General features: G+C 62.0%; 91 protein-coding genes, 1 tRNA gene and 2 pseudogenes (1 of these 94 cut by a window edge). 50 read left to right on the top strand and 44 right to left on the bottom strand.

Annotation, left to right across the window (positions count from 1 at the left end):
- From NKH28_RS11685 to NKH28_RS11655, 7 genes are all read right to left on the bottom strand, one after another.
- Positions 1-421: ISAs1 family transposase (locus NKH28_RS11685; protein WP_352978927.1), on the bottom strand; the 421-nt coding region annotated here is incomplete at its 3' end.
- Between the two features lie 216 nt (positions 422-637).
- On the bottom strand, positions 638-2,419 hold the full coding sequence (locus NKH28_RS11680; RefSeq protein ID WP_352978925.1) for an NAD(P)-binding domain-containing protein: 1,782 nt from the start codon (positions 2,417-2,419) through the stop codon (positions 638-640).
- A gap of 139 nt (positions 2,420-2,558) precedes the next feature.
- Positions 2,559-4,592, bottom strand: coding sequence for an aldo/keto reductase (locus NKH28_RS11675; protein ID WP_352978923.1), 2,034 nt, complete (start codon positions 4,590-4,592; stop codon positions 2,559-2,561).
- Between the two features lie 56 nt (positions 4,593-4,648).
- Positions 4,649-5,746 carry an ABC transporter ATP-binding protein gene (locus NKH28_RS11670; protein WP_352470902.1) on the bottom strand — a complete coding sequence of 366 codons (1,098 nt, stop codon included), beginning with the start codon at positions 5,744-5,746 and terminating at the stop codon, positions 4,649-4,651.
- A gap of 8 nt (positions 5,747-5,754) precedes the next feature.
- The gene (locus tag NKH28_RS11665) at positions 5,755-6,606 is read right to left on the bottom strand and encodes a carbohydrate ABC transporter permease (protein WP_023675945.1); all 852 of its coding nucleotides are present in this window, start codon (positions 6,604-6,606) and stop codon (positions 5,755-5,757) included.
- Positions 6,603-7,463: a carbohydrate ABC transporter permease gene (locus NKH28_RS11660; protein WP_254817930.1), complete on the bottom strand. Its 861-nt coding sequence runs from the start codon at positions 7,461-7,463 to the stop codon at positions 6,603-6,605. Before NKH28_RS11660 ends, NKH28_RS11665 begins: the two co-directional genes overlap by 4 nt.
- 205 nt (positions 7,464-7,668) lie before the next feature.
- Entirely contained in the window at positions 7,669-8,940 is a 1,272-nt protein-coding gene (locus NKH28_RS11655; protein ID WP_023675947.1) for an extracellular solute-binding protein, read from the bottom strand.
- 106 nt (positions 8,941-9,046) lie between these two features.
- On the opposite strand from NKH28_RS11655, the gene NKH28_RS11650 reads away from it, so the two are divergent.
- Complete coding sequence (locus tag NKH28_RS11650) at positions 9,047-9,919, top strand: helix-turn-helix domain-containing protein (protein WP_352541929.1); 873 nt, start codon at positions 9,047-9,049, stop codon at positions 9,917-9,919.
- A 9-nt stretch (positions 9,920-9,928) separates the two neighbouring features.
- On the opposite strand, the gene NKH28_RS11645 is transcribed toward NKH28_RS11650, so the two are convergent.
- Positions 9,929-11,167, bottom strand: coding sequence for a M24 family metallopeptidase (locus tag NKH28_RS11645; protein WP_352978921.1), 1,239 nt, complete (start codon positions 11,165-11,167; stop codon positions 9,929-9,931).
- 188 nt (positions 11,168-11,355) lie between these two features.
- Entirely contained in the window at positions 11,356-11,694 is a 339-nt protein-coding gene (locus tag NKH28_RS11640) for a hypothetical protein (RefSeq protein ID WP_023675950.1), read from the bottom strand.
- 386 nt (positions 11,695-12,080) lie between these two features.
- Here NKH28_RS11640 and NKH28_RS11635 point away from each other — a divergent pair.
- From NKH28_RS11635 to NKH28_RS11620, 4 genes and pseudogenes are all read left to right on the top strand, one after another.
- Positions 12,081-12,387, top strand: a pseudogene (locus tag NKH28_RS11635) (ferritin-like domain-containing protein); the annotation flags it as partial.
- A 490-nt stretch (positions 12,388-12,877) separates the two neighbouring features.
- A complete protein-coding gene (locus tag NKH28_RS11630; protein WP_352450264.1) occupies positions 12,878-14,092 on the top strand; it encodes a glycosyltransferase family protein in 1,215 nt (404 codons plus the stop codon).
- Between the two features lies 1 nt (position 14,093).
- Complete coding sequence (locus tag NKH28_RS11625; RefSeq protein WP_352978919.1) at positions 14,094-15,338, top strand: glycosyltransferase; 1,245 nt, start codon at positions 14,094-14,096, stop codon at positions 15,336-15,338.
- Complete coding sequence (locus NKH28_RS11620; protein ID WP_352978917.1) at positions 15,335-16,513, top strand: glycosyltransferase family protein; 1,179 nt, start codon at positions 15,335-15,337, stop codon at positions 16,511-16,513. The genes NKH28_RS11625 and NKH28_RS11620 overlap by 4 nt, the downstream gene beginning before the upstream one ends.
- A gap of 211 nt (positions 16,514-16,724) precedes the next feature.
- On the opposite strand, the gene NKH28_RS11615 is transcribed toward NKH28_RS11620, so the two are convergent.
- A complete protein-coding gene (locus NKH28_RS11615; RefSeq protein ID WP_352978948.1) occupies positions 16,725-17,393 on the bottom strand; it encodes a class I SAM-dependent methyltransferase in 669 nt (222 codons plus the stop codon).
- Positions 17,394-17,523: 130 nt separating this feature from the next.
- Between NKH28_RS11615 and NKH28_RS11610 the strand changes: the two genes are divergently transcribed.
- From NKH28_RS11610 to NKH28_RS11595, 4 genes are all read left to right on the top strand, one after another.
- On the top strand, positions 17,524-17,844 hold the full coding sequence (locus tag NKH28_RS11610; protein WP_352491729.1) for a hypothetical protein: 321 nt from the start codon (positions 17,524-17,526) through the stop codon (positions 17,842-17,844).
- Positions 17,845-17,861: 17 nt separating this feature from the next.
- Positions 17,862-20,576: an ABC transporter transmembrane domain-containing protein gene (locus NKH28_RS11605; protein ID WP_352978915.1), complete on the top strand. Its 2,715-nt coding sequence runs from the start codon at positions 17,862-17,864 to the stop codon at positions 20,574-20,576.
- A 157-nt stretch (positions 20,577-20,733) separates the two neighbouring features.
- Positions 20,734-21,183 carry a cyclic nucleotide-binding domain-containing protein gene (locus NKH28_RS11600; RefSeq protein ID WP_023675957.1) on the top strand — a complete coding sequence of 150 codons (450 nt, stop codon included), beginning with the start codon at positions 20,734-20,736 and terminating at the stop codon, positions 21,181-21,183.
- A gap of 126 nt (positions 21,184-21,309) precedes the next feature.
- Positions 21,310-22,164, top strand: coding sequence for an MBL fold metallo-hydrolase (locus tag NKH28_RS11595; RefSeq protein WP_352978913.1), 855 nt, complete (start codon positions 21,310-21,312; stop codon positions 22,162-22,164).
- A 1-nt stretch (position 22,165) separates the two neighbouring features.
- On the opposite strand, the gene NKH28_RS11590 is transcribed toward NKH28_RS11595, so the two are convergent.
- Positions 22,166-22,990: a polysaccharide deacetylase family protein gene (locus tag NKH28_RS11590; RefSeq protein ID WP_352978911.1), complete on the bottom strand. Its 825-nt coding sequence runs from the start codon at positions 22,988-22,990 to the stop codon at positions 22,166-22,168.
- A complete protein-coding gene (locus NKH28_RS11585) occupies positions 22,987-24,075 on the bottom strand; it encodes a glycosyltransferase family 4 protein (protein WP_352820749.1) in 1,089 nt (362 codons plus the stop codon). Before NKH28_RS11585 ends, NKH28_RS11590 begins: the two co-directional genes overlap by 4 nt.
- 74 nt (positions 24,076-24,149) lie before the next feature.
- Between NKH28_RS11585 and NKH28_RS11580 the strand changes: the two genes are divergently transcribed.
- The 8 genes from NKH28_RS11580 to NKH28_RS11545 all read left to right on the top strand — a co-directional run bounded on the left by NKH28_RS11580 (position 24,150) and on the right by NKH28_RS11545 (position 34,976).
- Entirely contained in the window at positions 24,150-25,328 is a 1,179-nt protein-coding gene (locus NKH28_RS11580; protein ID WP_352541934.1) for a DUF3095 domain-containing protein, read from the top strand.
- A 104-nt stretch (positions 25,329-25,432) separates the two neighbouring features.
- Positions 25,433-26,776 carry a nucleotide sugar dehydrogenase gene (locus tag NKH28_RS11575; RefSeq protein WP_352770076.1) on the top strand — a complete coding sequence of 448 codons (1,344 nt, stop codon included), beginning with the start codon at positions 25,433-25,435 and terminating at the stop codon, positions 26,774-26,776.
- Positions 26,777-26,827: 51 nt separating this feature from the next.
- Entirely contained in the window at positions 26,828-28,168 is a 1,341-nt protein-coding gene (locus tag NKH28_RS11570) for an adenylate/guanylate cyclase domain-containing protein (RefSeq protein ID WP_352470889.1), read from the top strand.
- A 149-nt stretch (positions 28,169-28,317) separates the two neighbouring features.
- Positions 28,318-30,213 carry an ABC transporter ATP-binding protein gene (locus NKH28_RS11565; protein WP_352684411.1) on the top strand — a complete coding sequence of 632 codons (1,896 nt, stop codon included), beginning with the start codon at positions 28,318-28,320 and terminating at the stop codon, positions 30,211-30,213.
- A complete protein-coding gene (locus NKH28_RS11560; protein WP_352978908.1) occupies positions 30,210-32,108 on the top strand; it encodes an ABC transporter substrate-binding protein in 1,899 nt (632 codons plus the stop codon). Before NKH28_RS11565 ends, NKH28_RS11560 begins: the two co-directional genes overlap by 4 nt.
- A 2-nt stretch (positions 32,109-32,110) precedes the next feature.
- Positions 32,111-33,109, top strand: coding sequence for an ABC transporter permease (locus NKH28_RS11555; RefSeq protein WP_023675966.1), 999 nt, complete (start codon positions 32,111-32,113; stop codon positions 33,107-33,109).
- Positions 33,106-34,287 carry an ABC transporter permease gene (locus tag NKH28_RS11550; protein WP_352614641.1) on the top strand — a complete coding sequence of 394 codons (1,182 nt, stop codon included), beginning with the start codon at positions 33,106-33,108 and terminating at the stop codon, positions 34,285-34,287. The genes NKH28_RS11555 and NKH28_RS11550 overlap by 4 nt, the downstream gene beginning before the upstream one ends.
- Before the next feature lie 209 nt (positions 34,288-34,496).
- On the top strand, positions 34,497-34,976 hold the full coding sequence (locus NKH28_RS11545) for a class I SAM-dependent methyltransferase (protein WP_352541938.1): 480 nt from the start codon (positions 34,497-34,499) through the stop codon (positions 34,974-34,976).
- Between the two features lie 37 nt (positions 34,977-35,013).
- On the opposite strand, the gene NKH28_RS11540 is transcribed toward NKH28_RS11545, so the two are convergent.
- Complete coding sequence (locus tag NKH28_RS11540; RefSeq protein WP_352978906.1) at positions 35,014-36,429, bottom strand: adenylate/guanylate cyclase domain-containing protein; 1,416 nt, start codon at positions 36,427-36,429, stop codon at positions 35,014-35,016.
- Positions 36,430-36,633: 204 nt separating this feature from the next.
- On the opposite strand from NKH28_RS11540, the gene NKH28_RS11535 reads away from it, so the two are divergent.
- The 3 genes from NKH28_RS11535 to NKH28_RS11525 all read left to right on the top strand — a co-directional run bounded on the left by NKH28_RS11535 (position 36,634) and on the right by NKH28_RS11525 (position 39,646).
- Positions 36,634-37,440, top strand: coding sequence for a hypothetical protein (locus NKH28_RS11535; protein ID WP_352978904.1), 807 nt, complete (start codon positions 36,634-36,636; stop codon positions 37,438-37,440).
- 91 nt (positions 37,441-37,531) lie between these two features.
- Positions 37,532-38,056, top strand: a complete 525-nt coding sequence (locus NKH28_RS11530) for a GNAT family N-acetyltransferase (RefSeq protein ID WP_352470882.1) — start codon at positions 37,532-37,534, stop codon at positions 38,054-38,056.
- Positions 38,057-38,260: 204 nt separating this feature from the next.
- A complete protein-coding gene (locus NKH28_RS11525) occupies positions 38,261-39,646 on the top strand; it encodes a hypothetical protein (protein WP_352978902.1) in 1,386 nt (461 codons plus the stop codon).
- A gap of 78 nt (positions 39,647-39,724) precedes the next feature.
- On the opposite strand, the pseudogene NKH28_RS11520 reads toward NKH28_RS11525, so the two are convergent.
- Positions 39,725-39,935 (bottom strand): annotated as a pseudogene (locus tag NKH28_RS11520) (adenylate/guanylate cyclase domain-containing protein); the annotation flags it as partial.
- Between the two features lie 171 nt (positions 39,936-40,106).
- Between NKH28_RS11520 and NKH28_RS11515 the strand changes: the two are divergent.
- Together NKH28_RS11515 and NKH28_RS11510 are read left to right on the top strand one after the other, a co-directional pair.
- Positions 40,107-43,406: an adenylate/guanylate cyclase domain-containing protein gene (locus tag NKH28_RS11515; protein WP_352978900.1), complete on the top strand. Its 3,300-nt coding sequence runs from the start codon at positions 40,107-40,109 to the stop codon at positions 43,404-43,406.
- Between the two features lie 19 nt (positions 43,407-43,425).
- Positions 43,426-44,106 (top strand): peroxiredoxin-like family protein, encoded by a 681-nt coding sequence (locus tag NKH28_RS11510; RefSeq protein ID WP_352470916.1) that lies wholly within the window; start codon positions 43,426-43,428, stop codon positions 44,104-44,106.
- A gap of 86 nt (positions 44,107-44,192) precedes the next feature.
- Here the strand turns inward: NKH28_RS11510 and NKH28_RS11505 are convergent, their stop codons facing one another.
- Entirely contained in the window at positions 44,193-47,165 is a 2,973-nt protein-coding gene (locus NKH28_RS11505; RefSeq protein ID WP_352978898.1) for a trifunctional glycosyltransferase/class I SAM-dependent methyltransferase/polysaccharide deacetylase, read from the bottom strand.
- Positions 47,166-47,245: 80 nt separating this feature from the next.
- Positions 47,246-47,377, bottom strand: a complete 132-nt coding sequence (locus NKH28_RS11500; protein ID WP_352684428.1) for a glycosyltransferase — start codon at positions 47,375-47,377, stop codon at positions 47,246-47,248.
- Positions 47,378-47,784: 407 nt separating this feature from the next.
- On the opposite strand from NKH28_RS11500, the gene NKH28_RS11495 reads away from it, so the two are divergent.
- The 5 genes from NKH28_RS11495 to NKH28_RS11475 all read left to right on the top strand — a co-directional run bounded on the left by NKH28_RS11495 (position 47,785) and on the right by NKH28_RS11475 (position 55,361).
- Positions 47,785-48,450 (top strand): DUF3450 domain-containing protein, encoded by a 666-nt coding sequence (locus NKH28_RS11495; RefSeq protein ID WP_352470876.1) that lies wholly within the window; start codon positions 47,785-47,787, stop codon positions 48,448-48,450.
- A 7-nt stretch (positions 48,451-48,457) separates the two neighbouring features.
- The gene (locus tag NKH28_RS11490) at positions 48,458-51,115 is read left to right on the top strand and encodes an OmpA family protein (protein ID WP_352978896.1); all 2,658 of its coding nucleotides are present in this window, start codon (positions 48,458-48,460) and stop codon (positions 51,113-51,115) included.
- A 15-nt stretch (positions 51,116-51,130) separates the two neighbouring features.
- Positions 51,131-51,622 (top strand): Rab family GTPase, encoded by a 492-nt coding sequence (locus tag NKH28_RS11485; RefSeq protein WP_254818889.1) that lies wholly within the window; start codon positions 51,131-51,133, stop codon positions 51,620-51,622.
- A 3-nt stretch (positions 51,623-51,625) separates the two neighbouring features.
- The gene (locus tag NKH28_RS11480) at positions 51,626-52,696 is read left to right on the top strand and encodes an adenylate/guanylate cyclase domain-containing protein (protein WP_352470874.1); all 1,071 of its coding nucleotides are present in this window, start codon (positions 51,626-51,628) and stop codon (positions 52,694-52,696) included.
- A gap of 439 nt (positions 52,697-53,135) precedes the next feature.
- Positions 53,136-55,361: a mechanosensitive ion channel family protein gene (locus NKH28_RS11475; protein ID WP_352458337.1), complete on the top strand. Its 2,226-nt coding sequence runs from the start codon at positions 53,136-53,138 to the stop codon at positions 55,359-55,361.
- 131 nt (positions 55,362-55,492) lie between these two features.
- On the opposite strand, the gene NKH28_RS11470 is transcribed toward NKH28_RS11475, so the two are convergent.
- Positions 55,493-55,567 (bottom strand) — tRNA-Gly (locus NKH28_RS11470).
- A gap of 230 nt (positions 55,568-55,797) precedes the next feature.
- Here NKH28_RS11470 and NKH28_RS11465 point away from each other — a divergent pair.
- The 4 genes from NKH28_RS11465 (at position 55,798) to NKH28_RS11450 (ending at position 58,654) form a co-directional block, all read left to right on the top strand.
- The gene (locus NKH28_RS11465) at positions 55,798-56,295 is read left to right on the top strand and encodes a prolyl-tRNA synthetase associated domain-containing protein (protein ID WP_352458336.1); all 498 of its coding nucleotides are present in this window, start codon (positions 55,798-55,800) and stop codon (positions 56,293-56,295) included.
- A gap of 85 nt (positions 56,296-56,380) precedes the next feature.
- On the top strand, positions 56,381-57,373 hold the full coding sequence (trxA, locus tag NKH28_RS11460; protein ID WP_352458335.1) for a thioredoxin: 993 nt from the start codon (positions 56,381-56,383) through the stop codon (positions 57,371-57,373).
- A gap of 163 nt (positions 57,374-57,536) precedes the next feature.
- On the top strand, positions 57,537-58,208 hold the full coding sequence (locus tag NKH28_RS11455; protein WP_352470870.1) for an LON peptidase substrate-binding domain-containing protein: 672 nt from the start codon (positions 57,537-57,539) through the stop codon (positions 58,206-58,208).
- 206 nt (positions 58,209-58,414) lie between these two features.
- Entirely contained in the window at positions 58,415-58,654 is a 240-nt protein-coding gene (locus NKH28_RS11450) for a Trm112 family protein (RefSeq protein ID WP_023675986.1), read from the top strand.
- 42 nt (positions 58,655-58,696) lie between these two features.
- On the opposite strand, the gene NKH28_RS11445 is transcribed toward NKH28_RS11450, so the two are convergent.
- From NKH28_RS11445 to NKH28_RS11435, 3 genes are read right to left on the bottom strand one after another with little or no spacing between them, the layout of a single operon-like run.
- Complete coding sequence (locus tag NKH28_RS11445) at positions 58,697-61,993, bottom strand: error-prone DNA polymerase (RefSeq protein WP_352978894.1); 3,297 nt, start codon at positions 61,991-61,993, stop codon at positions 58,697-58,699.
- Positions 61,990-63,468, bottom strand: a complete 1,479-nt coding sequence (locus NKH28_RS11440; RefSeq protein WP_352978892.1) for a DUF6504 family protein — start codon at positions 63,466-63,468, stop codon at positions 61,990-61,992. Before NKH28_RS11440 ends, NKH28_RS11445 begins: the two co-directional genes overlap by 4 nt.
- Positions 63,401-64,483, bottom strand: coding sequence for an ImuA family protein (locus tag NKH28_RS11435; RefSeq protein WP_352978890.1), 1,083 nt, complete (start codon positions 64,481-64,483; stop codon positions 63,401-63,403). Before NKH28_RS11435 ends, NKH28_RS11440 begins: the two co-directional genes overlap by 68 nt.
- An 80-nt stretch (positions 64,484-64,563) precedes the next feature.
- Between NKH28_RS11435 and NKH28_RS11430 the strand changes: the two genes are divergently transcribed.
- Positions 64,564-64,851 carry a hypothetical protein gene (locus tag NKH28_RS11430; RefSeq protein WP_352978888.1) on the top strand — a complete coding sequence of 96 codons (288 nt, stop codon included), beginning with the start codon at positions 64,564-64,566 and terminating at the stop codon, positions 64,849-64,851.
- Between the two features lie 157 nt (positions 64,852-65,008).
- Positions 65,009-65,431: a metallopeptidase family protein gene (locus tag NKH28_RS11425; protein ID WP_023680515.1), complete on the top strand. Its 423-nt coding sequence runs from the start codon at positions 65,009-65,011 to the stop codon at positions 65,429-65,431.
- Between the two features lie 289 nt (positions 65,432-65,720).
- Here NKH28_RS11425 and NKH28_RS11420 read toward each other — a convergent pair whose 3' ends face one another.
- Entirely contained in the window at positions 65,721-65,927 is a 207-nt protein-coding gene (locus NKH28_RS11420; RefSeq protein WP_352470863.1) for a DUF1737 domain-containing protein, read from the bottom strand.
- Positions 65,928-65,955: 28 nt separating this feature from the next.
- The gene (locus NKH28_RS11415; protein WP_352684440.1) at positions 65,956-66,837 is read right to left on the bottom strand and encodes an HpcH/HpaI aldolase/citrate lyase family protein; all 882 of its coding nucleotides are present in this window, start codon (positions 66,835-66,837) and stop codon (positions 65,956-65,958) included.
- Positions 66,838-67,115: 278 nt separating this feature from the next.
- Here NKH28_RS11415 and NKH28_RS11410 point away from each other — a divergent pair, with 278 nt between their 5' ends.
- The 4 genes from NKH28_RS11410 to NKH28_RS11395 are packed head-to-tail and all read left to right on the top strand — an operon-like array spanning position 67,116 to position 72,134.
- Positions 67,116-68,666 carry a DUF4153 domain-containing protein gene (locus NKH28_RS11410; protein WP_352770347.1) on the top strand — a complete coding sequence of 517 codons (1,551 nt, stop codon included), beginning with the start codon at positions 67,116-67,118 and terminating at the stop codon, positions 68,664-68,666.
- 4 nt (positions 68,667-68,670) lie between these two features.
- On the top strand, positions 68,671-69,363 hold the full coding sequence (locus NKH28_RS11405) for a response regulator transcription factor (protein ID WP_352594351.1): 693 nt from the start codon (positions 68,671-68,673) through the stop codon (positions 69,361-69,363).
- Positions 69,351-70,937 (top strand): ATP-binding protein, encoded by a 1,587-nt coding sequence (locus tag NKH28_RS11400; RefSeq protein ID WP_352770341.1) that lies wholly within the window; start codon positions 69,351-69,353, stop codon positions 70,935-70,937. The genes NKH28_RS11405 and NKH28_RS11400 overlap by 13 nt, the downstream gene beginning before the upstream one ends.
- Before the next feature lie 30 nt (positions 70,938-70,967).
- Positions 70,968-72,134 carry an NAD(P)/FAD-dependent oxidoreductase gene (locus NKH28_RS11395; RefSeq protein ID WP_352770338.1) on the top strand — a complete coding sequence of 389 codons (1,167 nt, stop codon included), beginning with the start codon at positions 70,968-70,970 and terminating at the stop codon, positions 72,132-72,134.
- A gap of 18 nt (positions 72,135-72,152) precedes the next feature.
- On the opposite strand, the gene NKH28_RS11390 is transcribed toward NKH28_RS11395, so the two are convergent.
- The 4 genes from NKH28_RS11390 to NKH28_RS11375 all read right to left on the bottom strand — a co-directional run bounded on the left by NKH28_RS11390 (position 72,153) and on the right by NKH28_RS11375 (position 73,972).
- The gene (locus NKH28_RS11390; RefSeq protein WP_352819732.1) at positions 72,153-72,659 is read right to left on the bottom strand and encodes an SRPBCC family protein; all 507 of its coding nucleotides are present in this window, start codon (positions 72,657-72,659) and stop codon (positions 72,153-72,155) included.
- Between the two features lie 37 nt (positions 72,660-72,696).
- Positions 72,697-73,143: an SRPBCC domain-containing protein gene (locus NKH28_RS11385; RefSeq protein ID WP_352978885.1), complete on the bottom strand. Its 447-nt coding sequence runs from the start codon at positions 73,141-73,143 to the stop codon at positions 72,697-72,699.
- Positions 73,143-73,454, bottom strand: coding sequence for an ArsR/SmtB family transcription factor (locus NKH28_RS11380; RefSeq protein ID WP_352450226.1), 312 nt, complete (start codon positions 73,452-73,454; stop codon positions 73,143-73,145). Before NKH28_RS11380 ends, NKH28_RS11385 begins: the two co-directional genes overlap by 1 nt.
- A 92-nt stretch (positions 73,455-73,546) precedes the next feature.
- Positions 73,547-73,972, bottom strand: coding sequence for a GNAT family N-acetyltransferase (locus tag NKH28_RS11375; RefSeq protein ID WP_352819734.1), 426 nt, complete (start codon positions 73,970-73,972; stop codon positions 73,547-73,549).
- A 167-nt stretch (positions 73,973-74,139) separates the two neighbouring features.
- Here NKH28_RS11375 and leuD point away from each other — a divergent pair, with 167 nt between their 5' ends.
- The 6 genes from leuD to NKH28_RS11345 all read left to right on the top strand — a co-directional run bounded on the left by leuD (position 74,140) and on the right by NKH28_RS11345 (position 78,379).
- Complete coding sequence (leuD, locus tag NKH28_RS11370; protein WP_023680526.1) at positions 74,140-74,745, top strand: 3-isopropylmalate dehydratase small subunit; 606 nt, start codon at positions 74,140-74,142, stop codon at positions 74,743-74,745.
- A gap of 56 nt (positions 74,746-74,801) precedes the next feature.
- On the top strand, positions 74,802-75,713 hold the full coding sequence (locus tag NKH28_RS11365; protein ID WP_352570054.1) for an Ivy family c-type lysozyme inhibitor: 912 nt from the start codon (positions 74,802-74,804) through the stop codon (positions 75,711-75,713).
- 125 nt (positions 75,714-75,838) lie between these two features.
- Complete coding sequence (locus tag NKH28_RS11360; protein ID WP_352570052.1) at positions 75,839-76,222, top strand: RidA family protein; 384 nt, start codon at positions 75,839-75,841, stop codon at positions 76,220-76,222.
- A gap of 51 nt (positions 76,223-76,273) precedes the next feature.
- Positions 76,274-76,624: a VOC family protein gene (locus NKH28_RS11355; RefSeq protein ID WP_352570210.1), complete on the top strand. Its 351-nt coding sequence runs from the start codon at positions 76,274-76,276 to the stop codon at positions 76,622-76,624.
- A gap of 137 nt (positions 76,625-76,761) precedes the next feature.
- Complete coding sequence (leuB, locus tag NKH28_RS11350; protein ID WP_352819722.1) at positions 76,762-77,865, top strand: 3-isopropylmalate dehydrogenase; 1,104 nt, start codon at positions 76,762-76,764, stop codon at positions 77,863-77,865.
- 4 nt (positions 77,866-77,869) lie between these two features.
- Positions 77,870-78,379 carry a GNAT family N-acetyltransferase gene (locus NKH28_RS11345; protein ID WP_352978882.1) on the top strand — a complete coding sequence of 170 codons (510 nt, stop codon included), beginning with the start codon at positions 77,870-77,872 and terminating at the stop codon, positions 78,377-78,379.
- A gap of 279 nt (positions 78,380-78,658) precedes the next feature.
- On the opposite strand, the gene NKH28_RS11340 is transcribed toward NKH28_RS11345, so the two are convergent.
- Complete coding sequence (locus NKH28_RS11340; protein WP_352978880.1) at positions 78,659-79,372, bottom strand: DUF805 domain-containing protein; 714 nt, start codon at positions 79,370-79,372, stop codon at positions 78,659-78,661.
- Between the two features lie 88 nt (positions 79,373-79,460).
- The gene (locus NKH28_RS11335; RefSeq protein WP_352978878.1) at positions 79,461-81,293 is read right to left on the bottom strand and encodes a DEAD/DEAH box helicase; all 1,833 of its coding nucleotides are present in this window, start codon (positions 81,291-81,293) and stop codon (positions 79,461-79,463) included.
- A 201-nt stretch (positions 81,294-81,494) separates the two neighbouring features.
- On the opposite strand from NKH28_RS11335, the gene NKH28_RS11330 reads away from it, so the two are divergent.
- Positions 81,495-81,644 carry a hypothetical protein gene (locus NKH28_RS11330; protein ID WP_352773158.1) on the top strand — a complete coding sequence of 50 codons (150 nt, stop codon included), beginning with the start codon at positions 81,495-81,497 and terminating at the stop codon, positions 81,642-81,644.
- A 105-nt stretch (positions 81,645-81,749) separates the two neighbouring features.
- The gene (locus NKH28_RS11325; RefSeq protein ID WP_352770324.1) at positions 81,750-82,784 is read left to right on the top strand and encodes an aspartate-semialdehyde dehydrogenase; all 1,035 of its coding nucleotides are present in this window, start codon (positions 81,750-81,752) and stop codon (positions 82,782-82,784) included.
- Between the two features lie 260 nt (positions 82,785-83,044).
- Here NKH28_RS11325 and NKH28_RS11320 read toward each other — a convergent pair whose 3' ends face one another.
- Entirely contained in the window at positions 83,045-83,452 is a 408-nt protein-coding gene (locus tag NKH28_RS11320; RefSeq protein WP_352978876.1) for an ACT domain-containing protein, read from the bottom strand.
- A 256-nt stretch (positions 83,453-83,708) separates the two neighbouring features.
- Between NKH28_RS11320 and NKH28_RS11315 the strand changes: the two genes are divergently transcribed.
- Entirely contained in the window at positions 83,709-84,119 is a 411-nt protein-coding gene (locus NKH28_RS11315) for a DoxX family protein (RefSeq protein ID WP_352978874.1), read from the top strand.
- Positions 84,120-84,310: 191 nt separating this feature from the next.
- The gene (locus NKH28_RS11310) at positions 84,311-84,574 is read left to right on the top strand and encodes a YMGG-like glycine zipper-containing protein (protein ID WP_023680734.1); all 264 of its coding nucleotides are present in this window, start codon (positions 84,311-84,313) and stop codon (positions 84,572-84,574) included.
- A 72-nt stretch (positions 84,575-84,646) separates the two neighbouring features.
- Here the strand turns inward: NKH28_RS11310 and rpsP are convergent, their stop codons facing one another.
- From rpsP to NKH28_RS11275, 7 genes are all read right to left on the bottom strand, one after another.
- Entirely contained in the window at positions 84,647-85,048 is a 402-nt protein-coding gene (gene rpsP / locus NKH28_RS11305; protein ID WP_254817891.1) for a 30S ribosomal protein S16, read from the bottom strand.
- 50 nt (positions 85,049-85,098) lie between these two features.
- Positions 85,099-85,425 (bottom strand): chorismate mutase, encoded by a 327-nt coding sequence (locus NKH28_RS11300; protein WP_352450211.1) that lies wholly within the window; start codon positions 85,423-85,425, stop codon positions 85,099-85,101.
- Between the two features lie 7 nt (positions 85,426-85,432).
- Positions 85,433-87,061: a signal recognition particle protein gene (gene ffh / locus NKH28_RS11295; protein WP_352541973.1), complete on the bottom strand. Its 1,629-nt coding sequence runs from the start codon at positions 87,059-87,061 to the stop codon at positions 85,433-85,435.
- A 309-nt stretch (positions 87,062-87,370) separates the two neighbouring features.
- Entirely contained in the window at positions 87,371-88,339 is a 969-nt protein-coding gene (locus tag NKH28_RS11290) for a CPBP family intramembrane glutamic endopeptidase (RefSeq protein ID WP_352450209.1), read from the bottom strand.
- A 147-nt stretch (positions 88,340-88,486) separates the two neighbouring features.
- On the bottom strand, positions 88,487-89,089 hold the full coding sequence (locus NKH28_RS11285; RefSeq protein ID WP_352470842.1) for a DUF1236 domain-containing protein: 603 nt from the start codon (positions 89,087-89,089) through the stop codon (positions 88,487-88,489).
- 63 nt (positions 89,090-89,152) lie between these two features.
- Entirely contained in the window at positions 89,153-90,247 is a 1,095-nt protein-coding gene (locus NKH28_RS11280) for a zinc-binding metallopeptidase family protein (protein ID WP_352978872.1), read from the bottom strand.
- A gap of 90 nt (positions 90,248-90,337) precedes the next feature.
- A complete protein-coding gene (locus NKH28_RS11275; protein ID WP_352773137.1) occupies positions 90,338-90,571 on the bottom strand; it encodes a hypothetical protein in 234 nt (77 codons plus the stop codon).
- A gap of 185 nt (positions 90,572-90,756) precedes the next feature.
- On the opposite strand from NKH28_RS11275, the gene NKH28_RS11270 reads away from it, so the two are divergent.
- Entirely contained in the window at positions 90,757-91,557 is an 801-nt protein-coding gene (locus NKH28_RS11270) for a lytic murein transglycosylase (protein WP_352470839.1), read from the top strand.
- A 108-nt stretch (positions 91,558-91,665) separates the two neighbouring features.
- On the opposite strand, the gene NKH28_RS11265 is transcribed toward NKH28_RS11270, so the two are convergent.
- Together NKH28_RS11265 and NKH28_RS11260 are read right to left on the bottom strand one after the other, a co-directional pair.
- On the bottom strand, positions 91,666-91,866 hold the full coding sequence (locus NKH28_RS11265) for a hypothetical protein (RefSeq protein ID WP_352470838.1): 201 nt from the start codon (positions 91,864-91,866) through the stop codon (positions 91,666-91,668).
- Positions 91,867-92,602: 736 nt separating this feature from the next.
- Positions 92,603-93,826, bottom strand: a complete 1,224-nt coding sequence (locus tag NKH28_RS11260) for an argininosuccinate synthase (RefSeq protein ID WP_352685353.1) — start codon at positions 93,824-93,826, stop codon at positions 92,603-92,605.
- 168 nt (positions 93,827-93,994) lie between these two features.
- Between NKH28_RS11260 and NKH28_RS11255 the strand changes: the two genes are divergently transcribed.
- A complete protein-coding gene (locus NKH28_RS11255) occupies positions 93,995-94,636 on the top strand; it encodes a LysE family translocator (protein WP_352470836.1) in 642 nt (213 codons plus the stop codon).
- Here NKH28_RS11255 and NKH28_RS11250 read toward each other — a convergent pair.
- The 4 genes from NKH28_RS11250 to NKH28_RS11235 all read right to left on the bottom strand — a co-directional run bounded on the left by NKH28_RS11250 (position 94,608) and on the right by NKH28_RS11235 (position 97,389).
- On the bottom strand, positions 94,608-95,087 hold the full coding sequence (locus NKH28_RS11250) for a hypothetical protein (RefSeq protein WP_352470835.1): 480 nt from the start codon (positions 95,085-95,087) through the stop codon (positions 94,608-94,610). The genes NKH28_RS11255 and NKH28_RS11250 overlap by 29 nt on opposite strands.
- Positions 95,084-95,509 (bottom strand): hypothetical protein, encoded by a 426-nt coding sequence (locus tag NKH28_RS11245; protein ID WP_352470834.1) that lies wholly within the window; start codon positions 95,507-95,509, stop codon positions 95,084-95,086. Before NKH28_RS11245 ends, NKH28_RS11250 begins: the two co-directional genes overlap by 4 nt.
- Positions 95,506-96,738: a dual-specificity RNA methyltransferase RlmN gene (gene rlmN, locus NKH28_RS11240; RefSeq protein ID WP_352748284.1), complete on the bottom strand. Its 1,233-nt coding sequence runs from the start codon at positions 96,736-96,738 to the stop codon at positions 95,506-95,508. Before rlmN ends, NKH28_RS11245 begins: the two co-directional genes overlap by 4 nt.
- Positions 96,739-96,882: 144 nt before the next feature.
- The gene (locus NKH28_RS11235) at positions 96,883-97,389 is read right to left on the bottom strand and encodes an invasion associated locus B family protein (protein ID WP_023721899.1); all 507 of its coding nucleotides are present in this window, start codon (positions 97,387-97,389) and stop codon (positions 96,883-96,885) included.
- 360 nt (positions 97,390-97,749) lie between these two features.
- Here NKH28_RS11235 and NKH28_RS11230 point away from each other — a divergent pair, with 360 nt between their 5' ends.
- Positions 97,750-98,358 carry a methyltransferase family protein gene (locus NKH28_RS11230; RefSeq protein WP_352456357.1) on the top strand — a complete coding sequence of 203 codons (609 nt, stop codon included), beginning with the start codon at positions 97,750-97,752 and terminating at the stop codon, positions 98,356-98,358.
- Between the two features lie 40 nt (positions 98,359-98,398).
- On the opposite strand, the gene NKH28_RS11225 is transcribed toward NKH28_RS11230, so the two are convergent.
- Both NKH28_RS11225 and NKH28_RS11220 read right to left on the bottom strand, forming a co-directional pair.
- Positions 98,399-98,761 carry a YkvA family protein gene (locus NKH28_RS11225; RefSeq protein WP_031212728.1) on the bottom strand — a complete coding sequence of 121 codons (363 nt, stop codon included), beginning with the start codon at positions 98,759-98,761 and terminating at the stop codon, positions 98,399-98,401.
- A gap of 92 nt (positions 98,762-98,853) precedes the next feature.
- Positions 98,854-98,998 carry the 3' portion of a 4a-hydroxytetrahydrobiopterin dehydratase gene (locus NKH28_RS11220; RefSeq protein WP_023679826.1) on the bottom strand. 152 nt of this gene lie beyond the right edge of the window, so only the last 145 of its 297 coding nucleotides appear in the window; its start codon lies beyond the right edge, outside the window; its stop codon occupies positions 98,854-98,856.

Genomic DNA, 98,998 nt, shown 5'->3' with positions numbered 1-98,998 from the left:
TCTCGGCGGCGAAGGCCGACACCGTCAACGGCGGACTGGCTGCCAAGCCCTTCTCGTAGGCTCGCCGCAAAGCCTTGCCGTCAAGCGACACCACCTCGGGCGTTTCTCGGCTGGCTCGGGCGAAAGCTGCGGCAAAGGCAGCAAAGGCGCGACCAAAGGCCTCCGGGTCGAGCAGACGCAGCAGCCGCGAGAAGGTGTCGTGGCTGGGAGCTGCGTCATAGTCGATCAGCCGCGACAGCGCCTGCTTGCGCTCCTGCGCGAACAGGGCAAATTCCGTCGCATTGCTGGCGCCGCACAGGCTTGCTGCGATCATCATCACGATCAGGTCGCCAAGCCGGTGCGTGGCGTTGGGCGCGCGTGGATCAGGCACCGCGCCAAAGTAGCTCTCAAGGCAGGAAATGGCAGTCGCTCCTTCGCTCAACTGCCTCTCCAAAGAATCCTTTCTCAGCCTAAACTCAACCCCAAAATCGCCATATGCGATTCCCCTGCCCTTGAGGGGGAGATGTCGCCGAAGGCGACAGAGGGGGTCGGTTCGACCGGGCTCGTCTTCCTGCAACGGATGGAGGCTGGCGCTCGACGCGCGGCGACCCCCTCTGGCCTGCCGGCCATCTCCTCCTCAAGGGGGGAGATCACAGCTTCACCGCCCCGCCGCTCCATAAACCGGCGTCGCAATGCCTTCCATCCTCGCCTTGATCTGCAGCGCGACGTACTTCGAATAGAAGCGCGACAGCGCCAGATTGCCGCCGTGGAACCACAGCGCTTCCTGTGCCGTCGGCTTCCACATGTTGCGCAATTCGCCTTGCCACGGACCCGGGTCGCCTTTCACGCCCGAGCCAATCCCCCAGCACGGGCCGACCTTGTCGGCGACTTCGCGCGAGACGATCGCCGCCACGGTTTCGTTCATCGAGAGATAGCCGGTGCAGGCGATGATTGCGTCGGCCGCCAGTTCGGTGCCGTCGTCGAAGAGGATGCCTGTCGGCGTCAGCGACTTGATCCCGACGCCGCTGCGGATGCCGATCTCGCCATCGATGATCAGGTCGCAAGCGCCGACATCGATGTAGAAGCCCGAGCCGGTGCGGTAGGCCTTCATCAGGAGCCCGGTCTCGTCGTCGCCGAAATCGATGGCGAAGCCGGCGCCGCGCAAGCGATCGTAGAAGGCCGCGTCGCGCGCCTTGATGATGTCGTAAAGCGCGCGCTGGCCTTGCGGCAGCAGCGCGAACGGCGTCGAGGCGACGATCATGTCGGCCTTCTCGGTGGTGATGCCGCGGGCCAGCGCCTTTTCCGAAAAGATCTCGAAACCGATCTCCATCAGCGTGTCCGACTTGACCACCGTCGTCGGCGAGCGCTGGACCATGGTCACCTCAGCGCCGCTCTCCCAGAGGTCGACGCTGACGTCATGGCCGGAACTTGCCGCGCCGATGACGGCGACCTTTTTGCCGCGGAATTTCTCGCCGCTGGAATACTGGCTGGAATGCAAGATTTCGCCGTCGAAGACCTCGGCGCCCGGCAGGTCGATGCGCCTGGGCGGGCCATAAGCACCGGTTGCAAAGACGATGTGCCTGGGCTTCAGCGTGATGCGCTCGCCGGCGCGATCGAGCTCGACCGTCCAGATTTTTTCGGCGTCGTCGTAGGACGCGCTGACGCATGTCGTGGAGGTCCAGTAGTTGAGCTCCATGACGCGCGTATACATTTCCAGCCAGTCGCCCATCTTGTCCTTGGGCGTGAACACCGGCCAGTTCTCGGGAAACGGGATGTAGGGCAGATGGTCGTACCAGACCGGGTCGTGCAGCACGAGCGAGTGATAGCGATTGCGCCAGGAATCGCCGGCCTGCGCATTCTTCTCAATGACGATGGCCGGCACGCCCAATTGCCTGAGCCGCGCCCCCAGCATGATGCCGCCGTGGCCGCCGCCGATAACCAGGCAGTAGGGCTGCTGGCTAACGCCGAGATCACGCGCCTCGCGGCGCCTCGCCTCCAGCCAGGTCTCGCGTTCCGGATCCGCCTTGTGGCGGACGCCCAGCGGCCGCGCCGGGCCCTTGCGCTCCTCCAACCCCTTGAGATCGCTCATCGCGGTAAACAGCGTCCGGCATTTGCCGTCCCTGAGGCGCATGATGCCATGGCCCCACGCCGATGACGTCTCGAAAGAAAACCAGGCCTCGATCGTGCCCTCGTCCGAAGTCGCTTCGCCGCTGAGCTGCCACTGGGCAGGCCTAGTCATTGCCAGCGTCGCCGCCAGCATGTCGCGGATCGCGGCGCGGCCTTCCATCGTCTTGATGTTCCAGGTGAAGGTCAGCAGATCGCGCCAGTAGCAGTCCTCGACGAACAAATTGGTTGCGGCCTCGACGTCGCCGGCCTCGAGCGCCCGGGCAAAGGAATCGAGCCAGGTGGCCGCCTGTTTCGTCGGTGCGATGTCGAGCATCTGTCTTCCCTAACTTCCAGTGACGTTTGCGCTGCCCTCATTCTTACCGTTTCCGGGTTCTTTGCGGGAGAGGGTGAGGGCAGCGCAAACAGTCCGGAAGCTAAGGGGCCAACGTAGGCCGAAGCGATCGCCGCTGCCGTCAGGCCCGCGCGCGGGCCTGATCCGAACCGCTATCCAGCCATGCAAGATCGTCCGGCGAAAGTGAAATGTCGAGCGCCTGGAGGCTGTCTTCCAATTCGTCGAGCGTGCGCGGCCCGATCAGCGGGACGGACGGAAAGGGCTGCGCCAGGACATAGGCGAGCGCGACGTGGATCGGGCTTTTGCCCAGCCGTCTGGCGAGCTCGATGGCGCGGTCGCGACGGCCGAAATTCCTCTCCGAATACCAGACCCGGACCAGCTCCTCATTGTCGCGCCGGTCGCGGCCGGCGCGGTCGGTGAAGAAGCCGCGGCCCTGGCTCGACCAGGCGAAATTCGGCATCTGCCGGGCGGCGAGCCAGGCCTTCCATTCGTCGCTGGAGGAGGTGACGCAGCCTGCCCAGATCGGCTCCAGCATTTCGGCCAGCGAGAAATTGTTGGAAAGCGCACCGGGCTTCTGCTTGCCGGTGCGCTCGGCATAGGCAATCGCCTCATCCATGCGTTCCATCGTCCAGTTCGAGCCGCCGAACGGACCGCGAATGCGGCCGGCCTTGACCTCGCGGTCCATCGCATCGACGAACTCGTCGACCGGCACATCCGGATTGTCGCGGTGCATGAAATAGACGTCGATATGGTCGGTCTGCAGCCGTTCGAGCGACTGGGTAAGCTGTTTGCCGATGACGTCGGGATAGCAGAGCGGCGAGTGCGCGCCCTTGCCGATGACCACCGACTGCTCGCGCACGCCGCGGTTCTTCAGCCACTGGCCGAGCAGCGTCTCGGTATAGCCGGAACCGTAGACGAAGGCGGTGTCGAACAGATTGCCGCCGGCCTCGAAATAGGCATCGAGCAGGATGGCGCCCGACGAAAAGGTGCGGAAATCCTCGAAGCCGAGCGCCAGGCGCGAGGCCGGCCGCGGCAGGCCCGGAATGCTGCGCTTGGGGATGGCGGTTCCGCCGGAGCGCAGCTTCCGTCCGGAGATCGTGTTGACGCGCTTTGCCGGTTTCTCGATGTCGTATTCGAGCCCGATTGCGGCCCGCCATTTGTCGAGCACGCGCAGATTGCCGAGACTGTCGGCCCAGCCCATGCCGGGCCAGGCGAACTCCTGCTTTCCGCCGAGAATGGCCTCGCCGGCGGCGTCGACCTCAAATGCGTACAGCCAGCCGTCCTCCGTGACCTCGACCACCTCGGTGTCACCCGGACGGATGATGCGGATTTCGCCGGTGCCGCCTTGCTGGCCGCCGGCATACCAGAAATCCGCCACCTCGATGCGGCCTTTGCTGCCGACAATACGCAAGACATTGTCCTGAGCGAGCGAGATGCTGCAGGACACTTCCGCGACGATGCCGCCCGGAAAATGCAACAGCGCCGACGCCCATTCGTCGACGCCGGATTGGCCGAGATGCGCAGCGCCGACGACTTTGTCCGGCTCGGCGAAGGGCTTTCCCACTGCTGCGCCGGCAATCAGCCGCGCCATCGAGACGGGATAACCGCCGACATCGAGAATGCCGCCGCCGGCGAGATCCTTGGCGTAAAGCCGGTGCTCCGGCATGAAGCCCGGCATGGCGAAGCCGAAGCTGGATTTGATCATCTTGATGTCGCCGATCGCGCCGGCCCTGATCAGCTCGACCAGCCTGGCCGTCTGCGGATGCAGCCGGTACATGAAGGCTTCGCCGAGAAAGGTGCCGGCCTTGCGCGCGGCATGGATCATGGCGTCGGCTTCGAATGCGGTCAGGCCAAGCGGCTTTTCGCAAAGCACGTGCTTTCCGGCCTCGGCCGCCTTGATCGCCCATTCGGCATGGCTCGGATGCGGCGTCGAAATATAGATCGCGTCGACATCCGGATCGCCAACCAAAGCCTCGTAGCCGTCCAGGATGCGGGCGCCGGGGAAAGCCTCGGTGAGCCCCGCCTTGCCGGGATTGCGCGCCCCTAAGGCGACCAATGTGCCGGTGCGCGAATGGGCGACGCCCCCGGCAAAAGCCTTGGCGATGTTGCCGGGCCCGAGAATGCCCCAGCGAACTTTTTCTGGTTTGGACGTCATGTCAAATCTCCGTGGGGTGGCCGCGAGCAATCGCGATCGGACAAAAGAAAGATGGGTTAGCGAATGCGTGCGCCGGTGGCGTCGAAGAGAAGCGAGCGGTCGGCTTTGATCGACACCACCAGGTCGTCGCCGTTCGCGCGATGCCGCGAGGCCTCGCGCTCGATGATCAGTTCCTCGCGTCCGCCCCCGGTACCGGAATTGGCATAGACATAGCTCACCGATCCCAAGTGCTCGGCGACGTCGGCCTTGAGGGTAAGGTCGCAATCGCCCTGGCCGGCGTCGAAGAAATGCTCCGGCCGCACGCCAAGCACAACATCGCCGCCTGTTGCAGGCAAGGCATCCGAAAGCGGCTTGCGCAGTCGCGCGCCGCGATGATTGACCAGTTCGACGACCGCCGCACCGTTGTCGGCCCCGACCATTTTTGCCGCCAGGAAGTTCATTTTCGGCGAGCCGACGAAGCCGGCAACGAAGCGGTTGGCGGGGTCGTCGTAGAGATCGAGCGGCGCGCCGATCTGCTCGATATTGCCGGCGTTGAGCACGACGATCCTGTCGGCCAGCGTCATTGCCTCGGTCTGGTCGTGCGTCACATAGACCATGGTAACGCCGAGCTCCTTATGAAGGCGCGATATCTCGACGCGCATCTGCACCCGGAGCTCGGCATCGAGATTGCTGAGCGGTTCGTCGAACAGGAACACTTGCGGCTCACGCACGATGGCGCGGCCGATGGCGACGCGCTGGCGCTGGCCGCCCGACAATTGCCGCGGCCGCCGCTTCATCAGCTCGGCGATGCGCAGGATTTCGGAAGCCCGCTTCACCCGCCGCTCGGTATCTCCCTTGGGGTTGCCGGTCATTCTCAGGCCGAAGCTCAGATTCTGCTCGACCGTCATGTGCGGATAGAGCGCGTAGGACTGGAACACCATGGCGATGCCGCGATCGGCCGCCTCGACGTCGTTCACCACCTTGCCGCCAATGGCGATCTCGCCGTCGCTGATGTCCTCGAGCCCGGCGATCATCCGAAGCAGCGTGGACTTGCCGCAGCCGGAAGGGCCGACGAAGACGACGAATTCGCCGTCATCGATGTCGATATTGGCACCGTGGACGATCTCGAAGACGCCGAAGCGCTTGATGACGTTTTTGAGTGTGACTGCCGCCATGCTGATCCTTACTTGATGGCGCCGGCGGCGATGCCGGCAACGAAATGGCGCTGCAGAAGCACGAACACGACGAGCATTGGCGCCGTCAGCATCACCGCGCCCGCCATGATGCCGCCCCAGGACACCTTGGTGAGACCGATCAGCGTGCCGAGCGCCACGGGCGCGGTCATCGCGCCCGGCTTGGAATTGATCAGCAGCGGCCAGAGATAGTTGTTCCAGGAGGCAAGGAAGAGGATGATGGCGAGCGCCGCCAGCATCGGCCGCGCCAGAGGCAGTGCGACGAACAGGAATATCCGCCATTCCTTGACGCCCTCGACCTTGGCGGCGTCGAACAGCTCGTGCGGCATCATCGAAAAACTCTGCCGCATGAAGAGCACGCCCAGCGAATTGAACAGCGGCGGCACGATCAGCGCCACCCAGGTGTTGGCGAGCTTGAAGTCGCGCGCCACCATGATGAATTGCGGGATCAGCACGACCGCATAGGGCAGCGTGATGGTGCCGAAGATGATGGCGACGACCATGCCCTTGCCGAAGAAGTTGTAACGCGCCAGCGCCCAGCCGGCCATCGAGGTCAGCATCACCGACAGGAAGGTATAGGTCACCGCCACCGAGACGGAGATGCCGATGGCGCCGATGAAATTGGTGCCGCGCTGCAGATTGCTGACATTGTCGAGGAAATTGCCATGCGGCAAAAGCTCGATATCGGGGCTGAAGATGCCGTTGTCGGGCATCGTCGAAAAAACCACCATCATCCACAGCGGAAACAGCCAGACCAGTGCCAGCGGCGTCAGGAACAGATGCAGCGCGATGCTGCGTCCCAATCTGGCCTGGGAGCGGCTGACTCTTGAGTGCGAGGTCATTTCGGTTCCCTCGTCAGCCATATCTGCACCAGCGAAATGGCAATCGCCAGCCCGGCCATGGTGTAGGCGACGGCCGAAGCGTAGCCGAAATTGAGCGACCGGAAGCCCTGGCGGTAAAGCAGCAGCCCGAGCGTTTCGGTGCCGCCGCCCGGCCCGCCGCGCTCGGTGATCAGGAAGGGCTCGGTGAACAGCTGCATGGTGCCAATGATCGACAGCACGGCGCAGAACACGATGATCGGCTTGAGCAGCGGCAGCGTGATGTAGAAGAACTGTTTGACCTTGCTGACCCGGTCCAGGGTCGCCGCCTCGTAGACATCCTCGGGAATCGACTGCAGGCCGGCGAGCAGGATGATGGCGTTGTAGCCGGCCCAGCGCCACGTCACCGCCATCATGATCACCGCCATCGCCGGGGTGACATTGGTAAACCAGTCGACACTGGGCAGGCCGATGCTGTTCAGCAATTTGTTGATGATGCCGTAGTCGAGATTGAACATCAGCCGGAAAACCGCCGAATAGGCGACCTCGCCGACCACGACCGGCGCGAAGAAGGCAAAGCGGAACAGGCCACGGGCCTTGAGCAGTGGCGAATTCAAAAGCACCGCCATCACAATCGCCAGCGAAATCATCACCGGGACCTGGATGACAAGGATCAGCAATGTGTTCTTCAAGGCATTGAAGAAGGCCGGATCGCCGATCAGCCGGCCCCAGTTGAAGGTCGGCGCGAAGCGCCACGGCACGGTGCGCGTCGCCTGGAACGAGATCAGGAAGGAATCGATGATCGGCCACAGCCAGAAGATCGAAAAAATCAGCAGATACGGCGCGAGAAAGCGATACGCCGTGGCGTTCTGGTAGCGCATCGTTTTCCTCCTTTCTGCTTTCAAGTTCTTGCCTTCTCCCCTTGTGGGAGAAGGTGGATCGGCGCGTAGCGCAGAGACGGTTGAGGGGTGATGGCCGGAGTGCCGCCGGCGCCAAGCTGGAGCACCCCTCATCCGTCGCCTTCGGCGATACCTTCTCCCACAAGGGGAGAAGGGGAGCCGCGCGCTCGGAGCCGCCTCGTCTAGATCACGACTTGACCGGCAGGCCGGTCGCCGCGGCGATCTGGCTTGCGGCATCGTCGAGCGCTGCCTTGGCGTCGGGATAGCCGCCGGCCAGATATTTGGTCTGCACCGCGCGGATGATGATTTCGGCGTCGCTCTGGAACGGCGTGCCGCGGCTGGGGACGACCTTGGGCAAGGTGCCGAGGATGTCCTTCCACACGGCTTGGCCACCCCAATAGGGCAGGCCTTCGGAGACATAAGGGTCGTTGAGCGCCGAGATCAGCGACGGCACCAGGCCGAAGCCTTTCAGCATGGTGATCTGGCCCTCATTCGTCGCAAGCGTGTATTTCAGATAGGCGTAGGCGGCTTCCTTGTTCTTCGACACCGAGGTGATGGCGAGCGAGGAGCCGCCGAGATTGGCGGCGCGCGGACCGTCGGCGGTCAGGCTCGGCATCAGATAGACGCCCCATTTGCCTGCCCCATCGGGCGATTCGGTGCGCACGGTGCCTTCATACCAGCCGCCATACATCTGCGTGGCGACCTTGCCGGCGGTGTTGTTGGTGATCTTGGTGCTCCAGTCGGCAGAGGAAATGATGCCGGCATCCTTCATCTCCTTGATCTTGGTCATGGCATCGACGCATTTGGGCTGGTTGACCGTGATCGATTGCCCGTCGGCGGAGAAGTAGGCGCAACCCTGCTCGTTGGAGATCATGCGGAAGAATTCGGAATCGCCGTTGAAATCGGCGTTGGTCATCGTGACGCCGGGATTGGCGGCCTGGATTTTCTTGGCGGCGGCGATGAAGTCGTCCCAGGTCTTGATCGAGGACGGATCGACGCCAGCCTTCTCGTAGAAGTCGCGGCGGTAGAACATCGCCACTGGACCGGAATCCCAGGGCATCGCATAGGCCTTGTCGTCAACCTCGAGCTCGGTACGCTTGAAGTCGGGGAATTTTGCCTGGTCTTCCGCGGTGTAGCCGAGCGTATGCAGGTCGACGAAGCAATCCGGGAACTGGCTCCAGTAGTTTTCGGCTTCGCCGTTCTCGATCGTAACGATGTCAGGCAGCCCCTCGCCGCCGGCGGCACAGCCGGCGATTGATTTGTCGTAGGTCGGCTGGTTGCCAAGGTCCTCGACCGTCACCTTGATGTCGGGATACTGCTTGTTGAAGCCCGCTATGGTGGCCTTCAGCGACGAAGCGGCGATATTCCAGCTCCAGATCGTGATTTCACCGGACTGCGCAAAGGCCGGGCTGGAGCCCAAGGCAAGCGCGAGCGCGGCGCAGGTCAATTTTATGCGCATTGAAATCCTCCCATTTCAGTTGCTCTCTGTTTGCGAGCGTGGCTAGACTAGGCCTCGGGAAAGCCTTGTCCGCGACAAAGGGAATAAGAAATGAGCGGAAAGTAAGATGCCGGAAAGGCCGTTTTACCAGCCTGGCGCCAGCAGCGTGGAGGGCCTGCCGCTGCTGCTGCAGATGTTCCACACCCAGCCCCTGGTGATGCTAAAGCCGCATTGGCACGCCCAGGTCGAGGTGAATTTCATCGTGCGTGGCGCCGTGCATTACCGCATGGATGGGCACGGGCTTTCACTTTCTGCGGGTGACATGTGCCTGTTCTGGGGCGGCCTGCCGCACCAGATGGACGAAGCGTCCGATGATGCCATCTATGCCGGCGCGCATTTGCCGCTGGTGCATTTCTTCCGGCTGCATTTGCCCGTCGATGTCCGCAACAGGCTGATGACCGGCGCGACGCTGGTGACCGACGCCACCGACCGGTCGGACGACCACAATTTCGAGCGCTGGAATCGCTATGCCCGCTCCGGCGACCCGGTCAAGGCCGAGCATGCCGTCAACGAGCTTTTGCTGCGGCTGGAGCGGGTGCGCTTCGAGCCTTACCGGCTGGTGCCCGAAACCCCGGTCGAACAGGAGATAGGCAGTCCCTTCGATCAGCAATCGCTGCGCAATGTCGGGCGCATGTGCGACTTCATCGCCGAGAATTTCCTCTACGAGATCGATTGCGTCGACATCGCCGCGGCGGCCGATATCCATCCCAAATACGCCATGAGCATATTCAAGAAATCGACCGGCATGACGCTCAATGAATATGTGAACTTGCTGCGCCTCAGCTACGCGCAGGCGCTGCTGATGCATCAGGATGCCAATGTGCTGCGCGTCGCCATGGAATCGGGCTTCGGCTCGCTCAGTGCCTTCAACAAGTCGTTCCGCAAGCTTTCCGGCATGTCGCCGTCGGATTTCCGCAGGGGCGTGGCCGGCGCCAGATAACGGCTGGATTCAAGCGATAATATCCAGGCGCCTCGGCAGGCGGTTCATCGGCGACGGCCCGTTGGCGGTGATCAGGAACTGGTCCTCGAGATTGAAGCTGGCGAGACCGTCGATGTAGAGCGGGATCTCGAATGCCAGCACCATGCCGGCCTCGATCACGACATTGCTGTCGGCCGAGATGAACGGCCATTGCTCGGAAAACACGGAATGGCCGACGCCGTGGCCGAAATGGCCGCGGCGATAGGAACGCAGGCCCTGGCGCGCCAGGCTTTCGCTGGCGGCGCGATGCACGGCGGCTAACGGCTTTCCGGGCATAAGCGCGGCAAGCCCGTCGGCGAAGGCGCGTTCGGCTATCGCATGCAATTCGGCCTGTTCGGGCGACGGCGGCCCGAAGGTGAAATTCCGCGACATATCCGAGGCATAGCCGTTCACGCTGCACACCATGTCGGCCTTCAGCGGATCGCGGGCGGCGGCGACGGCGTCGGCGCCTTTTGGGCGAGCGCCCAGCGTGACGTATTCCGCCGTCGAGATTTGCTGCGACGACCCGGCGGCTGCATCCGCGACGCCTTGCCGGTAAAGCGCGACCAGCTCAGACTGACGCATGCCGGTCGTCGCATGCTGCTGCAGCCGCGACAGGCCGGCTTCCGACAGGGCGATGCCCTGCTGCAGAAGGTCGATCTCGCTCTGCGATTTGATTGCCCGCAGCCTGTCGAGAACCGGCGAGCCGTTGACCAGGGCAGTGCCCGGCAATATCGCCTGCATCGCGGAAAAATCGCTGGCCGAGACGAAATCCAGCTCGATGCCGAGCGTCGCACGCTCCAGCCCGAATTCTGCGAGGATCGTTTTCAGCTCGCGGACGGAGCGGGCAAGCTCGAAGGTCGCCGGACGTGAAAAACCGGGGGCGCGGCCAACCAAGCCGGCCTCGATGCGCTGCGCAACAGGCCGGTCGGCCGTCGCCGGCTCGAGCGACGCCGATTCGATCCAGATCGCATGCGTGCGCAGCACGGCGCCGGCCATCGCCGCCCGGAGCTGGGCAGCCTGGAAATCCGCCACCACGACGCCGATCGGCAGGTCGCCTCGCTTGGGAATAACGACGAAACCGGCGCCGGCCCGCCGGAGCAGGCCGGCCGGGCCGATCCAGGCACCGGTGGCATATTGGAACGCCTCGGGCTCGCAAAGCACCAGCGCCTCGATGCCGGCGCGCTGCATCAGGTCAGTTGCGCGCTCGCGGTCGACAAAGCCGGTCATAGGATCTCCTCGAATGCACTCGAATCCGACGCCGATGCGGCGGCGTTTGACCTTAGCGTAGCTTCAGTGCCGCCGTGGAGCAGCTTTTTTCTGGAAGCGCTGTTCACCTTGAGAGTTCGTCGTCTGGAAACGAAAAAAGCCGCGGCGAACCACGGCTTTCAACGCGACAAGTGGTCTGTTTCGAATGCTTACTCGGTTTCGTCAGAGGTGTCGTCGGCAGTGTCTGCCGCGTCTTTCGCGGCCTTTCTATCCAGCGCTGCCTGCAAGGCCAGCGTAGCCTGCGGTGAGGCCGGTGTCGTGGCAACGACCGCCATTGCATGAGCAACGCCGGTCGTCGACTTGTCCTTGGCCGCGGCGGAAGTGGCGGCTCCGTGTCCCTGCGAGCCGGCCCCGGCCGAGTTTCCGCCGTTACCGTTGCTGCCGCCATTGCCGTTGCCATTGCCATTGCCCCCGGGAGCAGCGAGTACCGGAGATGCGACAAGGGTGAGAGCGGCTACAGTCGCGAATAGACAGGTGCGCGTTTTCATAGTTCCTCCTTCGAGTCGCCCTCCCGCCAGGATGGGTTCCAGATGAAAAACGTCAGGACTTTCGAATCCGAAAGTCGGCTGTTACCTAGCTTTGTTCAAATACAGTATTCTACAAGACGGACCTTGGTCCGAAATCGATACGCAAAAGTCCTGGATTTTATCGACAGCGTACTTCGGACGACCGCAGCGGCGGGATTTTTGCTACCGGCAGATCCGGCGCCGCTACAGCGCAGTGTGCGTCGGCTGACATGAGGCTAGGGTCGAGGAAACCTAGCTGCTCGGCTATCGGTGACTGAGGAACATTCCACATTTCGTGAAGTTGGGAGCGCAGGCGTGCTTTTGAGGTGCCAAAATGTTTGATGCCGGCGGGCTTTTGGGAGGAAGCCATGATCCGCGTCACGCCTGCATTTCGTGTTTCGCGCCGCCGCGAATTGCAGTTTGGCCTGGGAGCAACGCTCGCTTCGGCCACCGGGCTTGCCCCGGTTTCCCGCGCCTATGCGCAGGATGAGGTCAAAGACGAAGACATTTTTTCCGGTTCGCCCTCACTCTCGAATATATATGGAAGCCGAATATTACCTGCGCGGTACAACCGGAAAAGGGATCGAAGACTCGGATGCCGGCCCGAAGGCCGGCGCTGTCGTTGGCGGCAAACAGGTCAGCTTTGACAAGCCTGCAATCGGCGAGTTCATGCGCCCATGGCGTCCAAAAAGCTAGTGAGTTCAATTGGCTCGCCCGAAAAGAGTCGAACTCCTGACCCCCAGATTCTGGTCTGAGAAGTCAAGATCTAGGCGGTTCGAACGTGTCCCCTACTCCGTCAACGCTCCTGCTTCCCACCGCCAAGGCACATCATGGTTTAGGAGCTTGGCTTAGACGCTCGGAGTGAAGTACCCAGCCCATACCTTATTCCATTCTGGAGTTTCCACGTTTTTCGCAGCGGTCAAGGCCGCCGAGAATCCGAGATGGTCAATACCAGTGAAATGATGCAGGTTCTTCTGGACCACGTGGCAAGCAGGCCGCTGAGCAGACGTAGCTTCCTGGTTTCAGCATATGGACCCTCTTTGTAATACGAATTGAAAATTGCGCCCTCATGTTTCAGAACAGGTCGGTAGACCCGCGAGGATGGTTTCGAATCCTGCGGGTCGCTCACGGTCCTCAAGGCGAGAATTCTAAGAGACGTTCAACAATGACCCAGCACGCAGAAAACGCTCGAATTCTCATGTACAGCCACGACACGTTCGGGCTCGGCCATTTGCAGCGCTGCCGGACTATCGCGCATTCGCTGGTCGAGGATTTCCGCGGACTTCAGGTGCTCATCATTTCGGGTGCGACTATCGCTGGCGCCTTCGATTACCGCGCCCGTGTCGACTTCGTGAAGATCCCCAGCGTCATCAAGCTGCGCAACGGCGAATACACCTCGCTGGAAAAGGACATCGATCTGCATGAGACGCTAAGGATGCGCCAGTCGATCATCCGCCATACAGCTGAGACCTTCCGGCCCGATATCTTCATCGTCGACAAGGAACCGCTCGGCCTGCGCGGTGAGATTGAGGACACGCTGTCCTACCTCAAGACGCGGGGCACCACGCTGGTGCTTGGCCTGCGCGAGGTGATGGATGCGCCGCATCTGCTCGAAGCAGAGTGGGCACGCAGAGACGTGATGCGCAAGATAGGCGTCTTCTATGACAAGGTCTGGGCCTATGGTCCGCCGGATTTCTACGATCCGTTGACGGGCTTGGATGTGCCCCCGGCTGTCAGGGCAAAGATGAGGTTCGTCGGGTTCCTGCAACGGAGCCTGCAGCGGAACGAGTTGCCCGGCCACCGGCCCGAGGGCGACTATATCCTCGTTACTACCGGTGGCGGCGGTGACGGCGCCGATCTGATCCACGACGTCATCGATGCCTATCAGCAGGATCCGCAATTGCAGCATAGAGCCCTGATCGTGCTTGGGCCTTACATGCCGGCGCGCAAACGCAACAAGCTGCTCAAGAAGGGGTCCAAGATCCCCTACATCAAGATCATCGAGTTCGACAACCGCATGGAAGACCTGATTGCCGGCGCCAAGGCGGTAGTGGCGATGGGCGGCTACAACACCTATTGCGAGATACTGTCTTTCGACAAGCCGGCGCTGATCGTGCCGCGCGTCGAGCCCCGCCGGGAACAACTGATCCGCGCACGGCGCGCAGCCGAACTCGGCCTTATCGAGATGCTTTTGCCGGAAGAAGCCGAGGATTCCCGGCGGTTTGCCGATGCACTGAAGGTGCTGCCGGACCGGCCCCGCCCATCGCAGAGCAATCCGCATCTGACGCTGGAAGGGCTGCCTCATATTTCCGAAATCGTCGCGGAACTGCTCGACCGGCGGGCCGGCCATCACCTTTCGGTCATTGAAGGAATGACCTGAGTTGCAACATCGCAAGATCGTCGTGGTTCTGAAGGGTTATCCGCGGCTGTCTGAAACCTTCATCGCGCAGGAACTGCTCGGTCTTGAGCGTGCGGGGTTCGACCTGATACTCGTCGCGCTCAGGCGGCCGACCGACGAAAAACGCCACCCCGTGCATGACGAGATCAAAGCCCCCGTCCATTATTTGCCGGAATATCTGCATGAAGAGCCGCTCCGCGTGCTTCGCTCGCTGTTTACCTGTCTGCTGCGTCCGGGCTTCTGGCGCGCGCTCGGATCGCTGGCTGCCGATATGCCCCGCGACTTTACGCGCAATCGCGCACGGCGCTTCGGGCAAGCGCTCGTGCTGGCGGCCGAATGGCCGGAAAACGCGGGCTGGCTGCATGCACATTTCGCGCACACGCCTGCATCGGTGACGCGCTATGCCAGCCAGCTTCGTGGCCAGCCCTGGACCTGCTCTGCCCATGCCAAGGACATCTGGACTTCGGCGGACTGGGATCTGGCCGGCAAGCTTTCCTCGGCGCGCTGGACGGTCACCTGCACGAAAACCGGCTTCGACCGTCTGAAAAAACTCGCTAACGGCAACTCGTCTGTGCATCTGAGCTATCATGGGCTCGACCTTGATCGCTTCGGCAGTTTCGGCGAGGCGCGAAAGCAGCATGACGGCTCGGCCCCGGACGAACCGGTTGTCGTTCTGAGTGTCGGGCGCGCCGTTGAAAAGAAAGGTTACGACACGTTGCTGGAGGCCCTTGCCCTGCTGCCCGGCGATTTGGCGTGGCGTTTCGAGCATATCGGCGGCGGCGAAGAACTGGAACGGTTCAAGGCGCTGGCGCAAAAGCTCGGCCTGGATGGTCGCGTTTCTTGGAAAGGCGCGCTTGCGCAGGAGGAGGTGCTTGAGCACTACCGCCGCGCCGACATCTTCGCCCTGGCCTGCAGGATCACCGCAAATGGCGACCGCGACGGTCTGCCGAATGTTCTGGTGGAGGCGGCTAGCCAGCGGCTTGCCTGCGTGTCGACCGATATTTCCAGCGTGCCGGAGCTTTTATCGCCGGATGAAACCGGGTTGCTGGTTCCGACGGAAAACCCGATTGCCCTGGCACAGGCGCTGGAGCGCCTGATCCGAGATCCCGTGCTCCGCGACCGCCTCGGCGACGCCGCAGAGCGGCGCGTGCGCGCCAATTTCGATCACATGGCAAGCATTGGACAGCTCAAGGAACTGTTCGAGCGGGAGTGGCGGGCCGCCGAATGAAGCGGCTGCGCGCTTTCTTCTATGTCCAGCACTTGCTCGGCATCGGCCATCTCGCGCGCGCCAGCCGCATTGCGGCGGCTCTGGTCGATGACGGGTTTGACGTTACCGTCGTGACCGGCGGAGCGCCGATCGCCGGGTTTCCGGGACTGGGTGTACAATCTGTAGCCCTGCCACCTGTCACCTCCGGTGATGAAGGATTTTCGGGACTTGTCGACCTGCAAGGCAACCCGATCGACGATGATTTCAAGAAATGGCGTTCAGAGATGCTGCTGCAGGCATTCCGGGATTGCAGGCCTGATATCGTCATTGTCGAGGCGTTTCCATTTGGACGCCGGCAGATGCGTTTCGAACTCTTGCCGCTGATCGAGGCGATCGACGCGACGTCGCCCAGACCGCTGCTGGCGACGTCCGTCCGTGATATCCTCCAGGAGCGCGTCAAGCTGGGCCGAAACCAGGAAACGGTCGATCTCATCAACAGGCATTTCGATCTTGTTATGGTCCACGGCGATCCGGCTTTCGCAACCATCGACAAGACATTTCCACTGGCTGGGGCGATCAGGGCCGAGGTCACCTACACGGGGCTCGTTGCCGCGCCGCCGTCGCCCGCGGCCTCCGAGCGCTTCGACGTTCTGGTGTCGGTTGGCGGCGGGGCTGCCGGAAAGAGCCTTGTCAGATCCACCATCGCAGCGGCGCGGAATACCAACAACGCTTGGAAATGGTGCTTGATCACCGGCCCAAACCTGCCGAAAGACGAGTTTGACGCGATCGCACGCGATGCCACGCCAGGCCTGTCCATCTTCCGGTTCCGCGAGGATTTCGCCAGCCTGCTGACCGGCGCCCGCCTGTCAGTCTCGCAGGCGGGTTACAACACGGTCTGCGATGTCCTGGGCGCGGGTTGTCGCTCCCTGCTCGTCCCATTTGCAGCCGGCGGGGAAACCGAACAGACGGTTCGCGCCCTGATGCTCGAAGAACTCGGTCTTGCAACGGTGCTGATGGAAAAGGACCTGACGCCTGAAGGTTTGGCGCAAGCGATCGAACAAGCGCTTGTGGAACCGACGCCATCCGCGCATCGTCTCGATCTGGAAGGCGCGCGTCGCTCCGCGCAAATCCTGCGCGAGCGGCATCGAACATGGTCCCTAAATGTGGGGCCCGGTTTCGGAAAAGTTCATGATTGAACAGACGATAGATCCTAGAGCGGTTCATCGTTTCACGCAGAACCGCTCTGTCTCTTTGTTTTGACGCAATTCCGGACGGAAAGCCGTTTCCACACTTTCCTGCAAATGCTCTAACGCGCGCCGCGCCTGGTGAGATTCGTGCGACGCGCTTCAAGTCCTGTTTTTATGCGTGTCGTTGGCCCAAACCGCTACGGCTTTTGGGCGAAATGCATTAAACAGTTCCAATCAGCATGAAGCGCGTATAATTTTTTGTCGGCAGTTCGCCGGAGAACCGCACCTCCCGTAGCGCCGCCATTTCCTCGAAGGCTGCAAGCGAAGCCACGCAGTTGACGTGCGTCGGCTCGCTGAAATAATCGTTCGATTGCAGCAGTACATTCGTGCCCGGCGGAAGCAGAGCAAGCCAGGCGCGCAGATCGGCTATGTGTTCGCAGCTCGTATTGATCATCAGATCGGGCCGCCCGGCCGCATAGTCGAGTGCGTACATATCTGCCGTCAGCGCCCGGAACCGGTCGCCGGCTTCCCGGTTGAGGGTCCGGGCGACCGGCGCGACTTCGGGATCGATGTCGATACTATCGACCGCCGCGATGTCGAAGCGGGCGTCGTTGAAAAGCATTGCCGGCAATACGCCGTACCATCCACCCAGAACCCATATGCGTCCGAAGCGGCCGCCGCCGCTTTCGAACAGCCTGTCGAGCGCCCACATCTTGCAGGCGACCTGCTTGTGGTTGAAGGCGTTGGCGATATCGGCCTTCGGATGCTTGGCGACGACCCGCGCCAGCCCTGCCACGAGAGGGCAGTTGACATAAGCAGCAATTCCCCGCGTGAGGTCCAAGGCTTGCTCGTGCCAGTCCATGGCATTGCGTGGTTGCGTGACATCCATCATAATTCGTCTTGTATGTTGGGATTTTGGGCGACACAACGCAATCTTGCCTCCCGCAAGACTGTTTGATTCCGCGGACGTGATCATGCTGCAAGCCGCTTGGCTATTGCCCGGTGCCGGAGAGAGCCTGTTGCATCTGTCCGGATCATCGGCGTCCATCCGCCAGCACCAGCCGCGCAGCTGCGGCCTCGTGCCGCTCGGCTGTTCGCCAAAGCCCTACGAAAGCCGCGGACCGTTTGGCCAGCCGCTGTCTTCGCCGATCAACAATGCCCATGTCGATGCCATCGACCATGCGTCGGAACTGGATCGCGCCGCCTCGCAGGTTTCTTGCATCGTTGAGCGCAGGACAATGTCCGTGCACAGCAGCTTCGAGCTTGTCGTTGGCGATGAAGAAATTGCCGATACGCCATTCGCCAGCAGGTGCTTTTACATCCTGCATCCTTCCAACTGAAGGGTCCACAGTCGCATATGGAAGCCAGCCTAGCCCGCTATATCTGGACGCACACCAAGAAGCAGCAACTCTGGATATTGATGATCGTCGTGCTTTCGATGATCCCGTATTTCATGTCCTTCGACCTGCCGAAGCTGATCGTCAACGGACCGATCCAAGGTCGCGGCTTCGAGCAACCGGGCGCGACCCAGCCATTCATGAGGCTACACTATAACCTGCCGTTCGTTGGAGAGGTCCAGTTCTTCTCCGGTTTTCAGCTCGACCGCAAGGAGACCCTGTTTGCCCTGAGCCTTGTGTTCCTCTTGCTAGTCGTCATCAACGGCCTGTTCAAATTCTACATCAACACCTACAAGGGCCGCCTCGGCGAACGCATGCTGCGGCGTATCCGCTTCGATCTGGTCGACCGTGTGCTGCGCTTTCCGCCGGTTTATTTCAAGCGGGTGAAATCCGCCGAAGTGGCGACCATGGTGAAGGACGAGGTGGAGCCGCTGGGCGGCTTCATCGGCGACGCCTTCCTGCAGCCGGTACTGCTCGGCGGCCAAGCGCTGACGGCCATGCTGTTCATCATGATCCAGAACGTCTGGCTCGGAATGATAGCGGTCGTGATCGTGGCGATCCAGATCGTGCTCATCCCGCGAATGCGGCGGCGGCTGATCGTGCTCGGGCGCCAACGGCAGTTGACCGCGCGCGCGCTTTCGGGCCGGGTTGGCGAAATCGTCGACGGCATCGGCGCGGTTCACGTCCACGATACATCAAACTACGAGCGCGCCGACATAGCTGCCCGGCTCGGGCTCATCTTCAAGATCCGCTTCGATCTTTACCAATGGAAATTCATGGTGAAGTTCCTCAACAATTTTCTCGCGCAGCTCACGCCCTTTCTGTTCTACATGATCGGCGGGTATCTGGTCCTCGAGGGGCGGCTGGACGTCGGCCAGCTCGTGGCTGTGATCGGCGCCTACAAGGACCTGCCCGGACCGATGAAGGAACTGATCGACTGGGATCAGGATCGGCAGGATGTCCAGGTCAAATATCAACAGGTCGTTGAACAGTTCACCGTCGAGGGTCTCATCGCGCCGAAAATCGGGGCATTGACGATCGACGATCCCGATCCGATGACCAAGCCGCTGTCGGCGATCAATCTGTCCGTAGCAGACGATGGCGGTGCAATGCTCCTCAACCGTATCTCCCTCCAGGTCAAGCCGGGTGAGACGGTGGCACTGGTCAGTACCGCAACAGGTGGAGCGGAGGCGCTTGCAGAAGCCTTCGCGCGGCTGACCTGGCCGGACAGCGGAAGGGTCGCTTCGGGCACCGACGACCTGCTTGAACTCCCCGAAGCAGTAACCGGCCGGCGCATGTCGTATGCCTCGTCGGATGTTTTCCTGTTCCAGGCAAGCCTCCGCGACAACCTGCTCTACGGGTTGAAGCATGCACCGCTGACATCGGTGCCTTATGACGGTGCTGCGGCAGATCAGCAACGCTGGAACATTCACGAGGCGCGCCGGTCGGGCAATCCGGATCTTGATATCCACAGCGACTGGATCAACTATGCTTCCGCTGGCGCTACCGGCCCGCACGACCTCTTTGAAGCCGTGCGCCGGGTGCTCGACGCGGTTGTTCTGTCGCGTGACATTCTGGATCTCGGCTTGCGCTCTTCGGCCGACCTCACGCGTCACACGGAGCTTGCCAGGCGGATCGTCGAACTGCGTGCGGCGCTGCGGACCCGGCTGGAACAAGAGGGGCTGAGCGGACTGGTGGTTCCTTTTGAACCGGGCGCCTACAACAAGGAAGCAACGATCGGCCAAAACCTGCTCTTCGGCGCTGCCGCCAGTCCCGAACTGGCCGACAGGGCCCTGGCGGCCAATCCCTATTTTGCTTCCGTGCTGAGGCAAGCCGGCCTCGACCGAACGCTCTACGAAATGGGCTTGGAGATCGCCAAACAGGCGATCGAGCTGTTTGCCGACCTGCCGCCCGATCACCAGTTCTTCCAGCAGCTCGCCTTCATGAGCGCGGAGGAGATACCCGCCTACGAAACCTTGCTGCAACGGCTCAAGAACCGTCCCTACGAGGCGGTTTCGGAAAACGATCGCGCCATGATCGTTACCTTGAGCTTTGCCTACATCGAGCCCCGGCACCGCTTCGGCCTGCTGAGCGACGAGCTGATGAGCAAGATCGTCGCTGCACGCAACCGGTTCTATGAAGACCTGCCGCCCGAGCTGCACAATGCGGTCGAACGGTATGATCCTGCCAAATACATTGCCGCGGCCACCGTCATGGATAATGTCCTGTTCGGGCGTGTGGGCAACAATCATCCGGACGCGCCCGACCGCATACGCTCCATCGTCTATGACATTCTTGACGAACTGGGGCTTTATGGCGAACTTCTGGATGTCGGCCTGGACTTCAACGTCGGCTCCGGCGGCAGGCGGCTGACCGGTGGACAGCGACAGAAGCTCGATGTTGCCCGAGCCTTGCTCAAGCGTCCCGATTTTCTCATTCTCAACCGGCCGCTGTCGGCGCTCGATCAGCGCATGCAGGATAAGGTGCTGCGAAATGTGCTCGAGGAAGCCAGGCGCGACGGCCATTCGCCGGCAATTGTGTGGGTCGTGACGAGTCCGGCAATGGCGATGATGTTCGATCGCGTTATCGTCTTCGACTCGGGTCAATTGGCGGAAGACGGAACACACGAGACACTTTTGGCAGGGAACGGTATCTTCAAGGAACTGTTGTCATAGAGCAACGGACATTCAGCTGGGATCATTCTGCCGGTGCACGACATCGGGCTCGCCACCTTTCGCGTGGTTTGTCTCGCCATCCCGGAAAGAGAATTGATTCCATCGGGGCGTCCGTTGCTCTAGTCTGGCAAACGCGAATTTTGGAAGGTTTGCGACAATGCTGCTCAAGGATGAAGTTGGAATGCTGCAACGCGTTCCCTTGTTCTCTGCCATCGAGCCGACAAAGCTCAAGCTGCTTGCGTTCACATCCGATCGTGTGAGCTACAGCGCCGGCCAGATCCTTTTCCGGCAGGGCGACGAGGGAGACGCCGCCTATGTCATCCTTTCAGGCAGAGCGGATATTCTTGTCGATTCCGACAGCGGACCGATAAAAGTTGCCGAACTGGAGCCAAATTCGATCGTTGGCGAGATCGCCATATTGTGCAACAGCTCCCGCACTGCCACCGTCAGAGCGGCAAGTCCGCTGGAAGCCCTGAGAATCCGCAAGGATCATTTCCTGAGGCTTATGAGGGAGTTCCCGGAAATGACCATCGAGATATTGCGGGTTCTTGCCGATCGCCTAAGCCATACGACCGCGGATCTGATCGACGCACGAAGCGCCAAATAACGAAGGACGTGCGCTCGATCCTCGCCGTCGTGACGGCACTGTCCTCTCGCTGAGAAGATCACCCGGAGAAAGCCTGTCTGTCTCGCCTAGCAGCAGTTGTTTGGATATGATGGGCGAAGGGGTAGCATGGACGACAACGTTTTCCTGGTCAGGTTTTGGGGTGTCCGCGGCAGCATTTCGGTATCAGGCCCAGAATTCTCTCGCTATGGCGGCAACTCAATCTGCGTCGAGATGCGATGCGGTAAGCACACGCTTCTGTTCGACGCAGGCTCTGGCCTACGGCCTGCCGGCGCGGCGCTTCAGGCGTTGGGCGTGACCGATTTCGACCTGCTTTTCACCCATTGCCATTACGATCACATCATCGGGCTGCCGTCTTTTGCGCCGATCTATGATCGGGGCGCCAAGGTTACGCTTTGGTCCGGGCATCTTGCAGGACACATGACGACCCGGCAGATGGTCGATGAGTTCATGCGGCCGCCGTGGTTTCCGGTGAAACTGGAGGCCTGCAAGGCAAGCCTCGACTATCGCGATTTCGTATCCGGAGACGTGCTTCGCCCGCGCGAAGGGGTGGTGGTCCGAACCGGCAGTCTTATGCATCCGGGCGGCTGCATAGGCTACCGGGTCGAATGGGGTGGCGGCGTCGTGGCGGTGATCACAGACACTGAGCACGACCCGGACAAACTCGATCAGACGGTGCTCGGCCTGATCGAAGATGCCGACCTTGTCATCTACGATTGCACCTACACCGAGGAGGAAATGGAACGCCGCCGCGGTTACGGGCACTCGACGTGGCAACAGGGCGTCAAACTCTGTGAGGCGGCAGGTGCGCGGAGGCTTGCGCTGTTTCACCACGATCCGACACGCACCGACAAGGAACTGGACAAGATCCAGAAACTGGCCAAGTACAGGTTTACCGGCGCTTTTGCCGCGCGGGATGGCCAGACGCTCAACATTCCAGTCTCATTGCGCAAAAAGCGCTGAGCTATTTTCCTCTATCTCTTTGTCTTGACGCAATTCCGGACGGAAACCGTTCACACTTTCCTGGAATTGTTCCACCGGCGCTGTGCCCGATCAATGTCCTGATCGGAAGCCATGCGCAGGCTTCAGTCTTTGCGGTGACTGTGAACAGCCGTTCGAGGAAGAGCCAGGCCGATTCATCATGTACGAGATGGTGGGTGAGCAGGCCCACCGGTTCGCCCCCATCGAATGCATGCTGCAATTGCGCGATGATAGCCTGAACCAATAGGCCATGATCGCGGCAGCCGCGCGTGCCATGCCAATCCATGATGTCGACATTGCTGTTGATGACCGCAAGTGAAGCCGGCGTTGGCGGCCCATAGACCGACAATGCCGAAAATCCTATCGATCCAAGGTCGGATACCAAGCCGGCGTCGATCCTGTTCCAGGGTGGCACCAGCATCGGAACGGCACGTGCGCCGTGCAGGCCGGTTACGTGCGCCAGCCCGCGAGCCACATCATCGAGCACCGCCTCGCGTGGCCGATGCGCGCCGAGCTCCTGCTTCTTCTGGCCCTCGGGCGCATGATTTCGGTGCGCCCAGCCATGGATGGCGACCGTGGCATGCGGCGCCTCGTCAAGCCGAACGACAAGCTTCTCGTCAGTCAGGGCGGGAATGACGGCCAGAGTCACCGGAACCGCGAATTCACCGGTGAGGTCGAGCAACCGATCAAGCGCAGGCGTCGGATCCACGGCGTCATCGTCGCGCAGCCAGAACTCTGCCTTACGGTCCGCCCGTTGCCGGCTCGCCAGTTCCTCCACCAGGGGTTGCCAGATCTGATCGGATGTCATGAGACCGGGATCTTTGCAAGAAGTTCGGCCAGACGCGCCGCCGCAGCACCGATAGAACGTTCTTCGAGGATGAAACGTCTGGCTTCTGCGGCCATGATGGATCTTTCGTCGTTACGGGCCAGAAGCCTTTCAATGGCAGAAGCGAACGCCGCCACATCGCCCGGCGGGGTGAGAAACCCGGCCTGGCCATCCCGCACGACCTCCGGCACGCCGGCGATGTCCTGAGCCACAACCGGAAGGCCGGCGGCCTGTGCTTCAAGATAGGCAACGCCATAGGCCTCGCCGAAACCCGGCCAGACGTAAATTCCCCCACTGTAGAGGACATCCGGCACGGCGGCTGGCTCAATCGCGCCAAGCCATTCGATACGGTCGGCGGGCAAGCCGGCGAATTGCGCTTTGATCTCCTCGCGGGCAGGTCCGTCCCCGACGACCGACATCGTCCAGGGCAGGTGACCGATCGAACCGAGCGCCTGCGCCAGCATGCCATAGCTTTCGACTTTGTCGCCCGGGCGCATCATGGCGACGGTAACGAGGCGCGACGGACAACCCCGCGCCGGCGTTTCCCGGAATAGCGATGTGTCGATGAAGGGCGAAAGCATGCCGAAAGCGGCGTCGGGTACCGCATCTGCCAGTCCCTGACGATCCCTTTGCGTGAAGCAGATGTTCAGCGCCGCCTGTTCGACGGCTCGCGCCACCAACGCTTGCGTATCGGCCCACAAACCGGTGTTGCGCCGCCTCGAATAGGAGGCTTCCGCTGTCACATAGGGGACACCAAAGGCCAACGCCAGTTCGGGCCCGATCAGGTCGGGTGCCTTGTAATAGGGATGATAGGTGAACCACAGATCGGGCTTGCCGTCACGATCCCAAAGCCTTGCCAGCCGCGCGGCTTCCTCCCGGGCCTCGATCTTGAGCGCATCGAAACTTTTCGAATCCGGTTCGCGTAGATAGAAGCGCAATTCGGATGCCAATTCGACGCTATGCCTTCCATGCTCCAGTGCCTTGACCAGCATCCGTGCCATCTGGCGGTCGCCGGAGGCAACGGGATGATTGGGCGACTTCAGCGGCGCGTAGAAGGCAATTCGCATCGCCGGACCCTATCATCGGAAAGCCTGCGCAAGTCAATTTCGAAGCATGATCGACTTCACCCTCAAGCACTGGAATGTGCTATTTGATGCTCATGGAAACAGCTGCCGCGTCCGATCCGTTTGTCGCTTCTCTGCCGGTCTTCGCAAAGTTCGAAAGCGTTGCCGATATCGATAACTATCGGCCTCTCCCCGATGGCTGGGCGCTGGCCACCGCAGACATCGTCGGCTCGACCAAGGCGATCGAGGCGGGGCGCTATAAAACCGTCAATATGGCCGGTGCCAGCGTCATTTCGGCGCTGCTCAATGCGCTGGGTAGGCAAGATCTTCCCTTTGTCTTCGGCGGCGACGGTGCGCTCGTGGCGTTTCCCGGCTCGGCGCTGGAGATCACCCGCAACGCGCTGGCGGCTGTCCAGAGATGGGTGGCGGACGAACTGGACCTGACCTTGCGTGCCGCAATCGTGCCGATAAAGGATATAAGAGCGCAAGGCCTCGACGTTCGCGTGGCGAGGTTCCAGGCCTCCGATGCGGTCTTCTATGCCATGTTCGCCGGAGGTGGCGGCAGTTGGGCGGAAGCCGAGATGAAAGCGGGGCGCTACCGCATCGATCCTGCGCCGGCCGGCGCGCGGCCGGACCTGACCGGCCTCTCGTGTCGCTGGAACCCGATCGAAGCCCGGCATGGCGAAATCGTCTCGATCATAGCCATACCGGGGGCGTCGCGCGACTTGCGCGGTTTTCAGTTTCTGGTTTCCGACATCATCGCCCTTGCCGGCAGGCAGGAACGCGATGGCCACCCGGTGCCGGTGAACGGGCCGGACTACAGTTTGCTGCCCGCCGGCCTCGATATCGAGGCGCGGGCCACGGCGCCGGCAGGACGGCGGTGGCTGTCGAAGCTGTGGATAGTGTTCCTGATGACGCTTACGGCTGTTACGGATAGATATGGCTGGACGATCGGCAGATTCGATCCGAAGATCTACAAACGCGAAGTGGCCAGCAATTCGGATTTCCGGAAGTTCGACGATGGCTTGAAGATGACCATCGACGTTGACGCGGATGTGTTGCAACGGATCGAGGACCGGCTGAAACAGGCGGAAGAGGCGGGCATCTGCAACTATGGCCTGCACCGACAGAAATCGGCCTTGATGACATGCCTCGTCGCATCGCCGCTGCAGCGCGATCACGTTCATTTCATCGATGGCGCCGCCGGCGGCTATGCGATGGCTGCCGCAAGCCTTAAGGCGAAGGTGCCGGTCTGACGCTTGCGGACATCGATTTTCCGCAATATGCCTCGGGGCTCTTGTGAGCGGTGAACCTCACCATGGAAGCGGACGGCCTGTCCGAATTAACAGAAAGCAGATTGTTGGACGCCTCACGATCGATATATGACCGTCTTCTGACCCGGATTTCGACGCGCGCCGCGCAAGTCGGCGTGATCGGACTGGGCTATGTCGGGTTGCCGCTGGCGGTTGCGATCGCACGCGCCGGCTTCCCGGTTTCCGGCTTCGACATCGAAGGCCAGAAGGTCGAGAGCCTGAACAACGGCCAATCCTACATCGAGGCGGTGACGTCGACAGCTCTTGCCGGCCAGGTGGCAAGCGGACGGTTCCGCGCCACTGCGGATTTTGCCGAACTGGCCGTCTGCGATGTCATCATCATCTGCGTTCCGACACCACTGACGAAACACCGCGAGCCGGATCTCTCCTTTGTCAGGAACACCGCAGGCACCATCGCGAAGCATCTGCGTCTCGGCCAGCTGATCGTGCTGGAATCGACCACCTATCCCGGCACCACCGACGACGTGATCAAGCCCATCCTGGAAAAAACCGGCTTGCAGTCGAGGATAGATTTCTTCCTCGGCTTCTCGCCCGAACGCGAGGATCCCGGCAACCGCAGCTTTGAAGTCGCGACGATCCCCAAGGTCGTGGCAGGTGACGGCATTGAAGCGGCGACGCTCGTGCAGGCTTTCTACCATGGCGTGGTCAAGACCGTCGTTCCGGTTTCCACCACGGCGACCGCCGAGGCGGTCAAGCTGACGGAAAACATCTTCCGCTCGGTCAACGTCGCCCTCGTCAACGAGTTGAAGATCGTGCTCGGTGCGATGGGAATCGACATCTGGGAGGTGATCGAGGCGGCAAAGACCAAGCCCTTCGGCTACATGCCTTTCTATCCCGGCCCTGGACTTGGCGGGCACTGCGTTCCGATCGATCCCTTCTACCTGACGTGGAAGGCTCGCGAATACGAACTGCCGACCCGCTTCATCGAGCTGGCGGCAGAGATCAACACGGCCATGCCGCGTCATGTGGTCGATGAACTGGCGAAGGCGCTGGACCGGCGCTGCGGCAAGGCGCTCAGCCGCTCGCGCATTCTCATCATCGGGCTCGCCTATAAGAAGAATGTGCCCGACATCCGCGAAAGCCCCTCATTGCGGCTCATTGAACTCATCGAGGAATGGGGCGGCAAGGCGGAATTCCACGATCCGCATGTTGCCGAAATCCCGGCCACACGGGAGCATATGGCGATCAAGGGGCGTCGCTCGGTCGAATTGACCGAGGCGGCCTTGAAGGATTTCGACGCTGTCGTCGTTGCAACCGACCACGACGCGATCGACTATCAGGCGATCGCGGATCACGCTCTACTGATCGTCGACACACGCAATGTTTTTGGCCGCCTCGGGCTAGCCCGAGAGACGGTGGTGAAGGCCTGACGGCGTCCGAGCCGGCGAATTTGTGGCAGATCAGGGAGATTTCGAGATAGCATGAGCACAGCGCAAGCAGAAATTTCTGCCATTCTCATGGATAAGGTTGCCGATTGGCTGACCCAATCGGCGTTGGCGGGCAACGACCTGGAAACATTGGTAAGGGGCTTTTGTGAACGGCTGGCTGCTGCCGGCCTGCCGTTGAAGCGGGTGCATTTGAGCTTTTCGATGCTTCATCCGCTTTATGACGCGCTCGGCTTCACCTGGCTCCGCGGCCAGGGCCTGGAAGTGGAAGGCTTCCGCAAGGAGAACGGCGTTCATTCCGACAGATTCCTGACCAGCCCATACTACCATCTGCTTAGCCACAAGCTGGACCATCTGCGGCGCCGGCTCGACCCGTCGGTGCCGTCGGAATTTCCTGTTTTCGATGACCTCAAGCTGATGGGCGTCACCGATTACATGGCTTTTGTCCATCCCTTCAGCGGCAACACCAGTCAGGGCATGATCGGGTCTTGGTCCACCGACAGTGCTGCAGGCTTCAGCGACAGCATGATTTCGGCGCTGCTGCGCATCCAGAACCATCTCGCCATCGCAACCAAGATGGCGGTGCTCACCAAGCTTGCCGACAACATGATGACCACTTATCTCGGCGGCGACGCCGGCAGGCGCGTGCTCGAAGGCCAGATCAAGCGCGGCGAGGGTGATACAATCCGGGCGGCACTGGTCATGGGCGACATGCGCGGGTCGTCAAGACTTGCCGAAACCTCCGGCCGCGAAGTCTATATCGATACGCTGAACCAGTTTTTCGACGCCGCTGCTGCACCTTTCAATCGCAAGGGTGGGCAGATCATGAGTTTCATAGGTGATGGCTTCATTGCCGTCTACCCTTGCGCAAGGCACCGTTCACAGTCCGAGATCGCCTGCCAGGCTGCTCTTGCAGCAGCGCACAAGGCCACCGCGCGCATGATGGATCTTAATCTGCGCAGAAAGCAGCAGGGATTGAGCGACATAAACTATGGTATCGGGCTGCATGTCGGCAATGTGATGTTCGGCAATGTCGGGCTTACCGACCGGCTCACATTCTCTGTCTTCGGCTCGGCTGTAAACGAGGTCCAGCGCCTCCAGACCCTGACCAAGAAATATCCGCACAGCGTTCTCGCCAGCAAAGACTTCGCCAGCTATTGCGGCGCCAACAACTGGCTGGCGCTCGGCATGGAGGAACTGGCGGGCATCAGGCAGAAGCTAACGGTGCTTTCACCCGATTTGTCGGGTGCTCTGTCGCTCGACGAAGATGGTGCGCTGGAGCCGATTTACGACCGCATATCGGACGCCGAGCAGGTCATGCTGCTTCATCGCAATGCCGCGCGGCCGTCCGCGGGCGACCCGAGGAAGCTCCAGTAACCGCCACGATCTGATCCGAACGCGTTTGGTATGCAGTTCGGTCGCCGGTTCCGCCAGGGAACTGGCGACTGTTCGAATCCAAGTTGCTCTAGGCTGGCAATGCGTTAGTCTCGCCTTCTGGACCTGCCAGAGTGGGGGCTGGTGTGAGAATGAATTTGGGCGTTGATCTGCTGCGGATCGAGGATGTTGGCATCTCTTTTGCCATTATAGGGGGACCGTTGCATGCTGTCAGGCGTGCAAATCTTCGCGTCCTGCCCGGCAAGGTTACCGCGCTTGTGGGCGAGTCCGGTTCCGGAAAATCGGTTCTCAGCCAGGCAGTGATGGGCATTCTGCCGAACACAGCCCATGTTCGCGGCCGTATCCTGTTCTCCGATCCAAAAAAGCCCGGTACGACGCAGGATATACTGCAGATGCCGCGTGACGGAACCGAAATCCGGGCGTTGAGAGGCAGCCGCATCGGCAAGATATTTCAGGAGCCGATGACATCGCTGTCGCCGCTGCATACGATCGGCAATCAGGTCAGCGAATCCCTGCAGATTCATACGCCCATGGCTCGGGTGGAGCGCAAGGCGCGGACCGAGGAAATGCTCGGCCTTGTCGGCTTTCCCAACCCCAAGCGCGCCTATGACATGTATCCCTTTGAACTTTCGGGAGGATTGCGTCAACGCGCCATGATCGCCATGGCGCTTATCTGCCGGCCCGCCCTGTTGATCGCCGACGAGCCGACGACGGCGTTGGACGTGACCATCCAGGCGCAAATCCTGCAATTGCTGCGCGAGCTCCAGACGAAGCTGAACATGGCGATGCTGCTGATCACGCACGACCTTGGCGTAGTCGCCAATGTCGCCGACGAGGTGGTGGTCATGTACCATGGCGAGATCATGGAAGCGGGACCCGTGGAGGCGATATTCCGCCGGCCGGGCCACCCTTACCTGAAGGGCCTGATGGCAGCCGTTCCGCATTTCGACCTGAAGCCCGGCGAAAGGCTAAAGGCGCTCCGCGAGGTGCCGGTGAATGTCGGGAACCTGCTCGGCAAGCAGACGGCGCCGGCATCGAAGGGGCCGAACGACCTCCTGCTATCGGTCAGCGATCTGACAAAGACCTTCACGATCCGCAAGTCCGGATGGTTCGGCGGAGATCATCAAACCTCTGTTCGCGCCGTGGACGGCGTGAGCTTTGATATCAGGCGGGGTGAGTGCCTGGGTCTTGTCGGCGAAAGCGGCTCCGGCAAAACCACCGTCAGCAAGATCCTCATGCGGGCTGTCACCCCTACCGGCGGCTCTGTGATCTTCAATGGCCGCGATGGTCCGATCGACGTCTTGGAAGCCGAGGGAGACGCCCTGCGCATGCTGCGCGCGAAAATCCAGATGGTATTCCAGGATCCGGTTTCGTCGCTTTCACCCCGCATGACGGTGGAGAACATTTTGAGCGAGCCGCTGGAAATCCATCGACGTGGCAATGCCGCGTCCCGACTCGCCACGGTCAAGAGCCTGATGCAGGCAATCGGGCTCGACCCGCGCTTCATAAAGCGTTATCCGCATAGTTTCTCCGGCGGGCAGCGTCAGCGTATCGGCATCGCGCGCGCGTTGGCGCTGGGACCTGAACTCCTGATCTGCGACGAGCCGGTTTCGGCACTCGACGTCTCTGTCCAGGCGCAGATCCTGAACCTTCTTAAGGACCTGCAGAAGGAACTGGGCCTGACCTACCTGTTCATTTCCCACAACCTGGCGGTGGTGGACTACATGGCAGACCGCATCGCGGTGATGTGCGGCGGGCGTATCGTCGAGCTCGCGCCGCGCGAAATTCTGCTTAGGAAACCTATCCACCCCTACACGCGCTCACTGGTCGCCGCAGTTCCTTTCCCCGATCTCGACAGGCCGATGGATTTCAAGACGCTGAAGCTCAGCGGCGCTTCCGACACCAGCGCATGGGGACCGCAATTCCGCGACGAGGGCGACGAGGATATGCTGTCGCCGCTCGATCTTGGCGGCGGCCACCTGGTGCTGGCCCGACGTTCGGCCGATGTCAGCGAGCTACGCCATTGATCAGCCGGCGCACCGTCCTTGGACTCATGGCTTCGGCATTTCTGCCGGGCGCGTTGCGCGCCGGCGATCTGGAGCCGGAATTTCTTGAGCCGCAGCTGAAGGCCAGAGCGCTGCCGGCACTCGCCGAACGCCTGCCCAAGCGCCCTCGCGCGTTGAATCTCGCCGCGATGGGCCGGCAGCCCGGCCAATATGGCGGCACGCTGCGCACGATCATCGGCAGCCAGAAAGACATCCGGATGATGACAATCTACGGGTACGCTCGCCTGGTCGGCTATGACGAAAAGCTTAACCTGCAAGCCGACATTCTCGAAAGTTTCGATGTAGCGGATGATCGTGTCTTCACTTTCAAGATACGAGAAGGACATAAATGGTCTGACGGTAGCCTGCTGACGTCGGAGGATTTTCGCTATTGCTGGGAAGATGTCTGGCTTAACGATGAGCTTTCGCAAGGCGGGCTCGCCCCGGCCCTGCTGGCGGACGGCAAGCCGCCACGCTTCGAGATCGTCGATCCGTTGACGGTCCGCTATAGTTGGGATGCGCCCAATCCCGACTTCCTGCCCAAGCTCGCCGCTGCTTCGCCCCTATCGCTTGTTCTGCCGGCCGCCTATCTCAAGCAGTTCCACAAGAAATACCAAGATCCATTCCGGCTCGCCGGCCTAATGAAGGAGAACCGGGCCCAGAAATGGACGCTCTTGCATATCCGCATGTCGCGGCAGTATCGCCCGGAGAACCCGGAACTGCCGACGCTCGATCCCTGGCAGAACCGGACCAAGCCGCCGGCTGAGCAGTTCGTCTTCGAGCGGAACCCGTTCTTTCATCGAATAGACGAGAATGGCCGGCAACTGCCTTATGTCGACCGGATTGTCATGAATGTCAGCTCGTCGGCGATCATTTCCGCCAAGACCGGTGCGGGCGAGAGCGACCTGCAAGGCATGGGAATTGACTTCACCGATTACTCCTTCCTGAAGGATGCGGAGAAGCGCTACCCGGTGAAGATGCATCTCTGGAAACGCACACAAGGTTCGCGGCTGGCGCTGCTGCCCAATCTGAATTGTGCCGACCAAGTGTGGCGTGGCCTTTTTCGTGACGTGCGCGTGCGCCGCGCACTTTCGCTCGCTGTGGACAGGCGCGAGATCAATTTGGCTGTGTTCTACGGATTGGCGCAGGAAAGTGCCGATACGGTCCTGCCGGAGAGCCCGCTCTACCGGCCGGAATTCGCGAAAGCCTGGGTCGCCCATGATCCCGACCAGGCCAATGCCCTGCTCGACGAGGTCGGGCTTCAGGCGCGTGACGATGACGGCCTGCGGATACTCCCCGACGGACGCCCGGCGCAGCTCGTAGTGGAAACGGCCGGCGAAAGCACGCTGGAAACCGACGCGCTCGAGCTCATCACCGATCACTGGCGCAAGATCGGCATCGCCCTGTTCATCCGGACTTCGCAGCGCGACATCTTCCGCAGCCGCGCGCTTGGTGGCCAGATCATGATGTCGATGTGGTCGGGCATCGACAATGGCGTGCCGACCGCCGACATGAACCCCTACCAACTCGCCCCCACCGTCGATGACCAGCTGCAATGGCCGCTCTGGGGTGCTCACTACTTGTCCCGTGGCAAGGTCGGCGAAGCGCCCGATCTTCCGCCCGTGGTCGAGTTGATGGCTTTACTCAAGCGCTGGAACGCATCGATCGAAGCCACGGAGCGCGCCGAGATCTGGAATTCAATGCTGTCGATCTATACCGATCAGGTGTTTTCGATCGGCACGGTAAACGGAACGCATCAGCCGATTCTGGCATCCTCGCGGCTGCGCAATCTGCCTGACAAGGCGCTCTACGGCTACGACCCGACCGCCTATTTCGGTGTCTATATGCCGGATACATTCTGGCTTGGAGAGTCCTGAGCGTGCTTCGATATTTTGTCTGGCGTATCGCCGTGATGGTTCCAACGCTGCTGGTCATATCGGCACTGGTGTTCACGATCATCGAACTTCCCCCAGGCGACTATTTCGACAGCTATGTTGCCGAGCTTCGGGCTCAGGGCGAAGCGGTGGATTCCGATCGCATCGAGATGATGCGCAAGGAATATGGTTTCGACAAGCCACCGGTCATTCGCTACTTCTACTGGGTCGGCGGGATGCTGCACGGCGATTTCGGCTATTCCTTCGAATATGAGCTGCCGGTTCGCGACGTCGTCGGGGACCGAATGTGGCTGACGGTGCTGGTTTCCTTCGTCACGATCATCTTTACCTGGCTCATCGCCTTTCCGATCGGCATGTACTCCGCCACGCATCAATACAGCTGGGGCGACTACGGCCTGACTTTCTTTGGCCTTCTCGGCCTTGCGATTCCGAACTTCATGCTGGCGCTGATCCTGATGTATTTCGCCAACATCTGGTTCGGAACGTCTATCGGCCATCTCATGGACCAGCAATATCTCGGCGAGCCGATGAGCTGGGCCAAGGCGAAATCGATCCTCGCCCATCTCTGGATTCCGGTCTTGATCATCGGCACCGGGGGCACGGCAAGCATGATCCGGCGGCTGCGCGCCAATCTGCTCGATGAGCTACATAAGCAATATGTCGTGACCGCGCACGCCAAAGGCCTTCATCCCTTCAGGGCGCTGGTCAAATATCCGCTGCGCATGGCGCTCAATTTCTTCATTTCGGATATCGGCTCTATCCTGCCGGCCATCATCTCCGGTGCCGAAATCACGGCGATCGTGCTGTCTTTGGAAACGACCGGGCCGATGCTGATCAAGGCGCTGCAAAGCCAGGACATGTATCTCGCAGGGTCGTTCCTGATGTTCCTCGCCTTCCTGACGGTCATCGGCGTCCTGATTTCCGACCTGGCGCTGGCGCTACTTGATCCGCGAATTCGTTTGCAAGGCGGCAGCACCAAATGAACACGCAATCGCCGCTGCCCGCTCCGGGTGCCCCACTGCAACACTACGTTTCCATCGAGCCCTTTGACCTGCAGTCGGTCGAGGCGATGACGCCGGAGCAGGAGAAGGTCTTTCAGGCGTCGCAGTTGCGGCTGATGTGGTGGAAATTCCGTCGGCACCGGCTTGCCCTTGTATCCGGCATATTCCTGGCAGCGCTTTATTTCGGGATACTGATCTGCGAGTTCCTGGCGCCCTACGATCTGCACACGCGCAACATGGACTACATCTATTCGCCGCCGCAGCGGGTGCACCTGTTCCACAACGGCGAGTTCGTCGGGCCGTTCGTCTATGGCCGCCAGATGACGCTGGATATGGACACGCTCAAGCGGAACTACATCGAGAAACAGGATGATGTTCAGCGGATCCGTTTCTTCTGCAAGGGCGATAAGTACCGGTTCTGGGGCCTGATCGAAGGTGACAGGCATTTTGTCTGCCCCGCCGAAAACGGCCAGCTCTTTCTGGCCGGCACTGACAGGCTGGGGCGCGATGTGCTCTCGCGCATCATCTATGGCGCCCGCATTTCACTGACAATCGGCCTCGTCGGCATCAGTTTCAGCTTCCTGCTCGGCATTGTCATCGGCGGACTGGCCGGCTATCACGGCGGTATCTTCGACCTGATCGTCCAACGGATAATCGAAGTTCTGCAATCGATCCCCAGCATTCCGCTATGGCTGGCTCTGGCGGCGATCATGCCGATAACCTGGAGTCCGATCCTGATCTATTTCGGCATCACCGTCATCCTCGGGCTGCTCGACTGGACCGGACTGGCGCGGGCCGTGCGTTCAAAGCTTCTAGCTTTGCGCGAGGAGGATTACGTTCTGGCCGCGCAATTGATGGGCGCCAGAAGCAGCCGCATCATCGGGCGGCATCTCATTCCTGGCTTCATGTCGCATCTGATCGCGACGGCGACGATCTCCATACCCGGCATGATCCTGGGCGAGACGGCGCTGAGCTTCCTCGGGCTCGGCCTGAGGGCACCGATAACCAGCTGGGGCATCCTGCTCACCGAGGCGCGCAGCGTCAGCGTGATCGCGTTCTATCCATGGCTGCTTTTGCCGATGCTCCCCGTCGTTCTCGTCATCTTGGCGTTCAACTTCCTGGGCGACGGGCTGCGGGACGCCGCGGACCCCTACAAATGACATCGCTGTTCCGCCGCGTGCTGCGCCGCCGATTCCACCCGGTATGATCCTTGTCGGCAGCCTGTTCGCTTGTTGCAGTGTTCATCGTTCGCCTCTACACGCGGCAAGACTCGATCGGGGTTTAGCACGTCGGCCTGGGGTTTCAGCCGCGAAACGCTCTGGTCGGGGGCAGTTGATTTCGTGAACTGGTTCTGGACATACAATCGCACATGAGTCGCCTTGACAGTTTCATCCGGAGGATGACCGCACAGCGCGACATACTCGATCATGTCTGCGCCGAGGTTGCGAAGATGGAGGGGCCCGTGCTCGAGCTCGGCCTCGGCAATGGCCGGACGTTCCACCATCTGCGCGAGCGCCTGCCCGGACGCCGGATCGTAGCGTTCGATCGCGCACTTGCCGCACACGCCAGCTCAATTCCCGAAGCTGAAAACCTCGTGCTCGGCGAAATACGCGAGACGGCGAGCAGGTTCATTGGCATCGACGCCGCTCTTGTTCATGCCGACATCGGCACCGGCTATGAAGATCGCGATGCAGTGACCTCTACCTGGCTTCCCGATCTGACCGCGCGCCTGCTTCGCGTCGGCGGCATCGCGGTCAGCGGCACGCCGCTCGATCACCCGCAGTTGCAACGCCTCTCGCCGCCACCTTCGATTGCCGCCGATCGTTATTTTATCTGTAGGCGCGTGTGAGGGGCCGGGACGAGCCAACTCTTCAGGGGCCAAGCCTTCAGGGGATCGTGTATACTGCTATCTCCCGGTCAATGCCGCGCAGCGAGACCTCGTGGGGCACGGGCGTCAGCGCGTTCCTGTGTAAGAGATCGGCGGTGAGATTGTCGTCGACCACCGCTCGAGTGGCGAAGATCGCCTGTGCGCTGGCAAGGTTCTGCACCCGCGAAGCAATGTTGACCGTCTGGCCGAAATAGTCCTGTCGCTCATTCATCGACACGGCGATGCAGGGGCCGGCATGGACTCCGATCTTGAGCAGCAGATCCTCGCGTCCGCTCTTGTCGTTGAGCGTACGCATGGCATCGCGCATCCTGAGGGCTGCAGCAATCGCACGATCAGGCGTCGCGAAGGTCGCCATCACCGCATCACCGATCGTCTTCACCACCGCGCCTGCCTCCGCCGTGACGATCTCGTGCAGAACCTGGAAATGCTCGCGCACGAGATCGAAGGCTGAAAGGTCGCCCACCCGCTCGTAAAGCTCGGTCGATCCGCGCAGGTCGGTGAACAGGAACGTCAGGCTGGTGATCTTCAGGCGCTGGTTGATGTCGAGTGTATCCGTGCGATAGAGATCGCGGAACGTCTGGTTGGTGAGCAGGCGCTTGGCGGTCAGGAAGGGCCGGCGTTTGCCCAGGAAATCATGCAATGTCTGGCCGGCGATGAAGACTGTCGGCAGCACGCGGGTGTCGGTCCGGTTTTCCAGCGAAATGCGCAACGGGCCGGGTTGCATCTCCAGCGTCTGGTTCTGGACATGGTCGCGGTCGAAGGCCAAAGAGAGGCTCCGGCGCTCCTTTGTTGGTTCGCCCTTCCCGTCGATGAACTGCGCTGAATGGGTGACCGGCTCGAAGACGATGATGAATTCAGACGGAAGCTGTATGGTCAGAACCGCCTTTTCACCGGGCGCAAGCTCGATATCCTCCAGCGAGAACGCTTCCAGCTTTTTCACGAAATCCTCTTCCGGCAGATCGACGCCAGACGCCCAGTAGATCTGGCGGAAATATTCCGCCACCGGCAGTTCGTGTGGATTGTGTGCGGCAATCCTGCGCACGCGGGGACTGACGGTGAATGTCACCTCGACCATCTCGTCGAGAGTCGGTGAATAGCCCTCGGAGCACAGCGCGCAGGTGTATTCGTCCTTTTGCAGGGTTTTCAGCGTGGCGTTGGTGTCGAGCACGCCGCCGCAGCCGGGACACAGAACATTCCAGGAAATGTCGAAGATGCCCACCCGCGCCGCATGGAGAAAGGCGCCTATTGCGCGCTCCTCGTCGAGGTCATGCTTGCTGGCGAAGGCTGGCGCATTGATGCGGCAAAGTTCGCGGTCCTCGCCCTCCGCGATGGTTCGCTTGATCGCGTCGATCGCCTGCGGATCGACATCGGCCGATTGTCGCAGAAGTGAGAATAGATCCTGAGCTTCGTTCATCGTGCAGGCTCCGGAAAATGCACCTCGAGGCGTTTTGACCGGACCGATCTTTGGTCCGAGTGTTCCATCTTACTTCGAAACGGACCGTACGGCCATTCGAATGGATAAGCCTGGTGACCGTTCAATTTCCATTCGGCGGATTTTAACCGGCCGCAAGCAGCACTATGATGGTCCATGGAGCATTCATCTTTGGGATTTTCTCCCATGCCGACATCAGACAATCCGCCATTTCCCGCGGTCCTGCGCCTTTTTTCTGCGGGGGTCATCGTCGTCCTGATCGTAGGCGCCGGCCTGTTTTTCATGCCTGCGCTGGTGAAACCGGGCTGGCCTTGGGCCGTCACGCCGTTCAATGCGCGCTTCCTCGGTGGCTTCTACACCGCCGAAATGGTCGTGATGGCGGCACTGCTGGTCTGGAATCGCTGGTCGCCCGGCAGGCTCGTGCTCGTCATGGCCTTCATCTTCACCGTCATCGTGTCGGTGGCTTCGTTCATCAATCTCGGCTATTTCAACTTCGAGCGCAAAGCGCCTTGGCTGTGGTTTTTGGTCTATCTTGCTTCGGCCGCGGTATCCGGGCTGTTCCTGTGGCGGGCCAGGGCCCGTCCTTCTGCAAAAGGCGTGACCTTAAATCCCGCATGGCGCGGCTACATGCCGGCGGAATCCGCGATCCTTGGGCTCTATGGCGTCGGCCTGTTGCTGTTTCCCCTGACATTCAGTGGCATCTGGCCATGGCCGATCGATGCCTTCCACGCTCAGGTCTACAGCGCCATCTTCCTCGCCGGTGCGGGCGGTATATATCTCGTCTGGAGAAGCGCGCCGCGCGAGGAACTGCTGGTGCTCGGGTTGGCCCAGTTTCTGGTTGGCCTGCTTGCTATCCTCGGCGTCGTCATCACCGACGCTGCGGTGCACCGGATCGACTGGACGGCGACCGGGACATTGTGCTGGCTCGCCCTTTTCGGCTGCATAGGCATCAGCGGCGTCTTCAAACTCTACGCTGCCTCCCGGTATTTTTAGCCCGCAATCGGTATCATAGGTCAGAGACGGCTGGATTTTCAGGTGGCGTCCGGTGCATCGTACCGGGCCGATTGCCTTCGCCGGGAACGCCATGACCAGCACGACCTCGCCACCCGCCGAGAAAATCCAGCCGCTGCTGCGGTCCGTCCGGTCAAGCGATGCGGAGGCGCTTTGCGCTATCTTCAACATGCCGGGCTTCCGCTGGGGCACGCTCAGGATGCCTTTCGAGATGGTGGAGCAGGTGGCGCGGCGCATTGCCAAGTCCGGCCCGGAAACCACCTGGATCGTTGCCGAGCTGGACGGCAAGGTCGTCGGCCATGGCAGCCTGGTCGTGCAAGGTTCACCGCGCCGTTCGCACATCGGCGAGATCAATATCGGCCTTGACGATGCCTTTGTCGGCAAAGGTATCGGCTCTGCCATACTTGGCGCGCTGCTTGACGTGGCCGACAACTGGCGCGCCCTGAAGCGAGTCGAATTGACCGTCTATGCCGACAACGAAGCGGCCCTCCGTCTCTATAAGAGCCACGGCTTTGAGATCGAAGGCCGGCATGTGAAGGCCGGCTTTACCGACGGGCAGTACCACGACCTCCTGAGCATGGCCCGGCTGCGGTTCTAAGATCCGCTGTTTGCCTTAGCTGTTTGGCCAATCTGACAATTCGTGCCGAGGCAGCGAACAGGGGATTGCTCAAGGAGAATTGCGTAGGATACGGTCATTTCGTCTCACACCACCTTGATCGAATTGACGATCTATGTGGGCCGGCCGCATCCAGCAAGTCTGGTCTCGCTTGGCGTTTACACCGCAAGCGGCTAGACGGGGCCAATGACCGCCGTCTTTGATCCAACCCCTACCCCTCCGCGGGAAATTCTGGCTGTGCTGTCGCTGCTCTGCCCGGAGGTCGTGCGCGACATCGAGCAGAACTGGAATGCACCGGTTTCCGATTACGCCCGCCATCTGTGGCGGCCGGTGGCAAGGCCTGCATCGGGCCCGGCGATCGCTGCCCGCTCGATCCTGCGCGAAGTCCTGCATCAGCGCCTCGGTAGGATCATGCAGCCTGAGGAGATCGGCAAAGCCCTCGACGAGTTCGAGCACAGACCGGTGATTCAGTCCGGCCTGCACTGCTTGCTTCTGATGGACCGGATCACCTTCGATGCCCTTCTGCTTGCCTGGCTCGGCGCGGTCGAAAACGGGCTGTCGGCCTTCGTCGGCTTCATGGGAACGACGATGACCATGGAGACAGTTGGCCGGGAGGGGCCGGGATGGCTCGATGTCGGCGACGACAAGGTCAACCTGTTTGGCATGGGGCGCCACAAACTGTGCCGCAAAAGCGCCTGCGTGGCCGGTCCCGTCTCCATCAACAAGCGCGCGCTCGAAGCGGTGGGCGATGAAACGGATGCCAGCCGCTGGCTGGGCACACTGCTTGCCAGCCGGGACAAGGTGTTTGAAACCGCCGCCGATGCGCTGACTGAACTGAATGAGGATCTGGTCGCCAATTGGGATCGTGCCGGCATGGCCCTGCCGGTTTTCGTCGATGATCGGGTCGCCGCGGCTGCCATGGCGCGGCATCTAGAATATGACGGCAGCCTTCTTTCCAGGCTGCTGATTGAACCCGCAAGACGCCAGCGTCTCGAACATGCCTGGCAAGAGGCCGCATCGAGCCCATTTGGCAGATTCCTGCCCAATGCCACGGACCATTTCTGGGGCATCCGCGAGGAGCGCGTGCGCAAGCTCGTTCTCGAGAACGGGCACCTGATCGAGCCCGACAGGCCGCAAGGTCTTTCCATCCCGTTCGAGCGGCCGTATCTCAGGCAGGCGCTGCTGGACGGCGTGCTGCTGCCGAACTTGTTCCTGACGTTCCTCGTCCTTGCCATATTGCCGCGCGTGCGGGTCGTGGGCGGCCTGAGACAGATTGGCTATGTAGCGCTTTTCCACTCGATCCTTCTGGCCGTGCTGGACGAAAACGTGCCGGAAGAGCGCGATCTGGCCGCGGAACTGCAGGTTCGGGAAAATGCCTGGGGCATGCGGGTCATCGATGAAAAGATCTCAGTCCGCGAGCAGCTTGCCGTCCTGCCGGAAGGAGCGCTCTTCCCGGACCTGCTCCGGCAATACCGATTGAGGACATTTGCCGAGACGACCGACGACCTGAAACTGGTTCGCGAAAACGCCAGATGGCGCAAGATCGGCCAGGCAGAGATCAAGCCGACCTGAGCCTAATTCGCAACCGCAAGCGACGGCGATCCATCGGCGAGCCTCTGGCGTCTGACCCCGCCGCACAGGCCTCACCTGTCATTGCACCACACCGCCCTTGCGGAGCCCATCCACCACGTGTTCGAAATCGACCGGTTCTTGTGGCAGACCAAGACTTTGTAGCGGTATCCAGCGAATAGTCGCGATTGACGCGAAGCACCTCCTGCCATGGCGCGCGGGCCTCGGCGAAGCGGCCCAGATGACCGTAGCTGGCGGCCAGAAACGCGCGCGAGACGTCGGTGACAGCGTTTGCGAGCCAGCCGTTGCATCAGAGGTCATGGGTAGCGCTCTGCCACCGGACCCACACGGATCGCCCGCTGCCGCTTGCCCGCCGACGGCTATCGGTGCATCCTTGTGAATAGCCTGGCCGTGAAGTGCGAGCGAGATCACGCCGTCACGGCCACTAGTGAGGTCTTGTTCGATGGACTGCTCGGGCTGCGGTTTCGAGATTGAGGGCGGTTACGCCTTCTGTCCGAGGTGTGGCAGGCGCCAGCCCGTGCCATGCGCCAGTTGCGGCTACACCTGCGCACCTGATTTCGAGTTCTGTCCGAAATGCGGGGCAAGCGTCGGTGCGCCCGCAAAAGCCGTCGAACGGCCTGCTCCGGCACCAAGCCGGACCATTGTGTCGCCTTCTCGAACTCCGTCGCTGCTTCCGAACATCGAAAGCGAAGAAGGGCTGCATCCCGTCTCTGACGCCGATCGCCGGACGGTAACGGTCCTGTTCGCCGACCTTTGCGGCTTTACGACACTCAGCGAGCAGCTCGACCCCGAGGTCATGCAAGCGCTGCAGAACAAACTGTTCAAGGAATTGACGGCGGCCGTGCGAAACTTTGGTGGGTTCGTCGACAAATTCATCGGCGATGCGCTGCTCGCTTTGTTCGGTGCGCCGGTCGCGCATGAGGACGATCCGGAACGCGCGCTTCGTGCCGCTCTCGACATGATCGCCCGGACGGCGCGGCTCGGCGAAAGCACCCCCCACTCCGGCTCGCCTCTGTTACTCCACATCGGCATAAACACTGGTCCGGTCGTTACTGGCGGATTGGGCATCGGCACCGCCAGATCCTATTCCGTGACCGGCGACACAGTGAATACGGCGCAACGCCTGCAATCGCTGGCCGCACCGGGTGAGGTGCTGGTAGGCGAGCTCACTCACAGGCTGACCCGGCATGCCTTCTCTTATGAGTCGCTGGGTGATGTCGTGTTTCGCGGCAAGGCTGGCAGCGTGCTCGTTCATCGACTGGACGCACCGCTAGCGGTGCCGCGTGCAGCGCGCGGGCTCGAGGCGCTCGGCCTCAGTGCGCCGCTAATAGGTCGTGGTGCGGAGCTCAATAGAATGATGGCGAGCCTTGACCAGGCGTGCGGCGGCTCGGCCCAACTTGTCCGCCTCGTCGGAGAAGCCGGCATCGGGAAATCGCGGCTGGTGAGTGAGTTCGTCGCCCGCGTCGGCGACGACGAGCGTTTTCGCAACGTCGCCGTGCGGCAGGCCACGTGCTCACCGCTGGGTGAACAATCTTTTGGCGCCTTGGGCGCAGTGGTGCGCAGCGCTGCCGGGATGATGCAAAACGACAATGGGGACGAAATGCGGGGGAAGCTCGCAGGCTTGCTTGCCGATCTCGGCCTGCAGGGCGAGGAGGCGAAGCGGCTGATGCCTTTGCTCTACCATGTGCTTGGCCTTGGCGACCCCGATGCCACCTTGCAGCATGTCGAGCCCGAGCAGCTGCGGCGGCAAATTCTCTACGCAGTCCGCACAATCATCGAACGGCGGCTTGCGTTGTCGCCGCTATTGATTGTCGTCGAAGACCTGCACTGGGCGGACGCCGTGTCGCTCGAGGCACTACGTTTCGTGATGGACAGGTTGGAACGCACGCGGTTGATGTTGCTGGTCACGCATCGTCCGGCGCCGGACAACGACCAGCTCGACTCAAGTCGGGTCAGTCACACAGCGCTCAGGCTTCCGCCACTCAACAATGATGACGGACGCAGCCTGCTGGCAGCGCTTTTCGGCGAGAGCTGGGTAAGCTCCGCGGGAGGGCTTCTCGACCAGATCCTCGAGCGCGCGGGCGGCAACCCCCTTTTTGTAGAGGAAATCGTTCGCGGCCTTATCGATCGCGGTGTACTGGTGCGAGAGGGCCAGCGATGGCGGACTTCGGCAGGCGAAGTCGCAACCGGCATCCCCGCCACTATCCAGGCAATGTTGCTTGCCCGCGTCGACCGGCTGCCCCAAGAGGTGCGCCGGTTGGCCCAGGAGGCCGCGGTAATCGGCCCGCGCTTCGATGCCACACTTCTGAAAACCGTGACAGCCGACCCCGGCCGGCTCGAAGCCGGCTGCGAACTGCTTTGCGATGCGGAAATCATCGAGGAAGTTGCCGGATCAGGCTCGGTCTCGTCTCAAAGCTACCGCTTTACGCAAACATTGCTGCAGGACGTGATCTACCAGAATCTGCTCCTGCAACGCCGGACCGAAATCCACGGGCGGATCGGTGCTGCCTTGGAGCAACTGTGCGGCGACGAGCCGGAACGGCTCGAGGATTTGACCGTGCTGGGTCATCATTTTGCACAGAGCGCCGAGCGGGAGAAGGGCGCGCATTACCTGCAGGCGGCAGGCGATCGCGCTCGCATGATATATGCCAACGACGACGCCCTTCGTTTCTACGAGCGAGCACTGACTGCGTTGGGCGCGATCGGGCAAACACCGCTCAAACTGGCAATTGCAGAGCGCATTGCCGATTTGAGCGGCCCGGCAGGCCGCCGTGAGATCGCGCACCACCACTACGAGACGGTGTTGCAGGCATACCGCGAGTCAGCCAATCGCGTCGCCTCGGCGCGAGTTTTGCGTAAGATCGGTCGGCTACTCTGGGATGTCGGCAAGCGGGACAAGGCAGAACCCCGCTATGCCGAGGCGGCAGCGCTCCTCGATGGAGCGGATGCCCCGATCGAACAGGCGCATCTGTGGCAAGAACGTGGCCGACAGGCGTTCCGTAGCGGAGATCACGCTCTCGCGGCAAAATGGGCAGACGCGGCGCTGGATTGCGTAGGCACACTGACAACGGAGCATGTCTCCGAGGTAAGGTGTGATGCCACTCTTGTGACCGCCGAGGCACTCAATACCAAGGCTGTCGCGCTGGCTCGCCTTGGGCGAAACCGTGAGGCCGTGCGTCAGGTTGAGCGTAGCATTGAATTGGCCGAAGCCGCCGGTCTGCTGGGCGCGGCCTGCCGCGGCTACACCAATCTCGGCGTGCTTTACACGACCATCGATCCCGCAAAGGCAATGGAGGTCTGTCGGCGCGGTCTTGAAGTGGCGCGCCGTATTGGTGATTTGGGTTTCCAGGCGCGCCTCCTCGCCAATCTGGCGGTCGCTTGTTGTACTTTCACGGATCGCTGTCCAACGGAGGGCGTACCCGCTGCCGAGAAGGCCATTGAGATCGACCGTGCGCTCGACCAGCGCGAGCACCTGCCGGTGCCTTTGATCGTGCTTGGGCAAATCCACCAGTGCAACGGCCGCCCGGACCTGGCGGTTGGGTTGTTCCACGAAGCACTGGACGTAGCTCGCGAAACGGGCGAACCCCAACTGCTGTTTCCGTGTTATGATGGTCTCGCAACGCTTAATCTCGATCTCGACAATCTGGCCGAGGCCGAACGCTACTTTTCCCTGGCGCAGGGTATATGCGCCCAGCACGGGCTCGACCCGGAAGCGCTTGTGGTGCTGCCTTTTCTCGACTAGCCGGGGTTGGAGGTTGGAAATGTCCGCGCGTAGTGACTTGGTGCCGCTTCAACCGGGCGACCGTGCGCCAAACGTGGTACTCGACGCCATTACCCAGGAAGGCAAGATCGCGCTTGACGATTTTCGCGGCCAAAAACCGGTGCTGGTCGGCCTGTTTCGAGGTCTGCATTGCGCGTTTTGCCGGCGCCATATCGCCGCCCAGGCGCGGCTTGATCCGGAGCTGCGCGAAAGGGGCGTGGAGAGCCTGACGGTGGTCAACACGCCGATCGAACGGGCGCGTCTCTATTTCCGCTACCATCCGATGCCGAATCTGCTTGCGGCCTCCGATCCTGAACGCGCTTCACATCGTGCTTTTGGACTGCCCAATCTCGAATTCACCCAAAACGAGACGAACTGGCCGTACAAGGTCTCGATGGCAGCGGCAAAGGATATGCGGGTCGACATACCAGGCGAGTTGCCCGGTCCTATGGATCCTCTTGCGGCCAGTGAAATGCTCAACAAGAGGGACCATTACGAGCTGACCGAAGCCGACGAGCAGATGCTAGCAACGGGACACGGACAATTGGTCGGTCAGTTCCTGCTGGACCGGCAGGGGATCGTCCGCTGGAGCTTCACGGAGGTTCCAGAGGGTGGGCGATACATGTTTGGGGCGCCAAGCCCGCAGGAGCTGATGTCAGCCGTATCCCAAGTCGCCCAATAGACTTGCGAACGAGGTAAGCGGGCGGGACACGGAACAAAAAAGCGGAACCAATTTGGTACGAATCTAGACACTGACAAGTTCACGGTTCATGCGAGCACGGCCTCGACAACGGCAACAAAGTCATCGAGCGAACGATCCCCACGAATCTCGATGCGCGGAAGGTCGATGGGATCGCAATCGAGGTCCGCCGGTCCGTGTCTGCCGCCGAAGCCGATTCGATAGCCGCACTCCTTGGCCAGCCTGCCAAGCCGTCGGTCGGTGACAGAGAAGGGTGCCGCGAACGCCGCGGTTGGCCGACCGGTCCACCGTTCGATGAACATACGAGAGCGCAGGAGCTCGGCGGCCAAGTCAGAGCTCGACAGACCATCGATCGCGCGATGCGTCGCCAGATGGCTTCCGAAGAACGCACCTTCGCCGGCGAGGCGTCGCACCGTCCCGGCGTCCATAAGCTGCGTCGGCGGGCCGCTGTAGGCGTCCCACTGTGCACTTTCACCCACCAAGTCCGTCACCAGGAACACTTCCGCGGTCAGGTCGTTCGCGCGCAAGGCCGGCCAGGCATGGTCGGCAAAGTTCTGGAAGCCGTCATCGAAGGTGATGAGCACTGGGCGGCCAACGAAAGGCTGACGGTTGGCGATGAACCATTCCAGCTGCTCGGAGCTAATCGCGTGAAAGCCATTGGCGCGCAGCCATGTCATTTGGCTGGCGAATGCGGCGGGCGCGAGCCGAAAACGGGCGAGCGCGGCCGGACCTTCATCGGAGACGCTGTGATACATGAGGACAGGGATACGCTGCCGCCGCTCGCTATGTGCGACGTCGCGGCGCAAGGCCCGCGCCCCGCCCCAGACGATATTTCGTGCGACTCCGATTTCGACGGGTGCGCGGATTGGCACATGATCTATCGTCGGTTCCGTCGCCACGTCGCCTGGTGACAGGCGGCGGAAGCGGTCTATGCGGTAGAGCTCGGTCTGGATCGATTGCTCGAGAACGAGGCCGTGGCCCGCTGCCAGCGTCTCTGAGATCGCTTGTGCACCGAATGTGTTCCAGTCGAAGCCCGTCCTTTCAACATTGTCTCGTAGCACGAATGCGTGTGCGCTGATGAAACTGCCGCCAGGCGCCAACGCCTCAACAAGTTTTTTGGCGATGCGCCGCAACTCGGTGAGATCGTCCAGGTAGTAGAGCACTTCCGAACAGACGATCAGATCCATCTCGCCCGGCAGCGTGTCCGCAGAAAAATCCAGTACGCCGAACTCAACGTTCGGCTGATCACTGCATCGCGCGCGCGCCCGCCCGACGGCTACGGCGGAGATGTCAGTTGCGGTCAAATGGCCCACGCGCGGCGCCAGCTGCCGCGTGAAGTGGCCCTCCGCGCAGGCCAGCTCAAGCGCCCGTCCGATGGGACCGGCAGGCAGAATTTCGAGCTGCCGCTCATATTTTTCCTGCTCATAGAGCGAACCGTAGTTCCAGGGATCCTCGATCGCAAAATGGCGATTCCAGAAAGATGTGCGGTCATTGTCGCGCCCATCCGCGGCCCGTGCACGGCGCGGCGCTGCAAAAGGCTCTTTAGTTTCGGCGCTCGACCGAACCAGCGCCTGCGCTTCCGCGGCCAATCCCGCAAGTTTGCCGAAATGGCTGTCCCGATCAGACCGGCGTCCCGCCATGGACAACAATGCCTCGGCTGCAGACATGTTTGACTTGTCGGCACCGGCGCCCTTTTGCGGTGCATCCACAGGCGATCGCCTCGCAAGTCGCGCGGCACTGTGCATAGGCCGCTCAGAAGGCAGGAAATTCAGGATCAATTCAATCCAATGACGCCTCGTCACTCTCCCGAGTACGCCGAACTGCACGAGAGCCTCGATCTGGCCATCCATCATCAGATGGGCATAGATTTGATCGATTCCTTTCGGTACTTCGATCGAGGCCGGATTTCGCGCGTCGACACGAATTCCAAGTGTCCGCGCCAGCCTGCGCGGCGCGGCAAGATCGTCGACATCGAGCAGCATTTGCTCAAAGTGATACTGCACGCGGCGAGCCGCGTCGGGATTATTCCAGACCTTGCCGAGTTCGAGGATCAACTCGGTGAGGGAAGCGCCGAACCTGTCCCACCTGGCAGCCAATTGCGCTGGCACCGACAGGCTTCCTACCATAAGGCCATCGACGGCCACCTTGGCGATCTCACGCGCCCACTTACGTCCTGCCGGGAGCGCGCGCAGGGACTGCGGGTTGATCGAGCGCGAGCCGCAGCCGCAATCCGATGCGGCGTTCCACAACGCGAACCACGCGAGTGCTTCTGAAGCGGTGTGGCCGTTCGCGTCGGTCGCTCCATTGGCGTGAGCCGATGCCGGGTGTTTGACCCTGGGATCGGCGGAAAAGCCGCGAGCGATCACGACTTCGCCATCTGCCAGCATCTGCGCCGAATTGCGGCTGAGCGCGTTGGGGCTGGCCCGATAGAAAGCGAGCGGCTCGTCGACCATCACCCAATTTTTGCCTAGACGTGCGAGGCGCTGCCACAGATCCCAGTCCTCGCAGGTGCGCAGCGACACGTCGAAACCGCCCAACTCGACAATTATCTCCCGATCGACCAGCAGCGCGTGAGTGCGGACGGCACACCGGCGGGCGAACGTTTCGAAGGGTTGAATCGCAACCTCCGTTGCGATGCTCGACGCCGTGAGTTCGCCATCGGGCATCACGCGTCGGGAACCGCAATAGGCAGCCACTGCATCGGGAGCGGATTTCAGTGCGGCCAGCATTTTGGCAAGGAAGCTGGCATCCACCCAATCGTCCGCATCCAGAAACATGAGCCAGTGGCCGCGCGCCTTCGAAATCCCGCTATTGCGCGCGCCGGCGGGGCTATGCGCGCAAGAGCTCAACATCCGAAATCGGGCATCGTGCTCTACATAACCGGCGATGATCGCAGGGGTGCGGTCCGTGGAGGCGTCGTCGACGATGATCGCCTCCCAATCCATTATTTCCTGATCAAGAAGACAATCGAGTGAGCGCGCCAGCGTTACCTCCGCGTTGTGCGCAGGAACCACGATTGAAACCAAGGGATCATGCGCCACGCCGTCTTACCCGCGCCTGGTTCGAGGTAGAACAAGATGTGTTGAACTTTCTCGGCGTAGGCCGTCACAATCGACGCCGATCAGTCCGTCGACCCATCGTCCATCGCCACTATATCCAGTATCTGGCAGGTCTGCCGGCGGATGCCGGCAAGCATGGCGCCGACGGTTTGCTCGGCATTGAGCATCGGTACCACACCGCGTTGCGGTAGCATCCTGGATCATCGAGCTTTCGTTTTCTTCGGCAAGAGTTGGCAAATGTCAAAACCGGATGACGGCATCGGCTGGCAGCACTGCCCTGTCAAGATAAGGGCGAATTAGAGGCGGGCAAAAAAGACTTGAACACAGGCTGAATGGCAGCGCGAATGCCCGACGGCTTGGAGCTGAGGTCGATGCGCCAGGGCATCTCCGCTCTCGCATTTCATCTGCATAAAGATGATCGCGGGCGAAGACGCGAGCGCGAGCTGATCCGGATCGAGCCGCATGTCGAAATCTACCCGAATGGGGACGTTCGAACCGACTTAAGCCGAGAAGATTCCGGCTTGCGGGTCGACAATTTTACTGGCAAGTTTACCAGTTGCTAAATTAGCGCTGTGGCAATGTTCAAAAGAAGGGGCATGGGATGGCCAAGGAATCTTCGAGTACCGCTTCTTCGGCAAATAAAGCGGACGCAAATCTGATAAGTAATGCAGACGGAAGCGGGCTGACCTTCATGGCGGGCCAGGCTCGCGAGAGTGGGGCCCCCGGCGACGCTGTAGGTGTCGACAAGATACGTGATCTGCTGTTCGGCAACCAGATGCAGGACTATGACCGCCGCTTTTCCAAGCTTGAAGAACGGGTCTTGCAGCGCTTCAAGGATGTCGAATCCGAGGCCAAGCGCAATCTTGAAATGTACGAGTCAAATGCAAAGAAGCAGGTCGACTCGCTTGCGGCGCAATTGCGGAACGAAAAAGACGCGCGAGCCGACGCCGATAAGGAGATTGATCGGAATCTTCGCGAGCAAAATCAGGCGCTCGAAAAGCAGGTGCGCGCGTTGTCGGATCAGTTGAGCGAGCTTGAGCGGGAAGTTGCGGACCGGATAAATCGAAACGATCATTTGCTACGTGAGGAAATCAAGCAAAAGAATGAAAGCATTCAGATGCTGATGGAGAAAATGTTTTCCGATCTTGGCAATGTCAAGACCGACCGAAATCTTTTGGCTGGCCTGTTTGTTGAGGTTGCAAAATGTCTAAATCAGGATCCCGTCGGCAGCAAGAACAACTCGGAGCGTACCTGGAAAGTGAGTTGATCGGAACTTGACGTCGACTGTCGACCCAATCAGCCTCCCTCAAAGAGCAGCTTCGAACGATACAGAGATTGATCGCGAGGCGCTGGCTCGCCTTTTGATCGAAATTGCCCGGAACGTTGATCCGGACTATCGTGCGCGTCTCGACGGAATCCCAACCGCCGACCCTCGCATGGAAACGCTGCGCCAGTTGCTGGTCGGCCGCGAAATTTCGGAGCTTTCACGAGTTACGCACCTGCTCGACGAACCCGAGCAGCTTGCGGCTGCACTGGGGAGCGTTCTCCCCAGTGCAGCCGCACGTGCGCCTCATGCGCAACTCGGAGAGGCCCTTGCGCCAGCTGTCGAGAGGGCCGTGCAACGGTCCATCCAGAAGAGCCCGCGTACGCTGACGGATATATTGTACCCGGTGTTTCTGCCGGCTATTCGCAAGTCGATCGGCGAAAAGATCGACCAGACCTTTCAATCGTTGAATGAAACTTTAAGACATATATTTACCTGGCATGGGCTCAAGTGGAGACTTGAAGCTTGGAGAACAGGAGCAAGCTTCTCAGAAGTTGTTCTTAAGCATTCTCTTGTTTATCGTGTAGAACACGTCTTTCTAATCAATCGCAATTCCGGGCTTTTGATAGCGCATGTAACTGCCGATAATGCAACTAGCGAAGATCCTCAACTCATTTCTTCTATGCTTAGTGCAATTCAAGATTTTGTAAAAGACTCATTTAACGAGAAAGAACAGAGCGGCCTGGATACCATTCGTTTCGGAGAGCTTCGTCTCTGGTCGGAAGTTGGACCGTTTGCGACGCTGGTTGCGGTGATCCGGGGAAATCCGCCGGAGGAATTACATGAAATAATTCGCGATGTATTGCTTCGCATCCATGATGAATGCTCACAGGCTCTACAGCAGTTTGACGGCGACAGTTCGCAGTTGGCCGGCGTAGAGACGCAGTTGCAGACCTGCGTTGAACTGAAGCAGGAGGAATCAAACCAGGGATTTCCGTGGCTGGTCGTGGCTGCAGTCCTGCTGGTTTTGATTCCGGCAGGCGGTTGGTTCTTTCTTTCCTGGCAATCCGTGCAGCGCTGGCAGACCTATGTGTCGCGACTGGGGACCCAGCCGGGCATCATCGTTGCCGAACAAAAGGTGCGTGATGGCCAATTCTATATTGCCGGTCTGAGAGACCCGCTTGCCGCCGACCCGCAGTCGCTGTTGGCCGGAACGCAGGTCGATCCCGCCCGCGTTCATTCACAGTGGCAATTCTATCAGAGTCTTGATCCGGAGTTCGTATTGAAGCGGCTAACGGCGTCGCTGGTTCCGCCGGATTCAGTACGACTTTCGATCGTCAATGGTCGCATCGTTGCCGAGGGTGAGGCTCCCAACACCTGGATAGATCGGGCGCGCGCAGCGGCCCAACAACTTTCGGCAGGCGGACCGGAATTCGACATCTCCAGGGTTCGTGATGTGAGCCCCGAAGCACGCGCGGCGGAGCACTGGCAGACTTATGTGTCGCGACTGGAGGCCCAAGCGGGAATCATCGTCGCCCAACAAAAGGTGCGTGATGGCCAATTCTATATTGCCGGCCTGAGAGACCCGCTTGCCGCCGACCCGCAGGCTCTGCTGTCCGGAACGGAGGTAGATCCCGCCCGCGTTCATTCGCAGTGGCAATTCTATCAGAGCCTTGATCCGAAGTTCGTCCTGAAGCGGCTGATGGTATCGCTGACCCCGCCGGATTCAGTACGGCTTTCGATCGTCAAGGATCGCATCGTTGCCGAGGGTGAGGCTCCCGACATCTGGATAGACCGCGCACGCGCAGCGGCCCGACAGCTCTCGGCAGGCGGACCGGAATTCGACATCTCCAAGGTTCGTGATGTGAGCCCCGAGGCACGCGCGGCGGAGCACTGGCAGACTTATGTGTCGCGACTGGAGGCCCAAGCGGGAATCATCGTCGCCCAACAAACGGCGAGGGGGGGACATTTCTATATTTCCGGCCTGAGAGACCCGCAGGCCGCCGACCCGAAGGCTCTGCTGTCCGGAACAGGGGTCGATCCTGCTCGCGTTCATTCACAGTGGCAATTCTATCAAAGCCTTGATCCGAAGTTCGTGGTGAAGCGGCTGATGGCGTCGCTGACTCCGCCGGATTCAGTACGGCTTTCGATCATCAAGGATCGCATCGTTGCCCAGGGTGAAGCTCCTGCCGCCTGGATAGATCGGGCGCGGGTCGCCGCCCAACAGCTGTCCGCGGACGGACTCTCTCTAGAACTCTCCGAGCTGCGTGAGTTGACCCCTCCGCAACTCACTCATTTGAGGGAGGCTATTCAAGCGGTCAACATTTTCTTCGATTCTGGCAAGGCTGTACCGGGACCAGAGCAACTGCCGGTTCTCGACAAATTGGCGAATCAGTTGAAGGAATTGGCCGAGGACGCCCGCAAGGCAGGCGTAACAGCACAGTTCATGTTGACCGGCCATTCGGACGAGACGGGCCGTGAAACGGCCAAGTTGTCGATCAGCGCCGCGCGCGCGGAGACAGTTCGTGCGCTTCTCAAGAAGCGCGGCGTCGATCCGGAGTTGCTCTTGGTTCGCGGCGCGGGCACCTTTGAGCCAGCGGAGATTGAAAATAGCCGAACCGGGAACTCCGCCAACCGCAGAGTTTCGGTTACGGTAAACTTCCACTAGGCGGAGCCCAGGATATTGCAAAAGAAGATCTGTATGTTGGGCGGGTTCGCTGTCGGAAAGACGAGTCTGGTTCGCAGGTTTGTGCAAAGCATCTTTTCAGAAACCTACTTGACCACGGTGGGAGTGAAAATCGACAAGAAGAGTGTCGCATTCCCGGACAAAACCGTGGATCTGATTTTGTGGGATTTGGCCGGCGAAGACGATATCGGCTCATTCCGCGTCAGCTATGTGCGAGGTGCGAGTGGGCTCGTGCTTGTCGTCGATGGAACACGCGCTGCTACTCTTGCCGTTGCGCTCACGTTGCGCGAGCGGGCCGAGGCTGAATTCGGCGCTATGCCGTTTGTATTGCTGTTCAACAAATCCGATCTGGCCGATCGGTGGGCAATATCGGATAGTGAAATTGACGAACTGAGGCAACTTGGATGGCAAATCTATCTGACAAGTGCGCTTTCGGGCGAACATGTTGATGATGCGTTTCGTCAACTTGCTTCGATGGTCAGCAAATAAACCATGGATGTCTTGCCAAGAGAAGTTAGAAGCTGGATTTACGATTTCTTCTACAAGGAGCGCTCGGTCGCATATCTGAAAATCGACGCCCAGCTTTGCATAGCTGCGAAGGGCGGTAACGTTAACCATTACGGACTCTCGTCAGTTCGCATAGGTAAGCCTGTTGCCGAGCAGCTTGAATTCATGGAAGGTTTGTTGCCCTGCCCGGAGCTTCCATATGATATGGCCATGGTCGAACTGCCCAGCGGGCGTGTCGCGGACCTCCATCTTTTTGCTGACAATGCCTGCGTGTGGCTGCTCTTTCTTGACGCCACTGCCGAACGCGACAATAGGCAGCGGCTTCAACAGAAGGCTTATGAAATGACGCTCCTGCAAGAGAGGGAGCGTCAACTCAACGAGAAACTACAATCGACAAACGAGGCGTTGAGGGCGAGCCAAGAGGGATTGTCGCGTGAATACCAGCGCGCCGAAGCCCTACTCCTCAACATTCTTCCGGCGTCGATCGCGGAGCGGCTAAAAGCGCACGAACAAATTGCAGACAACCATGCGGAGGTGAGTGTGCTTTTTGCCGACATCGTCGGCTTTACGGAAAGAGCGCGGAGCGTCGGAGCCGTGACGACGCTCGCTATTTTAAATTACTTCTTCAAGGCGGCGGATCTGCTCTCGGAGCGATACGGCTGCGAAAAGATCAAGACAATCGGCGATTGTGTGATGGTGGTCGCTGGCCTGCCCACCGCGCGATCCGATCATGCGGAAGCCCTTGCGCACTATGCACTTGAACTGCGGAAGGCGGTTAAGCGCGAACGCTTCGCAGGAGAACCGATAAGACTCAGAATTGGAATTCACTCAGGACCAATCGTGGCGGGCGTCATAGGCAAAAGGCGGTTTGCCTATGACCTATGGGGCGACACCGTTAATCTCGCCGCACGTATCCAAACGTCCGCGGAGCCCGATGAAATCCGTATTTCGGATGCAACTCATCAACTGCTTGGACCAAATTTTGCTTGCGACCCACTCCAGGAAACGGAATTGCGTGGTACAGGTCGTGTGCGAATGTGGCGGCTCCCGGCCTGATTTGCCGCATGGCAGTGCCGACCCGGAAGCGCATTTCATCTCAAGCAACATCATGGTTTCGAATGTCCGCAGCGGTGCGCGAAGCAGTTGACCACCGAGCGACCGCCAAAGGTCTGTCCTGGTCAACTCAGGAAATCAGTTCCTGAGATTTAACGTCGATGCCCAGTCCATAGAACGGCCGGAGGCCTGGGACGAGGTCGGAATGTCCTGCCCCCGCGGCTAAATAAACACCGCCAAGTACCCGGCGCAACGGTCTGGCTCGGAACGATGACGTCTTGCACCGCAACATCGGTTTCTTCAAGGTAGGGCAACAACGGACATAGATGTCGTTGCTCGCCGATCTGACCGGAAGGTTAACAGCACGATGCCACTCATGACTCGACGATTGGGCGCCAGGAACCTGGCGCGCCCGGCACGGCGTCTCGGAGACCTGACTGCGATGTTTGCCCTGATTGCCAGGCCGCTCGTCTTTGGGATCGCCCTTTTGTTGGCTGGTCAGGCGCAGGCGCAGGCGCCGGCGACCGTCCCGCCTGAAAGGGTCAAACAGCTGCTCGAGCTTCTCGACGATCCGTCAGTGAAGGCCTGGGTGGCCGAACAGCGAAATCAGGACGCCGGATCAACGGGAGCGCCCGCCGAGAGAGGGGCTTCGCCGACCGACGCATCGTCCGGCGCTGTGGCCGCACCAGGCCAGATGAATACGATGGCATCCTCGACGCTCGATGGGATCAGGCATCATATCGAAAGAATCGTGCGAACTTTGCCCTTGCTGCCAGGCCAGTTCGCGCGCGTTCGGGCAGAGACGATGGAGGATATGTCCAGCAAGGGGCCTGCCGGCGTATTTGTGCTGATTGCAATGTTCATCGCTGCCGGCCTGGCACTCACTTGGGCAACATTCAAGCTCACCCGTCCATTTCGTCTTTGGATTATCGCGCAACTGAAGGATACGCCTGTTGGGCGAGCCAAGAAGATTGGTGGCCGCCTGCTTTATTCCAGCATGCTGATAGTCTCTTTCGCACTGGGCAGCGCCGGCGCGTTCATGTTGTTCGACTGGCCGATGCTTATCCGCGAGATTGTACTGACATTTCTGATGGCGGCAGTCGTTACATGGGGTGTGCGCATGTACGTCATGGCCATGCTCGTCCCTTCCTTCATGAACGTCGAGAACGCCGTCGAGGTTCGTGCTTTGCCGATCACCAACGAAGCGGCTGACCATTGGTCCTATTGGCTACCCCGGATCGTCGGCGTCTTCGCCTTCTTCGGCGCCGCGTTTATCCTCTTGCCAGGTCTCGGCATCGATCAGGACGGAATGATGGTCCTGTCACTGGGCGCCGATTTCGTGCTGCTGTTGCTCCTGCTGCTCGCCATTTGGCGTCGGCCAAGAACGCAGCGAGACGGTGCGCGCCACATCGGTCACACGGAAGCGACATGGCTATTGACTGCTTATTTCGTCGTCCTGTTCCTGCAGCGTATCGCTGGCCTTTATACATACTTCTGGTTCACCTTCGCCGCATTCTTCCTGCCTTTGGCAATCGTGGTGACGCAGCGCGGGGTTAATTTCGTTCTGCGGCCAGGTTCGGAAGATGTCGGCCGGCCCACGATCCCGGCGGTGACGATCGCTGTCATCGATCGCGGAATCCGAATGATTTTCATCCTGGCGGCGGCTTACCTTCTCGCACGTGTCTGGGGTCTGGACATGCAATCCATGCGGGACAGCGATACGACGACGACGTTCATATTGCGCGGCTTGATCAATGTCGTGGTCATTGCCCTCGCCGCCGACTTCGGCTGGTCGATCATCAAAGCTTTGATCGAACGAAAGCTGGGCATAGAAACACCGCACCCTGTGATCAGCGACGAGGACGTCCCGATCCTCGATCCGCAGCAGGCACGGCTGCACACGCTCTTGCCGATCCTCCAGAATATTCTGCTCGCATCGATCATCGTGATGGCGGTGCTTATGATGCTCGCCTCGCTGGGTATCCAGATCGGCCCATTGATCGCCGGCGCTGGCGTCGTCGGCGTCGCCGTGGGCTTTGGGGCACAAACCATTGTCAAGGACGTCATTTCAGGCGTGTTTTTTCTGCTCGATGATGCGTTCCGTGTTGGCGAATACATTTCATCGGGCAATTACAAGGGTACTGTGGAAAGCTTTTCGCTGCGCTCGGTGAAGCTGCGCCACCATCGTGGTCCGCTGTTCACGATACCTTTCGGTGAACTCGGGGCAGTCCAGAACCAGAGCCGTGACTGGGTTATCGACAAATTCAACATCACCGTTGGTTATGACACCGATATCGACTTCGCTCGCAAGCTGATCAAGCGGATCGGCCTCGAACTGGCGGAAGATCCCGAGTTCAAACACTGGGTGCTCGACCCGATCAAGATGCAGGGCGTACAGGAGTTCGGCGAATACGGCATCGTATTGAGGGTCAAGGCCACAACCAAGCCGGGAGGCGCCTTCGGTATGAAACGCAAATTCTATGTACGCCTCCGCCAGGTCTTCAAGGAGCAGGGCATCGAACTCCCATTTCCGACCGTCCAGGTCCAGGGGCTACAGAACCAACATGGGGCAGAGAATGCACCGTTGGAGATCACGCCCGAGTTGAAAATGGCCGTCGCGCAGTCGCACACTATTCGGCGCAGAAAAAAAGCTAGCACAACGGAATAGAAAAGCTGCGACACCTGCTGGTCACAGCGCGGCTTTCCGCGCATCGCCATGGCAGGGACACTCTTTTCGCCACGTAAGCAAAAGGCGCCCCGAAAGGCGCCTCTTAATCGCTTGATTCCCCTCAAGGAAACTGGAGCGGGTGAAGCGATTCGAACGCTCGACCCCAACCTTGGCAAGGTTGTGCTCTACCCCTGAGCTACACCCGCTCGCGCGGCTTTTGGGCCGCAAGCCGCGCCTATATGGCTGAAGAGCGCGGCGATTGCAACAGGGAATTCGCAGGCTTTTTGCTTCGCCGGCAATGCGGAGAAGCGCTCCTCGGGACGTCGCAAGGCAATCACCCCCGCGTTGCGCGACGGGCTTGTCTTGGCCGCATCATTGGCCGTAAACGGCGTTAGCCGAACAAGCCGTTGAAAGCGGGCCATCAGAAGAAAGACCGATGCCGAAGACCGAAGCCGAACTTTTCGCCTTTCTTGCCGGACTCGGGATCGAGGTATCGACGCGGCGGCATCCGCCGCTGTTCACGGTCGCCGATTCGCAGGCGCTGCGCGGCGAGATTGCCGGCGGCCACACCAAGAACCTGTTCCTCAAGGACAAGAAGGACAATTTCTTCCTGGTCAGCGTCGACGAGGAGGCGGTGGTCGATCTCAAGCAGATCCACCATCTGATCGGCGCTGCGGGGCGCGTGTCTTTCGGCCGGCCGGAGATGCTGATGGAGCTTCTCGGCGTCGTCCCGGGCGCGGTCACGGTGTTCGGGCTGATCAACGACACCGAGCGAAGGGTCAAGGTCGTGTTGGACGAGGAGCTGATGAGCCATGCGGTGGTCAATGCCCACCCGCTGACCAACGAAGCGACGACTTCCATCGCTGCCGCGGACCTGGTCAAATTCGTCGAGGCAACCGGACATGATGCTGTTATCTTGAAAGTCTCGGCATGATCGCCACATGGGTGACTGAAACCGGGTTCTAAAGAAGGATGTTGCGCCCGTCCCTTGGCCGGCGGCGCGACCGAAAGGCGACGAGATGAGTGATAGCAACCCCTTTGGCGGCCCATTTGGCAGCAATGGCGGCCGGTATGCCACCACCGTGCAATATGGCGGCACCGATGCCGCGCGTGAGAAGGTCGCGCTTGCGGAGGCGCCGGCCGACGTCATCAAGGACACAACGACCGCTGGATTTGCCGCTGACGTGATCCAGGAATCGCGTCACCAGCCGGTGCTGGTCGATTTCTGGGCGCCGTGGTGCGGCCCTTGCAAGCAATTGACGCCGCTGCTGGAGAAGGCGGTGAAAGCCGCCGGTGGCAAGGTCAAGCTGGTCAAGATGAATATCGACGACCATCCATCGATCGCCGGCCAGCTTGGCATCCAGTCGATACCGGCGGTCATTGCCTTCAAGGACGGCCAGCCGGTCGACGGCTTCATGGGCGCCATTCCCGAGAGTCAGATCACGCAATTCATCCAAAAGGTCGGCGGCAAGAACGGCGGTGCGCCGCAAGTTGCCGAGGCGCTGGCCGCGGCCGCCGAAGCGCGCGACGCCGGGGACGTGCAGACGGCGGCCGACATTTACGATGCCATCCTGGAACAGGCGCCGGAGACAATCGAGGCGATCGCTGGCTTGGGCGATCTGCTGTTCGAGGCCGGCGATGCCGAAGGTGCCGAGGCGGTGCTGGCGCGGGCGCCGGAAGCAAAGAAGGATGCGCCCCAGCTCGCCGCGCTGCGGGCCAAGATGGCGCTCGCCGCGCAAGCAGCAGTGCTCGGCAATCCGGCGGAACTGGAACGGCGGCTGGCCGAAAATCCCGGGGATCACCAGGCACGGTTCGAGCTTGCCATGATCCAGAACGCCAAGGGTGATCGCATGGCGGCGGCCGACAATCTGCTGGCGATCATCAAGGCCGACCGCTCGTGGAACGACGACGGCGCCAGAACCCAGTTGCTGCAGCTCTTCGAGGCATGGGGCATGACCGACGAAGCAACGCTGTCGGCACGGCGCAAACTGTCGTCGCTGCTGTTTTCCTGAGCCGGCGCAGACTGTTTTGTCGCGCGGGCTTGCGGTAGGCCGCGGCTGCGCCAGATTAGGTTTTCGGACGGCGTTCGATTTCAGGTTTCCGGTGTTGCGCCTTGTGCCGGCCGGGAGGAGACGGATTTTGTGCGCTTCCTGACAAAGCGATCGGAGGATTGAGGTGCAGGCGGGAAACGCGCATTACCGGCTCGCTGCGGACTTACCGTCGACCATGCCGATCTTTCCGCTTGAGGGCGCATTGCTGCTCCCGGGAGGCCGCATGCCGCTCAACATCTTCGAGCCGCGCTATCTGCAGATGGTCGACGAGGCGATCGCCGGGCCGCGGCTGATCGGCATGATCCAGCCCAGCCTTAACGGTGCGCTGCGTCCCGACGGCGAGCCGGAGCTCTGCAATGTCGGCTGCGCCGGGCGCATCATTGCGCTGTCCGAGAGCGGCGACGGCCGTTACCTGATTTCGCTGCAGGGCGTGTGCCGGTTCCGTATTGTCCAGGAGCTCACGGTCAAAACACCGTTCCGGCAGTGCCGGTTGGCACCCTTTCTCGCCGATCTCGACGAGGAGCAGGCAGACGCCGAGATCGACCGGCCGGCGCTGCTCAAAGCGTTTCGCGCCTATCTGCAGGCGAACGATCTGGAGGCCGACTGGGAAAGCGTCAGCCGCGCCGAAAACGCCATGCTGGTCAACGCACTGTCGATGATGGCGCCCTACGGGCCGGCCGAGAAACAGGCGCTGCTCGAAGCGGCCGATCTGAAGACACGCGCCGAGACCCTGATCGCCATCACCGAAATGGCGCTGGCGCGCGACAATGAGGATTTCGGTTCGAGTTTGCAGTAGGCTCTTGCCTTCTCCCCTTGTGGGAGAAGGTGTGTCGGCACGCAGCGCCGAGACGGTTGAGGGGTGTTGGAAGGATCGCCGTCGGTGCCAAGCTGGAACACCCCTGATCCGACCGAGCTTCGCTCGGCCACCTTCTCCAACAAGGGGACAAGGGGAAGTTCGCGCTCGAACCCTTAACCGATTGCCTTGTGGAAAGGATGGATCGAATGGCGGATGGACGTGACGGGAACAGGACTGTCGACCCCAAGCTGCTGGAACTCTTGGCCTGCCCGCTGACCAAGGGGCCGCTTGCCTGGGATCCGGAACGCGGCGAGCTTATCTCGCGGGTGGCAAAGCTTGCCTATCCGGTGCGGGACGGCATTCCGATCATGCTGCCATCGGAAGCGCGTGTCATCACCATAGATGATGCCATGCCACCGCCGCCGCGCCTGGGTGGAACACCCTGAGTGCTGCGGTTCAGAGCCGCTCCGTCGCGATCTTTCGCGCCTCTATTGAAAATTGCGCCCTTTGGGCATGACCTTCTCTGCCTTTCCCAATAGTTCCGTTTGCGCGATGCTGCCAGGCTGAGCCTCGTCTGCACTGTCCGCAGGCCTTGCCTGCTCAAGCAGCACCGACAGCCACGGCGTCAGATCCTCGACCTTCTCGGCGACGATATGGATGACGTCCGATTCCGATTGCAGCTTGCCGGTGACGCGGATGAGACGCGCGCCCATGACGATGGGGCGGAAGCGGTCAAAAGTCCTTTCCCAGAAAATGATGTTGGCGACCGCATTCTCGTCTTCCAGCGTCAGGAAAATCGCCTTGCCATTGCCCGGCCGCTGCCGCACCAGCACGAGGCCGGCGACCGAAACGCGCCGGCCGTCCCGCACCTGGCCGAGCCGCACATTGGGCGTGACGCCGGAACGATCCAGCCTTTGACGCAGGAAGGCGACCGGGTGCGCCTTCAGCGACAGGCCAAGCGAGCGGTAGTCGTGGACGACGTGCTCGCCGAGCGGCATTGTCGGGAGCGTGGTTTGGGGCTCGAGGTCGCGAAAGCGGATCGCCGGCTGGTCGAACAGCGGCAGCTTTTCGGCGGCACTCTTGCCGTCGAGCGCGCGGACCGCCCATAGAGCGTCGCGACGGTTCAATCCAAGCGACCGGAAAGCGTCGGCCTGCGCCAGTTTTTCGATCTCGTCGACGTTGAGGCCCGAGCGCAGCCAGACGTCGCGTACGGATGCATAGCCGGCGCCGCGCCGAGACACAAACGCTTCCATGCGCTCCTTCGACAGGCCCTTGACCTGGCGAAAGCCGAGCCGGACGGCATGGCTGGTCCGGATGACGCCGCGCATCTGGGCATGGCGGTCAAGGATACGATCCGGATCGAAAGGCGATTTCTCCAAGGCGCAATCCCAGCCGGAAAAATTGACATCGACCTCGCGGATCTCGACGCCGTGGTCATGCGCGTCGCGGACAAGCTGGGCCGGCTGGTAAAACCCCATCGGCTGGGAATTCAGGATCGCGGCGCAGAACACGTCGGGATAGAAGGTCTTGAACCAGCAGGAGGCATAGACCAGCAGGGCGAAGGAGGCGGCGTGGCTCTCGGGAAAGCCGTATTCGCCAAAACCCTCGATCTGCTTGAAGCAGCGCTCGGCGAAGTCTTTTTCGTAGCCCTTGGCGACCATGCCGTCGACCATTCTCTTGCGGTAATTGCCGATCGTGCCGGTGCGCTTGAATGTCGCCATGGCGCGGCGCAGTTCATCGGCCTCGCCCGGCCTGAAGCCGCCAGCAACGATGGCGATCTTCATCGCCTGCTCCTGGAACAGCGGCACGCCCAGCGTCCTGCCGAGTATTTTTTCCAGTTCCGGCTTGGGATATTCGGGTTTTTCCTTGCCTTGCCGGCGGCGCAGATAAGGGTGGACCATGTCGCCTTGGATCGGGCCGGGCCGCACGATCGCCACCTCGATGACGAGGTCGTAAAAGCTTTTCGGCCGCAGCCGCGGCAGCATCGACATTTGCGCGCGCGATTCGATCTGGAAGACGCCGATCGTGTCGGCACGGCAGATCATGTCGTAGACATGCCTGTCCTCGGCAGGCAGAGTGGCCAGCACATAGGGCAGGCCGTACGCGTCCCGCGCCTGCGGATAATGATCCTGGAGCAGGGTGAAGGCGCGCTGCAGGCAGGTCAGCATGCCGAGCGCCAGCACGTCCACTTTAAGGATTTTCACCGCGTCGAGATCGTCCTTGTCCCACTCGACCATCTTGCGCTCGTCCATCGCCGTCTTGACGATGGGCACGATCTCGTCGAGCCGGTCCCGGGTGATGACGAAACCGCCGACATGCTGCGACAAATGACGGGGAAAGCCCATGATCTCGTTGGCGCATTCGATCACATGCCTTGTCGATGGATCGGTCTGATCGAGGCCGCCGGCCTTTGTCTCCTTTTCGCCGAGCTCCGAGGTCGACCAGCCCCAGATCGAACTGGACAGCGCGCCCCGGACGTCGTCCGACAGGCCCATCGCCTTGGCCACTTCGCGCATCGCCGAGCGCCCCCGGTAGCTGACGACGGCGGCGGCCAGCGCGGTGCGCTTGGTGCTGTATTTGGAATAGATGTACTGGATGACCTCCTCGCGCTTTTCATGCTCAAAATCGACGTCGATGTCGGGGGGCTCGTTTCTTTCCTCGGAAATGAAGCGCTCGAAAAGCGTTTCGATCCTGTCCGGGCCGACTTCAGTGATGCCAATGCAGAAGCAGACGATCGAGTTGGCGGCAGAGCCGCGCCCCTGGCAGAGAATGTTCTGGCTGCGAGCGAATTTGACGATGTCGTGGACAGTCAGGAAATAGCGCGCGTAGTTCAGGCGCTCGATCAGAGCGAGCTCCTCCTCGATGCGCTGCGTCACAAAAGCGGGCACGCCCGAGGGGTAGCGGATGGCAGCTCCCTCCTTGGCCAGCCTTTCCAGTTCGGCCTGCGGCCCAAGACCCGATTCCGTCGGCTCGTCGGGATAGTTGTATTGCAGGTCACTGAGCGAGAAGGTCAGCTCGCCGGCAAAACGCAGCGTTTCCGCCAGCGCTTGCGGATGCCTGCGGAAAAGCCGTGCCATCTCCAGCGGCGGCTTTAAGTGACGCTCGGCATTGGCCGCCAGCTCCAGCCCCACCTCAGCGACGGGCACATTGAGGCGGATCGCCGTCAGCACGTCCTGCAGCGGGCGTCGTTCCGACGTATGGTAGAGAACATCGTTGGTCGCCATCAACGGGATGCCGGCCAGATCCGCCATCGCCGCCGCCTGCTCGATACGGAAGCGGTCGTTGCCGCGGTAATCCGGCGAAACCGCAAGCCGCAGGTTTTCACCGAAACGATCCTTGAGCCGGCTAAGGAGTGCGAGGCTGGTTTCCGCGTCCGCCGACAGATCCGGCAGTATGGCGAGCGACAGGAGATCGCCCCATTCGAGAAGATCGCTCTGTTTGAGGAGCGTCGCCCCTTTTTCGTTCTCGTCACGCAGATTGGCCTGTGTCAGCATGCGGCAGAGATGCCCCCAGCCCTTGCGGTCCTGCGGGTAGGCGAGGATGTCCGGCGTGCCGTCGCAAAAAACCAGGCGGCAGCCGGGATGATAGGAAACACCCTCCACCTTGGCCTGCTGCCAGGCGCGCACCACGCCCGCCACCGTGTTGCGGTCGGCGAGACCGATCGCCGAAAACCCCAGGAATTTTGCCGCGACCACCAACTCCTCCGGTTTCGAGGCACCGCGCAGAAACGAGAAGTTCGACTGGATGCCGAATTCGGCATAGGGGTTGGCCGTCAGCGCATTCATGCGAAGATCCCATGCATGAACCAGCGCGGCGAGGGCTGCGAGGCGCCGTAAAGGCCCTGGCGATAGAGCCAGTAACGGCGGCCGTCGGCATCCTCGATGCGGAAATAATCCCGGGTCGGGGCATCTTCTCGTCCCGCCGCCCCTCGCCACCATTCCGGCGCGATGCGCTCCGGCCCTTCGGCGCGCGCGACCCGGTAGAGCGCGCGCCGCCAGCGGAAGTTCAAAGGCGGGCCTTCCGGCATTTCGGTGGCCGGCACCTCGATCGGCTCGGGCGAACGGAAAAGCCGGATCGGCCGTTCCGGCTGGAAGACGGTCGTGGGAGCGTCCTTCGCCTTGTCCGGCTGCTTCGGCGGCGAGCTTCTCTGCGGCGCCTCCGTGAAGGGAAGGGTAGCGACGGCGCGCTCCGGCAAATGGCTCTCGACGGCGACCGGCTTCAAGACCGCGCCTTCGCCGAGCCGGGCGCGAATGCGGTCGGCAAAAAGCGCGATATCGGCACCGTCGTCGCTCGTCTCGCCGGCAAGGTCGGCCTGCTGCATGTCGAAGGCGGCGGCGGTCAGCACCGAAAGGCGCACGAGATCGAAGCCATAGCCGGCGTCGATATCCTGTTCGAGCGCGGCAAGCCTTTCGTGGAACAATTTCTGGATCAGCCGCGGCTCGCGCAGAGGCCGCGAGGTGCCGACGGCGATGCGGCTGACGCCGCCATCGACGCGGAAAAGCAGCAGCGCCAGCCGCCTTGCGCCTTCGCCGCGACGCTCGAGGTCGCTCTTCAAGGTGGTCGCCAGCATGCCGGCCAGCCGCTCGATGTCCTCGGTCAGCATGATCGGCTCGGCAAGGTGACGCTCGACCGAAAGCGGTGCCACCGGCAGGCGCGGCGACACGGCCTCCTCGAGGCGGCCAAGCGCCTGGTCGAGGCGCAAGAGCAGCGATGCGCCGAAGCGGCGGGCCAGCGGCGCGCGCGGTGCCGCCATGACGGCGCCCGCCGTGCGCAGGCCGACGCTTTCGAGGCTGGCGCGTACCTCCGGGTCGATGCGCAGCGCCGCCAGCGGCAAGGGCGCGAGAAGCGCTTCCTCCTCACCATCGGGCACGATGCGGTCGCCAGCAAACCGCGCCGCCGCCCAGGCAGCACCAGGCGTGGCGGCAAGCCCGGCGCGGACATCGAAGCCCTGATGGAAAAAACGCGACAGGATATCGTCCAGCATCGAGCGTTCGCCGCCGAAAAGATGGGTGCAGCCGGTGACGTCGAGATAGAGGCCGTCGGTCCCGTCAAGCGCCACCAGCGGGGTATAGCGGTCGCACCAGTCGGCGAGGCCTTCGAGCAGGCGCCGGTCGGCCTCCGGATCGGCCTCCACGATGTCGATCGAGGGATGCATGGCGCGTGCGTCGGCTATGCCCATGCCGCGCTTCAGATTAAGCGCCTCGGCCCGCTCGTCGAGGGCGGCGATGCGCTGGGCATTCCGGTCGCGGTGACTGATCACCAGCGGCAGGTGATCCGACGGCCGGGAACGCCAGGACCGCCCCAGACGCTGCCGCAGGATCCTCTCGGCGGCGAGATGCGGAAACCACAGGGATAGGATTCTTTGGCCGTTCTGGGGTCCATTCCTGAGACCTTCCTTGCTCGCCCCGTCTTTCTTCGAATATGCGTTCATCGGGGTTCCACTCCAGTGTGAATTTTCCGGGCAAGGCCGTGCGGCTCTTGCCGATGGCGACGGTGAAGGCGGGTCGGCCGATCGAGCCGGCGAGCGGCCCGGCAAGCGTCTTACGCGTTGCCGCCGGTGCCGTCGACAGGATGAGGCGGACGGGCGCTGCCGTCGGTTCGGGCTCGCCGGCCTGGCGCAGCAGGAACAGCGGCCGGCCCGCACTCTGCGCGCGGGCGTGCAACCGCCGCGTCGCGGTGAGGTCAAGCCGCTGCGGGCTGCCGCGGATTTCGAGGATGACGGCGGCCAGCGCCGTCATCCGGGCAGCCTCCTCGGCGATCCACAGCGCATCGAGCAGCCTTGGCGCCTCGGAAAACAGCAATTGCTCCGGCTCGATGCCGAAGAAGGCGTGAAGCCCCCTGGCATAGGGAAAGCCGGCCTCGCGGAAAACCTCGGATGTGCCGATCCACAGCACCGGCAATCGCGGCCCCTGGCTGAGGATCAGGCTGACGAGCGACAAGGCAAAACCGGCAACGGCCCCGGCATCGCGGGTCGCGGCGCCATGAAACTCGCTCACCGCCGCCTTCGGCAGGCCGCCGCTCAGCGCAGCATCGAGGCGCTCGGCGCCGGTGCGCAAAAACGCATCGGGCGGCGCCACGACGAGGCCGCGCCGGACAATGGTCAGATTCCGAGCGGGTGTCGGATGCCGAGAGGGTGTCAGACTCTGACGAGGGACATCCGCGTCAAACGACGAACTGGCCGGCGCCTCCAGGCGCTCGGGCAAGGTCCCTTCGATCTTCGCGATCTGGCGGCGCAGGGCAAAAACAGTCTCCCGCGCCACGGCGCTTGTCGCCATGACGGTCAGCTTCCACTCACAATTGTTCCTGTTATGTTCCATATAGATTCCAGAGGGAGGATGAAGAGTCAAGCGGAGTCATGGGGAATTTATTCCTGCCCGATTTTAGCGGGCCGTTCACGAAACAGGAACTGCCCGTGAGTTATCGACCCGGCCGCTTCCGGGCCATCCCTAAAACCAGCCAGACGATCATGACGCCTATGATTGGCGCCGACAAGCATCCGAAGCAGGCTGACCAACTCGGAATTCCTGCCGAGATAACTGGTCAAGACCACCAGCACCAAAAGAAGCAGTGCGCCAAACACTCCACAAATTGCAGCGCTTCTGACGAATTGGTTGCTGAATGGCATTTGAACACTCGACTCTGACAGAACGATGGAGGTTCGGCTTCGGGTATGGCGGCGTCCATCATCTCGCAAAGGCCATCCCTAGACCAGAGCGGATGACAGATTGCGCCCTTGAATCTGCCGCGTCATTTGCCGAGTCCGGCCTGAAAGCCTATATGCCGGGATCAAAGGACAAAGCATGGCTCGCATCTACCAAACACGCATCTGGCACGACCAGCTTTCGCCAACGATGGAGGAAATCGAGCTCCTGGCGCTGGAGGCCTATGCCCATCTGCCGGAGGACTTTCGCAAGTTGACCGGCGAGATCGTCATTCAGATCGCCGAATTCCCGACCGACGAGATCATGGACGACCTTTCGCTGGAAACGCCCTTCGACCTGCTCGGCCTGTTCGAGGGGCGCGGCATCGCCGAGCGCTGGAATCCGCAGACCGGCGAGGGGCCGAACCGCATCACCCTCTATCGTCGCGCCATCCTCGACTACTGGGCCGAGAACGAGGAAACGCTGGGCGACATCGTCACCCATGTGCTGATCCACGAGATCGGCCACCATTTCGGCCTGTCGGACGACGATATGGAGAAGATCGAAGAGGCAGCAGAGTGAGCGACCCCGCTCCTCGTCATCCTGGGGCGGAGCAAGGAGCGAAGCGACGCGGCGCAGACCCCAGGATCCATGCCGTGATAGTGATGCAGTGCGCCGGCGGTGCAGAACCGAACGCTCATCATCCCGTTCTGGGTAACGGGGCTATCCCGATCGGTGGTAGATCACACTAATCCTGATCCGCCGTGCCCTTCGGCAGAGGTAACGGCATGGATCCTAGGGTACTCCGCGACGTCGCTTCGCGACTGCTACGCCCTAGGATGACGAAGGACGAGCGCTTCAGCGAACCTCCCTACCAATCGCTGAGCTTGGTGTCGGGGCCGTATTCCTGGCCCTCGATGTCCTTCACCACGGCCTGGCCGCAGCGCATGGTCTTGGCTTCCTGGTCATAGGCATAGGTCGGCGAGCCGAACAGGTGCCAGCCCTTGTTCAACGCCGCCGTCACCTTGTGGCAGAAGCTGGAATCGTCCGGACCGGACAGAAAACGGTAGAGTTTCATTCTTCAATCCTGTCGTCAGTTGCGTTAGTCATGCGCGAACAGCGGCGGCCTTCGCCAGCAGTTTTTCGGCCTGCGCCAGATGCAGCCGCTCGACCATCTTGCCGTTCAGCGCAACTACCGCCCTACCGGTATTTTGGGCGAGCGCGAAGGCATCCTTGACCGCGCGCGCTTCGGCTATTGCTTCGGGCGACGGTGCAAAGGCGCGGTTCGCGGCTTCGATCTGAGCCGGATGGATCAGCGACTTGCCGTCAAAACCCATGGCGGCCGCTTCCGTGCACTCGCGCGCAAACCCGTCCATATCGCGAAAATCATTGAAGACGCCATCGAGCAGGTCGAGGCCGCCGGCGCGCGCGGCGAGCACCATCTGCATCAGCCATGGAACGAGATAACGCCGGTCGGGCGTGGCGAGAATGCCGGTGTCCTTGACCAGGTCGTTCGTTCCGGCAACGAAACAAACCAGGCGAGAGCCCGGATCGCGGCCGAGCTCGGCAATCGGCCCGATGTTGAGCAGCGCCTTGGGCGTCTCGATCATCGCCCATAGCTTGACTTCGTCGGCGATAAAATTGTCGTCGAGCACGTCGCCGGCCTCGAGAATGTCGCGCGGCGTGTCGACCTTGGGCAGCAGGATGGCGTCGGGCGAGCATTTTGCCGCGGCCAGCAGGTCGGCGCCGCCCCACTCGCTCGACAGCGCATTGATGCGCACGACCATCTCGCAGCGCCGGTTGGAATGGCCGGCGAAAATCGCCACCAGCTTTTCGCGCGCGGAAGGCTTGTCGGCCGGGGCGACGGCGTCCTCGAGATCGATGACGACGGTATCGCAGGCCAGCGATTGGATCTTGGCCAGCGCCTTGTCGTTCGAAGCCGGGACGTAAAGCACCGAGCGGCGCGGGCGGTAGCTTTCGGTGGTCATCTCCGATCTATGCCGTCTGCAGCCGGCCGAGGCAAGCCGTGCATAAAAACTGCACGCAACTTCGGAAAATCTCCTCGTCTCCGCCCCGCTTGCCACCCGACCGGATGCGACAAGGGCGGCATGCAAGAGCAAACGAACTCTCGTTGGTCCCTGCCGTACCGGCTTCGCCGCGAAAGCTGGTGGCTCGTCGATCCGCCCCGGACTTCGGTAAACCTCCTCCCTTTCGTCCGGAAATCCCCGCCCACCGGCCGCATCAAAGCCGCCGAGAAAGCCCGATCATGATAGTATTCCTCCCGGCGGCGCCGAGCTATTGCAACCGCTTCGGCGTTGCCGTCCTGCTCGTCGCGCTGGCCGATTTTTTCTTCTATGGCCAACCGGCGGGCATCACGCTTTTCCTGTTCGGCGTTGCGATTGCCGCGGCGAGCATGGCTCTCCATCCTCTCGGCTCCTTCAACGATGGCAAATTCTGGTTCAAGCCGGTTGCGCTGCTCATGGCGCTGCTGCCGCTTGTGGAAAATGTCAGCGCACTGTCCGTCTCGATCGCGCTGGCGGGGCTGGCCATCTTCGCGCTTTCACTGGCCGGACGGTTGCGGCGCGGCCTTGCCCGTATTGCCGGCCAACTCTCGCTGTTCCTGGTTGCAACGCCATTTCGGCTCGTTCTTGATTTCTTCCGCTGGCGCACGGCGGCGCGGCGGCTTGGCCGGCGGCGCGTGCGCCTTGCGGCGATCGCCGTCTGGGTCATGCCGCTGGGCCTCGGCGCAGTGTTCCTCGCGCTGTTCGGCGCCGCCAATCCCGTCATCGAATACTGGTTTTCGCTGATTGATCTCTTCGCCCTGCTCAACCTCATGCAGTTGCCGCGTCTTGCCTTCTGGCTATTCGCGCTCGCCGGCGTATGGGCCTTTCTGCGGCCGCGCCTGCCGCGGCTTCTCCGGCATATTCCCCGGTTGGGAACGCCTGCCAGCACACCGACGAGGCCAGCCATAAGTCCCACGATCGAAGACATCGTCTTCGGCAAGGCCGCTATCCTCCGCGCGCTCGTCGTCTTCAACATCCTGTTCGCGGTGCAGAGCGCACTCGACGCCACCTATCTGTGGGGCGGCATCGCGCTTCCCGACGGGCTGACCTATGCCGCCTACGCGCATCGCGGCGCCTATCCGCTGATCGTCACGGCGCTGCTGGCCGCCGGCTTCGTGCTGGCGGCGCTGCGGCCGGGAAGCGCGACCTCCGGCGATCCGCTCATCCGCCGGCTGGTTTATGCCTGGGTGGCGCAGAACATCCTCCTGGTGATCTCGTCGATCCTGCGGCTCGATCTCTATATCGGTATCTATGCGCTGACCTATTGGCGTGTCGCTGCGTTCGTCTGGATGGGGCTGGTGGCGGCGGGCCTTGTCCTGATCATGGCCCGCATCGCGCGCGAAAAGTCCAACGAATGGCTGCTTGCCGCCAATCTTCTGACGCTATCGGCGACGCTCTATGCTTGCTCGTTCATCAACTTTGCCGCGCTGATCGCCAACTACAATGTCGACCATTGCTTCGAAATGACCGGCCAAGGCACCCAGCTCGACGTCTGGTACTTGCGCTCGCTCGGACCCGGCGCCTTGCCGGCGCTCGATCGCTTCGTCCAGCACCAGAGCAGGACGGTTTCCGCGGAGGATGCCTCCATCCGCGAACTCGCCGGCTGGTATGCACAGGACGAAGCACGCTTCCGCGCCGGCCAGGAGAACTGGCGGGGCTGGAGCTTTCGTGACTGGCGGCTCAACCGCGCCCTCGACAGGCGTGGCCCGTTCGTGGTTCCTCCGATGTCCGAACCCTTCATGCCGGGCCGCTGATTTGATGCCGCACCACATACTGGTCGCCGACGACGACCCGCACATTCGCGAAATCATCTGCTTCGCGCTGGAAAAGGCCGGCATGAAAACGCTGGCGGTGCCGGACGGCGCGGCTGCCTTGCAGGCGATAGAGCGCCATGCGCCCGATCTCGTCGTGCTCGACATCGGCATGCCGGAAATGGACGGGCTGGAAGTGTGCCGGCGGCTGCGCCACACATCCGACCTGCCGGTGCTGTTCCTGTCCGCGCGGGATGAAGAGATCGACCGCGTGCTCGGGCTGGAGATGGGCGGCGATGATTATGTCACCAAGCCGTTCAGCCCGCGCGAGCTGGTCGCCCGCGTCAACGTCATTCTGCGCCGCGCTCGGCCCACGCCGGAACCAGCCGACGACCGGCAATTCTCGCATGGCAGACTGTTGCTGGTTCCGGCAAGCCATACAGCCAGCTTCGACGGCAAGCCGCTGGCGCTGACGTCGATCGAATTCGCGATCCTGAAAGGCTTTTTGGCGCGGCCGGCGCATGTGCTTGGCCGCGACATGGTGATGGCCAACGCCTATGCGGCCAATATCCATGTCGCAGACCGCACCGTCGACAGCCACATCCGCAATATCCGCGCCAAGCTGGCGGCCGTCGGCTGCGTCGATGCGATCGAGACCGTGCACGGCGTCGGTTTTCGGCTGGGCGGATGCGGCGCGTGAGCGCCCAAGAACTGATTGGCAGCAAATGGCGGCCTCGCCTCGCCACGGTCGTCATCGCCATCCTGATCATGGTGATGGCGCTGCCGCTGGCCGGCCTGTTTTTCTTCCGGCTCTACGAGAACCAGCTGATCCGGCAAACCGAGGCCGAGCTGATCGCCCAAGGCGCCGCCCTTGGCGCGATCTATGCGCAAGAGGTTCGCGAGGCCGGCATTGCCCCGGAAAAGCTAGGCGCACCCGTGCCTTCACCCAACACCAGCGATCGGGCCTCTCCCTACCAGCCGATCGAACCGGGCCTCGATCTTGCGTCCGACGGGATCCTGCCGACCCGGCCCGCGGCCACCGCGGCCAGCGCCGATCCCGCGTTCGCTTCAATCGGCGCACGCCTGTCGGGCATTCTTGCCGAGACGCAGAAGACCACGCTCGCCGGCTTCCGGCTGCTCGATCCCAGAGGCGTGGTCATCGCCGGCCGTGAGGAGGCCGGCCTGTCGCTCGCGGCTGTCGAAGAGGTTCGCGCAGCGCTTGCCGGCCGCTACGCCAGCGCGCTCAGGCTGCGGGTTCCCGACCAGCCGTCGCCGCCGCTCTATTCGGTCAGCCGCGGCACCAAGGTTCGCGTCTTTGTCGCCATGCCGGTTGCGGTCTCCGGCAAGGTCGCCGGCGTCGTCTATCTGTCGCGGACGCCGAACAACATCGTCAAGCATCTCTATGGCGAGCGCGGCAAGGTGGCGCTGGCGGCAATCGCCATCCTCGGCGGCGCGCTGCTGATCGGGCTGGTCTTCCTGCGCGCCGTCAGCCGTCCGATCTATGCGCTGATGGAACGCACGAAACGCATCGCCGCCGGCGACCGCGCGGCGATCAGGCCGCTCGATCACCACGGCACGCGCGAAATGGGTGAACTCTCTGCTGCTTTCCTCGACATGGCCGAAAAGCTGCACGCACGCTCCGACGGCATCCAGACCTTTGCCACCCACGTCTCGCACGAGCTCAAATCGCCGCTGACGGCGATCCAGGGGGCCGCCGAACTGCTGCGCGATTCGGGCAGCGCGATGGACGAGGCCGAGCGGCGGCGTTTTTCGGACAATATCGTCACCGATGCCGGCCGGCTCAACCTTCTGGTGCGCCGCCTGCTCGACCTGGCGCGCGCCGAAAATCTCGAACCGAGCGGCGAAAACACGTCGCTCACTGCTGCACTGGCGCTGCTGCCGGCCGACGACAGGCTGGCGGTGCGCGTCGAGGCGGGCACCGAGATCGGGCTGCGCATATCGGCCGAAAACGCTGCGATCGTGCTGGCCAATCTCATCGACAATTCGGCGCGGCACGGCGCGACGCTGGTATCGGTCACAGCCGCAAAAGCGGACGGCAAGGCCACCATCGTGGTCGCTGACGACGGCGCCGGCATTTCGCCCAGCAACCGAGGCCGCATCTTCGAGCCGTTCTTCACCACGCGCCGCGATTCCGGCGGCACCGGCATGGGCCTCGGCATCGTGCTGGCCCTCCTGAAAGCGCATGATGGCACGATCCGGCTGGTTGACTCGGCGAGCGGCACGCGCTTCGAGATCATCCTGCCGGCGGCGTGACTCGGCGATTCAGACCGGAAGGGCGAAAAGGTGCATTACGACATCGTCATCATCGGCGGAGCCATCGTCGGCTCGTCGGTTGCCTATTACCTGCGCAAGGAAGGGTTTTCGGGCTCGATCGCGCTTGTCGAGCGCGACCCGCAATTTTCCCGCGCCGCGACCACGCTGTCCTGCGCCTCAATCCGCCAGCAGTTCTCGATCCCGGAAAACATCCGGCTGTCGCAATTCACGCTGAAACTGTTCCGGCGGCTCAGGGAAGAGTTTGGCGCGGACGCCGATATCGGCTTTCGCGAAGGCGGCTACCTCATCCTTGCCGGCGAGAACGGGCTGCCGATCCTGCGGGCCAACCACGAGGCGCAGATGGCCGAGGGCGCCGACATCGTGCTCGAGGATGCCGAGGCGCTCGTCCGCCGCTTTCCGTGGCTGTCGGTCGAGGGCATTTCCGCCGGCGCCTATGGCCGCAGCGGCGAAGGCTGGTTCGACGCGCATGCGATGCTGATGCTGTTCCGCAAGGCACTGCGAAGCAAGAACATTGATTTCATCACAGCGTCGGTGACCGGTATCGAGCGGCAGGGGAAGCGCGTCGCCGGTGTGACCCTCGACAATGGCGAGCGGCTCGAGGCCGGCACCGTCGTTAACGCCGCCGGGCCGAATGCCGGCAAGGTGGCAGCAATGGCCGGGCTGGCGCTGCCGGTGGAGCCGCGCAAGCGCAATGTCTTCGTCTTCGAGGCGCGCGAAAAATATGACGACATGCCGCTGCTGGTCGACCCGAGCGGCATCTATGTCCGGCCGGAGGGCTCGGTCTACATCACCGGCGGCGCCGAGCCGGAAGAGGGCGAAGGACCGGCCGACCCCGCCGACTTCGACCCCGACTGGCCGCTGTTCGAAGAGGTGATCTGGCCGGTGCTGGCGACCCGCATTCCGGCCTTCGAGGCGATCAAGCCGACGCGCGCCTGGGTCGGCCATTACGACTACAATACGCTCGACCAGAACGCGGTGATCGGCCCGCACCCGGAGGTCGGCAATTTCCTCTTCGCCAACGGGTTTTCCGGTCACGGCTTGCAGCAGGCTCCGGCGGTCGGCAAGGCGCTGGCCGAACTGATAGTACATGGCGGCTATCGCACGGTGGATTGCTCGGCGTTCGGGTACAGCCGGATCGCCGACGGGCGGCCGTTTCGGGAATTGAATGTAATTTAACGCTGGCGCGAAGGGATGCTACCGTTGCTTGGTGGATTGAGCCGCCACCAAGCCGCCCGTACCAAGATACGCCTGAAGCCAGCCCAGCACCCGGGCCCAGCCTTCGGCATGCTTCGTTGCGGCAGCAGCGAGGCCGGCGAAGCCGCCATGGCAGATGGTGACGCGTGTGCCGCCGGCGATCGGCTCCAGCAGCCAGGCGACTTTGGTTTCGCGGCGGCCAAGCGTCGGATGGTCCCAGTCGTATCTCCGCGTCTGCACGATCCGGCGCGGCTCTTCGATCTCCAGGAATTCGCCGCTGGCGGGCAGGTGTCTGCCGGCCGCCGTCTCGACGGTGACGCTCCAGCGGCCGCCGACGCGGAGGTCGGCCGCCCATCCGGTCATCCGGTAGGTCCTGGCGGACCCCCACCAGCGCTCGACCTCGTGTGTAACGAGCGCGTCAAATATCCGCTCGGGCGGCGCGCGAACATCGGCGCTCGCCATGACGGTCTCGCCATTGGTCATGCTGTGCACCGCGGAACCGTGCATCACCTGTCCTCCAGAAGGTTTCGCTATCGAAACGACCTCAAGCTTTCGACGCCGGGCGCGACAGGCCTTTGCCGGTTTCGAGCAGGCTCTTCAGGCTGGACAGGATGAGCGGCCAGCCGTTCGCCACATGGCCAAGCAGCTTGTGCGGTCCATCGGCTTCGTGTGTGATGGCGAGCTTCATCATCTCGCCCTCCTGCTCGAGGGCGAAGATGCAGCGTGTGTAGCCGTCCGCCTTGACCTCGGGCATGAACTCGTTGCGCCATTTGAGCACGATGCGCTTGGGTGGATCGATCTCGAGGACCTCGCCGCTGTCGGTGACGCGGCCGTCGGTGTAAACCATCTTCCACGCCGAACCTTGTTTCCAGTCGCTTAGCATCTGAGCGCCGAGGAAATATTGCCGCTGGAACTCCGGCTCGGTCAGTGCTTGCCAGAGTTTTTCGGGCGAGGTGCGGATGTAGGTGACATAAACGAAAATGTTGCTCATCAGTCTTCCCTTTCGAGACGTTTCTTCAAATCGCCGAGGGCGCCCAGTCGCCCCCGCTCGAATTTGCCGATCCAGCGTTCGGCGATCTCGTTGATGGGAACGGGATTCAGATAATGTTGCTTCTCGCGTCCCTTGCGGATGGTGGCGACGAGGTTTGCTTCTTCCAGGATCGCCAGATGCTTGGTCACCGCCTGGCGCGTCATGTCCATCTCACCGCACAGCGCGTTCAGCGTCTGTCCGTTCCTGGCATGAAGGCTGTCCAGCAATCGCCGGCGTGTCGGGTCGGCCAAGGCGCGAAAGACGGCATCCATGCTCATGACTCTAATATGCAACCATTTGGTTGCATGTCAAGGGGCAGAACCCTAGCCAAGAATGCGCGGGTTGAGGTCGCTGGGAGTGGATTTCAGCGTTTGCGGCCGAACCAGAATGCGTTAGGCATGCGCTCCATGCCGATACGCTCATAGAAGCCGACGGCGTCGGGCATGGAGATCAGGCTGATGGCAACGGAAGGTCCGAGTTGCCGGCGTGCGTCATCCATCAGGCCCTTTCCGATACCCAGCCCTTGCGCCGATGCAGAAACTGCGAGCTCGGAGATGTAGCAGACCCAGGAAAAGTCGGTGATGCCGCGAGCGACACCAACCAGCGGCTTGCCCGGTGCATCGATCCGCGCGGTGAGCACCAGGTCGGCACTCGTGAGCATCGCCTTCAAACGGGCATGATCATCGACGGGCCGTGTCTCGCCGAGGCCGGATTCCACCAGAACGCGGCGGAACTCGGCGATGCCGAGGCCCGGTTCGCTGGCGTAAAGGATCGTGGATCGCGTTGTCATGTCGACAAAAGTGCACCATGGGCTGGTGGTTTTGAAGCCGTTTTGTACCGATTTTGTGTTTCGATCGACGACGGAAGTCCAAAAACAGCCGCCTTTTATTTGCCCGCGGCATTGTGTAAACCGGGCGCCAGCAATTCCCCGCAACGAGAAGAAGACGGGCAAGAACCATGGAAAAATTCACCAAGCTCACCGGTGTCGCCGCGCCGATGCCGATTGTCAATGTCGACACCGACATGATCATCCCCAAGGATTATCTCAAGACGATCAAGCGCACCGGACTCGGCACCGGCCTGTTCGCCGAAATGCGTTACAAGGACGACGGCTCGGAAAACCCGGACTTCGTGCTCAACAAGCCGGCCTACCGCAAGGCGCAGATCCTGGTCGCCGGCGACAATTTCGGCTGCGGCTCGAGCCGGGAACATGCGCCGTGGGCGCTGCTCGATTTCGGCATCCGCTGCGTCATCTCGACCTCGTTCGCCGACATTTTCTACAATAACTGCTTCAAGAACGGCATCTTGCCGATCACCGTCAGCCCGGAAAACCTGGAGAAGCTGATGGACGATGCCTCGCGCGGTTCCAACGCGACGCTGTCGGTCGATCTCGAAGCCAAGGAAATCCGCGGGCCGGACGGCGGCGTGGTCAAGTTCGACCTCGACGAATTCAAGCGCCACTGCCTCTTGAACGGCCTCGACGATATCGGCCTGACCATGGAGAAGGCCGGCGCCATCGCTTCGTTCGAGAAGAAGAACGCCGAGCTGCGGCCCTGGGCATAGGCTCTAAAGCCGCGCCGACGGTCAGCCTCTACGCCAAGTGTCCGGGGAGGGATGTGATGACACGCTTGCTTGTTGCCGCTGCCTGCGGACTGCCGCTGATGCTGCTGCCCCCGGCGAGCGTCTATGCCCAGACGCAGACGCCCGCCACGGAAGCGCCAGCGGCAGATCAAGGCGCCAGCGACACAGCCGCCGCCGACGATGACAAGCAGGCGCCGATCCCGTTCGAGGGCGGCCAGCTGACCATCACCCAGGAGGAAGAATACGGGGAACGGGTACTCGCCTTCGACGGCAAGGAACTGGCGCGCAATTACGACGTCTTCTTCGACAAGATCGTCGAGGTCGGCGGCGTCAAGGTGGCGCTGGTCGATGTCGGCGACGGCGGCAACCAGTGCGGCCCGGCCAAGGTGATCGTGTGGAAGCCGGAGGGCGGTGCGATCCAGACGACCACGGTCGAGCAGGATGAATGCGGCGCGCCGCCGGCCGCGATCTCCGACAGCGCCGTCTATTTCGTACCCTATCTGCTGCCGGGCGATTCCAAGCCGGCGCTGCAATGGTCGCCGACGGACGGACTGACGACGTCCGGTAATCTGACCTACATGCCGGAGCCGGGCACCGACTGGAAAGACATCGATCCGTCGAAATACGACAACATCATTGATGCCTTTCACAACGAGGCCGTCTACAGGCTAGCCGAGACGCTGCTCGGCAAGGACATGCCCGACATGGCGACCAGCCTGCTGGTCGGCGGCGGCACGGAAAAAACCGCGTCGGGTGCCTTCTTTGCCAGCGGCTGCGTGCCGCATGATTGCGGTGGCAATGACGGCTTCATGGCGGTCGACCCGGTCAAGCACAAGCTGTATTTCGCCCGCCGCGGCGACAAGCCCGAGCCGGACGCGTGGCCGGCGGTGAGTACATGGCCGGCCGACGTCAAGGAAGCGCTGGACAAGGCGCTGGGGTCGCCGAATTAGAAATCGTTCTGCCGCGATCCTTCGCGCGCCCCTCTGTCCTGCCGGACATCTCCCCCACTTGGGGGGAGATCGGCCGTCACCGCCGCTTTCGCCAAACCGCCTACGCTGCAAAAAAGGAGGACACCATGCGAAAACTGATCTCCACCGGTTCGCCCTTCGAGAAGACCGCCGGCTATTCGCGCGCCGTGGTGCAGGGCGACTGGTGTTTCGTGTCCGGAACGACCGGCTACGATTATGCGACCATGTCGATGCCGGAGACCGTGGAGGCACAAACGCGCAATTGCCTGACGACGATCGCCAAGGCGCTCGGGGACGGCGGCTTCGAGACGGCCGATGTGGTGCGGGCGCATTACTATATCACCGATGCGGCTTTCGTGGATGTGGTGTTCCCGATCCTCGGCGAGGCCTTTGGCGAGATCAGGCCGGCGGCAACGATGATCGTGTGCCAGCTCAACAAGCCGGAGATGAAGATCGAGATCGAGGTGACGGCGCTGCGGCGCACAGCCTGATGCCTGTCACGGTTGCGACAACGACACGGTTAGCACGAGGATCGGCCCATGGTGAAGGTCAGGCGCATCGTTGCAAACATAGACACGCAGGATATCGCGGCGGCAAAACCCTTCTATCAGGATGTGCTCGGCCTCGATCTCAAGATGGATATGGGCTGGATCGCTACCTACGGCTCGCAAGAGACGATGTCCGTGCAGGTCAGTTTCATGGCCGAAGGGGGATCAGGAACGCCGGTGCCGGACATCTCTATCGAAGTCGACGACGTCGATGCCGCGCTTGAAAGCATGAGGACGGCCGGCTTTGCCATCGAATACGGTCCGGCGGACGAACCCTGGGGCGTGCGGCGCTTCTTCGTACGCGACCCGTTCGGCAGGCTGGTCAATATCCTTTCGCATCTCTAGGCATTTTGTCTTGAGCATCGGATTTTCCCAAAACCGGTTTCCACTTTTGGGTCCGATGCTCTGAACCGCAGGCTTGCGCGCCGGCCGCTTGGCGTTTAGCAAGGCCGCGGCTCACGACACAATCAGGACGGTTCCCCATGGCTTCGAAAAATCTTCTCCTGCTTGCCGGCGACGGCATCGGCCCCGAGGCGATGGCCGAGGTGAAGAAGCTGATTTCCGCCATGAACGACAGGCTCGGCAGCGATTTCGTCACCGATGAGGGCCTTGTCGGCGGCTGCGCCTACGACGCGCATGGCGCGGCGATTTCCGATGCCGACATGGCCAAGGCAATGGCGTCGGACGCGGTGCTGTTCGGCGCCGTCGGCGGACCGAAATGGGATGCGGTGCCTTACGAGGTGCGCCCGGAGGCGGGTCTGCTGCGGCTGCGCAAGGACATGGAGCTGTTTGCCAATCTCAGGCCGGCAATCTGCTATCCGGCGCTGGCGGCGTCCTCCTCGCTGAAGCAGGAGGTGGTCGAGGGGCTCGATATCCTGATCGTGCGCGAGCTCACCGGCGGCGTCTATTTCGGCGAGCCGAAGCAGATCATCGACCTCGGCAACGGCCAGAAGCGCGGCATCGACACCCAAATATACGATACGTTCGAGATCGAGCGCATTTCGGGCGCTGCCTTCGAATTGGCGCGCACGCGCAAGAATCACGTCACCTCGATGGAAAAGCGCAATGTGATGAAGTCGGGCGTGCTGTGGAACGAGGTCGTCACCCAGACGCACAAGGCCAGGTATGCCGACGTCAAGCTCGATCACATGTTGGCCGATGCTGGCGGCATGCAGCTGGTGCGCTGGCCGAAGCAGTTCGACGTCATCGTCACCGACAATCTGTTCGGCGACATGCTGTCCGACATCGCCGCCATGCTGACCGGCTCGATCGGCATGCTGCCGTCGGCCTCGCTCGGCGCGCCGGATGCGAAGACAAAAAAGCGCAAGGCGCTCTACGAGCCGGTGCACGGCTCGGCGCCCGACATCGCTGGCAAGGGCATCGCCAATCCGATCGCCATGATCGCCTCCTTCGCCATGTGCATGCGCTATTCCTTCGGCATGGTTGAAGAGGCCGACCGGCTGGAAGGCGCGATCGCCGCCGTGCTCGATCAGGGCTTGCGCACCAGGGATATTCATTCACCGGGGATGACCGAGGTCGGCACCGCTGAGATGGGCGACGCGATCATCGCCAAATTTTTGGGGTGATCCCGTGTCGGTCGACGTCCGCTGGGCGACGACCGGGGATGCGGCGGCACTCGCCGCCATGCTTTGCGAAATGGCGGTGCATTACCGGCAGCCGCCACTCGACGCCAGCCAAGCTTTGTCGGCGGCACAGAAATGGCTTGGCGACGAAGGTCCGGCCTATCCGCATTTTGCGCTCGCCTTCGTCGATGGTGAAGTTTGCGAGCTGGCCTCGGTTGCGATCGCGCATCCCGGCATCGATCTCGAGTGGCTGCTGTTCCTCAAGGACCTATTCGTACGCAATGATGCCCGCAATGGCGGTGTCGGTCGAGCACTGATGGCATTCCTCGCCGGCCATTGCCTGCGCGAAGGCATCGGCCGCATCGACCTGACCACGAAGGACTGGAACGAAGGCGCGCTGCGCTTCTATGCCCAATTTGGTGCCGAGCGTCACGAGCAGAAGGTCTTTCTCAGGCTATCCGGCGAGGCGCTGCTGGCGATCGCGGGTGGTTCCTCGACGCGATCTTGGAAGCCCTAAATTTGGAGATTGGCCGAAACATCTCCCCTTTCGTCATCCTGGGGCGAAGCAAGGAGCGAAGCGACGCGGCGCAGACCCCAGGATCCATGCCGTTACCCGGCGGCAGTGCTCGGCCGACCAGAACCGAGCGCTTCTTCGTGGTGGATATGAGCGCCATTCTGAACCGCTGCGTTCCTCGGCTTATGTCGCGTCATGGATCCCAGGGTCTGCACTCCGCTTCGCGTCGCTCCGCCCCAGGATGACGCAGGCGTGGCGGCCGGCGACCCAATCGTGGAGGTACTAAACCCTGACACCTACCGGCACCGGACCCCACTGGTTTTCGCGCGGCTGCGTCGGGATCAGCGCAAAGACCAGGATGATCAGGCTGCCGAAGGTCGGGACCAGGAAAAGCAGAAAGAGCCATCCCGTCAGGCCGGTATCGTGCAGGCGACGCACGTTCAGCCCGAACCATGGCAGGGCTGTCGCCAGCAGGAAGAGACCGGAAAGGCCGACCGTCACTGCCGGCAATTCACTGTTGTCGAGATTGCCCATGGCGTCGTCGATAAAGACGCCGAGTCCCATGACCACGATCAGCGCGATCGTCCAGAACAGACAATAGCCCCAATACTCCTTGCGGCGGGCACGGCCGGCGAAGTTGAAGTAATTCTCGGTCAGACCCCGCCAGAAGTAGTTCCACAGGCCAGCCGATTCGGCCGGACTTTGTTCAGCGGAACGGCCGAAATGTTGCGGCTGACGTGCCGCGGGCGCATTGCCGGCCTGAGTTGGGGCGGCGGTTGCAGTGGAGGCGTCGGCGGGCGCGCTGGCAGGTTGGGAGCGGATCGAAAAAACATCGCGTGCCCGTCCGCCAGCCGGCTGGAATTCGACGGTCGTACCTCCGGCAACCGATGCTTCGCGGCGCAAATCTTCGCGCGCCAAAGTGTAGCGGTTGCCGTCGGCTCCGGTGATGAAGCCGAAACCCTGGTCTTCGTCGTAATGAAGAACTTCGCCGCGCATGTCCTGCCCACCCCCATTTCCCCGCCCCAGACTGTGCAAAGTTCCGGCAGACCGCAAGGGGCGTGCGGAAATGGAGAGTGGTGGCTATTTACCCCGGCCGTTTCTTCGATTTCTTGTGTTTCGCAGGTCCGCCTTCGAACTTCGCCTTGGCCGGTTTCCCGGCCCAGGGCTTCGCCTCGAATGCCGGGCGCTGGTCGGCCGGTGCGCGCTTCTCGAATTTGGGCGTGTTCTGATCGAAGGTGCGCTTGCCGCGGTGCGGCTTCTTGTCGGGTCGTGGTTCCTGGTAGCCGGCCCGCGACAAATCCGGCGTGCCATCCAGCCGCTTGACCGCAATGTTGCCCTGCAGCTTGCGGTCGGGGCCGATCGCAGCGAGGAAACGCTCGGCCCAGTCCGCCGCGATCTGCACGAAGGTTTCCTCCGGCTGCATCTTGATGGCGCCGATCTCGCGCTTGGAAATGCCGCCTGTCCGGCACAGCATCGGGATCAGCCAGCGTGGCTCGGCATTCTGCCGGCGTCCGACCGACAGCGAGAACCAGACGCTGTCGCCGAAATCGTCGCGGCGGCTCGGTGCCTCATCCCGGCGCGCAAATTTTTCGGCCGACGGCGTGAACGGTGCCACGTCGAGAAGATCCTCCGGCGCCGAGTGGCTGGAGCGACACATCCGCACGAAGGCGGCGGCAACCTGTTCGGGCCCGTGCTGATCGAGAAGCACCTCGACGAAGCCGCGCTCCTCATCCTTCATAGGCTCGCTGAAGACCGGATCAGCGAGAATGCGCTCATCGTCGCGCCGCATCACGTCGTCGGCCGACGGCGGGCTTGCCCATGTCGCCGCAAGGCCGGCACTTTGCAGCAGCCGTTCGGTGCGCCGGCGGGCATTGTTGGGCACGATCAGCGCGCTGACGCCCTTGCGTCCCGCACGACCCGTGCGTCCGCTTCGGTGCAGGAGCGTCTCCGGGTTGGTCGGCAGGTCGGCATGGATCACCAGCTCGAGATTGGGCAGGTCGATGCCGCGTGCCGCGACGTCGGTGGCGATGCAGACCTTGGCGCGGCCGTCGCGCATCGCCTGCAGCGCGTGGCTGCGCTCGTTCTGGCTAAGCTCGCCGGACAGCGCCACGACGGAAAAGTTGCGATTGTTGAAGCGCGCCGTCAGATGGTTGACGGCGGCGCGGGTGTTGCAGAACACCAATGCATTCTTGGCCTCGTAGTAGCGAAGCACGTTGATGATGGCGTTTTCGCGGTCCGCCTGGGCGACGCTCAGCGCCCGGTATTCGATGTCGAGATGCTGCTTTTCCTCGCCGGAGGCCGAGATGCGCACAGCATCGCGCTGGTAGCCCTTGGCCAGCGTGGCGATGGAGCGCGGCACGGTCGCGGAAAACATCAGCGTGCGGCGATCGGCGGGTGCGGCATCGAGGATGAATTCCAGATCCTCGCGAAAGCCGAGATCGAGCATCTCGTCGGCCTCGTCGAGCACCACTGCCTTGAGCGCCGACATGTCGAGCGAATTGCGGGTGATGTGATCGCGCAGGCGGCCGGGCGTGCCCACGACGATATGGGCGCCGCGCTCCAGCACGCGCCGTTCGGTGCGCATGTCCATGCCGCCGACGCAGGACGCCACCGTGGCGCCGGTCAGTTCGTAGAGCCATTCCAGCTCGCGCGTTACCTGCAGGGCCAACTCCCGCGTCGGCGCCACGGCCAGCGCCAGGGGTGCCGCCGCGTGGGAAAAGCGCTCCGCGCCATCGAGAAGGGTCGGCGCCAAAGCCAGACCGAAGGCGACGGTCTTGCCGGAGCCGGTCTGGGCCGAAACCAGCGCATCGGCCTGGCCAAGCTCGAGAACGGCGTTCTGCACCGGCGTCAGCTCGACATAGCCGCGTTTTTCCAGCGCCTTTGCTAGCGCGGGAACAATAGCTTCGAAGTTGGACATCTTGCTCTTTCGAAATTCGGATTCTGAATACCCGGCGACGGGTCAAATGTCGGCATGCGCCACAGACGGGCGCCACGAGCCAGACGATGCTCGTTCGTACTTGGTGCCGCCGTCATTGTACAGGGCGGGCGGGTCGGCCTGCTTGCGGTTGACTCTAGACGTAAACCGCGTAAAAGCCGGCACCGAACGGGATAGTTTTCGATGCGCGGCCTTTTGATGGCGCTTTCTGCCTTCGACATCCCCGGCCCCAATGCGAACCATTGGGCCGGGCGCGTCGCTGCGTCTCCTCGTTCCAGCAAAATCACGTTCTTGCCCAAAAAAACCGGCAAAACGACCACCAAAACGGTCTGATTCCCTTGGCCTAACCACCCCTCCCGGGTCCGGCCCGGGGGTTGAAACCCGCATCGGCCGGCGGGTTTTCTCCAGAAACCGAGCGGAGAGGGACAGGAGATTTCGATGAGTTTCAAGGTTGCGATCGTCGGCGCCACGGGCAATGTGGGCCGGGAAATGCTCAACATACTGGAGGAACGCGGCTTTCCGGTGAGCGAGGTGGTGGCGCTGGCCTCGCGGCGCAGCCAGGGCACGGAAGTGTCGTTCGGCGACCGCACGCTGAAGGTCAGGGCGCTCGACCAATATGATTTTTCCGACACCGACATCTGCATCATGTCGGCCGGCGGCAACGTGTCCAAGGAATGGTCGCCGAAGATCGGCAAGCAGGGCTGCGTCGTGATCGACAATTCGTCGGCCTTCCGCTACGATCAGGACGTGCCGCTGATCGTTCCGGAAGTGAACCCGGATGCGATCTCGCTGTTCACGCGCAAGAACATCATTGCCAACCCGAACTGCTCGACGGCGCAGCTGGTCGTGGCGCTGAAGCCGCTGCATGACGCGGCCACCATCAAGCGCGTCGTCGTCGCCACCTACCAGTCGGTCTCCGGCGCCGGCAAGGAAGGCATGGACGAATTGTTCACGCAGACGCGCGCGGTGTTCGTCGCCGACCAGGTCGACGTCAGGAAGTTCACCAAGCGCATCGCCTTCAACGTCATCCCGCATATCGACGTCTTCCTCGACGACGGCTTCACCAAGGAAGAGTGGAAGATGGTGGCCGAGACCAAGAAGATGCTCGACCCGAAGATCAAGCTGACGGCGACCTGCGTGCGGGTGCCGGTGTTCATCGGCCATTCGGAAGCGGTCAACATCGAGTTCGAGAAGCCGATCACCGCCGAAGAGGCGCGCGAGATCCTGCGCGAGGCGCCGGGCTGCCAGGTCATCGACAAGCGCGAGGACGGCGGCTACATCACGCCGCTGGAATCGGCCGGCGAGGACGCCACCTTCATCTCGCGCATCCGCGAGGACTCGACCATCGATAACGGCCTGTCGATGTGGATCGTCTCCGACAATCTGCGCAAGGGCGCGGCACTCAATGCGGTGCAGATCGCCGAACTGCTGGTCGAGCGCGGGCTGATCCAGCCGAAGAAGAAGGCGGCATAGTTCGCTCACGGCCGTATCGCCGCTAGCGCGGCTGGCCTCCGCGGGGGCGCCGGACGACCGGCGGCCTGCGGTCGCAGGCTTGGCCTTCGGCGGTTGTTTCGCTCACGGCCGTATCGCCGCTACGCGGCTGGCCTCCGCGGGGGCGCCGGAAGGCCGGCGGCCCGCAGTCGCGGGCTCGGCCTTCGGCCGTTTGCGCCCTTCTCGCCGTTCACGGGGCGAAGGTTCCGGCAGGCGTATGAGGGGCAGCGCAGGCGCCGGTGTCACAGCCGGTTCTCCTCCGCTGGGTCCAACAGCAACTCCAGCGCCTCCTCCGCCCGGTCGGCGGGCACGAACAGGTGATCGTGGTAGAAGGCCGAGACCGGATTGACGCCGATGCCGGCGGTGGCCAGCCGCGCGGTGATGGCGGCGAGGAAGCCGACCGCTTCCAGCGACGAATGGATGTTCAGCGTCAGCATCCGGCAGCGGAACACGGTTTTCAGTCCAGCGGCCTTGGCATGGTCTTCAAGCACGATCAGCGTCATGCCCTCGCGCTCGCGAAATAGCATCACCGGGTGGAGCCTGTCGGGAACGGGCGCATCGGGTGGCAACGTGGTGAAGACATGAACGCCGGCAAGCAATTCCGGCGTCATTGCCGCCAGCAACTGTTTCAGGTCGGTCTCTCCGGCCATCGGTTGCTTTCGTTGTGCGATCAGGCGGTGGTTGCCGTCGAGCGCTCGGAAGACACCTCTACGGATTTTCAATAACGCCCTCCACCTCACCCCGCAAGGTGGGCCAGGTTCGTTGCTGACTGAACTTGCACATCCAAGGTCGCCGTCCCCCGGAGCTGAAAAAGAGCTGGAGGCGTGTCGGATCGCCGTCATGGGCCGCGTCCTTGGTTCGAGCTGGCGAAGGAGCCAGTGCTCACAACGACCGGAGGGAACATCAATGACCATGTCTCAGGCAGCACCCGTCTCACCGCGTGCCCTGTGGGCCGGCCGCGTGCTCAGCGCCGTCATCGTGCTGTTCATGATCTTCGACGGCGTCATCAAGCTACCGCCGCTCGAAATCGTCACCCAGACCATGGTGCAGCTCGGCTGGCCGGCCGATGCCAAGGTCTCGCGCATGCTCGGCACCATTGGATTGGTCTCGACAGCGCTTTACGCGCTGCCACGCACCTCGGTGCTCGGCGCCATCCTGCTCACCGCCTATCTCGGCGGCGCCGTCGCCACGCATGTGCGTATCGGCAGCCCTTTGTTCTCGCACATACTGTTCGGCGTCTATCTCGGCGCCGTCCTCTGGGGTGGCCTGTATCTGCGCGATCCAAGGGTGCGCGCGTTGTTCCCGTTCAGCCAATAGCGGCGACATCGAAAGCCGTTCGATGGTGGCCACGCCGCCAGAGGGGGCGCGGTCTGCCGCCGCCTTTCTACTCTTTGGATCAAATTGAGCGCCGCCGGGCGGCAGCCGATCTTCTTCTTTGGATCAAATCGCCTGGTTGCGAGTTAGGGGGTGCAGCGGCGAGGACGGCACCCTGTTGGAGAGGAACGACAATGAAAAAGGTGATGATCTTGATGGCCTTGCTGGTCCCGCTCGGTGCCTGCTCCCGTACTGAGCAAGGCGCGGCAGTTGGTGGCCTGGGCGGTGCGGCGGTCGGCGCTGCTGTGGCCGGCAACCCGACCAAGGGCGCGGTGATCGGCGGTGCGGCCGGCGCTTTGGCCGGTGCACTGATCGGCCGTGCCAGCGAAAGCGGCCAATGCCGTTATCGCGATCGTAACGGTCGTGTCTACGTTGCCAGTTGCCCGGAAGGCTATTGATCGGGCCGCATCATATGGATGCAATAGCAAAACGGCGGGCAGGGCCCGCCGTTTCGTGGTTGTGGAGATGATTTATTCGGCGCTGGCGGCTTCCGCCTCGGCCGGCGCGGCTGCGGCGGCGGCAACGGCCGCGGCGGCATCCTCCTGCGCCTTCTTCAGCAAGGCTGCGCGCTCCTGCGCCTTCTTGCCGGGCTCGGCCTTCTTCGGGTTGGAGCGCGCTTCGCGCTTGGCGATGCCGGCTTCATCGAGGAAGCGCAGCACGCGGTCGGTCGGCTGGGCGCCATGCGACAGCCAATGCTTGACGCGCTCGGCGTCGACCTTGACGCGTTCGCCGTCCTTGGGCAGCAGCGGATTCCATGAGCCGAGCGACTCGATGAAACGGCCGTCGCGCGGCGAACGCGCGTCGGCGACGACGACATGGTAATAGGGACGCTTCTTCGAGCCCGCACGGGCCAATCGGATTTTCAGTGGCATTTCTTTTCTCCTAAAAGCTCTGATTTGGTTGATCGGTTGGTGGCTGGTCCTCAGCCGGTTTTCGCTACGCCGTTGGATGCGGCGATCTGCTCGTGATGGCGGATCACTTCGCGGACGACGAAGTTCAGGAATTTCTCCGCGAAATCCGGGTCGAGATGGGCGTCCTTCGCCAGTTGGCGAAGACGGGCGATCTGCTCCTGCTCGCGCGCCGGATCGGCAGGCGGCAGGCCATGTTCCGCCTTCAGCACGCCGACTGCCTTGGTGCAGCGGAAGCGCTCGGCCAGCATGTGGATCAGCGCCGCGTCAATATTGTCGATCGAGGCGCGATAATTGGCCAGCGCCGCACGCGCGTCCGCCATGTCCTTCTCTTCGTTCATGGCGCCCTCACTTCTTCTTGCCGAGGCCATTCTTGCCAAGCATTGGCAGCCCGCCACCGCCCGGCAGGCCGGGAAGTTTCATGCCGCCGGGCAGCCCAGGCAGGCCGCCGCCACCGGGAAGACCACCGGGCAGGCCCTTCATGCCGCCGAGCCCGGCCGCCTGGGCCTGCTTCTGCAAGGCTTCGAGCTGCTTGGGGTCCATCTTTGAGAGGTCCGGCATGCCGCCGCCCATCATGCCGCCTCCGGGACCGCCTGGGCCGCCAGGCATCATGCCGCCGAGCCCCATCTTGGAAGCGAGGCCGCCCATCATGCCGCGCATCAGGCCGCCGCCTTTGCCCTTGCCGCCCATCGCCTTCATCATGTCGGCCATGCCGCGATGCATCTTCAACAGTTTGTTGATTTCGGCCGCGTCGGTACCCGAGCCGGCGGCGATGCGCTTCTTGCGCGAGTGCTTCAGAATATCGGGGTTGGCACGCTCGGCCTTGGTCATCGACGAGATGATGGCGAGCTGGCGACCGAACATCTTGTCGTCGAGCCCGGCGGCGGCCATCTGGTCCTTCATCTTGCCCATGCCGGGCATCATGCCCATGATGCCACCCATGCCACCCATTTTCGACATTTGCTGAAGCTGGCCGGCGAGGTCGTTCAGGTCGAACTTGCCCGACTGCATCTTCCTGGCCATCGCCGCGGCCTGTTCGGCGTCGATGTTCTCGGCCGCCTTTTCGACGAGGCTGACGATGTCGCCCATGCCGAGGATGCGGTCGGCGATGCGCTTGGGGTGGAATTCCTCCAGCGCGTCCATTTTTTCGCCGGTGCCGATCAGCTTGATCGGCTTACCGGTGACGGCGCGCATCGAGAGCGCCGCACCACCGCGGCCGTCGCCGTCCATGCGGGTCAGCACGAGGCCGGTGATGCCGACGCGCTCGTCGAAGCTTTTTGCCAGATTGACGGCGTCCTGGCCGGTCAGCGAATCGGCGACCAGCAGGATCTCGTGCGGCGACGACATCTTCTTGATGTCGGCCATCTCGACCATCAACGGCTCGTCGATATGGGTGCGGCCGGCGGTATCGAGGATGACGACGTCATGGCCGCCGAGCTTGGCCGCCTGCACGGCGCGGCGGGCGATATCGACCGGCGTCTGGCCGGCGACGATCGGCAATGTGGCGACCTTGACCTGCTCGCCGAGCTGGCGGAGCTGCTCTTGCGCGGCGGGACGCCGCGTGTCGAGCGAGGCCATCAAGACTTTCTTGTTTTGACGGTCGGCGAGGCGCCTGGCGATCTTGGCCGAGGTCGTCGTCTTGCCGGAACCCTGCAAGCCGACCATCATGATGACGACCGGAGCCGGTGCATTGAGGTCGATGGCGACGCCCTCGGCGCCGAGCATCTCGACCAGCTCGTCATGGACGATCTTGACGACCATCTGGCCGGGCTTGATCGACTTGACCACGGCGGCGCCGACGGCCTTCTCGCGCACCTTGTCGGTGAAGGAACGCACAACTTCCAGCGCCACGTCGGCCTCGAGCAACGCACGGCGCACCTCGCGCAACGCCGCCGAGACATCAGCCTCCGACAAGGCGCCGCGGCCGGTGAGGCCGTTCAGGATCGAACCAAGACGTTCCTGTAGCGATTCAAACATTCTTCTTCCTTTTCCCTGGCACCCGGATGATGCCCGAGAGGTAATGCGTTCGCGCCAACTGTCCAAGCAAAAGCCGGTCCGGGCAAAGCCCAAAGCCAAAAAGCACCCGGGGGCGCACAGCGCTGCCGGGTGTTGGCCTCCGGGATCGATTTACAGCACTTCACCTCAAGGAGGTTTCGGCGTCCCGGTCGGTTTGCTCGGAGGAATACTCGTCGCGGAATTCGCGGCGTGTAGACAGGAAATCGGCCGCAGAGTCAAGCTTTGGTCAAGCTTTGCGTCAAATAGCTCAGGACGACCAGGCAATGCACATCAGCGCACGCTGCCGGCGCGCGCCATATCCGGCTCGACCTTCAGCGGTGAGCGCGGATGTAAAAGCAGCAGAACGGTCAACAGGCTGCTGACGATGCCGATCGAAGCGATGAGGACGGCGTCTGAAGTCGTCCAGCCCGCGGCTTCGAGCGGCTTGGCGTTGAACAGGGCGAAGGAATTATAGCTTTGCTGGTGCGAAATCAGCAGGAAGCCGGTCAGATTGTTGCCGAGATGGGCGCCAAAGCCGGCACCGAGATTGCCGGTTGCATAGACCAGAAGCGTCAGCAGCAGCGCAAAGGCGGCGATCGAGGCCAGCACGCAGGCATTGATGGCAGCGCTCGAACCTGGGCTCCAGTGCAGGGAGGTGAACAGCAATCCCGGCAGCAGCGCCCAGATGAAAGGGTTCCGGAACCGGCTCGCCAGGCCCCTGAGCAGATAACCGCGAAACAGCATCTCCTCCGACGAGGTCTGCAGAAAGGTCAGGGCGGCGATCGGGATCAGGAACGAAAGCCACGCGGACAGGCCGATCGCGCCGCGCGCGATGTCGGGCTGCAAACCATAAAGCAGGATCTCGGAAAGCAGCGAGGTGATCAGCACCGCGGTCAGTCCTTTCAGGAACCCCGACCAAGAAATGCGCCGGCTGACGCCAATCAGGGCTGTCAGCTTCTCGCGATGGATCCAGCGCATGGCAGCCCAAAGGCCGAGCCAGATTCCGGCAAATGAAGCCAGCGCCGCGAGGATGCCCGCAGGAGAGGCCATGAAATCCTGCACCGCTCCCCCACCTGGCGGGGCGGTGCCAGACGATGCCTGCCAAACGGCAAAGGCATAGGTGCCGCCGAACAGCACGGCGGCAGTGGTTCCGAGCCAGAACAGGATGACGACCACCGCTCCAAGCAGAAGCCGCGGCAAAGTGGTCTTGTTGTTGGCGGTGTGCCGGTACTGTTGGAAGGCGGTTGGGTCGATCGTCACGCTGGCTCGCTGGCTGGTGCTTCGGCTCGCAAGGTCTAGAACATCGGCCCCAATGTGGAAACCGGTATTGCAGCGGCAATACCGGCTTGTGGCAATGTCGGGAGTGCGAGCGGCCGCCATTACAGGGCGACCGCCCTGTTTGTATCGTCAGCGCACGACGTACACGATACGCCGGCTGCCCGGATCGACCAGTGCCGGCTGGCCGTTCACATAGACGTAGCGGTAATCATAGTCCGGAATCTCGCGCAGCTCGACGGTGTCAGGCAACGTCGCGCCCGTCACCACCTCACCCTCGAGATAGACCGGATCGAGCCGATGCGTACGTACATAGGTACGGATCTCGGCCGGCGGTCTCCGGATAGGCTCGATCGCCTCGCCGGCGACGATTGCTCCGGTATAGCTGTCGGAATACTCGACGCTATCGGCGGGCGGCGTCACGACGGCAATGTCGGCGCTGGCCGGACGCTGTGTCAGGACCACACGGCTGCCGCCGAAATCGGCCGTCACATAGTCGGAATAGACCCAGCCCTGGCCGTTGGCCTCGGCGATGGTGCACCATTTGCTGTTGGCGATGCAGCCGTCGAGCGTCGCCGACTGGCCGGCCGCAAGCACGCCGATCACCGGATATTGCGGGCCGGGGCCGGCGCGTACATTGAGATCAGTGATGGCCGAGACGGCGGTGTCGGCCAAGGCAGAGCCCGACATCGCCATGAGCGCTCCGGCCACCGCCGGAAACAATATGCGTTTCATGGTCTTCTCTCCGTTTCACAGTCCCTTGGCACGGAAAACGAAGCAAAGCCGCATGCGTTCCGGCTAAAAGGCTTCGGCCGGCTCACGATTTGTTCCAGTCGTTTTCGGCAGGTCGGTCAAAAGCTCGTGAACAAAAGCAAGTTTTTGCGCCGCCACGTCCGAGATGACGAAGGGATAGAGATCGGGCAGGCCCATGCAGCGGTTGATCGAGTTGGACGCCTCCGACAGCACCAGCCAGCGGTCGAGAATCCTTTCGAAGGGCTCTGGGCTGGCGGCGGGTTCCGATGGTGCCGGCTGCAACTTGCCGCCGGTATCGGCGCGCGGCAGCTCGTTGGCTTCAACGGTTTCCAGCCGGCCGAGCGGGAAATTCAGGGCATGCACCATCTCCAGCGTGTCCGTGATGTGCATGTGATGCGCCCACGTCTCGGCCCAGTCCTCCCATGGGTGCGACGTCGCATAGGTCGAGATATGGCGCTGCTGCCAGTCGGGCGGCGCGCCATCGGCATAATAGGTCTTCAGCGCCTGTTCGTAGCCGGCGCGCTCGTCGCCGAACAAAGCGCGAAAACCGGCAAGCTTTTGCGAATCGTCGCGGATCAGGCGGTCCCAGTAATAATGGCCGAGCTCATGGCGGAAATGGCCGAGCAGCGTGCGGTAGTTCTCGCCCATCTCGACGCGCCGCCGTTCGCGCTCTGCCGAATCCGCCTCGGCGACGTTGAGCGTGATCCGGCCGTTGTCATGACCGGTCAGGATACGCTCGCCGCCCGGACCGCCGCCGATCGGATCGGCAAGAAAATCGAAAGCGAGACCGATCTCGTCGCCAACGTCCTGCTTGGGTGCGACCGGCAGGCCGAAGGCGAGCAGCGAATAGACGGCACGCTTCTTTGCCGCCTCGACACGGATCCAGCGGCGGCGGTTGCCGTCGACCGACAGATCCGGGATCAGCTGGTTCAGCGCACAGGCGCGGCAGAAGGCATGGCCGGGCTCCGCCATCCAGTTGCAGGCGCATTCGTCGGCATTGGTGCAATGGAAGACGTCGGCGCCGGACAGCGCGAAGTGCGCATGCTCGGGATCGTAGAGCACGAGGCTGGCGCAGTTCAGGCATTGCGCGTTCTCGAAATAGAGACGGTGGCCGCACTGCGGGCAGTCGAAAAGCTTCATTGGCGTCTCAAATCATTCGAAATGCGGAGGACGATACGAGCAGGAGAACGCCAAACGCCTGTCAGCTGCCGACGTTCCTGCCGGCCGATGCTATTTTGCCGCAAGCTGGGCGACGACCTCCTTGGCCACTGCCTCGCCCGACAATCTGGCGCCGCCGCAGGTCTGCATCAGCGGACCGGCCAAATGCTCGCCGGCGAAGAAGATCTTTTCCGCCACGGGCTGCATCAGCGTGGCGCGCGCTTGCGAGCGGCCGGGCCGCCGCCGCCGCATAGCACACAAACCGCTCAGCGCCCCGCCGATGATCACGACATCAACGTCTTCCATGCTTATTCTGTCCCCGCCACAATAATTACTTGATCGTAGGCAAATTCCCGGGCGTCCGCCAGTGTGGTGGATTTGAGGTTCCTGCTGTATTGAGTGCATCGGCGTGGCGCCAGGGCAGTGACAAGCAGGTGTTTCGCAGGCAAGTTCGCAATTGGGAACGTGATTCAGGCAACCAGGAGAGCAGCATGGCATTTCTTGCCAAGGGGAAGATGTTTGTAGTGGCCACGGTGGTGGCGGTGCTTGCGCTGGCGACGGGCGCGCAGGCGGCGGCCAGCTGTGGCAAGAGCGGCGCCGGCTTCGAGGCATGGAAACCGGAGTTCGCCGCGGAGGCGAAGGCCGACGGTGTCGGCTCGAAGGGTCTGGCCGCTCTGGCTCGCGCAACCTACGCGACAAAGACGATCTCCGTCGACCGCGCCATCCATAAGGCTTTCAGCGGCTCGGTGGAAGCTTTCATGAAGCGCCGTGGCGCGTCCGCGATCATTGCCAGGGGCCGTGCGCTGAAGAAGGCCAATGCTGCGCTGTTCGACAAGATCGAACGGAATTACGGCGTGTCGCCGGGCGTGTTGCTCGCCATCTGGGGCATGGAGACCGGCTTCGGTTCCGCCATGGGCAACCAGAATACGGTCTCCGCCATTTTAACGCTGGCCTATGACTGTCGCCGTCCGGAGTTCTTCTACCCGCATGCCATTGCGGCCCTGAAGCTGGTTGATCGCGGAGCGTTGAGCGCCTCGTCGGTCGGTGCCGCGCACGGCGAGATTGGCCACACGCAGTTCCTGCCCGGAAATGTTTTGACGTATGGTGTCGGAAACAAAAATCTGCGCGACAAGAGCACTGCGTTGGCTTCCACCGCCAACTTCCTCAAGAGTCATGGTTGGCGGGCCGGCGCGAGCGCGCAGGCGAATATGGGCGCAATCGCTGGCTGGAATTCCGCGAGCGTCTATCAACAGGCCATCGCCCGCATGGCCACGGCGATCGATGCCGACTGACAGGGCCCTCTAGAGCTTTGTTTTAACGCAATTCCGGACGGAAAACCGTTTCACACTTTTCCTGGAATTGCTCTATTCGACAGAAAGCCCTGCCAAGCCTCGGGCTTTCTATTTCACGTTGAGCGCGTAGGAGCAGCCGGCGAGCACGTTCTCACCAAGGAATTTGTCCGGTGGCGCGAGTTCGGGTGCGATGCCGAGTTCGCGGGCAAGGTCCGGTGCGGAAACGCCGTCGAGAACCGGCATCGGCCCGGTCGCGGCAAAGACGACGGACGCCGTTTCGCGCCCGAATACGCGAAGCGGGGCCGGCAATTCATATTGCTTGAGGAAAGGATTGCCGGAAGAAACGTCGTTCCAGCCGAGCTTTGCGGGCGTATCGGGGCGGTCGCTCAGCCAAAGGGCAAAACCACTATAGGTCGGAACGTCAGCCCTGCACTCGACCAGCGCGGGAAGGTCAAGGGAGGGGGGGCATCGTTGGCTTTGGCGACGGCCAAGTTCGCCAGGACAGCCAACGTGGGCAGGAAACCAGCTCCAAGCGTGGCCAAGCGCCTGGGCACATCACGCTCAATAATGCACGTAGCCGCTCAACGGGCATTTCTGGGAAATGGGAATCTGGAAGGGGCCGTCAAAACTTTTGCAGGTACGGAATTTGGAATTCCGCGGCGCCGGGGTAGCCGCTTTTGGCTTGTCCCCGATGACCGTCGGGACTCTGGGACCCTGCGCGTAGCCGCTCAACGGGCATTTCTGGGAAGCGGGAATCTGGAAGGGGCCGTCAAAACTTTTGCAAGTATGGACCTTGGATGTTTGCCCCGCCGGGACTTGCGTGGACTGACCCGCGGTAAAGACGGCCACCGCCGCAAGCAGAAGAAAAAGTCTGTTTTTCACTGTCAAAGCCCTCCGACCCGCACGAGAAGTAAGATCAAATCACGGAAAGGTCAAACAGGAAACGATCTGAAATCGCGGCTTCTATTATATTAGAGACGCCAAATAAAACCCGGTGTCCTCACCGGGTTCCTAACTCATCTAAGCATTGGGCCTGTTGGGAATATCAACCCTTGCGATTGCGCGCCGCCAGTGTCCGCAGCCTCAGCGCGTTGAGGCGGATGAAACCTTCTGCATCCTTCTGGTCGTAGGCGCCGCGGTCGTCCTCGAAGGTGACCAGCGCGTCGGAATAGAGCGTCTTCCTCGACTTGCGGCCGCTGACCATGACGTTGCCCTTGTAGAGCTTCAGCCGCACGGTGCCTTCGACGTCTTCCTGGCTCTTGTCGATCATCGCCTGCAACATCAGCCGCTCGGGCGCGAACCAGAAGCCATTGTAGATGAGCTCGGCATAGCGCGGCATGAACTCGTCCTTGAGATGGGCGGCACCGCGGTCGAGCGTGATCGATTCGATCGCCCGGTGGGCGGCGATCAGGATGGTGCCGCCGGGGGTCTCGTAGACACCGCGCGATTTCATGCCGACGAAACGGTTCTCGACCAGGTCGAGCCGGCCGATGCCATTGTCACGGCCGAGATCGTTCAGCGCCGCCAGCATCGTCGCCGGCGACAGCTTCTTGCCGTTGAGCGCGATCGGATCGCCCTTGAGGAATTCGATCTCGATCTCGGTGACCTTGTCCGGCGCGTCCATCGGCGAGATGGTGCGCTGGTGGACGAATTCCGGCGGTTCCGTCCACGGGTCCTCCAGCACCTTGCCCTCGGAGGAGGAGTGCAGAAGGTTGGCGTCGACGGAAAACGGCGCGTCGCCCTTCTTGTCCTTCGGCACCGGGATCTGGTGCTGCTCGGCGAAGTTGATGAGATCGGTGCGCGACTTGAACGACCAGTCGCGCCACGGCGCGATGACCTTGATGTCGGGGTTCAGCGCATAGGCGGAAAGCTCGAAACGCACCTGATCGTTGCCCTTGCCGGTGGCGCCATGGGCGATGGCATCGGCGCCAGTCTCTTTTGCGATTTCGACAAGATGTTTCGAAATCAGCGGCCGGGCGATCGAGGTGCCGAGCAGATAGGTGCCTTCATAGACGGCGTTGGCGCGGAACATCGGAAAGACGAAATCGGATACGAACTCCTCGCGGACATCGACGATGCGGATGTCCTTGATGCCCATCATCTCGGCCTTGCGCCTGGCCGGCTCCAGTTCGCCACCCTGGCCGAGATCGGCGGTGAAGGTGACGACCTCGGCGCCGAGTTCGGTCTGCAGCCATTTCAGGATGATCGAGGTGTCAAGGCCGCCGGAATAGGCGAGCACGACTTTCTTGACGGCTTTTGCTTTCGACATGGTGGGCAGTTCCGCGACAGGGGTTCTTCGCGGGCGAGGTATCACGGCGTTTTAGGCCAGCGCAAGGGACGAACGATGCCTGGACCAGATGCTTCATCTCCAAGAGGCTGGCGAGCACACGGCTCTTGCGCTATGGCTGCGCCGTCTTTTGCCGCTACGAGACGAGCCATGTCCTTCATCCCCGACAGTACGACGCTTATCCAGTTCTCCATCGCCACCTTCATCCTGGCGATCACGCCCGGGCCTGACATGACGCTGTTCGTCTCGCGCACGCTGAGCCAGGGCCGTGCCACCGGCTTTGCCTCCATGGCCGGCGCCTTGTGCGGCACGCTGATTCACACCACGCTGGTGGTGGTCGGCGTCTCGGCGCTGATCGTCGCCTCGCCGATGGCGTTCTTCGTGCTGAAGATTTTTGGCGCCGGCTATCTGGTCTTCCTGGCATGGCAGGCGATCACAAAAGGGTCGGCGTTTTCACCGGAGAAGAAGAGCGGGCCGCAGATCTCGCTGTTCCGCAGCTGGGCGGCGGGGCTCGGGGTCAATCTGCTCAACCCGAAGATCATCCTGTTCTTCATGACCTTCCTGCCGCAATTCGTCTCCGCGCATGATCCCGACGCGCCGGGAAAGCTGTTCTTCCTCGGCGCGATGTTCGTCGTGCTGGCGATCCCGGTAACGGCGCCGATGGTGCTGGCGGCGGAAAAATTCTCGGCCGTGATGAAATCCAGCCCGCGTGTGACCCGCGTCGTCGACTATCTGTTTGCCGGAGTTTTTTCGGCCTTCGCGCTCAAGATCCTGACGGCCCAGGCGAAATAGGGCGTCCGATCTGACGCCAGCTTCCGGCCGAGCGCCCGGCGCTCAGCCAGTAGAAAATACCGCCGACCATGCCGCAGCCGATCACCGCCAGCATGACGCTGGTATTGGTAACCTCGAAATTGGCATCGGCCGTCTGGTGGACGAAGCCAAGGAAGACCGCCGCCACCGCTGCGCCCGCCAGCGCATAGAACAGCCAGTCACGCCGGCCAAGGATCTCGGAGACGAGGATGGCGATGGCGGCCGGCATGAAGGCGAAATAGGCGACGAACAGCGCGACGAAGGGGATTGAAAACCACAGCGCCGCCTGCGCCGCCGGTTGCGTCTCGTCCGTTATCAGCCCAAGAGACGCCAGGAACATGACGTTAAGGAAGGCGCTTGCCGCCAGCGAAGCAACGCCGTAGCCGACAAGGATGACGGCGAAGCGGATCAGATAGGCGACGAGGCGGTTCACGCGAATTGTCCGGGCATTTGCAGGAACCGGCTCTCGACCAGGCGATAGACGGCTCCTGCCAAGCTTCCCGCAATGATTAGGGCCACCAACACGTCAACGTCCGGTGGCCTCTGTGCCGACGGATGCAGTTTCCAGACCGCAAATACGCACGTCCCAACGAAAGCTCCCCCGACGACAAAAAGAATCCAGCGTCTCGCCTCGAGAACTTGGGAAGCAATGACCATCGGGATTGCCAGCGGTGCGCCAAAGATGCCTGCGATCATCGCTCCAAGCAGCAACAGCGACCAACTATCTCGAGTGGACAGGAAAGCGGGAACACGCCACCACATCAGTGCATCGAGCAGGAAAAAGACCAGAGACATGGTGAAGGCAGCCAGGGCGTAGCAGAGCAAAGTCACTGCCAATCGCCTGAGGTATTTCACGCCTCGCCATGCCCCGCGATCATCATCGCTTCCAGCGCCAGCCGGTCGACCTTGCGCATGCGCTCGGAGTCCGACTTGAGCTGGCCGCAGGCGGCCAGGATGTCGCGGCCGCGCGGCGTGCGGATCGGCGAGGCATAGCCGGCATTGTTGATGTAATCGGCGAATTTCTCGATCGTTTCCCAGTCCGAGCACTGGTAGTTGGTGCCCGGCCACGGGTTGAACGGGATCAGATTGATCTTGGCCGGAATGCCCTTGAGCAGCTTGATCAGCGCCTTGGCGTCGTCGATGGAATCGTTGACGTCCTTCAGCATGACATATTCGAAGGTGATCCGCTTGGCGTTCGACAGGCCTGGATAGGCGCGGCAGGCAGCGATCAGATCCTTCAGCGGATACTTCTTGTTGATGGGCACCAAGAGATCGCGCAAATCGTCATTGGTGGCGTGCAGCGAGATCGCCAGCATGACGCCGATCTCCTCGCCGGTGCGGAAGATTTCGGGCACGACGCCGGAGGTCGACAGCGTGATGCGCCTCTTCGACAGGGAAAGCCCGTCGCCGTCGGATGCGATCAGCAGCGCCTTTTTCACCGCCTCGAAATTGTAGAGCGGCTCGCCCATGCCCATCATGACGACGTTGGACACTCTCCTGCCCTCGGCCGGCACGATGGCGCCGTCGGGCGTATCGCGGTCGGGGAAGTCGCCGAGCCGGTCGCGGGCGGTCAAGAGCTGGGCGAGGATTTCCTCCGCCGTCAGGTTGCGCACCAGCTTCTGCGTGCCGGTGTGGCAGAAGGAGCAGGTCAGCGTGCAGCCGACCTGCGAAGAGATGCACAGCGTGCCGCGGCCTTCTTCGGGAATGTAGACGGTCTCGATCTCGACCGGCCGGCCAGCGCCGCGCGGCGGAAAGCGGAACAGCCATTTGCGCGTTCCGTCGGAGGAAATCTGCTCCTCGACGATCTCGGGCCTGGCAACGGTGAAATGCGTGTCGAGGGCGGCGCGCAGATCCTTGGAGATATTGAACATGCCGGCAAAGTCGGAAACGCCGCGCACATAGATCCAATGCCAGAGCTGTTGGGCGCGCATTTTCGCCTGGCGCTCCGGCACGATGCCGGCGGCGACGAGGGCGGCCCCGAGTTCGGCGCGCGTCAAGCCGATCAGCGACGGCTTTTCAGGCGTCGTGTGGGTGCGCAACGCGTCACGCGCGCCTTCGGCGGTAAGATCGAATGTAAGGGTCATTGTTGCGCCAATATAAGCGATTTGCGGCCGAATACAGCATCGTGCCCGAAATCAAGCGCGGCGCATAGCACAGGTTAGCGGCGGAGTCATGCCGGGGTTCTTCCTTCTCCCCTTGTGGGAGAAGGGAAGACCGCGCCTAACCGCCTACTTGCACTTGGCGATCGAGGCCAGCGCCGCCGAGATGCCCTTCAGCGAGAAGACGTAGGTGGTGGTGTTGCCGCGGCCGGACTTGGCCGACACCTTCATGTCGGTGCCGGTCTTCATCGCGGCTATCAGCACCGGCTCCTCGGCGGCGTTCTCGACCCAGGCCGACTTGCCGCGCGTGAACATCGAAAAAGACTTCTTGTCGATGGTGACGGTGGCCTTGGAACCTTCCTGGAAGGTATAGCCGGCGATGAATTGCGGCTCGTAGGACACTTGCTGCCCAGGCCGCTGGCTGACGAAGAAGAACATGTCGCCGTGATCGAGCGTCGGCGGCTGCTTGTCGGTTGGCACCGTCAGGACATAGCAGACCTTGCCGCCGCCCGACGCCTGATAACTGTAGGTGCCCCAGGCATTATGCTGGCCGATCTTGGTTGCCGACTGCGCCAGCGCAGGCGCCGTCAAGGCCACCAGGGCCAGGCTGGAAACTATAGCAATCAATCCGCGCATCGCTTTTCCCGTATTCCACTGGTGCGGCGGCAGGCCGGCTCGGCGTCCTGCCCGTCGCTTCATTTTGATTTAATCTGGGTTACCAAACGGTGAAATTCCCCTGAGAAAAGGATGTTCACGCCAGGAAACCGCCGCCGTCTTCGCGCTGCCGCTCGAAAAAGCGGCTGGCGCAATGTCCCTGCCGCGACTTGGAGGCCACGAAAACGGCAAGAGTTTGACTTTTCAAGCAGCTAGGTCTTGCCGCGATTCTCGCTTTTTGAGGTGCGTGACGAATTTCCCTGCAGGCGGTACCATGTCTGCGTTCGCCGCTACGGCGCTCGGCCAGGGTGCCCTCCCTGGCGGCTTACGGGAGATTTGGCCATGGCCGTTTCCGAGACAGTCCTGATCCTCGCGGGCGGCACAGCCGTCCTGGCGATTGTGTTCGGCATTCGTGTCGCCATGCGGCGGACGGCCGGTGGCGCGGTGCGCCGGTCGGATGCCGGGGAGACGGCGGGCGGATCGGGCGCGCCCGACGTGGCCGGGGTCATTGCGCTGCCGCCTTTGATCTTCCTTGGCTTCCTGGTGGCGGCAACCGTGCTCGAGGTGCTCGTGCCGCTCCCGGTCATGGCCGGGCAGGCGCTCGCCCGCTATCTGACCGGCGCTGTGCTCGCGGTGTGCGGCTTCGTGTTCATCTTTATGGCGGCGGGCCGCTTTCAGGCCGCTGGCACCAACATACCACCGACCTTGCCGACGACGGCGCTGGTCGTCGACGGTATCTATCGGCGCACCAGGAATCCGTTCTATCTGGGAACGACCCTCGTCTATCTGGGCCTCGGCGTCGCGGCCGGAAGTCTTTGGGCTATCGCGCTCGTCATCCCCCTGCTGTGGGTGATCAATACCGGCGTTATCGCGCCGGAAGAGCGCTATCTCGAGCGGAAGTTCGGAGATGCCTATCGCGCCTACAAGGCGCGGGTGCGGCGGTGGGTTTGACGGCCGGAAAGTCTCGCGCGATTTTTTGCGCCGTACCGGCTCAGCTCTTGTCGGCGATGGCCTGCCTGGCGGCGAGCCGGTGCGCCGGCGTGATGTGGGCGCTGACGGCGGTAATCGCGGCGGTCAGCACGGCGATGTCGTCGGTGAAGCCTAGCCCAAGGATGAAATCGGGGATGACGTCCGTCGGCAGCACGAAATAGCCGAGCGCAGCCAGCAAGGTGCCCTTGGCGCGCAGCGGCGTCTTCTTGTCCATGGCACAGTAATAGGCGGCGACCACCTCTTCCATGAACGGGATCTGCCGGGCGGCCTTCTTCGCCGTACGCCAGAACTTTTCGCGCACTTCGCTCTCGTTGCCCGGCTTGCTGCCGAGGCCGAAGAAATCAAAACCGGATTTTTGCGCCATCAACCTCTCCTTGCGGCCGTCGCGTGACTTCACGCGTGACCGCGACGCAAAATGTGGTGAAAGCCGAACCTCGCTGCAAGGTGCAGATAGGCTCAGCCGCCGAAATAGCGGTTCATTTTCCTGGCCAGATCGAAATCCAGCGCGGTCAGGCCGCCGGCGTCGTGCGTGTTGAGGGTCACGTTTACCGTCTTGTAGACGTTCGACCAGTCGGGATGGTGGTCCATCTTCTCCGCGGCC

It is taken from the genome of Mesorhizobium sp. M1227, from assembly GCF_040318315.1.
In the GTDB taxonomy this organism is placed as follows: Bacteria; Pseudomonadota; Alphaproteobacteria; order Rhizobiales; family Rhizobiaceae; genus Mesorhizobium.
This window is presented reverse-complemented; position numbering and strand designations above follow the sequence as displayed.

Coding starts and splice junctions, on each gene's coding strand:
- NKH28_RS11325 (WP_352770324.1), top strand. CDS start 81,750: ATGAGTTTCAAGGTTGCGATCGTCGGCGCCACGGGCAATGTGGGCCGG.
- NKH28_RS11655 (WP_023675947.1), bottom strand. CDS start 8,940: ATGCGCATAAAATTGACCTGCGCCGCGCTCGCGCTTGCCTTGGGCTCC.
- NKH28_RS11430 (WP_352978888.1), top strand. CDS start 64,564: ATGGGGAATTTATTCCTGCCCGATTTTAGCGGGCCGTTCACGAAACAG.
- NKH28_RS11650 (WP_352541929.1), top strand. CDS start 9,047: ATGCCGGAAAGGCCGTTTTACCAGCCTGGCGCCAGCAGCGTGGAGGGC.
- NKH28_RS11530 (WP_352470882.1), top strand. CDS start 37,532: ATGACCAGCACGACCTCGCCACCCGCCGAGAAAATCCAGCCGCTGCTG.
- NKH28_RS11510 (WP_352470916.1), top strand. CDS start 43,426: ATGTCCGCGCGTAGTGACTTGGTGCCGCTTCAACCGGGCGACCGTGCG.
- rpsP (WP_254817891.1), bottom strand. CDS start 85,048: ATGCCACTGAAAATCCGATTGGCCCGTGCGGGCTCGAAGAAGCGTCCC.
- NKH28_RS11340 (WP_352978880.1), bottom strand. CDS start 79,372: ATGCGCGGCGAAGTTCTTCATTACGACGAAGACCAGGGTTTCGGCTTC.
- NKH28_RS11385 (WP_352978885.1), bottom strand. CDS start 73,143: ATGAGCAACATTTTCGTTTATGTCACCTACATCCGCACCTCGCCCGAA.
- NKH28_RS11335 (WP_352978878.1), bottom strand. CDS start 81,293: ATGTCCAACTTCGAAGCTATTGTTCCCGCGCTAGCAAAGGCGCTGGAA.
- NKH28_RS11585 (WP_352820749.1), bottom strand. CDS start 24,075: ATGCGAATTGCCTTCTACGCGCCGCTGAAGTCGCCCAATCATCCCGTT.
- NKH28_RS11405 (WP_352594351.1), top strand. CDS start 68,671: ATGCCGCACCACATACTGGTCGCCGACGACGACCCGCACATTCGCGAA.
- NKH28_RS11465 (WP_352458336.1), top strand. CDS start 55,798: ATGCCGAAGACCGAAGCCGAACTTTTCGCCTTTCTTGCCGGACTCGGG.
- NKH28_RS11600 (WP_023675957.1), top strand. CDS start 20,734: ATGCTGCTCAAGGATGAAGTTGGAATGCTGCAACGCGTTCCCTTGTTC.
- NKH28_RS11495 (WP_352470876.1), top strand. CDS start 47,785: ATGGCCAAGGAATCTTCGAGTACCGCTTCTTCGGCAAATAAAGCGGAC.
- NKH28_RS11315 (WP_352978874.1), top strand. CDS start 83,709: ATGACCATGTCTCAGGCAGCACCCGTCTCACCGCGTGCCCTGTGGGCC.
- NKH28_RS11580 (WP_352541934.1), top strand. CDS start 24,150: ATGTGCTATTTGATGCTCATGGAAACAGCTGCCGCGTCCGATCCGTTT.
- NKH28_RS11570 (WP_352470889.1), top strand. CDS start 26,828: ATGAGCACAGCGCAAGCAGAAATTTCTGCCATTCTCATGGATAAGGTT.
- NKH28_RS11310 (WP_023680734.1), top strand. CDS start 84,311: ATGAAAAAGGTGATGATCTTGATGGCCTTGCTGGTCCCGCTCGGTGCC.
- NKH28_RS11230 (WP_352456357.1), top strand. CDS start 97,750: ATGGCCGTTTCCGAGACAGTCCTGATCCTCGCGGGCGGCACAGCCGTC.
- ffh (WP_352541973.1), bottom strand. CDS start 87,061: ATGTTTGAATCGCTACAGGAACGTCTTGGTTCGATCCTGAACGGCCTC.
- NKH28_RS11435 (WP_352978890.1), bottom strand. CDS start 64,483: ATGGCGACAAGCGCCGTGGCGCGGGAGACTGTTTTTGCCCTGCGCCGC.
- NKH28_RS11450 (WP_023675986.1), top strand. CDS start 58,415: ATGGCGGATGGACGTGACGGGAACAGGACTGTCGACCCCAAGCTGCTG.
- NKH28_RS11380 (WP_352450226.1), bottom strand. CDS start 73,454: ATGGATGCCGTCTTTCGCGCCTTGGCCGACCCGACACGCCGGCGATTG.
- NKH28_RS11330 (WP_352773158.1), top strand. CDS start 81,495: ATGCGCGGCCTTTTGATGGCGCTTTCTGCCTTCGACATCCCCGGCCCC.
- NKH28_RS11280 (WP_352978872.1), bottom strand. CDS start 90,247: ATGAAGCTTTTCGACTGCCCGCAGTGCGGCCACCGTCTCTATTTCGAG.
- NKH28_RS11320 (WP_352978876.1), bottom strand. CDS start 83,452: ATGGCCGGAGAGACCGACCTGAAACAGTTGCTGGCGGCAATGACGCCG.
- NKH28_RS11545 (WP_352541938.1), top strand. CDS start 34,497: ATGAGTCGCCTTGACAGTTTCATCCGGAGGATGACCGCACAGCGCGAC.
- NKH28_RS11535 (WP_352978904.1), top strand. CDS start 36,634: ATGCCGACATCAGACAATCCGCCATTTCCCGCGGTCCTGCGCCTTTTT.
- NKH28_RS11540 (WP_352978906.1), bottom strand. CDS start 36,429: ATGAACGAAGCTCAGGATCTATTCTCACTTCTGCGACAATCGGCCGAT.
- NKH28_RS11420 (WP_352470863.1), bottom strand. CDS start 65,927: ATGAAACTCTACCGTTTTCTGTCCGGTCCGGACGATTCCAGCTTCTGC.
- NKH28_RS11475 (WP_352458337.1), top strand. CDS start 53,136: ATGTTTGCCCTGATTGCCAGGCCGCTCGTCTTTGGGATCGCCCTTTTG.
- NKH28_RS11615 (WP_352978948.1), bottom strand. CDS start 17,393: ATGGATGTCACGCAACCACGCAATGCCATGGACTGGCACGAGCAAGCC.
- NKH28_RS11300 (WP_352450211.1), bottom strand. CDS start 85,425: ATGAACGAAGAGAAGGACATGGCGGACGCGCGTGCGGCGCTGGCCAAT.
- NKH28_RS11270 (WP_352470839.1), top strand. CDS start 90,757: ATGGCATTTCTTGCCAAGGGGAAGATGTTTGTAGTGGCCACGGTGGTG.
- NKH28_RS11550 (WP_352614641.1), top strand. CDS start 33,106: ATGAACACGCAATCGCCGCTGCCCGCTCCGGGTGCCCCACTGCAACAC.
- NKH28_RS11500 (WP_352684428.1), bottom strand. CDS start 47,377: ATGCTACCGCAACGCGGTGTGGTACCGATGCTCAATGCCGAGCAAACC.
- NKH28_RS11255 (WP_352470836.1), top strand. CDS start 93,995: ATGTCCTTCATCCCCGACAGTACGACGCTTATCCAGTTCTCCATCGCC.
- NKH28_RS11285 (WP_352470842.1), bottom strand. CDS start 89,089: ATGAAACGCATATTGTTTCCGGCGGTGGCCGGAGCGCTCATGGCGATG.
- NKH28_RS11260 (WP_352685353.1), bottom strand. CDS start 93,826: ATGTCGAAAGCAAAAGCCGTCAAGAAAGTCGTGCTCGCCTATTCCGGC.
- NKH28_RS11565 (WP_352684411.1), top strand. CDS start 28,318: ATGAATTTGGGCGTTGATCTGCTGCGGATCGAGGATGTTGGCATCTCT.
- leuB (WP_352819722.1), top strand. CDS start 76,762: ATGGCTTCGAAAAATCTTCTCCTGCTTGCCGGCGACGGCATCGGCCCC.
- leuD (WP_023680526.1), top strand. CDS start 74,140: ATGGAAAAATTCACCAAGCTCACCGGTGTCGCCGCGCCGATGCCGATT.
- NKH28_RS11515 (WP_352978900.1), top strand. CDS start 40,107: ATGGACTGCTCGGGCTGCGGTTTCGAGATTGAGGGCGGTTACGCCTTC.
- NKH28_RS11630 (WP_352450264.1), top strand. CDS start 12,878: ATGACCCAGCACGCAGAAAACGCTCGAATTCTCATGTACAGCCACGAC.
- NKH28_RS11410 (WP_352770347.1), top strand. CDS start 67,116: ATGATAGTATTCCTCCCGGCGGCGCCGAGCTATTGCAACCGCTTCGGC.
- NKH28_RS11665 (WP_023675945.1), bottom strand. CDS start 6,606: ATGACCTCGCACTCAAGAGTCAGCCGCTCCCAGGCCAGATTGGGACGC.
- NKH28_RS11590 (WP_352978911.1), bottom strand. CDS start 22,990: ATGACATCCGATCAGATCTGGCAACCCCTGGTGGAGGAACTGGCGAGC.
- NKH28_RS11365 (WP_352570054.1), top strand. CDS start 74,802: ATGACACGCTTGCTTGTTGCCGCTGCCTGCGGACTGCCGCTGATGCTG.
- NKH28_RS11415 (WP_352684440.1), bottom strand. CDS start 66,837: ATGACCACCGAAAGCTACCGCCCGCGCCGCTCGGTGCTTTACGTCCCG.
- NKH28_RS11660 (WP_254817930.1), bottom strand. CDS start 7,463: ATGCGCTACCAGAACGCCACGGCGTATCGCTTTCTCGCGCCGTATCTG.
- NKH28_RS11640 (WP_023675950.1), bottom strand. CDS start 11,694: ATGAAAACGCGCACCTGTCTATTCGCGACTGTAGCCGCTCTCACCCTT.
- NKH28_RS11390 (WP_352819732.1), bottom strand. CDS start 72,659: ATGCACGGTTCCGCGGTGCACAGCATGACCAATGGCGAGACCGTCATG.
- NKH28_RS11645 (WP_352978921.1), bottom strand. CDS start 11,167: ATGACCGGCTTTGTCGACCGCGAGCGCGCAACTGACCTGATGCAGCGC.
- trxA (WP_352458335.1), top strand. CDS start 56,381: ATGAGTGATAGCAACCCCTTTGGCGGCCCATTTGGCAGCAATGGCGGC.
- NKH28_RS11400 (WP_352770341.1), top strand. CDS start 69,351: ATGCGGCGCGTGAGCGCCCAAGAACTGATTGGCAGCAAATGGCGGCCT.
- NKH28_RS11620 (WP_352978917.1), top strand. CDS start 15,335: ATGAAGCGGCTGCGCGCTTTCTTCTATGTCCAGCACTTGCTCGGCATC.
- rlmN (WP_352748284.1), bottom strand. CDS start 96,738: ATGACCCTTACATTCGATCTTACCGCCGAAGGCGCGCGTGACGCGTTG.
- NKH28_RS11445 (WP_352978894.1), bottom strand. CDS start 61,993: ATGAATGCGCTGACGGCCAACCCCTATGCCGAATTCGGCATCCAGTCG.
- NKH28_RS11605 (WP_352978915.1), top strand. CDS start 17,862: ATGGAAGCCAGCCTAGCCCGCTATATCTGGACGCACACCAAGAAGCAG.
- NKH28_RS11360 (WP_352570052.1), top strand. CDS start 75,839: ATGCGAAAACTGATCTCCACCGGTTCGCCCTTCGAGAAGACCGCCGGC.
- NKH28_RS11375 (WP_352819734.1), bottom strand. CDS start 73,972: ATGACAACGCGATCCACGATCCTTTACGCCAGCGAACCGGGCCTCGGC.
- NKH28_RS11275 (WP_352773137.1), bottom strand. CDS start 90,571: ATGGAAGACGTTGATGTCGTGATCATCGGCGGGGCGCTGAGCGGTTTG.
- NKH28_RS11675 (WP_352978923.1), bottom strand. CDS start 4,592: ATGACGTCCAAACCAGAAAAAGTTCGCTGGGGCATTCTCGGGCCCGGC.
- NKH28_RS11235 (WP_023721899.1), bottom strand. CDS start 97,389: ATGCGCGGATTGATTGCTATAGTTTCCAGCCTGGCCCTGGTGGCCTTG.
- NKH28_RS11425 (WP_023680515.1), top strand. CDS start 65,009: ATGGCTCGCATCTACCAAACACGCATCTGGCACGACCAGCTTTCGCCA.
- NKH28_RS11670 (WP_352470902.1), bottom strand. CDS start 5,746: ATGGCGGCAGTCACACTCAAAAACGTCATCAAGCGCTTCGGCGTCTTC.
- NKH28_RS11225 (WP_031212728.1), bottom strand. CDS start 98,761: ATGGCGCAAAAATCCGGTTTTGATTTCTTCGGCCTCGGCAGCAAGCCG.
- NKH28_RS11680 (WP_352978925.1), bottom strand. CDS start 2,419: ATGCTCGACATCGCACCGACGAAACAGGCGGCCACCTGGCTCGATTCC.
- NKH28_RS11595 (WP_352978913.1), top strand. CDS start 21,310: ATGGACGACAACGTTTTCCTGGTCAGGTTTTGGGGTGTCCGCGGCAGC.
- NKH28_RS11480 (WP_352470874.1), top strand. CDS start 51,626: ATGGATGTCTTGCCAAGAGAAGTTAGAAGCTGGATTTACGATTTCTTC.
- NKH28_RS11525 (WP_352978902.1), top strand. CDS start 38,261: ATGACCGCCGTCTTTGATCCAACCCCTACCCCTCCGCGGGAAATTCTG.